This is a genomic window from Cryobacterium sp. GrIS_2_6, from assembly GCF_035984545.1.
In the GTDB taxonomy this organism is placed as follows: Bacteria; Actinomycetota; Actinomycetes; order Actinomycetales; family Microbacteriaceae; genus Cryobacterium.
This window is the reverse complement of the sequence record NZ_JAXCHP010000001.1, coordinates 900,467-1,010,648: the sequence shown is the minus strand read 5'-3', so window position 1 is coordinate 1,010,648 and position 110,182 is coordinate 900,467. Positions and strand designations below refer to the sequence as shown.

The 110,182-nt window shown below is 65.2% G+C and carries 127 protein-coding genes, 1 tRNA gene and 4 pseudogenes (2 of these 132 cut by a window edge); 98 read left to right on the top strand and 34 right to left on the bottom strand.

What is annotated here, in order from left to right:
* The 3 genes from RCH22_RS05225 to RCH22_RS05215 form a co-directional block, all read right to left on the bottom strand.
* Window positions 1-741, bottom strand: the 5' portion of a protein-coding gene (locus RCH22_RS05225; protein ID WP_327013046.1) for a DNA-formamidopyrimidine glycosylase family protein. 258 nt of this gene lie to the left of the window's left edge; the window shows 741 of its 999 coding nt (coding positions 1-741); the start codon lies at window positions 739-741; the stop codon falls past the left edge of the window.
* Window position 742: 1 nt separating this feature from the next.
* Window positions 743-1,276 carry a ribose-5-phosphate isomerase gene (locus RCH22_RS05220; protein WP_327013045.1) on the bottom strand — a complete coding sequence of 178 codons (534 nt, stop codon included), beginning with the start codon at window positions 1,274-1,276 and terminating at the stop codon, window positions 743-745.
* A gap of 63 nt (window positions 1,277-1,339) precedes the next feature.
* Window positions 1,340-1,942 carry a DsbA family protein gene (locus RCH22_RS05215; protein WP_327013044.1) on the bottom strand — a complete coding sequence of 201 codons (603 nt, stop codon included), beginning with the start codon at window positions 1,940-1,942 and terminating at the stop codon, window positions 1,340-1,342.
* A 186-nt stretch (window positions 1,943-2,128) separates the two neighbouring features.
* Here RCH22_RS05215 and RCH22_RS05210 point away from each other — a divergent pair, with 186 nt between their 5' ends.
* Together RCH22_RS05210 and RCH22_RS05205 are read left to right on the top strand one after the other, a co-directional pair.
* A complete protein-coding gene (locus RCH22_RS05210; RefSeq protein WP_327013043.1) occupies window positions 2,129-3,721 on the top strand; it encodes an MFS transporter in 1,593 nt (530 codons plus the stop codon).
* 114 nt (window positions 3,722-3,835) lie between these two features.
* Window positions 3,836-5,329: an SDR family NAD(P)-dependent oxidoreductase gene (locus RCH22_RS05205; RefSeq protein ID WP_327013042.1), complete on the top strand. Its 1,494-nt coding sequence runs from the start codon at window positions 3,836-3,838 to the stop codon at window positions 5,327-5,329.
* On the opposite strand, the gene RCH22_RS05200 is transcribed toward RCH22_RS05205, so the two are convergent.
* From RCH22_RS05200 to RCH22_RS05185, 4 genes are read right to left on the bottom strand one after another with little or no spacing between them, the layout of a single operon-like run.
* Window positions 5,308-6,135 carry a GNAT family N-acetyltransferase gene (locus tag RCH22_RS05200; RefSeq protein ID WP_327013041.1) on the bottom strand — a complete coding sequence of 276 codons (828 nt, stop codon included), beginning with the start codon at window positions 6,133-6,135 and terminating at the stop codon, window positions 5,308-5,310. The genes RCH22_RS05205 and RCH22_RS05200 overlap by 22 nt on opposite strands.
* Window positions 6,136-6,181: 46 nt before the next feature.
* Window positions 6,182-6,481: a type II toxin-antitoxin system PemK/MazF family toxin gene (locus tag RCH22_RS05195; protein WP_327013040.1), complete on the bottom strand. Its 300-nt coding sequence runs from the start codon at window positions 6,479-6,481 to the stop codon at window positions 6,182-6,184.
* The gene (locus RCH22_RS05190) at window positions 6,481-6,723 is read right to left on the bottom strand and encodes a hypothetical protein (protein ID WP_327013039.1); all 243 of its coding nucleotides are present in this window, start codon (window positions 6,721-6,723) and stop codon (window positions 6,481-6,483) included. The genes RCH22_RS05195 and RCH22_RS05190 overlap by 1 nt, the downstream gene beginning before the upstream one ends.
* A gap of 44 nt (window positions 6,724-6,767) precedes the next feature.
* Window positions 6,768-7,361: a GNAT family protein gene (locus RCH22_RS05185; RefSeq protein WP_327013038.1), complete on the bottom strand. Its 594-nt coding sequence runs from the start codon at window positions 7,359-7,361 to the stop codon at window positions 6,768-6,770.
* A 141-nt stretch (window positions 7,362-7,502) separates the two neighbouring features.
* Between RCH22_RS05185 and pepN the strand changes: the two genes are divergently transcribed.
* The 5 genes from pepN to RCH22_RS05160 all read left to right on the top strand — a co-directional run bounded on the left by pepN (window position 7,503) and on the right by RCH22_RS05160 (window position 15,230).
* Window positions 7,503-10,046, top strand: a complete 2,544-nt coding sequence (pepN, locus tag RCH22_RS05180; protein WP_327013037.1) for an aminopeptidase N — start codon at window positions 7,503-7,505, stop codon at window positions 10,044-10,046.
* Between the two features lie 155 nt (window positions 10,047-10,201).
* A complete protein-coding gene (locus RCH22_RS05175; protein ID WP_327013036.1) occupies window positions 10,202-11,512 on the top strand; it encodes a mechanosensitive ion channel domain-containing protein in 1,311 nt (436 codons plus the stop codon).
* Between the two features lie 97 nt (window positions 11,513-11,609).
* Window positions 11,610-11,990, top strand: a complete 381-nt coding sequence (locus RCH22_RS05170) for a globin (protein WP_174774633.1) — start codon at window positions 11,610-11,612, stop codon at window positions 11,988-11,990.
* A 316-nt stretch (window positions 11,991-12,306) separates the two neighbouring features.
* Window positions 12,307-13,437, top strand: coding sequence for a DUF222 domain-containing protein (locus RCH22_RS05165; protein ID WP_327015459.1), 1,131 nt, complete (start codon window positions 12,307-12,309; stop codon window positions 13,435-13,437).
* Window positions 13,438-13,523: 86 nt separating this feature from the next.
* Entirely contained in the window at window positions 13,524-15,230 is a 1,707-nt protein-coding gene (locus tag RCH22_RS05160; protein WP_327013035.1) for an FAD-binding dehydrogenase, read from the top strand.
* 33 nt (window positions 15,231-15,263) lie between these two features.
* Here the strand turns inward: RCH22_RS05160 and RCH22_RS05155 are convergent, their stop codons facing one another.
* The 4 genes from RCH22_RS05155 to gabT all read right to left on the bottom strand — a co-directional run bounded on the left by RCH22_RS05155 (window position 15,264) and on the right by gabT (window position 21,040).
* Window positions 15,264-16,664 carry an NAD(P)/FAD-dependent oxidoreductase gene (locus RCH22_RS05155; protein WP_327013034.1) on the bottom strand — a complete coding sequence of 467 codons (1,401 nt, stop codon included), beginning with the start codon at window positions 16,662-16,664 and terminating at the stop codon, window positions 15,264-15,266.
* Between the two features lie 147 nt (window positions 16,665-16,811).
* On the bottom strand, window positions 16,812-18,305 hold the full coding sequence (locus tag RCH22_RS05150; protein WP_327015458.1) for an NAD-dependent succinate-semialdehyde dehydrogenase: 1,494 nt from the start codon (window positions 18,303-18,305) through the stop codon (window positions 16,812-16,814).
* 87 nt (window positions 18,306-18,392) lie between these two features.
* A complete protein-coding gene (locus RCH22_RS05145) occupies window positions 18,393-19,679 on the bottom strand; it encodes a Glu/Leu/Phe/Val dehydrogenase (RefSeq protein WP_327013033.1) in 1,287 nt (428 codons plus the stop codon).
* Window positions 19,676-21,040, bottom strand: coding sequence for a 4-aminobutyrate--2-oxoglutarate transaminase (gene gabT, locus RCH22_RS05140; protein ID WP_327015457.1), 1,365 nt, complete (start codon window positions 21,038-21,040; stop codon window positions 19,676-19,678). The genes RCH22_RS05145 and gabT overlap by 4 nt, the downstream gene beginning before the upstream one ends.
* A gap of 142 nt (window positions 21,041-21,182) precedes the next feature.
* Here gabT and RCH22_RS05135 point away from each other — a divergent pair, with 142 nt between their 5' ends.
* Complete coding sequence (locus RCH22_RS05135) at window positions 21,183-22,784, top strand: PucR family transcriptional regulator (protein ID WP_327013032.1); 1,602 nt, start codon at window positions 21,183-21,185, stop codon at window positions 22,782-22,784.
* 8 nt (window positions 22,785-22,792) lie between these two features.
* On the opposite strand, the gene RCH22_RS05130 is transcribed toward RCH22_RS05135, so the two are convergent.
* Together RCH22_RS05130 and RCH22_RS05125 are read right to left on the bottom strand one after the other, a co-directional pair.
* Window positions 22,793-23,665, bottom strand: coding sequence for a pentapeptide repeat-containing protein (locus RCH22_RS05130; protein ID WP_327013031.1), 873 nt, complete (start codon window positions 23,663-23,665; stop codon window positions 22,793-22,795).
* Between the two features lie 55 nt (window positions 23,666-23,720).
* Entirely contained in the window at window positions 23,721-24,398 is a 678-nt protein-coding gene (locus RCH22_RS05125; protein WP_327013030.1) for a hypothetical protein, read from the bottom strand.
* A gap of 67 nt (window positions 24,399-24,465) precedes the next feature.
* Between RCH22_RS05125 and RCH22_RS05120 the strand changes: the two genes are divergently transcribed.
* Window positions 24,466-25,341, top strand: coding sequence for an acyl-CoA thioesterase II (locus RCH22_RS05120; protein WP_327013029.1), 876 nt, complete (start codon window positions 24,466-24,468; stop codon window positions 25,339-25,341).
* Between the two features lie 27 nt (window positions 25,342-25,368).
* On the opposite strand, the gene RCH22_RS05115 is transcribed toward RCH22_RS05120, so the two are convergent.
* Window positions 25,369-26,157, bottom strand: coding sequence for a zf-HC2 domain-containing protein (locus tag RCH22_RS05115; RefSeq protein WP_327013028.1), 789 nt, complete (start codon window positions 26,155-26,157; stop codon window positions 25,369-25,371).
* On the bottom strand, window positions 26,154-26,690 hold the full coding sequence (locus RCH22_RS05110) for a sigma-70 family RNA polymerase sigma factor (RefSeq protein WP_327013027.1): 537 nt from the start codon (window positions 26,688-26,690) through the stop codon (window positions 26,154-26,156). Before RCH22_RS05110 ends, RCH22_RS05115 begins: the two co-directional genes overlap by 4 nt.
* Before the next feature lie 226 nt (window positions 26,691-26,916).
* On the opposite strand from RCH22_RS05110, the gene RCH22_RS05105 reads away from it, so the two are divergent.
* Window positions 26,917-27,390, top strand: a complete 474-nt coding sequence (locus RCH22_RS05105) for a Rieske (2Fe-2S) protein (RefSeq protein ID WP_327013026.1) — start codon at window positions 26,917-26,919, stop codon at window positions 27,388-27,390.
* Window positions 27,391-27,401: 11 nt separating this feature from the next.
* Here the strand turns inward: RCH22_RS05105 and RCH22_RS05100 are convergent, their stop codons facing one another.
* The 4 genes from RCH22_RS05100 to RCH22_RS05085 form a co-directional block, all read right to left on the bottom strand.
* Entirely contained in the window at window positions 27,402-27,893 is a 492-nt protein-coding gene (locus RCH22_RS05100) for a thioesterase family protein (RefSeq protein ID WP_327013025.1), read from the bottom strand.
* Between the two features lie 20 nt (window positions 27,894-27,913).
* Window positions 27,914-29,596, bottom strand: a complete 1,683-nt coding sequence (gene ettA / locus RCH22_RS05095; RefSeq protein ID WP_134447826.1) for an energy-dependent translational throttle protein EttA — start codon at window positions 29,594-29,596, stop codon at window positions 27,914-27,916.
* 5 nt (window positions 29,597-29,601) lie between these two features.
* Complete coding sequence (locus RCH22_RS05090; protein WP_327013024.1) at window positions 29,602-30,057, bottom strand: hypothetical protein; 456 nt, start codon at window positions 30,055-30,057, stop codon at window positions 29,602-29,604.
* A gap of 75 nt (window positions 30,058-30,132) precedes the next feature.
* Window positions 30,133-30,624, bottom strand: a complete 492-nt coding sequence (locus RCH22_RS05085) for a single-stranded DNA-binding protein (RefSeq protein WP_327013023.1) — start codon at window positions 30,622-30,624, stop codon at window positions 30,133-30,135.
* Between the two features lie 207 nt (window positions 30,625-30,831).
* Here RCH22_RS05085 and RCH22_RS05080 point away from each other — a divergent pair, with 207 nt between their 5' ends.
* From RCH22_RS05080 to RCH22_RS05065, 4 genes are all read left to right on the top strand, one after another.
* The gene (locus tag RCH22_RS05080) at window positions 30,832-31,842 is read left to right on the top strand and encodes an aldo/keto reductase (RefSeq protein WP_327013022.1); all 1,011 of its coding nucleotides are present in this window, start codon (window positions 30,832-30,834) and stop codon (window positions 31,840-31,842) included.
* Entirely contained in the window at window positions 31,843-32,796 is a 954-nt protein-coding gene (locus tag RCH22_RS05075; protein ID WP_327013021.1) for a DMT family transporter, read from the top strand.
* Window positions 32,797-32,920: 124 nt separating this feature from the next.
* Window positions 32,921-33,178 (top strand): hypothetical protein, encoded by a 258-nt coding sequence (locus tag RCH22_RS05070; RefSeq protein ID WP_327013020.1) that lies wholly within the window; start codon window positions 32,921-32,923, stop codon window positions 33,176-33,178.
* A gap of 92 nt (window positions 33,179-33,270) precedes the next feature.
* Window positions 33,271-33,984 carry a hypothetical protein gene (locus RCH22_RS05065; RefSeq protein ID WP_134447817.1) on the top strand — a complete coding sequence of 238 codons (714 nt, stop codon included), beginning with the start codon at window positions 33,271-33,273 and terminating at the stop codon, window positions 33,982-33,984.
* Between the two features lie 96 nt (window positions 33,985-34,080).
* On the opposite strand, the gene nadE is transcribed toward RCH22_RS05065, so the two are convergent.
* Window positions 34,081-34,902, bottom strand: coding sequence for an ammonia-dependent NAD(+) synthetase (gene nadE / locus RCH22_RS05060; protein WP_327013019.1), 822 nt, complete (start codon window positions 34,900-34,902; stop codon window positions 34,081-34,083).
* A gap of 50 nt (window positions 34,903-34,952) precedes the next feature.
* Here nadE and RCH22_RS05055 point away from each other — a divergent pair, with 50 nt between their 5' ends.
* The 4 genes and pseudogenes from RCH22_RS05055 to RCH22_RS05040 all read left to right on the top strand — a co-directional run bounded on the left by RCH22_RS05055 (window position 34,953) and on the right by RCH22_RS05040 (window position 36,748).
* Window positions 34,953-35,078: a hypothetical protein gene (locus tag RCH22_RS05055; RefSeq protein ID WP_327013018.1), complete on the top strand. Its 126-nt coding sequence runs from the start codon at window positions 34,953-34,955 to the stop codon at window positions 35,076-35,078.
* A 78-nt stretch (window positions 35,079-35,156) separates the two neighbouring features.
* Window positions 35,157-35,417 carry a hypothetical protein gene (locus tag RCH22_RS05050; protein ID WP_327013017.1) on the top strand — a complete coding sequence of 87 codons (261 nt, stop codon included), beginning with the start codon at window positions 35,157-35,159 and terminating at the stop codon, window positions 35,415-35,417.
* A 115-nt stretch (window positions 35,418-35,532) separates the two neighbouring features.
* Window positions 35,533-36,112, top strand: a pseudogene (locus RCH22_RS05045) (hypothetical protein).
* A gap of 249 nt (window positions 36,113-36,361) precedes the next feature.
* Window positions 36,362-36,748, top strand: coding sequence for a hypothetical protein (locus RCH22_RS05040; RefSeq protein WP_327013016.1), 387 nt, complete (start codon window positions 36,362-36,364; stop codon window positions 36,746-36,748).
* A gap of 85 nt (window positions 36,749-36,833) precedes the next feature.
* Here the strand turns inward: RCH22_RS05040 and RCH22_RS05035 are convergent, their stop codons facing one another.
* On the bottom strand, window positions 36,834-37,019 hold the full coding sequence (locus RCH22_RS05035) for a hypothetical protein (protein WP_327013015.1): 186 nt from the start codon (window positions 37,017-37,019) through the stop codon (window positions 36,834-36,836).
* A 58-nt stretch (window positions 37,020-37,077) separates the two neighbouring features.
* Window positions 37,078-37,629, bottom strand: a complete 552-nt coding sequence (locus tag RCH22_RS05030; protein ID WP_327013014.1) for a DUF6578 domain-containing protein — start codon at window positions 37,627-37,629, stop codon at window positions 37,078-37,080.
* A 512-nt stretch (window positions 37,630-38,141) separates the two neighbouring features.
* Between RCH22_RS05030 and RCH22_RS05025 the strand changes: the two genes are divergently transcribed.
* The 3 genes from RCH22_RS05025 to RCH22_RS05015 all read left to right on the top strand — a co-directional run bounded on the left by RCH22_RS05025 (window position 38,142) and on the right by RCH22_RS05015 (window position 39,440).
* Window positions 38,142-38,744 carry a cation transporter gene (locus RCH22_RS05025; protein ID WP_327013013.1) on the top strand — a complete coding sequence of 201 codons (603 nt, stop codon included), beginning with the start codon at window positions 38,142-38,144 and terminating at the stop codon, window positions 38,742-38,744.
* Window positions 38,741-39,163, top strand: coding sequence for a YkvA family protein (locus RCH22_RS05020; RefSeq protein WP_327013012.1), 423 nt, complete (start codon window positions 38,741-38,743; stop codon window positions 39,161-39,163). Before RCH22_RS05025 ends, RCH22_RS05020 begins: the two co-directional genes overlap by 4 nt.
* Window positions 39,164-39,260: 97 nt before the next feature.
* The gene (locus RCH22_RS05015; protein WP_327013011.1) at window positions 39,261-39,440 is read left to right on the top strand and encodes a hypothetical protein; all 180 of its coding nucleotides are present in this window, start codon (window positions 39,261-39,263) and stop codon (window positions 39,438-39,440) included.
* Window positions 39,441-39,510: 70 nt separating this feature from the next.
* Here the strand turns inward: RCH22_RS05015 and RCH22_RS05010 are convergent, their stop codons facing one another.
* Window positions 39,511-39,744, bottom strand: coding sequence for a hypothetical protein (locus RCH22_RS05010; RefSeq protein WP_327013010.1), 234 nt, complete (start codon window positions 39,742-39,744; stop codon window positions 39,511-39,513).
* A gap of 325 nt (window positions 39,745-40,069) precedes the next feature.
* Between RCH22_RS05010 and katG the strand changes: the two genes are divergently transcribed.
* Window positions 40,070-42,382: a catalase/peroxidase HPI gene (gene katG / locus RCH22_RS05005; protein WP_327013009.1), complete on the top strand. Its 2,313-nt coding sequence runs from the start codon at window positions 40,070-40,072 to the stop codon at window positions 42,380-42,382.
* Between the two features lie 476 nt (window positions 42,383-42,858).
* Here katG and RCH22_RS05000 read toward each other — a convergent pair whose 3' ends face one another.
* Window positions 42,859-43,200 carry a hypothetical protein gene (locus RCH22_RS05000; protein WP_327013008.1) on the bottom strand — a complete coding sequence of 114 codons (342 nt, stop codon included), beginning with the start codon at window positions 43,198-43,200 and terminating at the stop codon, window positions 42,859-42,861.
* Between the two features lie 139 nt (window positions 43,201-43,339).
* On the opposite strand from RCH22_RS05000, the gene RCH22_RS04995 reads away from it, so the two are divergent.
* Window positions 43,340-43,948 carry a class I SAM-dependent methyltransferase gene (locus RCH22_RS04995; RefSeq protein ID WP_327013007.1) on the top strand — a complete coding sequence of 203 codons (609 nt, stop codon included), beginning with the start codon at window positions 43,340-43,342 and terminating at the stop codon, window positions 43,946-43,948.
* Window positions 43,949-43,959: 11 nt separating this feature from the next.
* Complete coding sequence (locus RCH22_RS04990; RefSeq protein WP_327013006.1) at window positions 43,960-44,496, top strand: GNAT family N-acetyltransferase; 537 nt, start codon at window positions 43,960-43,962, stop codon at window positions 44,494-44,496.
* 65 nt (window positions 44,497-44,561) lie between these two features.
* Here the strand turns inward: RCH22_RS04990 and RCH22_RS04985 are convergent, their stop codons facing one another.
* The 3 genes from RCH22_RS04985 to RCH22_RS04975 form a co-directional block, all read right to left on the bottom strand.
* Entirely contained in the window at window positions 44,562-45,146 is a 585-nt protein-coding gene (locus tag RCH22_RS04985) for a recombinase family protein (RefSeq protein WP_327015456.1), read from the bottom strand.
* Window positions 45,147-46,017: 871 nt separating this feature from the next.
* Window positions 46,018-46,560, bottom strand: a complete 543-nt coding sequence (locus RCH22_RS04980) for a GNAT family protein (protein ID WP_327013005.1) — start codon at window positions 46,558-46,560, stop codon at window positions 46,018-46,020.
* Window positions 46,561-47,068: 508 nt separating this feature from the next.
* Window positions 47,069-47,545 (bottom strand): DUF6278 family protein, encoded by a 477-nt coding sequence (locus RCH22_RS04975; RefSeq protein WP_327013004.1) that lies wholly within the window; start codon window positions 47,543-47,545, stop codon window positions 47,069-47,071.
* 349 nt (window positions 47,546-47,894) lie between these two features.
* On the opposite strand from RCH22_RS04975, the gene RCH22_RS04970 reads away from it, so the two are divergent.
* The 4 genes and pseudogenes from RCH22_RS04970 to RCH22_RS04955 all read left to right on the top strand — a co-directional run.
* On the top strand, window positions 47,895-50,372 hold the full coding sequence (locus tag RCH22_RS04970; protein WP_327013003.1) for a nitrate reductase: 2,478 nt from the start codon (window positions 47,895-47,897) through the stop codon (window positions 50,370-50,372).
* Entirely contained in the window at window positions 50,369-50,827 is a 459-nt protein-coding gene (locus RCH22_RS04965) for a hypothetical protein (RefSeq protein ID WP_327013002.1), read from the top strand. Before RCH22_RS04970 ends, RCH22_RS04965 begins: the two co-directional genes overlap by 4 nt.
* Window positions 50,824-51,357, top strand: coding sequence for an HPP family protein (locus RCH22_RS04960; RefSeq protein WP_327013001.1), 534 nt, complete (start codon window positions 50,824-50,826; stop codon window positions 51,355-51,357). Before RCH22_RS04965 ends, RCH22_RS04960 begins: the two co-directional genes overlap by 4 nt.
* Before the next feature lie 373 nt (window positions 51,358-51,730).
* Window positions 51,731-52,300: pseudogene (locus RCH22_RS04955) on the top strand (transposase); the annotation flags it as partial.
* Between the two features lie 63 nt (window positions 52,301-52,363).
* On the opposite strand, the gene RCH22_RS04950 reads toward RCH22_RS04955, so the two are convergent.
* From RCH22_RS04950 to istA, 3 genes are read right to left on the bottom strand one after another with little or no spacing between them, the layout of a single operon-like run.
* Entirely contained in the window at window positions 52,364-52,645 is a 282-nt protein-coding gene (locus tag RCH22_RS04950; protein ID WP_327013000.1) for a hypothetical protein, read from the bottom strand.
* Window positions 52,642-53,373, bottom strand: coding sequence for an IS21-like element helper ATPase IstB (gene istB / locus RCH22_RS04945; RefSeq protein ID WP_327012999.1), 732 nt, complete (start codon window positions 53,371-53,373; stop codon window positions 52,642-52,644). Before istB ends, RCH22_RS04950 begins: the two co-directional genes overlap by 4 nt.
* Window positions 53,370-54,851 (bottom strand): IS21 family transposase, encoded by a 1,482-nt coding sequence (gene istA, locus RCH22_RS04940; protein ID WP_327015455.1) that lies wholly within the window; start codon window positions 54,849-54,851, stop codon window positions 53,370-53,372. The genes istB and istA overlap by 4 nt, the downstream gene beginning before the upstream one ends.
* A gap of 262 nt (window positions 54,852-55,113) precedes the next feature.
* Between istA and RCH22_RS04935 the strand changes: the two are divergent.
* The 6 genes and pseudogenes from RCH22_RS04935 to RCH22_RS04910 all read left to right on the top strand — a co-directional run.
* Window positions 55,114-55,827, top strand: a pseudogene (locus RCH22_RS04935) (IS256 family transposase); the annotation flags it as partial.
* 727 nt (window positions 55,828-56,554) lie between these two features.
* Window positions 56,555-57,949, top strand: coding sequence for an alpha/beta fold hydrolase (locus RCH22_RS04930; protein WP_327012998.1), 1,395 nt, complete (start codon window positions 56,555-56,557; stop codon window positions 57,947-57,949).
* Window positions 57,946-59,496: a GMC family oxidoreductase gene (locus RCH22_RS04925; RefSeq protein ID WP_327012997.1), complete on the top strand. Its 1,551-nt coding sequence runs from the start codon at window positions 57,946-57,948 to the stop codon at window positions 59,494-59,496. The genes RCH22_RS04930 and RCH22_RS04925 overlap by 4 nt, the downstream gene beginning before the upstream one ends.
* Window positions 59,497-59,504: 8 nt before the next feature.
* A complete protein-coding gene (locus tag RCH22_RS04920; RefSeq protein ID WP_327012996.1) occupies window positions 59,505-61,322 on the top strand; it encodes a glycoside hydrolase family 15 protein in 1,818 nt (605 codons plus the stop codon).
* Window positions 61,319-62,248, top strand: a complete 930-nt coding sequence (locus tag RCH22_RS04915; RefSeq protein WP_327012995.1) for an SDR family oxidoreductase — start codon at window positions 61,319-61,321, stop codon at window positions 62,246-62,248. The genes RCH22_RS04920 and RCH22_RS04915 overlap by 4 nt, the downstream gene beginning before the upstream one ends.
* Before the next feature lie 110 nt (window positions 62,249-62,358).
* A complete protein-coding gene (locus RCH22_RS04910; RefSeq protein WP_327012994.1) occupies window positions 62,359-62,493 on the top strand; it encodes a hypothetical protein in 135 nt (44 codons plus the stop codon).
* Between the two features lie 235 nt (window positions 62,494-62,728).
* On the opposite strand, the gene RCH22_RS04905 is transcribed toward RCH22_RS04910, so the two are convergent.
* A tRNA-Ser gene (locus RCH22_RS04905) sits at window positions 62,729-62,798 on the bottom strand.
* Window positions 62,799-62,908: 110 nt separating this feature from the next.
* Between RCH22_RS04905 and RCH22_RS04900 the strand changes: the two genes are divergently transcribed.
* The 3 genes from RCH22_RS04900 to RCH22_RS04890 all read left to right on the top strand — a co-directional run bounded on the left by RCH22_RS04900 (window position 62,909) and on the right by RCH22_RS04890 (window position 64,968).
* Window positions 62,909-63,157, top strand: a complete 249-nt coding sequence (locus RCH22_RS04900; RefSeq protein ID WP_327012984.1) for a hypothetical protein — start codon at window positions 62,909-62,911, stop codon at window positions 63,155-63,157.
* Between the two features lie 2 nt (window positions 63,158-63,159).
* Window positions 63,160-63,363: a hypothetical protein gene (locus RCH22_RS04895; protein WP_327012983.1), complete on the top strand. Its 204-nt coding sequence runs from the start codon at window positions 63,160-63,162 to the stop codon at window positions 63,361-63,363.
* A gap of 249 nt (window positions 63,364-63,612) precedes the next feature.
* Window positions 63,613-64,968 carry a site-specific integrase gene (locus RCH22_RS04890; protein WP_327012982.1) on the top strand — a complete coding sequence of 452 codons (1,356 nt, stop codon included), beginning with the start codon at window positions 63,613-63,615 and terminating at the stop codon, window positions 64,966-64,968.
* A 317-nt stretch (window positions 64,969-65,285) separates the two neighbouring features.
* Here RCH22_RS04890 and RCH22_RS04885 read toward each other — a convergent pair whose 3' ends face one another.
* Entirely contained in the window at window positions 65,286-65,507 is a 222-nt protein-coding gene (locus RCH22_RS04885; protein ID WP_327012981.1) for a helix-turn-helix transcriptional regulator, read from the bottom strand.
* 166 nt (window positions 65,508-65,673) lie between these two features.
* Here RCH22_RS04885 and RCH22_RS04880 point away from each other — a divergent pair, with 166 nt between their 5' ends.
* From RCH22_RS04880 to RCH22_RS04695, 39 genes and pseudogenes are all read left to right on the top strand, one after another.
* A complete protein-coding gene (locus tag RCH22_RS04880; RefSeq protein WP_327012980.1) occupies window positions 65,674-65,916 on the top strand; it encodes a helix-turn-helix transcriptional regulator in 243 nt (80 codons plus the stop codon).
* Entirely contained in the window at window positions 65,913-66,140 is a 228-nt protein-coding gene (locus tag RCH22_RS04875) for a hypothetical protein (RefSeq protein WP_327012979.1), read from the top strand. Before RCH22_RS04880 ends, RCH22_RS04875 begins: the two co-directional genes overlap by 4 nt.
* Window positions 66,141-66,636: 496 nt before the next feature.
* A complete protein-coding gene (locus tag RCH22_RS04870) occupies window positions 66,637-66,927 on the top strand; it encodes a hypothetical protein (protein ID WP_327012978.1) in 291 nt (96 codons plus the stop codon).
* Window positions 66,928-66,941: 14 nt separating this feature from the next.
* Window positions 66,942-67,508, top strand: a complete 567-nt coding sequence (locus RCH22_RS04865; protein ID WP_327012977.1) for a hypothetical protein — start codon at window positions 66,942-66,944, stop codon at window positions 67,506-67,508.
* Between the two features lie 123 nt (window positions 67,509-67,631).
* Window positions 67,632-67,955: a hypothetical protein gene (locus RCH22_RS04860; RefSeq protein WP_327012976.1), complete on the top strand. Its 324-nt coding sequence runs from the start codon at window positions 67,632-67,634 to the stop codon at window positions 67,953-67,955.
* Window positions 67,952-68,224 (top strand): hypothetical protein, encoded by a 273-nt coding sequence (locus RCH22_RS04855; protein WP_327012975.1) that lies wholly within the window; start codon window positions 67,952-67,954, stop codon window positions 68,222-68,224. The genes RCH22_RS04860 and RCH22_RS04855 overlap by 4 nt, the downstream gene beginning before the upstream one ends.
* A 91-nt stretch (window positions 68,225-68,315) precedes the next feature.
* A complete protein-coding gene (locus tag RCH22_RS04850) occupies window positions 68,316-68,645 on the top strand; it encodes a hypothetical protein (RefSeq protein ID WP_327012974.1) in 330 nt (109 codons plus the stop codon).
* 208 nt (window positions 68,646-68,853) lie between these two features.
* Window positions 68,854-69,030, top strand: a complete 177-nt coding sequence (locus RCH22_RS04845; protein ID WP_327012973.1) for a hypothetical protein — start codon at window positions 68,854-68,856, stop codon at window positions 69,028-69,030.
* A complete protein-coding gene (locus tag RCH22_RS04840; protein ID WP_327012972.1) occupies window positions 69,027-70,292 on the top strand; it encodes a hypothetical protein in 1,266 nt (421 codons plus the stop codon). The genes RCH22_RS04845 and RCH22_RS04840 overlap by 4 nt, the downstream gene beginning before the upstream one ends.
* The gene (locus RCH22_RS04835) at window positions 70,289-70,675 is read left to right on the top strand and encodes a hypothetical protein (RefSeq protein WP_327012971.1); all 387 of its coding nucleotides are present in this window, start codon (window positions 70,289-70,291) and stop codon (window positions 70,673-70,675) included. The genes RCH22_RS04840 and RCH22_RS04835 overlap by 4 nt, the downstream gene beginning before the upstream one ends.
* Entirely contained in the window at window positions 70,672-70,827 is a 156-nt protein-coding gene (locus tag RCH22_RS04830) for a hypothetical protein (protein ID WP_327012970.1), read from the top strand. Before RCH22_RS04835 ends, RCH22_RS04830 begins: the two co-directional genes overlap by 4 nt.
* Window positions 70,824-71,417 carry a hypothetical protein gene (locus tag RCH22_RS04825; protein ID WP_327012969.1) on the top strand — a complete coding sequence of 198 codons (594 nt, stop codon included), beginning with the start codon at window positions 70,824-70,826 and terminating at the stop codon, window positions 71,415-71,417. The genes RCH22_RS04830 and RCH22_RS04825 overlap by 4 nt, the downstream gene beginning before the upstream one ends.
* A complete protein-coding gene (locus RCH22_RS04820) occupies window positions 71,414-72,469 on the top strand; it encodes a lambda-exonuclease family protein (RefSeq protein WP_327012968.1) in 1,056 nt (351 codons plus the stop codon). The genes RCH22_RS04825 and RCH22_RS04820 overlap by 4 nt, the downstream gene beginning before the upstream one ends.
* A complete protein-coding gene (locus RCH22_RS04815) occupies window positions 72,462-73,295 on the top strand; it encodes a recombinase RecT (protein ID WP_327012967.1) in 834 nt (277 codons plus the stop codon). Before RCH22_RS04820 ends, RCH22_RS04815 begins: the two co-directional genes overlap by 8 nt.
* Before the next feature lie 71 nt (window positions 73,296-73,366).
* Window positions 73,367-73,483 (top strand): annotated as a pseudogene (locus RCH22_RS21150) (HNH endonuclease signature motif containing protein); the annotation flags it as partial.
* A gap of 21 nt (window positions 73,484-73,504) precedes the next feature.
* Window positions 73,505-73,696, top strand: coding sequence for a hypothetical protein (locus RCH22_RS04810; protein ID WP_327012966.1), 192 nt, complete (start codon window positions 73,505-73,507; stop codon window positions 73,694-73,696).
* Window positions 73,697-73,834: 138 nt separating this feature from the next.
* Entirely contained in the window at window positions 73,835-74,635 is an 801-nt protein-coding gene (locus tag RCH22_RS04805) for a hypothetical protein (RefSeq protein ID WP_327012965.1), read from the top strand.
* The gene (locus RCH22_RS04800) at window positions 74,632-74,943 is read left to right on the top strand and encodes a hypothetical protein (RefSeq protein ID WP_327012964.1); all 312 of its coding nucleotides are present in this window, start codon (window positions 74,632-74,634) and stop codon (window positions 74,941-74,943) included. Before RCH22_RS04805 ends, RCH22_RS04800 begins: the two co-directional genes overlap by 4 nt.
* Window positions 74,944-75,891: 948 nt before the next feature.
* Window positions 75,892-76,305: a hypothetical protein gene (locus tag RCH22_RS04795; RefSeq protein ID WP_327012963.1), complete on the top strand. Its 414-nt coding sequence runs from the start codon at window positions 75,892-75,894 to the stop codon at window positions 76,303-76,305.
* Window positions 76,306-76,372: 67 nt separating this feature from the next.
* A complete protein-coding gene (locus tag RCH22_RS04790) occupies window positions 76,373-79,003 on the top strand; it encodes a DNA methyltransferase (protein WP_327012962.1) in 2,631 nt (876 codons plus the stop codon).
* Window positions 79,004-79,079: 76 nt separating this feature from the next.
* Window positions 79,080-79,673, top strand: a complete 594-nt coding sequence (locus tag RCH22_RS04785) for a hypothetical protein (RefSeq protein WP_327012961.1) — start codon at window positions 79,080-79,082, stop codon at window positions 79,671-79,673.
* Between the two features lie 120 nt (window positions 79,674-79,793).
* The gene (locus RCH22_RS04780; protein ID WP_327012960.1) at window positions 79,794-80,204 is read left to right on the top strand and encodes a hypothetical protein; all 411 of its coding nucleotides are present in this window, start codon (window positions 79,794-79,796) and stop codon (window positions 80,202-80,204) included.
* Window positions 80,201-80,602: a hypothetical protein gene (locus tag RCH22_RS04775; RefSeq protein ID WP_327012959.1), complete on the top strand. Its 402-nt coding sequence runs from the start codon at window positions 80,201-80,203 to the stop codon at window positions 80,600-80,602. Before RCH22_RS04780 ends, RCH22_RS04775 begins: the two co-directional genes overlap by 4 nt.
* Complete coding sequence (locus tag RCH22_RS04770; protein ID WP_327012958.1) at window positions 80,599-80,802, top strand: hypothetical protein; 204 nt, start codon at window positions 80,599-80,601, stop codon at window positions 80,800-80,802. The genes RCH22_RS04775 and RCH22_RS04770 overlap by 4 nt, the downstream gene beginning before the upstream one ends.
* Complete coding sequence (locus RCH22_RS04765; RefSeq protein WP_327012957.1) at window positions 80,799-80,933, top strand: hypothetical protein; 135 nt, start codon at window positions 80,799-80,801, stop codon at window positions 80,931-80,933. The genes RCH22_RS04770 and RCH22_RS04765 overlap by 4 nt, the downstream gene beginning before the upstream one ends.
* Window positions 80,930-81,484: a hypothetical protein gene (locus RCH22_RS04760; RefSeq protein WP_327012956.1), complete on the top strand. Its 555-nt coding sequence runs from the start codon at window positions 80,930-80,932 to the stop codon at window positions 81,482-81,484. The genes RCH22_RS04765 and RCH22_RS04760 overlap by 4 nt, the downstream gene beginning before the upstream one ends.
* Entirely contained in the window at window positions 81,481-81,759 is a 279-nt protein-coding gene (locus RCH22_RS04755) for a hypothetical protein (RefSeq protein ID WP_327012955.1), read from the top strand. Before RCH22_RS04760 ends, RCH22_RS04755 begins: the two co-directional genes overlap by 4 nt.
* Window positions 81,752-82,033, top strand: coding sequence for a hypothetical protein (locus tag RCH22_RS04750; protein WP_327012954.1), 282 nt, complete (start codon window positions 81,752-81,754; stop codon window positions 82,031-82,033). The genes RCH22_RS04755 and RCH22_RS04750 overlap by 8 nt, the downstream gene beginning before the upstream one ends.
* On the top strand, window positions 82,030-82,266 hold the full coding sequence (locus RCH22_RS04745) for a hypothetical protein (RefSeq protein ID WP_327012953.1): 237 nt from the start codon (window positions 82,030-82,032) through the stop codon (window positions 82,264-82,266). The genes RCH22_RS04750 and RCH22_RS04745 overlap by 4 nt, the downstream gene beginning before the upstream one ends.
* 178 nt (window positions 82,267-82,444) lie before the next feature.
* The gene (locus RCH22_RS04740; RefSeq protein ID WP_327012952.1) at window positions 82,445-82,654 is read left to right on the top strand and encodes a hypothetical protein; all 210 of its coding nucleotides are present in this window, start codon (window positions 82,445-82,447) and stop codon (window positions 82,652-82,654) included.
* Entirely contained in the window at window positions 82,651-82,869 is a 219-nt protein-coding gene (locus tag RCH22_RS04735) for a DUF3039 domain-containing protein (RefSeq protein WP_327012951.1), read from the top strand. The genes RCH22_RS04740 and RCH22_RS04735 overlap by 4 nt, the downstream gene beginning before the upstream one ends.
* Window positions 82,870-82,938: 69 nt before the next feature.
* A complete protein-coding gene (locus tag RCH22_RS04730) occupies window positions 82,939-83,673 on the top strand; it encodes a hypothetical protein (RefSeq protein ID WP_327012950.1) in 735 nt (244 codons plus the stop codon).
* A 101-nt stretch (window positions 83,674-83,774) separates the two neighbouring features.
* Window positions 83,775-84,401, top strand: a complete 627-nt coding sequence (locus tag RCH22_RS04725; RefSeq protein WP_327012949.1) for an HNH endonuclease — start codon at window positions 83,775-83,777, stop codon at window positions 84,399-84,401.
* Window positions 84,398-84,628: a hypothetical protein gene (locus RCH22_RS04720; RefSeq protein ID WP_327012948.1), complete on the top strand. Its 231-nt coding sequence runs from the start codon at window positions 84,398-84,400 to the stop codon at window positions 84,626-84,628. The genes RCH22_RS04725 and RCH22_RS04720 overlap by 4 nt, the downstream gene beginning before the upstream one ends.
* 947 nt (window positions 84,629-85,575) lie before the next feature.
* Entirely contained in the window at window positions 85,576-85,806 is a 231-nt protein-coding gene (locus RCH22_RS04715) for a hypothetical protein (RefSeq protein WP_327012947.1), read from the top strand.
* A 177-nt stretch (window positions 85,807-85,983) separates the two neighbouring features.
* Window positions 85,984-86,538, top strand: coding sequence for a phospholipase D-like domain-containing protein (locus tag RCH22_RS04710; RefSeq protein WP_327012946.1), 555 nt, complete (start codon window positions 85,984-85,986; stop codon window positions 86,536-86,538).
* Entirely contained in the window at window positions 86,531-87,019 is a 489-nt protein-coding gene (locus tag RCH22_RS04705; RefSeq protein ID WP_327012945.1) for a hypothetical protein, read from the top strand. The genes RCH22_RS04710 and RCH22_RS04705 overlap by 8 nt, the downstream gene beginning before the upstream one ends.
* Window positions 87,019-87,159: a hypothetical protein gene (locus RCH22_RS04700; protein WP_327012944.1), complete on the top strand. Its 141-nt coding sequence runs from the start codon at window positions 87,019-87,021 to the stop codon at window positions 87,157-87,159. The genes RCH22_RS04705 and RCH22_RS04700 overlap by 1 nt, the downstream gene beginning before the upstream one ends.
* A complete protein-coding gene (locus tag RCH22_RS04695) occupies window positions 87,156-87,521 on the top strand; it encodes a hypothetical protein (RefSeq protein WP_327012943.1) in 366 nt (121 codons plus the stop codon). The genes RCH22_RS04700 and RCH22_RS04695 overlap by 4 nt, the downstream gene beginning before the upstream one ends.
* Here RCH22_RS04695 and RCH22_RS04690 read toward each other — a convergent pair.
* Window positions 87,509-87,712: a hypothetical protein gene (locus tag RCH22_RS04690; protein ID WP_327012942.1), complete on the bottom strand. Its 204-nt coding sequence runs from the start codon at window positions 87,710-87,712 to the stop codon at window positions 87,509-87,511. The two genes, RCH22_RS04695 and RCH22_RS04690, sit on opposite strands and share 13 nt — an antisense overlap.
* Window positions 87,713-87,825: 113 nt before the next feature.
* On the opposite strand from RCH22_RS04690, the gene RCH22_RS04685 reads away from it, so the two are divergent.
* From RCH22_RS04685 to RCH22_RS04590, 20 genes are all read left to right on the top strand, one after another.
* On the top strand, window positions 87,826-87,996 hold the full coding sequence (locus RCH22_RS04685; RefSeq protein WP_327012941.1) for a hypothetical protein: 171 nt from the start codon (window positions 87,826-87,828) through the stop codon (window positions 87,994-87,996).
* A gap of 487 nt (window positions 87,997-88,483) precedes the next feature.
* Entirely contained in the window at window positions 88,484-88,825 is a 342-nt protein-coding gene (locus RCH22_RS04680) for a hypothetical protein (RefSeq protein ID WP_327012940.1), read from the top strand.
* Window positions 88,826-88,964: 139 nt separating this feature from the next.
* Complete coding sequence (locus RCH22_RS04675; RefSeq protein ID WP_327012939.1) at window positions 88,965-89,402, top strand: hypothetical protein; 438 nt, start codon at window positions 88,965-88,967, stop codon at window positions 89,400-89,402.
* Window positions 89,403-89,609: 207 nt separating this feature from the next.
* Window positions 89,610-90,068 (top strand): hypothetical protein, encoded by a 459-nt coding sequence (locus RCH22_RS04670; protein ID WP_327012938.1) that lies wholly within the window; start codon window positions 89,610-89,612, stop codon window positions 90,066-90,068.
* A 689-nt stretch (window positions 90,069-90,757) separates the two neighbouring features.
* Window positions 90,758-92,308 carry a phage terminase large subunit gene (terL, locus tag RCH22_RS04665; protein WP_327012937.1) on the top strand — a complete coding sequence of 517 codons (1,551 nt, stop codon included), beginning with the start codon at window positions 90,758-90,760 and terminating at the stop codon, window positions 92,306-92,308.
* 3 nt (window positions 92,309-92,311) lie between these two features.
* Complete coding sequence (locus RCH22_RS04660; protein ID WP_327012936.1) at window positions 92,312-95,881, top strand: phage portal protein; 3,570 nt, start codon at window positions 92,312-92,314, stop codon at window positions 95,879-95,881.
* Between the two features lie 8 nt (window positions 95,882-95,889).
* Window positions 95,890-96,267 (top strand): XkdF-like putative serine protease domain-containing protein, encoded by a 378-nt coding sequence (locus RCH22_RS04655; protein WP_327012935.1) that lies wholly within the window; start codon window positions 95,890-95,892, stop codon window positions 96,265-96,267.
* A gap of 3 nt (window positions 96,268-96,270) precedes the next feature.
* Window positions 96,271-97,578 carry a hypothetical protein gene (locus RCH22_RS04650; protein ID WP_327012934.1) on the top strand — a complete coding sequence of 436 codons (1,308 nt, stop codon included), beginning with the start codon at window positions 96,271-96,273 and terminating at the stop codon, window positions 97,576-97,578.
* An 89-nt stretch (window positions 97,579-97,667) separates the two neighbouring features.
* Entirely contained in the window at window positions 97,668-99,116 is a 1,449-nt protein-coding gene (locus RCH22_RS04645) for a hypothetical protein (RefSeq protein ID WP_327012933.1), read from the top strand.
* Between the two features lie 123 nt (window positions 99,117-99,239).
* Window positions 99,240-100,121 carry a hypothetical protein gene (locus RCH22_RS04640; RefSeq protein WP_327012932.1) on the top strand — a complete coding sequence of 294 codons (882 nt, stop codon included), beginning with the start codon at window positions 99,240-99,242 and terminating at the stop codon, window positions 100,119-100,121.
* Complete coding sequence (locus RCH22_RS04635; protein ID WP_327012931.1) at window positions 100,118-100,624, top strand: hypothetical protein; 507 nt, start codon at window positions 100,118-100,120, stop codon at window positions 100,622-100,624. Before RCH22_RS04640 ends, RCH22_RS04635 begins: the two co-directional genes overlap by 4 nt.
* Complete coding sequence (locus tag RCH22_RS04630; protein WP_327012930.1) at window positions 100,624-100,842, top strand: hypothetical protein; 219 nt, start codon at window positions 100,624-100,626, stop codon at window positions 100,840-100,842. The genes RCH22_RS04635 and RCH22_RS04630 overlap by 1 nt, the downstream gene beginning before the upstream one ends.
* Before the next feature lie 28 nt (window positions 100,843-100,870).
* Window positions 100,871-101,101: a hypothetical protein gene (locus RCH22_RS04625; protein WP_327012929.1), complete on the top strand. Its 231-nt coding sequence runs from the start codon at window positions 100,871-100,873 to the stop codon at window positions 101,099-101,101.
* Window positions 101,102-101,104: 3 nt separating this feature from the next.
* Window positions 101,105-102,094 (top strand): phage tail tube protein, encoded by a 990-nt coding sequence (locus tag RCH22_RS04620; RefSeq protein WP_327012928.1) that lies wholly within the window; start codon window positions 101,105-101,107, stop codon window positions 102,092-102,094.
* Between the two features lie 20 nt (window positions 102,095-102,114).
* Window positions 102,115-102,606 carry a hypothetical protein gene (locus RCH22_RS04615; RefSeq protein WP_327012927.1) on the top strand — a complete coding sequence of 164 codons (492 nt, stop codon included), beginning with the start codon at window positions 102,115-102,117 and terminating at the stop codon, window positions 102,604-102,606.
* Window positions 102,607-102,812: 206 nt separating this feature from the next.
* The gene (locus RCH22_RS04610; protein ID WP_327012926.1) at window positions 102,813-103,259 is read left to right on the top strand and encodes a hypothetical protein; all 447 of its coding nucleotides are present in this window, start codon (window positions 102,813-102,815) and stop codon (window positions 103,257-103,259) included.
* Window positions 103,260-103,298: 39 nt separating this feature from the next.
* The gene (locus RCH22_RS04605; RefSeq protein ID WP_327012925.1) at window positions 103,299-105,089 is read left to right on the top strand and encodes a hypothetical protein; all 1,791 of its coding nucleotides are present in this window, start codon (window positions 103,299-103,301) and stop codon (window positions 105,087-105,089) included.
* Window positions 105,090-105,115: 26 nt separating this feature from the next.
* Entirely contained in the window at window positions 105,116-106,033 is a 918-nt protein-coding gene (locus tag RCH22_RS04600; RefSeq protein WP_327012924.1) for a hypothetical protein, read from the top strand.
* The gene (locus tag RCH22_RS04595; RefSeq protein ID WP_327012923.1) at window positions 106,033-107,166 is read left to right on the top strand and encodes a hypothetical protein; all 1,134 of its coding nucleotides are present in this window, start codon (window positions 106,033-106,035) and stop codon (window positions 107,164-107,166) included. The genes RCH22_RS04600 and RCH22_RS04595 overlap by 1 nt, the downstream gene beginning before the upstream one ends.
* Window positions 107,167-107,173: 7 nt before the next feature.
* Window positions 107,174-108,196 carry a hypothetical protein gene (locus RCH22_RS04590; RefSeq protein WP_327012922.1) on the top strand — a complete coding sequence of 341 codons (1,023 nt, stop codon included), beginning with the start codon at window positions 107,174-107,176 and terminating at the stop codon, window positions 108,194-108,196.
* Here the strand turns inward: RCH22_RS04590 and RCH22_RS04585 are convergent.
* The gene (locus tag RCH22_RS04585; RefSeq protein WP_327012921.1) at window positions 108,193-108,735 is read right to left on the bottom strand and encodes a hypothetical protein; all 543 of its coding nucleotides are present in this window, start codon (window positions 108,733-108,735) and stop codon (window positions 108,193-108,195) included. The genes RCH22_RS04590 and RCH22_RS04585 overlap by 4 nt on opposite strands.
* Window positions 108,736-108,824: 89 nt before the next feature.
* On the opposite strand from RCH22_RS04585, the gene RCH22_RS04580 reads away from it, so the two are divergent.
* Complete coding sequence (locus RCH22_RS04580; RefSeq protein ID WP_327012920.1) at window positions 108,825-109,895, top strand: hypothetical protein; 1,071 nt, start codon at window positions 108,825-108,827, stop codon at window positions 109,893-109,895.
* Between the two features lie 8 nt (window positions 109,896-109,903).
* Window positions 109,904-110,182: the start of a GH25 family lysozyme gene (locus RCH22_RS04575; RefSeq protein ID WP_327012919.1), read on the top strand. 639 nt of this gene lie beyond the right edge of the window; only the first 279 of its 918 coding nucleotides appear in the window; the start codon lies at window positions 109,904-109,906; its stop codon lies off the right edge, out of view.

The following is a 110,182-nucleotide window of genomic DNA, read 5'->3' as shown; positions in this document are numbered from 1 at the left end:
GCCCGGCGCGTGCGGGTTGACCCCGGCCCGGAACAACAGTTCGGCGCGATAGACGTTCCCGATGCCGCTCACCACGGACTGGTCCATCAGGAGCAGTCCGATCGGGGTGGGCTTGCGGCGCACGACGGCCGTGAACCGGTCCTCCGCTGCGGGGCTGTCGTCGAGGAGCGGGTCAGGGCCGGCCTTGTCGATGACCGCCTGCACCTCTGCGGCGTCGAGTACCTGGCAGGCGGTGGGGCCGCGCAGGTCCGCGCACACCGTGTCGGTGAGCAGGCGCACCCGCACCTGCCCGACCGGTTCGGGCGGGAAGGTCTCGAGCTGGTCGATCTCCTTCTCCTGCTCGGCCATCCGCACCCGGGTGCGCCGGGGAGCTCCGATGCTCCGAAGCGAGTTCTCCCCCGCGGAGTCGAGGACGGCATCCGCCGGCCCGTCGGGGTCAGTGCCGCGCTGGTTGGTCTGGCCCATCCGTCCGTTGGCGGATGCGATCGTGGCGTCCATCAGGATCTCACCGGCGAAGTCCCAGGCGCCGTACATGCCGAGGTGCACCCGCAGCCAGAGCCCGTTGTCGAATTCGAGGAACATGTGCTTGCCGACGGCGCGCGCCCTGGTCATCACGTGCCCGTCGAGGACGGCGGCGCCTTCGACGAAACGGCCTTGCGGCGAGGACAGCTGCACCCGGTGGCCCACGAAGTTGCGCGCGAACTGCCGGGCGATCCGGTGGACGGAATGACCCTCTGGCACGTCAGCGCGCGCTGCGGGCCGGGTCGACGCCGGACGGGTCGAGGCGTGCCGGGTCGACCCTGATGCCGGAGATGGACCGGGTGGTCTCATATTCGAAAAGCTGGCGGATCCGTCGTGCGTGGCGTTCCTCGCCCGTGAACGGTTCGGCGATGAACGCGTCAATGAAGGAGGTCGCCTCCTCGATCGTGTGCTGGCGGGCACCGATCGAGATGACGTTCGCGTTGTTGTGCTCACGCGCGAGCCGGGCGATGTCCAGGTTCCAGACCAGCGCGGCCCTGACCCCGACGACCTTGTTCGCGGCCATCTGCTCGCCGTTGCCCGATCCCCCGAAGACGACGCCGAGCGCGTCGATGCCCGCGGCCTGGTCGTCGACGACGCCTTGGGCGGCATTGATGCAGAACGACGGGTAGTCGTCGAGCGGGTCGTAGCTCGTGGGCCCATGGTCGACGACCTCGTGGCCGGCCTCGGTCAGGTGACCGACGAGGAAACGGCTGAAATCGTGGCCGGCATGGTCAGTGGCGAGGTGAATGCGCATGACCCCATACTATTTGCCGTCCCGTGGGATCGCCGTCCTGCTCCCGGCGCCGCCGGCATCCGCTCAGTCGAAGATCGGACCGACCGTGCGGGTGCGCTTCATCTCGAAGAAACCGGGGTACGCGGCCACGGCCACGACGCCGTCCCACAGTTTCGTGGCGGCTTCGCCCTTGGGCGCCGGCGAGATGACCGGGCCGAAGAAGGCGACGTCGTTCACCGCGATGACCGGGGTGCCGACGTCCTGGCCGACCCGGTTCATCCCGTCGAAGTGGCTTGCGCGCATCTCCGGGTCGTAGTGGTCGCTGTCGGCCCAGGCGGCGAAGTCCGCAGGAAGGCCGACCTCGGCGAGCGCCGCCGGGATGACCTCGTCGGGGTTCGTGCTTCCGCCGGGGTGGATCCGGGTGCCGAGTGCGTCGTAGAGGGCCTTCACTGTCGCCTGCCCGTGCAACTCCTGCGCCGCCTGCACGAGGCGGGTGTACCGGAGCGCCCGCGGGAAGAACGCGGCATACTCTTCGCTCACGTCGTTGTCCTCATTGAGCACCGCGAGGCTCATCACCTTCCATGTGACGTCGAGGTCACGCTGCGAGGCCACCTCATCGACCCAACGGGAGGTCATCCAGGCCCACGGGCAGGAGGGGTCGAACCAGAACTTCACTTTCGCGGTCATCGCACCAGCCTAGGGGCACGCATACCCGCATCCGCTCGCTCCGCGAAGGTGAAGAAACCCCTGCCCAGCGTCGGTATCCCACCAAAAAATTCGGTTTGACGGCGTTTTTGCGCTAAAATTATTCGTTATGCCCGAAAAGGGGCAGCTCCACGTCGCGAGCAAGTGATCTCCATGAGAGAAGTTCAAGTGCCCAGAGACCGTAGTACGTCAGACTCTATGCCCGGTGCCACGCGCGCCACAACCAAGACCAAAAAGCCCCTCCTGCAGCGTCGCCTGAGGGTGTCCCACGTCAACGTCGTCGACCAGCCGATGCTCAAGAAAGCACTCGGCGGAACCATCGTGGGAAACACCATGGAATGGTACGACGTCGGCGTGTTCGGCTACCTCATCACGACCATGGGACCGGTGTTCCTCCCCGAGGCCGACAAGTCGGTCCAGACCCTGTTCCTCCTCGGCACCTTCGCCGCCACCTTCATCGCCCGCCCCATCGGCGGCGTCTTCTTCGGCTGGCTCGGCGACAAGATCGGCCGCCAGAAGGTCCTCGCCATGACGCTGATGATCATGGCCGCGTCGACCTTCGTGGTCGGCATCCTGCCGAACTACGCGATGATCGGCAGCTGGGCCGCCGCTCTCCTGGTGTTGACCAAGCTCGTCCAGGGCTTCTCCACCGGTGGCGAGTACGCCGGTGCCACCACCTTCGTCAGCGAACACGCCCCGGACAAGCACCGCGGATTCTTCGCGAGCTTCCTCGACATGGGCAGCTACCTCGGCTTCGCGATCGGCGCTGCACTCGTGTCGATCCTGCAGGTCACCCTGGGCCAGCCGGCCATGGAGGACTGGGGCTGGCGCCTGCCGTTCCTGCTCGCCGGACCGCTCGGCCTGATCGCCATCTACTTCCGGATGAAGATCGAGGAATCCCCCGCCTTCCAGGCCACCCTCGATGCCAAGGAAGCAGCATCACTGGATCCGAACGGTACTGACGCGGTCCCGAACGGCCCGCTGACCATCTTCAAGGCGCACTGGCGGGGCATCCTGCTCGCCATGATCCTGGTCGCCGCGGCGAACACGGTCGGCTATGCGCTCACCTCGTATATGCCGACCTACCTGACGAGCTCGCTCGGGTACGACGAGTTGCACGGCACGCTGCTCACCATTCCGGTGCTCGTCATCATGGCGCTCTGCATCCCACTGACCGGGCACCTGTCCGACAAGATCGGCCGCCGACCGGTGCTCTGGGTCGGTGCGATCAGCACGGTCGTGCTCTCCATCCCTGCGTTCATGCTGATCGGTGTCGGCGAGATCTGGTCGACCCTGCTCGGTCTTGCCCTGATCGCGTTCCCGGTGACGTTCTACGTGTCGAACCTCGCCTCGGCCCTGCCCGCGCTGTTCCCGACCGAGAGCCGGTACGGCGCGATGGGCATCGCGTACAACTTCGCGGTCGCCATCTTCGGTGGAACCACCCCGTTCATCATCGCGGCCCTCATCCAGGCAACGGGCGACGACATGATGCCCGCCTACTACCTGATGGCCACCTCGGCTGTCGGAGCGGTGAGCATCTTCTTCCTCAAGGAGAGCGCCCAGCGCCCCCTGCCCGGCTCGATGCCGAGCGTCGACTCCGTCTTCGAGGCCCGGGAACTCGTCGCCACCCAGGACGAGAACCCGAACCTCGACACCAATGAGATGCCGTTCGACCACACCTATGAGCCGGCGACGAGCTCGATCGACGCCATTCTCCCGGAGCCCGAAACCGAGCCAGAGCGCCACCCGGTCGGCGTCTAGCACCACCGGCATCCGTCCCAGGGGCGAGCGCCGTCGTGCCCGTGGGACGGACGCCGCTTCTTCGCTAGCCGGTCCGCCCGGGCGGCGCCCGGGAGCGGCCCGTACTATTGACGGATGACCATCGAGCCTTCCGCAGCGTCCGTGCCCGTCCCGAGCATCGACCCCGACGACCTCGAGACCGCCCTGCGAGTGCTCGCCTCCCTCGCCGCACTCGACCAGGAAGACCCGGACTTCGTCACCGTCCGGCAGGCGACCGCCAAGATGTTCAAGTCGGTCAAGCAGGTGCGCCGCGGCGAGAAGCGGGCCCTGATCGCGGAGGCCGACCGTGAGGTCATCGCCGCGACCGCAACCGGCGCCCCGACCCGGATCGACGACGAGACCGTCGGCGCCCAGCTACGCCTCGGCACCGACCGGGCGTCGGCCGGCGAGCTTCTCGTTCCACGGGCGTGCTACATCTGCAAACAGAAGTACACCCTCGTCGACGCGTTCTACCATCAGCTCTGCCCGGCCTGCGCTGCGATGAGCCACGGGAAACGCGACGCCCGCACGGACCTGACCGGCAAGCGCGCACTCCTCACCGGCGGCCGGGCGAAGATCGGCATGTACATCGCGCTACGGCTACTGCGGGACGGCGCCCACACCACCATCACGACCCGGTTTCCCCGGGACGCGGTCAGACGCTTCACCGCGATGCCCGACTCCGGCAACTGGCTGCACCGGCTGCGGATCGTCGGCATCGACCTGCGCGACCCCGCCCAGGTGATCGGCCTCGCCGACTCCGTGGCCGCCGCCGGCCCCCTGGACATCCTGATCAATAACGCGGCGCAGACCGTACGCCGCTCCCCCGGCTCGTACTCGATGCTCGTCGAGGCAGAGTCTTCGCCGCTGCCGGCCGATTCCGTGCCCGAGATCGTCACCTTCGGCCATACCAACGACGCCCACCCGAGCGCCCTCGCGGCCTCGGTGACGAGCCACCCGATCCTCGCCGCGGCGACGGTGTCGGCGACCGAAGCGCTCACCGCGGACGACCTCACCGCGCTCGCGCTCGCACCCGGGTCGTCCTCGCTCGCCCGGCACGCGGCCGGTACCGCGATCGACGCGGGCGGGCTCGTTCCCGACCTTCACTCCGTGAACAGCTGGACCGCCAACGTCGAGGACGTCGACCCGCTCGAGATGCTCGAGGTGCAGCTCTGCAACACGACAGCGCCGTTCCTGCTCGTGAGCCGTTTGCGGGCCTCGCTCGCGGCATCCACTGCCCGGCGCACGTACGTCGTCAACGTGTCTGCGATGGAAGGCGTCTTCGGCCGCGGTTACAAGGGACCAGGCCACCCGCACACGAACATGGCCAAGGCCGCGCTCAACATGCTCACCCGCACGAGCGCGAAGGAGATGCTCGGCGACGGGATCATGATGACGAGCGTCGACACCGGCTGGATCACCGACGAGCGGCCGCACCCGACCAAGCTGCGCCTCGCCGAGGAGGGCTTCCATGCCCCGCTCGACCTCGTCGACGGCGCGGCGCGGGTCTACGACCCGATCGTGCGCGGCGAGGCCGGCGAGGACCTCTACGGCGTCTTCCTCAAGGACTACAAGCCCGCTGCCTGGTAGCCCGCCGTGCTCTCTGTCAGGGCCGGGGTCCACAGGTAGGGGGTCGTCGTCGTGACGGCCTCGAAGCCGAGGCGCAGCAGGATCGGCAGGCTGTCGTCCGAGGCGTCGACCTGGAGGTAGGGCACGCCGCGGCGGGCGGCGAGCTGCGCGCGGGCCGCGACGAGGGCCCGGTAGACGCCCCTGCCGCGCCACTCGGCGAGGGTCGACCCGCCCCAGAGCCCTGCGAAGTCCGTGCCGGGCTGGAATTCGATGCGGGCGGACGAGACGAGCCGGTCCCCCGCCTCGGCGACGATGATCACGACGTCATCGCCCGCTTCCCGCACGCTCGATTCGAGGTCGTCGGCGAGCCAGGCATGCTCCTCGCCCCATACCTCGGTCTGCAGCGCCGCGATCCGCTCGAAGTCCGCTCGAGTCGTGACCCGGCGCAGGGTGATACCGTCCGGCAGGATCGGGGCGGATGCGAGCGGCCCGGTCAGCCCAATCACGACCGTCTCGCGCTCCTCGGCCACAAAACCCGCGGCCTCGAGCCGTTCGGGCAGGTCGGCGGGCAGGTCGTGGCTGCGGGTCTTCCACTCGACGGCCTCGCTGCGGGCCGCGAAGAAGTCGCGGTGGCGGCGGATCAGGGCGTCGAGGTCTTCGCCACGCACGCCCACGTCCTGCGCCGTCTCGACGAAGCCGCGGGTGCGGCCGACGACCCGGAGCACGGGCCCCTCGAGCTCGTAAACGGGGGAAGCGGGCGGCACTGCGGGCGCCCACAGGCGGAGCTGGGCGTCGGAGGCGGCGAGGAGGGTTGCATGAATGGCCATCAGCCTCACCCTAGACGGACATGGCTGTCCTGGCCCGGGGGCCGCCTCACTCGAGGTCGAACGCGGTGCGAATGGCCGCGCTGAGCTCCGATTCCTGATCCTCCAGGAGATACCCGATGTGCTTGCCGATGGAATCGCTCGGTACTGTCTGGATGTTGTCGCAACTGACGACACAATCATGGTCGAGTCCGTTTGCGCGACCGATGAGGACCTCGGTGGACAGTCCCCTGATCGTGCTTGTGATGGCGGCGAACGTGACGTTACTGAGATGCGGTCTGACGAGCTCCCGGGTGAGGATGAGAACGGGGCGTGCCTTGTCGAGATGCGCGATATGGATGGGCCGCATCAGTCAGATCCCGCGGGAAGAGTCGCCGCGAAACGTGCAAGGTCGTCCAGTCCATCATCCGCGTTCGCACCGTGCGACGCGGAGAGGATCTTGATATCGCGCTCCGCCAGCATTCGGCGCTGTTCGCGTTCGAGCGCCCGGGTGATCACGGCGGCACGACTGCCCTCGGAGCCCGCAGCGATCGTGCGATCGATGAAATCGACGAGATCGTCGGAAAGTCGAATGGCAATCTGGCGAGTCATACCAAAAACAATACCATTATGAATACCGCTTGGGTCGCTCGGAGTCAGGCGCGAGTGGCGAGCCCCTCGCGGAGGCCGAGGCGCACGGCCGGCCACTCGGCAGCGATGATCGAGAAGACCACGGTGTCGCGCACGGCGCCCTCCGGCCCGACGGAGTGGCTGCGGAGCACGCCGTCCTGCTTCGCGCCGAGCGCGGCGATCGCGGCGCGGGACTGCCGGTTGTGCCAGTGCGTGCGGAACTCGACCGCGATGCAGTCGAGCTCCTCGAAGGAGTACCCGAGCAGAAGCAGCTTCGCCTCCCGGTTGGCGCCGGTGCCCTGGGCGCTCTTCCCCAGCCACGTCGAGCCGATCTCAAGCCGCTGCTGGTCGGGGCTCGGGTGCATAAAGGTCGTCATGCCGACCATGACTCCGGTCGCGGCCAGGCGGATGCCCCACGGCATCAGCTGCCCGGACGCGGCGAGCGCGAGGCGCCGGTCGATCTCCGCGGCCATGCCCTCCGGTCTCGGGACCGCCGTGTACCAGGTGCGCCACAGCTCGCCGTCCGCCACGGCAACGGCGAGTTCGGCCGCGTGTCCGTGGGCGAGCGGCTCGAGCGTGACACGGGTTCCGGCGAGGGTGGGCGCTGCGGCGAATTCCATGCCTCGACCCTATTGGATCGCGTTCTGCTGCCAAACGCCGACAGGGGTTTGTCGCACAGACCTTGCCGCCAGGGATCGGTAGGCTTAAGGGACGTGCGACCGGAGCCAGAAGCGCCGGTCGAGACTGAGATGGAGAAAACGTTGCCAGGAGAGAACCTCACCAGGATCGAAGCCCAGGAGCGCGCAGCGCTCGTCATTGTGCAGAAGTACGCGATCAGCCTTGACCTCACGACGGGTCCCGAAACCTTCGCGAGCACCACGACGGTCACCTTCACCGCGACCCCGGGTGCCTCGACGTTCATCGACGCGATCACGCGCACAGTGCACGCGGTGACCCTCAACGGAGTCGACCTCGACCCGGCAAGCGTGAGCGACGGCATCCGCATTCAGCTCGATGGTCTGGCCGCAGAGAACACGCTCACCGTCGTCGCCGACGCCGAGTACACGAACACCGGTGAGGGCCTTCACCGCTTCGTCGACCCGGTCGACAACGAGGTCTACCTCTACAGCCAGTTCGAGGTTCCGGACTCCCGCCGCGTCTTCGCGGTCTTCGAGCAGCCCGACCTCAAGGCCGCGTTCCAGTTCACCGTGACGGCCCCCGGCGAATGGGAGGTCGTCTCCAACTCGACGACTCCCGAGCCCACGGATGCCGGCAACGGCGCGAAGACCTGGGCATTCGAGCCCACCCACACGATCTCGAGCTACATCACGGCGCTCATCGCCGGACCGTACGCGGTCATCCGCAGCGAGCTCACCTCGAGCGACGGCCGGGTCATCCCCCTCGGCCTGTTCAGCCGCAAGAGCCTCTCCCAGTTCCTCGACGCCGACTACCTCTTCGAGAAGACCCGCCAGGGCTTCGCCTACTTCGAGGAGAAGTTCAACTACCCGTATCCCTTCGACAAGTACGACCAGCTCTTCGTGCCGGAGTTCAACGCAGGCGCGATGGAGAACGCAGGAGCGGTCACCTTCACCGAGACCTACGTCTTCCGGTCCAAGGTCACGGATGCCATCAAGGAACGCCGCGTCGTCACCGTGCTGCACGAACTCGCGCACATGTGGTTCGGCGACCTCGTCACGATGAAGTGGTGGAACGATCTGTGGCTCAACGAGTCCTTCGCCGAGTGGGCCTCGACCATCGCCACCGCCGAAGCGACCGAGTGGACAGAGGCCTGGACCACCTTCGCCGTGATGGAGAAGAGCTGGGCGTACAAGCAGGACCAGCTGCCCTCGACCCACCCCGTCGTCGCGACCATCACCGACTTCGATGACGTGCTCGTCAACTTCGACGGCATCACATACGCCAAGGGCGGGTCTGTCCTCAAGCAGCTCGTCGCCTGGGTCGGCCGCGACGAGTTCTTCTCCGGCGTCGCCTCTTACTTCGCCAAGCACCAGTGGGGCAACACCGAGCTCAACGACCTCCTCGTGGAGCTCGAGGCATCCAGCGGCCGCGACCTCTCCGGCTGGGCCGCGAAGTGGCTCGAAACAGCGGGCGTCAATACCCTCCGCCCCGAGATCACCGTGGACGCCGCGGGCGTCATCACCGGCTTCTCCGTGTTGCAGAGCGCGACCGCCGACTACCCGACGATCCGCCCGCACCGCCTCGCGATCGGGTTCTACGACCTCGTCGACGGGCAGCTCGTGCGCACCCACCGGGTCGAGATCGACGTCGACGGCGAGAAGACGAATGTTGCCGAGCTCGTCGGCCGTACCCGCCCGGCCCTCGTGCTTCTCAACGACGACGACCTCGCGTATGCGAAGATCCGGCTCGACGCGGCCTCGCAGGAGGTGGCCCTCGAGAACCTTGCCGCGATCGAGAGCCCTCTCGCCCGCGCCATCGTCTGGGGTGCCATCTGGGACGCCACCCGCGACGCCGAGACCGGAGCCCGCGACTTCGTGAGCCTCGTGCTCGGCAACATCGCGAGCGAGACAGAGTCGACCACCCTGCGCACCGTACTCGGCCAGCTCGTGCTCGCCGCGCACTACTACGTCGCCCCCGCAGAACAGGCCTCGACGCTGACCGAGGTCGGCGATGCGCTCTGGTCTCTCGCCCAGCACGCCGAGCCCGGCAGCGACGCGCAGTTCCAGTTCGTGAAATTCTTCGCTTCCGTTGCCGCGACCGACAGCCAGCTCGCGAGCGTCGCGGCCCTCCGGAGCGGCACGGTCCCGCTCGAGGGGCTCGAGATCGACACCGACCTCGCCTGGGAGCTGCTCATCGCCCTCGCCGCCGGCGGCAAGGCCGTACCCGCGGAGATCGACACGGCGCACGCTGCGGACAACACCGCGACCGGCGCCCAGTCGGCCGCGCAGGCTCGCGCCGCTCTTCCGACTCCGGAGGCCAAGCAGGTCGCCTGGGCCACGCTAATCGATACCGACACCGCCCCGAACACGATCGTGCGCGTCACCGCGGCCGGATTCCTGCGCGCGAACGACACGAGCCTGCTCGAGCCGTTCGTCGACAAGTACTTCGCGATGCTGCAGCCGATCTGGGTCTCCCGCAGCTTCTCGATCGCGGAGAAGCTCATCATCGGCCTGTACCCGTCCCCGCTCGCCAACCAGGCGCTCGTCGAGGCGACACGCACGTGGCTCGATGCCAACCCCGAGCCAGTCGCACTGCGTCGCCTCGTGATCGAGAACCTCGCGGGAGTGGAACGCTCCCTCGCCGCCCAGGCGCGCGACGCCGAGTAACCGCTCCGCGGCATCCGCCGGCCCGAACGGCCTCGTCCCTCAGAGGGCGGGGCCGTTTTCGTTGTGGCGGGGCCGTTTTCGTTGTGGCGGGGCCGTTTCGCTGTGGCGGGGCGCTCAGGATTCGCCCGTGCGGCTCTCGGTAGACTCGGAGAGCTATGAACTGGGACACCATCTGGACTGAAATCGTCAAATACTTCACGACCTGGCTGCCACTGAGGTTGCTCGTAGTGATCGTCATTCTCGTCGTCGCCTACGCGGCACACTGGATCCTGCAGTTCGTGATCCGCCGGGTGGTGATCCAGATCGTCACGGGCGTCAAGCGCACCCAGAAGGTCGACGACACCCGGGCGCTCAACGTGTCCCCGGTCGCCGCCGTGCGCGTCGTACAGCGCACCCGTACGCTTGGCTCCGTACTGACCAATATCGTCAATGTCCTCGTCGTCGTCATCGCGGGGCTACTCATCCTCCAGACTCTGGCCCCCGATATCCTGGGCTCGTTCGCCCTGCTGACGGCCGCGATCGGCGCCGGCCTCGGCTTCGGTGCCCAGAACATCGTCAAGGACATCCTGAACGGCCTGTTCATGGTCATGGAGGACCAGCTCGGCGTGGGCGACATCGTCGACACCGGGTTCGCCTCCGGCGTCGTGGAGACGGTCGGCATCCGCATCACCCAAATCCGCGACGTGAACGGCACGCTCTGGTTCGTGCGCAACGGCGAAATCCTCCGGGTCGGCAACATGTCCCAGGGCTGGGCCCGCGTCATCATCGACCTGCCCATCCCGTACAGCTCGGACGTCGAAGCCATTCAGTCCGAAATGCTGCGGGTCGCGACCGCGCTCGCCTCGAGTCGCAAGTGGCGGTCGATCATCCTCGAGAAGCCGGAGATCTGGGGCCTCGAGTCGATTTCCGCCGAGGCCCTTGTCACCCGGCTCGCCGTGAAGGTGCGTGTCTCGGCGAAGTGGGACTTCGCCCGCGACCTGCGCCTGCACCTGAAGCTCGCGCTCGACAGCCTCGGGGTCTCGCTCACGCCGCTCAACAGCGTCGTGATGACCGGGTCGGACGACGGCTCGGATGCCACGCCGCCGACGAACCCCGTCGATATCGCCGCCGTCGCCGCGGCCGCGGAACCCGATCCGCTGCCGCACATCGACGTTGTTCCGCTCAAGAAGGCCAGGACCCCACGCGGGCCCCGCAAGGCCAAGTCCGTTGCCAAGAAGGAAGCCCCGGTCGACGACGCTCCCGGCGAGGCTGCCCAGGCCCCCGCCCCGCGGGCGACCGCACCCCGCGCTCCGCGAACCCCGAAGACTTCTGCCACCCCGACCGCCTCGACCGCCTCGACAGCTCCAGCCACCCCGAAGGCTCAGGCAGCCCCGAAGGCTCCGACTGTTCCGACGCCGGACGCCGCCCACCCGAGCCCGCCGACTCCCGAAACCGAACCGACCCCCGAGGGATCCCATGACGACTGACTCCGCCCAGCCACCGGCATCCGCCCCCGCCCCGATCCCGGTCGACCGCGCACTGCCTGCCCGGGTGCTGCTGCGCAACGGTGAGAACGGAGCCGCGATCGGCGCATCGTTCTATGAGCAGGTCGGCGGGCGACCGTTCTTCGAGAGGCTCGTCACCGAGTTCTACCGAGGTGTCGCCGGCGACCCCGTGCTGAAGCCGATGTACCCGGAGGACGACCTTGGCCCAGCGGCAGCGCGCCTCACCGGATTCCTCGAGCAGTACTGGGGCGGCCCGGGTACCTACAGCGAACAGCGCGGACATCCGCGGCTGCGCCAGCGGCACCAGCCCTTCAAGGTCAACCCGGACGCCAGGGACCGCTGGCTGCTGCACATGCGTGCCGCGGTCGACTCCTGCGAGCTACCCGAGCTGCAGCGAACCGTGCTCTGGGACTACCTCGAGCGCGCGGCACACGCCATGTTGAACACGTTCGACGACTGACCTCAGGGCCTCTCCAACGGTTCTGGAGGGGTGAGCAGGCTCTCGAGAGAACGTGAATGTGGTGAATTCTCCTCAATAGGAGCCTGATCAGAAGGAGTTTCCACTGACCTGAGGCATGCTCAGGGAATGTCGGCAGTCGGTCGTAACGTGGGGGCATGACCAACCTTTCGGAGTCACTGGCATCGCAGGAGCAGCCGCAGGGCGGTGCGTCGCAGTGTACGTCCGTCACCGTGCTGGTGCCGGATGCTGTCGCGGCCTTGGGTGGGTCATCAGCTGACTACGACGCGCTCAGTGATGAGCAGGTTCTCGCCGGGCGCTGCGCGAGGGCTGGCTCAGTGTCGAGAAGGCAGACTCGCTCCGGAAGGGGCTCGGCGACCTGGACCGGGCGATCACCGCGGAGAAACTCTCCACTGCCCTCGCCCGGCTCCTGACCGAGGCGCGCACCGTGAACGCGGACCAACTGTTCAAACGGGCCCGGCGGGTGCGGGACATCCTCGATGAGGCCGGCATCGCCGCCCGGGAGAAAGCCGCCTACGACCACCGGTCGCTGCGGTTCTACCGGCTCCACACGGGGCAGGTGCGCATGGTCGGGTTGTTCGCCCCCGAAGACGGCGAATACCTGATGAGCACCTACGACGCCATCACCAGCCCCCGCCGGGGCGGGGTCCGGTTCGTGGACAAGGTCCAGGCGGCCTGGGCGAAGCGGGTCCAGGACGACCCGCGCACCAACGAGCCACTCACCGCAGACGCGTTCCTCGCCCTGATCAAACTCGGCGTGAAAGCCGACCCGAAACGCATCGTCGGCGGACGACGCCCCGCCGTCCGCATGATCACCATCCGCCCCACCAGCACCACACCCACCGGTTTCACACCCACCGGTTTCGCGCACACGGGAACCACACCCACCGATGCCGCGCCAACCGAGGCCCCGTCACCCGCAGCCGACGCTGCGGCGAACCCCGAAACCGAGGCGCACCCGCTCCAGCCCGGCGTCATCGAAGGGACCGCGGTCACCGTCTCCACCGAAACCCTCGAACGCAACCTCTGCGACAGCGGGATCCTCGACGTCACCTTCGACGACCACGGCACCGGTATCGACATCGGCCGCGAACAACGCACCTTCAGCCCCGCCCAACGCGCGGCCCTCGTCCTCCGCGGCGGCGGTTGCAGATGGCCGGGCTGCGACCAGCCACCCTCCTGGACCGAAACCCACCACATCCAACACTGGGAAGAAGGCTCCGGCGACACGAACCTCGACGAGGGGATCCTGCTCTGCCGGGCCGACCACCTCAGGCTCCACAACGAACACTGGCGCATCACCCGAGACCACACCGGCCAGTACTGGCTCACCCCACCACCCGGACGCGACCCGGAACAGAAACCCATCCCCCTCACCAGCAAAAACGCGCTCACCAGGTGGAGTGAATCCGGGGAACCGCACAGTTAGCATGGAGCCAGCGTCGCTCCGAGCGACGCCACGCGGGCCCCGGAACGCATTCGACTCCCGCTGCCCCTTCTGACACTGGAGTCACGATGAGCACGGTTCCCCCGCACGCTACCGGTCCCCGAGCGACATCCCCTCGGACGGATACGAGCGAAGCCGACGCCATCGTGGTCGGGGCCGGCCTCGCCGGACTCGTCGCGACCGCGGAGCTCGTCGCCGCGGGCAAGCGGGTCCTCCTGCTCGACCAGGAGCCGCCCGCCTCCCTCGGCGGCCAGGCCTGGTGGTCGTTCGGCGGCCTGTTCCTTATCGACTCGCCGGAGCAGCGCAGGCTCGGGGTGCACGACTCCGCCGGACTCGCCAGACAGGACTGGTTCGGCACCGCGGGTTTCGACCGTGACGAGGACCTCTGGCCGAGCCGCTGGGCGGAGGCATACCTCGACTTTGCTGCCGGCGAGAAGCGCGCCTGGCTGCACGGGCTCGGCATCCGCTTCTTTCCGGTTGTCGGCTGGGCCGAACGCGGCGGCACCACAGCCCTCGGCCCCGGCAACTCCGTGCCGCGGTTCCACATCGTCTGGGGCACCGGTCCGGCGATTCTCGCCCCGTTCATCGAGCGCGTGCGGGAAGGCGTGAGGTCCGGCCTCGTCACGGCGCTGCACCGCCGCAGGGTCGACGAGCTGCTCACCGACGACGGCGCTGTCGTCGGCGTGCGCGGAAGCATCCTCGCCCCGAGCGACGCCCCGCGCGGCGCGCCCAGCTCCCGCGAGGTCGTCGGCGACTTCGAGCTGCGGGCATCCGCCGTCATCGTGACGAGCGGCGGCATCGGCGGCAACCCCGCGCAAGTCCGCGCCCAGTGGCCGGCCCGGCTCGGCACCGCGCCCGGGGAACTGCTGTCCGGCGTGCCCGCGCACGTCGACGGGCGGATGCTCGGCATCAGCGAGCGGGCCGGCGCCCGGCTGATCAACGGAGACAGGATGTGGCACTACCCGGAGGGCGTCGGGAACTGGGACCCGGTCTGGCCCGCGCACGGAATCCGCATCCTGCCCGGTCCGTCCTCGCTCTGGCTCGACGCGACAGGAACCCGGCTGCCCGCACCCCTGTTCCCCGGCTTCGACACGCTCGGCTCGCTCCAGCACATCGTGCGCACCGGCTACGAACACAGCTGGTTCGTGTTGACGCAGAAGATAATCGAGAAGGAGTTCGCACTCTCCGGCTCCGAACAGAACCCCGACCTCACCGGTAAGAACCTTGCCCTTCTCGCCAAACGGGTGACGAAAGGCGCTCCCGGGCCGGTCGAGGCCTTCAAGAAGCACGGGGCCGATTTTGTCGCCGCCGACACCCTGCCCAACCTGCTCGCGGGCATGCGCCGGCTCTCCCCCGATGCTCCCCTGGACCTCGCCCAGGTCGAGCGGGAGATCCGCGCCCGCGACCGCGAGCTCGACAACGCCTTCACCAAGGATGCGCAGATCACGGCGATCCGCCAGGCCCGGCACTACCGCGGTGACCGTCTCATCCGTGTCGCGAGCCCGCACCGGCTGCTCGACCCGCACGCGGGCCCGCTGATCGCGGTCAAGCTGCACGTCCTGACCCGGAAGAGTCTCGGCGGCATCGAGACGGACCTCTCGGCCCGCGCCTTGGGGCAGGACGGTGCACCGATGCCGGGCCTCTACGCCGCCGGCGAGGCGAGCGGCTTCGGCGGCGGCGGAATGCACGGCTACCGAGCGCTCGAAGGCACCTTCCTCGGCGGATGCCTCTTCTCCGGACGCACCGCGGGGCGCGCCGCCGCCGCGGCGGTCTGACCCCCGGCTGTCACGGGAGCGTCCGGCGGTTGCCTAGTCCAGGACGCTCGTCAGCGCCCCGACCGGCTCGAGTACCGGCTCGAGCACGGCCGCGATCGCGACAGCGGTGTCCCGACCCATCCGGATCGCCCCGTCGACGTGCTGGTAGCCCTTGCCGGCCAGGTCGCTGCAGGAGAAGTGGATCGGCCCGACGGGGGTGCGCAGGTCGGCGCCATATCGGGCGAGTCCGCCGAGGTCGAAACTCGCGGCGTATGCGCCCCGGGTCCATTCCTCGTTGCCCCAGTCACTTTCGTAGTAGACCGCCGGCGACAGCGCCTTGTCCCCGAAGTAGTGCGAAAGCGATAGCAGGATGCGCGCCCGGCGCTCCTCCGCGGGGAGCCGGAACACGGCATCCGCCGCCTCATCGGACACGAAACCGACGAGGGTGCCGCGGTCGTCTCCGAAGTTGGTGTTGTCGTACGCCTCGTGCACGAGCTCGTAGGGACTGAACGCGGTGCCGGAGAGGCCGTCCTCGCGCCAGAACGGGGTCTCGTAGACGGCGTGGACCTTGATCACGAGACCCATCGAGAGGTGCTGGTGCAACTGGTGCTGGCGGCGGGGCAGGGCAGGTTCGAAGGAGATCCGGCTGAGCAGCGTCGGCGGAAGCGCGAGGATCGCCCGGCGGGCGTGCACCTCGAGTCCGTCGGTGACCGCGACGACACCCTCGTCGCTCCAGCGGAGGGTGCGCACCGGCTCCCCGAGGTGCACGTCATCGCCGAGCTGTTCCGCGAGCAGCAGCGGGACCTGCTGGAGGCCGCCGACGACGCGTTCGTCGAGGATGAAGTCGGCGTCGACGAGGTTGCTGAAGCTTCCGGCACTCGCGGCCATCAGCAGGGCCTGAAGGGCGGAGAAGGCGTGCGCGGGCTTGGTCAGCATGGCGCCGGCGATGAACATCGCGACGTTGTCGCGGGCCTCCTGGTCGGCTGTCTGGGTTGCGAGCCACCCGGCGAAGGAGATCCGGTCGAGTTCCACGGCCCGCGGGTGCGCCCACGGCCGATCGGGGTCGACCTCGGCGACAAGCGCGTCGAGCGTTTCGATGAGGGCGACGATCTCGGCCTGGGTCTCCGGGGAGACCGGGAAGATCTCGCCCTCGAAGCGGGTGCGCACCCCGGAGTCGTTGATGTAGACGTTCTCTCCGGCGCGGTACCGGGAGTAGGTCTCGAGACCGAGCTCTGCAAGGGTCTCCTTGAGCGCGTGCTGGTCCGGTGACACCCACTGGCCGCCGATCTCGAGCGTGGCTCCCTCGATGTCGTCGGTCCACAGCCGACCGCCGACCCGGTCGCGCGCTTCGAGCACGGCGACGGTGAGGCCGGCCCGGCGCAGCGACGTTGCTGCGGTCAGGCCGGATGCCCCTGCGCCGATGATGACGATGTCACGGTCGATCCTGGTTGTCATGAAAACTCCTCCATACGTGGGTGCTGCGAGGTCATTCGGGAATCGTGCGAGGTCGTGCGAGGTCAGGCGAGGTCCTGCGGGGTCACGGTCACGATCGCGCACGGGCGGCGGATGCTGCGCCGCCCGCCGTGCGCGTCCTGGTGTCCCTCAGGACGCGGGGATCAGGGTGTACTTCGGGGACAGGTACTCGTGGATTCCCTCGAGGCCGCCCTCCCGGCCGAGCCCTGATTGCTTGACGCCTCCGAAGGGGGCGGCGGCGTTGGACACGAGTCCCGTGTTCAGTCCCATCATGCCCGTGTCGAGCCCGGCGATCATCCGTTGGCCGCGGGCGATGTTCTCGGTGAAGACGTAGCTGATCAGCCCGTACTCGGTATCGTTGGCGAGCCGGATCGCCTCGTCCTCCTCCGTGAAGGTCACGATCCCGACGACGGGCCCGAAGATCTCCTGGCGAAGCAGGTCGCTGTCGGCCGCGACGTCGGTCAGCACGGTCGGGGCGTAGAACGACCCTGGACCCTCCGGGCGGAATCCGCCGGTGAGGAGGGTCGCACCGCGGTCGAGGGCATCGCTCACGAGCTTCTCGGTGTTGGCGACGGCTGCGTCGTTGACGAGCGGGCCGATCGTCACGTCCGGCTCGGTGCCCCGGCCGATCCGGAGGGCTTCTACGCGGGCGACGAGGCGGCGCGCGAATTCCTCGGCGACGGACGCGTGCACGATGAACCGGTTCGCTGCCGTGCACGCCTGACCGATGTTGCGGAACTTGGCGAGCATGGCGCCGTCGACGGCCCGGTCGAGGTCCGCGTCGGCGAAGACGAGGAACGGCGCGTTCCCGCCCAGCTCCATCGAGGTGCGCAGCACGCCCTCGGCGGCCTGGCGGAGCAGCGCCCGGCCGACACCGGTCGAGCCGGTGAAGCTGAGCTTCCGGAGCCGCGGGTCTGCGATCAGCGGGGCGGAGACCTCAGCGGATTCCGAGGTCGTGATCACGTTGACGACGCCGGCGGGAACGCCCGCGTCCTCGAGCAGCTGGGCGAAGAAGAGGGTGGTGAGCGGGGTGAGTTCCGCGGGCTTGATCACGACTGTGCAACCCGCGGCGAGCGCGGGGGCGATCTTGCGGGTCGCCATCGCGAGCGGGAAGTTCCACGGGGTGATCAGGAGGCACGGGCCGACCGGGCGCTGCGAAACGACCATCTGGCCGGTACCCTCGGGCGCCGGCCCGAAGCGCCCGGTGATTCGGACGGCCTCCTCGCTGAACCAACGCAGGAATTCCCCGCCATAGCCGACCTCGGCGCGAGCCTCGGCGAGTGGCTTGCCCATTTCGATGGTCATCAGCAGGGCGAAGTCCTCCCGGCGTTCCTGCAGCAGGTCGAACGCACGACGCAGGATCTCGGCCCGCACCCGCGGTGCGGTCGCCGCCCAGGCGGGACCCGCGGCGACGGCGGCGTCGAGGGCGCGTCCGCCGTCCGCGACGCCCGCGTTGGCGATTCGCTTGAGCTCGCGCCCGGTCGCCGGGTCCGTCACGATGATCGGCTCCCCCGTGCCGGGCTGCCAGGTGCCGTCGATGTAGAGACCATCGGGGACCCGGTTGAGGAGTTCGGCCTCCCGCCGGGTGCCGGTGGTGGTGTTCTCGCCGGAGGCGGGGCTCAGGGGGCGGTTCTCGGTGCTGAGACTGGTCACGGGTGTTCTCTTTCGGTCACGGGGCAGGTACGGCAGGCGGTGGGAAACGAACGGGCGTCAGGGGTAGAGTCCGCGGAGCAGGTGGGCCTCGGCGACGCGTTCGACGGCGAGGACCGTCGCCGCTGCCCGCAGGGAGAGGTCCCGGGAGGCGGCGGTTTCGACGACCTGCTGCCAGGCGGCGAGCATCCGCTCTTCGAGCTTCTGTTCGACCTCTGCGGCGTTCCACCAGTAGGCCTGGTTGCCCTGCACCCACTCGAAGTAGGAGACGAGCACTCCGCCGGCGTTCGCAAGGATGTCGGGGACCACGAGCTGTCCGTTCGCGGCGAAGATCCGGTCGGCGGCCGGGGAGGTCGGGCCGTTCGCGCCCTCGACGATCACGCGTGCCATCACGCGGGCAGCGTTCCCGGCGTGCAGGACGCCCTCGACCGCAGCGGGGACAAGCAGGTCGACGTCGAGCTCGAGCAGTGCTTCGCCGTCGAGCGGGTCCGCCCCGCCGAATCCGACGACCCGGCCGGTCGCGGCGACGTGCGCGTCGAGCCCGGCGAAGTCGATACCCCGCTCGTTGTAGACGGCACCGTACTGGTCGCTGACCGCAACGACCCGTACCCCCGCGTCGGCGAGGAACACGGCAGCGTCGTGGCCGACCTTGCCGAAGCCCTGCACTGCTGCGGTCGCCCCATATGGAGTGATGCCGCTGTGCCGGAGGGCGGCGAGTGCGACATGGGTCACGCCGCGGCTGGTCGCGCTCGCGCGGCCGTGGGAACCGCCGAGGCTGATTGGCTTGCCCGTGACGATCCCGGGAACGGTGTAGCCGACGTTGACGGAGTATGTGTCCATCATCCAGGCCATGGTGCGCTCGTCGGTGCCGATGTCGGGGGCCGGGATGTCCTTCTCCGGGCCGATGATCGGCAGGATCTCGCTCGTGTACCTGCGGGTGACGCGCTCGAGCTCCGGGAGCGAGAATTCGCGCGGGTCGATCGTGACACCGCCCTTGGCACCGCCGTACGGCACGTCGAGCAAGGCGCATTTCCAGGTCATCCACATCGCGAGGGCGCGCACCTCGTCGAGGGTCACGTGCGGGCTGTAGCGCAGGCCGCCCTTGGCCGGGCCGCGGGAGAAGTTGTGCTGCACCCGGTAGCCGGTGAACAGTCGGGTGCTGCCGTCGTCCCGGCGCAGCGGAACGGCGACGGTGAGCTCGCGGCGCGGGGTCGCGAGCAACGCGTGCAGGCCGTCCGGGTAGCCGAGCAGGGCGACGGCGTCGCTGAGCTGCGACCGGGCGTCGACGAGCGGCGTGGCGAGGGGCGTGACCTGGCGAACGGCCGGCCGGGCCTCGAGCAGGCTCATGCGTTCGCCAGTGCGTGTGCGACGACCTGGAGGCCCTCGACGAGGAGCTCGTCCGAGATACTCAGCGGCGGCAGGAACCGGATCACGTTCCCGTAGGTTCCGCAGGTGAGGACGATGACGCCCTGCGCATGGACGGCGGCCGCGACGCGGGAGGTGAGTGCGGCATCCGGTTCACCCGTCGCCGAGTCGACGAGCTCGATGGCGATCATGGCACCGCGGCCGCGGACGTCGCCGACGCGCTTGTCGAAGGCGCGGATGGCGTTCAGCCGGCCGGTGAGGATGGTGCCGATCTCGCGGGCGCGCTCGACCAGGTTCTCGCTCTCGTAGGTGTCGAGGGTGGCGAGGGCCGCTGCGCAGGCGAGCGGGTTTCCGCCGTAGGTGCCGCCGATGCCGCCGACCTGCGGGGCGTCCATGATCTCGGCGCGGCCGGTGACCGCGGAGAGCGGGAGGCCGCCGGCGATGCCCTTGGCCATCACGATCAGGTCGGGCACGATGCCCTCGTGGTCGCAGGCGAACATGGCGCCGGTGCGGGCGAAGCCGGTCTGCACCTCATCGGCGATGAAGACGACCCCGTTGCTGCGGCACCAGGCCAGGAGGGTCGGCAGGAAGCCCGCGGCCGGGACGATGAAGCCACCCTCGCCCTGGATCGGTTCGATGATGAGCGCGGCGAGGTTCTCGGCGCCGATCTGCTTCTCGATCTGGGAGATGGCGCGCTTCGCGGCGACGACGCCGTCGAGACCGCCGTCACGCAACGGGTAGGACATCGGCGCCCGGTAGACCTCGGCGGCGAACGGACCGAACCCGTTCTTGTATGGCTGGTTCTTGGCGGTGAGGCTCATGGTCAGGGTGGTGCGGCCATGGTAGGCGTGATCGAAGGCCACGACGGCCTGCCGTCCCGTGTAGTGCCGTGCGATCTTGACGGCGTTCTCGACAGCCTCGGCGCCGGAGTTGAACAGGGCGGTCCGCTTGGCGTGGTCACCGGGGGTGACCCGGTTGAGCGCCTCGGCGACCTCGATGTACGAGTCATACGGGGCGACCGTGAAGCAGGTGTGGGTGAACTGGGCGAGCTGGGCGGCAACAGCCTCGACGACGCGGGGCGCGCTGTTGCCGACGCCGGTCACGGCGATGCCGCTGCCGAGGTCGATCAGGGAGTTGCCGTCAACGTCGACGAGCACGCCGCCGCCGGCGGCGACGATGTAAACGGGAAGGGTGACGCCGACGCCCGCGGAGACCGCGGCGGTCTTGCGCGCCTGGAGAGCCTGCGACTGGGGCCCGGGGATGCTCGTCGTGAGGCGACGTTCCTGCGGGAGGGACGGGCCGCCGACGGGAACGGTGGTGGGCGGGGATGCGACGAGGGTCATGTCTGCTCCAGTTCGTGAACCGAGGTGCATCGACCGGGCGGCGTCGATGTCAGGTGCCATGCTAGGCAGAGCGCCGACGGCAGCGCGCTCGCCGCGATGTACAGATCGCGGGCCGAGTTTCGCCACGTTGTACACTCGGCGCATGCCCCCGCTCAACGCACCGCCGCCGCTGCCCGCGCTGCGCCGCCTCCTCGACCGGCCGGACCTGCGGCTGCGGCTGCTCACTCCGGAGGCCGGCCTGCCGCCGTACGCCCTCGACCAGCCCGTCGAATGGGTGCACAGCTCAGACCTCGCCGACCCGACCCCGTTCCTGTCCGCACACCAGGTGCTGCTGACGACCGGGCGCCAGTTCGCGGAGGCTGTCACGGACGCGTTCTACATCGACTACGTGACCCGGCTGCGCGACCGCGGCATCGTCTGCCTCGGATTCGGCACGGAAGTCCTCCGCTCCGGCACCCCCGACGCCCTCGTCGCGGCCTGCCAGTCTCGGGGACTCCCCCTCGTCGAAGTGCCGTACGAGACGCCGTTCATCGCCGTCGCCCGGGCCGCCGGCGACCTCGTCGCCGAGCTCCGCTATGCCAGGAACACCTGGGCGCTCGGCGCCCAGCGGTCCATCGCGCTCGCGGCGCTCCGCCCGGACGGCCTCAGCGCGACCCTCAGCGAGCTGTCCAGACAACTCGGCCACTGGGTCGCGCTCTTCGACATGAGCGGGGCCCTCGACCGGGTCTTCCCCCGGGACACCTTCGCGGGCGCATCCGCTTCACGCGGCTCTCTCGACCGGGTGCAGCGCGAGGCAGCCCAGTTGATCCGGCGCGGGCAGCGGGCCAGCACGTCCGTTTCGACCGGCGGAGAGACGCTGACCCTGCAGACCCTGGGCCGACGCGACCAGCTGCGCGGCGTCCTCGCCCACGGGGGTCCCGGCGAGCTCGACCAGGCCAGCCAGGAGGTCGTGACGAGCGTGATCGCGCTCGCCGGGCTCGCGCTCGAGCAGAACAGTGCGCTCGACCGGGCGCGCGGGCTCCTCCGGTCCGGGCTGCTGCACGCGCTGCTCGGCGGCGACGTCGACCTCGTGCAGGCGACATCCGGGGAGATGTGGGGGCCGCTCCCGTTCGAGCCGGTACGGGTCGCCGTGACCGACCCCGCGCCAGGGCGGCTGGACGCCCTGACCGAGTTCCTCGAGCTCCGGGTGGAGGAGAGCCCTGGACACCTGTTCTTCGCGCGCCAGGGCGGCCTCGTGGTCTTGTGCGTCGACGCCACTGCCGGGCCCCTGCTCGATGAGCTCGTCGGCTTCGGGCTGCACCTGGGGCTCTCCGACCGGGCCAGGTACCGTGAGCTGCCGCACGCCCTCGCCCAGGCCAGCCAGGCCCTCGAACGCTCGCACGAGGGCGCGCCCGGCATCGTCGAATTCGACGTGATCTCCCGACAGGGCGTTCTCGCGTTCCTCGCCGGCACGGATGCCTCGGAGGTCGGACGCGCGACGCTCCAGCCGCTCACGGCGCACGACGCCGTCCACGGCACTGAACTCGTCCGCACGCTCCGGGTGTGGCTCGGGCGCAACGGGCAATTCGGTCCAGCGGCCACCGAGCTCGGCGTGCACCGGCACACGGTGCGGGCCCGGGTGAGCCAGGCCGAGGCACTCCTCGGCCGTGACTTCGGCACCTTCCACGCCCGCGCCGACATCTGGGCGGCACTGCTCGCGTCCGGTGACGACGCCGGATCACCCCCTGAGCACCTCAGTAGCTGAGAACCGTCTCACGGGCGGTTCTGCTCACCCGCACTCCAGTGCGCTGGGCGCACGAACCCCTGGGACAGGACGGTGAGGTGGTCGCCTCTGGCGCTGCTGACCTGCATCTGGGTCAGGTAGATCGCGCCGGCGAGGTCCGCTCCCGCGAGGTTCGCGTTGCGCAGGTCGACACCGAGGAGGTCGCAGTGCGACAGCCGGGCTCCGCTGAGATCCGCTGCGATCAGGAGGGAGCCGCGCAGGCTCAGTCCACGAAGGTCCGCACCGGTGAGCGCCGCGCCCGCCAAGTCTCTCCCCGGGCCGAGCCGGCGCCGAACTCCTCGATCCCGCGTTTCGCCGAGGATGCCCCTGCGCGCGTCCTCGCTCGCCTGGAGGAGGAGCGGCCGGGCCGCGTCATACTCCGCGTCGACGTCGAGGCCCGCGAGCAGATCCGGCTGCTCCCGGCTGAGCGCGCTGACGCGATCGAAGCGCGACAACAGCGGAGCCGGATCACCCGCGTCCCTGACAAGGCTGATCGCCTGCTCGAGGTACCAGAGGAGTTCGTGGAGCCGCCGCACGATCGGGAAGATCGCGAACATGGCGTCCCTGGTCCCCGGATCGTCCCGCCAGGACCGGCCGGCGAAGGTCTGCTGCGAGACCTTCTGGCCGGCACCGAAACAGTCGAACACGGTGCAGCCGGTGAAGCCCCGGGGACGCAAGTCGGCGTGCACGCGGCACGCGTCGCGTTCGTCGAGGTTCTCGCAGGGATCGCCGGCCGGCTTGTCGAACGGGAAGTCGGCGGACCTGGCGAAGGCCAGGGCGACGCAGCAGAGTCCGAAGCACCTGGCGCAGTCGGCACCGAGGTCTTCGCGGCGCCCGAGCTCAATCCTGGTTCGTTCCGTCATCGCGTTCATCGTAGTCCGCGCTCCGGCAGGGCCAACCGGAATTCCCGGGCACGGGTCAGGCGCGCAACGACCAGGGCTTGCGACGCACGAGGATGTGGCCGCGGCTCGTGCTGAGCCGGGTCCAGGGCCCGGTCTCGAAGAGCCGCACCGGTTCGTCCTTGGGCAGGAAGCCGAGACTCACCGCCGCGAACGCCGCCCCGGCCGGAACGATCTCGAGTCCCGCAATCGGGCGACCCCAGACCTCTGCACGGACTCGCTGCACGACCTGCGCGCCCGAGTCCCGCGGCACGGTGGAGGCGACCTCGTCGATACCGGCGGCCGCAGCGCCCGTCAGGAGCGCGGCATCCGTCTCGCCGAGGAGTTTCCAGCCACCCCGGGGCGGGGAGATACCGGCCCAGGTCACGGTCGTGACCTCGAGGGGCACGGTCACCGCGACCGGCTCCTCCGGGTCGCTTCCCCCGGCGGCAAGGCGGGCGACCCGATCGAGCAGGGAACGCACCGGCACGACGGCGTCGAGTTCGACGGGTTCGTCGAGGCCGAAGGTGCGCAGACCGAGCACGGTCGGGCTCCCATCGAGGAGGCCGCGCGGGTAGAGGATCGCGGAGTACACCGCGAGCGCGCCGGCGGCCGAAATCAGGCGCACCGAACCGTCCTCGACACGGCTGGCGCGAGACAGGTAGACCTGCAGATCGCTGAGGGCAAAGGAATCCGTGAGAATAAATGACTGGCTCATCTGCTCCTAAACTACCAAGGTACGGCGAGGCTCATACCGACTTCGCACACACTGCCGAGGAGGACGCATGGACATGCCGATGGAAGGTCTCTTGAACGCCCTCGACCTGACCGACACAGGGGCGCGCACGAGCGAGGACATCTTCACCGGCCCGTCGCAGTGGATGCCCCTCGGCCGGGTGTTCGGCGGACAGGTCCTCGCCCAATCCCTCGTCGCCGCGATGCGCACCGTGCCCGACGACCGCCACGTGCATTCGATGCACGGCTACTTCCTGCGACCGGGTGACGTCAGCCAGCCGATCACATTCTCCGTTGACCGGATCCACGACGGCCGCTCCTTCTCTACCCGGCGCACGCAGGCGTACCAGAACGGCCACCCGATCCTCTCGATGATCGCGTCCTTCCAGGATGACGACGAGGGACTCGAGCATCACATCGACATGCCGGCCGGGCTGCCGGAGCCGGAGTCGTTGCCGACCGCCGCGGAGTCCCTCGCCCAGGTCGACCACACCATCGCCCGGTACTGGGCGAGCGAGCGTGCCTTCGACATGCGGCACGTTCCTTCGCCGATCTACCTGCAGGTCAAGGGCGAGCACACCAGCCACCAGGCCGTGTGGATGAAGACCCTCGGCGCGCTTCCCGACGACCCGGACCTGCATCGTGCCGCCCTGGCGTATGCGAGCGACTATTCGATCATGGAGCCGGTCATGCGCCGCCACGGCATCGCCTGGGCGACGCCGGGCCTCAAGGTCGCGAGCCTCGATCACGCGATGTGGTTCCACCGCTTCGGGCGCGTCGACGAGTGGATGCTCTACGTTCAGGACTCCCCCACCGCCCAGGGGGGCCGAGGACTCTCCACCGGCAGCATCTACAGCCGCGAGGGTCTCCTGCTCGCGACAGTTGCCCAGGAGGGCATGGTCCGGATTCCCGCGAACAAGGAGTAGCAGCCGGCCCGGGATCACTGCGCCGGATTACTGCGCCGGCTCAAGTCCAGGCTCGGCCGCGAGCAGCACGATGCCGTTGGGCTGCAAACGGATGTCGACGGATGCGATCTCGTCCGTGTCCAGTTTCGTGGTTCCCACGACAGGGACCGTCATGCCAGGACCCGCGAGCCAGCTCGCGACCTGCGTCGCCTCCCCGTTCCGGTCCGTGATGAACATCGCGTAAGCCCGCTCCGCCGCGGCGCCGTCGCCGGTGCCGGATTCGGTGCCGGATTCGGTGCCGGATTCGGGCAGGCCATAGCTGCACGAGCCGTCGATGCGGGTACCGCCGGGCTGAGCCGCCAGGCGGACATCCGCGCTCAGCGGGTTCGGGACCACCTGGCGCAGTGTGACGAGCTCCCCGGGAGGTTCTGCGATCGACGCCGGGGCGAGCCGGGCCGGCAGCACGATCGCCACCGTCGCAGCGACGGCCGCCACTGCGAGCAGGAGCCCGGCCTGCAGCATCCGTCCGCGCCGCCTGCGCCGCCGCGCAGCAGCGAGCAGCCGTGGCAGGCCGTGGCCGCGAGGCAGGACGCCCGGCAACTCCGCGGTCTCCAACACCTCGGCCGTCGGTACGAGGCCGAGGAGCCCGGGGAGCCCGGCGATCTCGGCAACCCGACGGGTGCAGTCCGCGCACGTGCGCAGGTGGCGTTCGTAGTCGTGGCGTTCCTCGGTCGCGAGCGCGCCGAGCACGTAGGCGGCGTCCCACTCGGCGTACGGGTCGCGTCCGGACCGGGGGTCGCGCCCGGTGTCTGACGCGCCGGATCCTGTCGTGGTCATCGCTCGGTCACTCCCTTCTCGGTGAGACTCAGGCGCATGGCCCGCAGGGCGTAGTGCAGGCGCGACTTCACAGTGCCTTCCGGGATGTCGAGAGAGCGCGCGGTCTCGGCGACCGACTGTCCCCGGAAGTAGGCGCAGACGACCACGGCCCGGTGATCTGCGGAGAGGCCGTCGAGGGCATCCGCCACGAGCCACGCGTCGAGGAGTGCTGCCGTCGCATCGTTCGTCAGGCGCTCGGGGAGTTCGCCTGTGCTGATTTCGTGGCGATTCCTGGCCGAGCGCCATTCGTCGATGACGAGGTGGCGGGCGACGGTGAAGAGCCAGGCGCGCGCCGAGTCCGCATCGTCGAGCACCCGGGGCAGTCGCCAGGCGCGCAACAGGGTCTCCTGCACAACGTCATCGGCCAGGGTGGAATCGCCGGTCAGCCGGGACACGTACCGACGGAGTTCCACGGCGTGCGCATCGTGCAGGGCGCGCAGCAGGCCGGCACGCGCGTCGACGGGCCGTTCCCCGCGTCCGGCTTTCTCCGCCACAGCGCACCTCCTATCGTTAACACGGGCTCGCTGCGCCGTTCGTTCAGTTTCCGCCGAGTTTTGTCGAAGTCCGTCGATTTTCCGTGATGGGCTTTGAACCGATGACCGGGCAGTCTCGTAGTAACTAGTAGCACCCTAACGAGGAGCGCCAGCTTGCGAACGGGGAGCAGCCCATTCGCCCTCACCGACCGCCACGACCACCACGACCACCATCACGAGGAGAATCATGACGAACGACACCGCGGTCTCCCGCCGCGCCGCACTGCTGATCGGCACCGCAGGCACCGCCGCCGTGACCCTGGCCGCCTGCGCCCCGACCACGACGGGCGGCACCGCCGCCGGATCGGCCGGAGGTTCGACGGGGGCCGCAATGCCCTCTGCGGGCAGTACCGCCGCCACCGGAAGTGGCGGGACCGTGGTCGCCAAGCTCTCCGACATCCCGGTCGGCGGCTCGATCGAGACCGCCCTGAACGGCAAGGCCATCTTCGTCAGCCAGCCGACCAAAGGCAAGGTCGTGGCCTTCAGCGCCGTGTGCACGCACCAGGGCTGCATCGTGAAGCTCGTCGACACGTCCTTCGACTGCCCGTGCCACGGTTCGAAGTTCGACACGGCAACGGGCGCCGTTCTCGCGGGCCCCGCCCCGAAACCGCTGATCGGCATCACCGTCACGGTTTCGGGAGACTCGGTCACCGCGAGCTGAGCGGCTGGAGTTCAGTCTTCCGGAAGGGCAGCCCTGCGGGTGAATCGCACCGGGTCTTCGAGGTAGGGCAGCCACGCCGCACGCTCCGCGTCGGTGATCTTGCGCGGGCGCTGGGTTGCCGCGTCGATGAGCACGATCGTGGTACTGGCCTGCGCGTACAAAACCGCCGGCTCGGCGTCCGCCGGCCCCCAGACCTCGTAACACACCTCGAGGCTCGCCCCGCCGACCTTGCCGAGCCAGAGACGGATGTCCACCGGCTGCCGCAGGTACGGGATCGACAACAGGTACTCGGCTTCGAGCCGCGCGATCACGGTCAGCGTCGCCGCGCCGGGCCGGCCGTCGAGAACGGCGGTCCCGGCCCCCGAGCCGGGCTCAACCTCGTCGTCGAGCCAGAACGCCTGGATGCGCGCCTCCTCGAGGAGGCGCAGCATCGAGGCGTTGTTGACGTGGCCGTACGCATCGAGGTCTGACCAGCGCAGGCTGATCGGCACGTGCAGCTTCATCGCGCTGGCCCGTTCCCGGCCTAGTCGCGCGTGAGCTTGCGGTACGCGGACCTGTGCGGCTTCGCGGCGTCGGGGCCGAGCCGCTCGATCTTGTTCTGCTCGTAGGACTCGAAGTTTCCCTCGAACCAGTACCAGCTCGCCGGGTTCTCATCCGTGCCCTCGTAGGAGAGGATGTGGGTCGCGATCCGGTCGAGGAACCACCGGTCGTGAGTGATGACCACGGCGCAACCGGGGAACTCGAGCAGCGCGTTCTCGAGGGAGCCGAGGGTTTCGACGTCGAGGTCGTTAGTCGGCTCATCCAGGAGCAGCAGGTTGCCGCCCTGCTTGAGGGTGAGCGCGAGGTTGAGGCGGTTGCGCTCTCCACCGGAGAGCACGCCGGCCTTCTTCTGCTGGTCGGGTCCCTTGAATCCGAAGGTCGACACGTAGGCGCGGGACGGGATCTCGGTCTTGCCGACCTGGATGTAGTCCTGGCCGTCGGAGACGACCTCCCAGAGGGACTTGTTCGGGTCGATACCGGTGCGGTCCTGGTCGACGTAGGAGATGTCGACGGTCTCGCCGATCTTCAGCTCGCCGCCGTCGAGCGGCTCCTTGCCGACGATCGTCTTGAACAGGGTCGTCTTTCCCACGCCGTTCGGCCCGATGATGCCCACGATGCCGTTTCGGGGGAGGGTGAAGCTCAGCCCGTCGATGAGCACGCGGTCGCCGAAGCCCTTGTGCAGCTTCTTCGCGTCGATGACCTGGGCACCGAGGCGCGGGCCGACCGGGATCTGGATCTCTTCGAAGTCGAGCTTGCGGGTGCTCTCGGCCGCGGCGGCCATTTCCTCGTAGCGGGCGAGGCGCGCCTTGGACTTGGCCTGGCGACCCTTCGCGTTCGAGCGGACCCACTCGAGTTCGTCGGCGAGACGCTTAGCCATCTTCGCGTCCTTCTTACCGGCGATCATGAGCCGTTCCTGCTTCTTCTCGAGGTAGGTCGAGTAGTTGCCCTCGTAGGGGTAGAGGTGGCCACGGTCGACTTCGGCGATCCATTCGGCGACGTGGTCGAGGAAGTACCGGTCGTGGGTGACGGCGAGCACGGCGCCGGCGTACTGGGCGAGGTGCTGCTCGAGCCAGAGCACGCTCTCGGCGTCGAGGTGGTTGGTGGGCTCGTCGAGGAGGAGAAGGTCGGGCTTCTGCAGAAGGAGCTTCGTCAGTGCAACGCGGCGCTTCTCACCACCGGAGAGGTCGGCCACGGCAGAGTCTCCCGGCGGCGTGCGGAGGGCATCCATCGCCTGTTCGAGCTGGGAGTCGAGGTCCCAGGCGTCGGCGGCGTCGATGGCTTCCTGGAGCGTGCCCATTTCGGCGAGAAGGGTGTCGAAGTCCGCGTCGGGTTCGCCGAGGGCCGCGCTGATCTCGTTGAACCGGTCGACCTTGGCCTTGATCGGGCCGACGCCTTCCTGCACGTTCTCGAGGACCGTCTTCGTCTCGTCGAGTTCCGGCTCCTGCATCAGGATGCCGACGCTATAGCCGGGCGAGAGTTTCGCCTCGCCGTTGCTCGGGGTGTCGAGCCCGGCCATGATCTTGAGGATCGTGGACTTTCCGGCGCCGTTCGGCCCGACGATGCCAATTTTGGCACCGGGGAAGAACGACATCGTGACGTCGTCGAGGATGAGCTTGTCGCCTACCGCCTTGCGTGCGCGGACCATCGTATAAATAAATTCGGCCATAGTGCTTACCAGTCTATTTGCCGCGTGGCCCCGACCAGACACCGGCCGGTCGAGATCGCGGACGTGACCATGCTGTGGTACCCGCCGGACTTCGACCCGTTCTGGCCGATCAGGCAGCCGTCGGGGAAGCGGACCGAGAATTGCACGGAGTCGGCGTCGAGATTGACGCTCGTCTTGTCGAACCCGACCTCGATCATCGTCTTGTCGAATCCGGCGGCGACGAGGGCGTCCACGAAGCCGCGCCCGCCCGTCGCGAGATCCACGGCCGCGGCGACCTGGTTGAAGTATGCGAGGTTCGCCTGGGCGCCGAGTTCTGGCCGCACGGCCGGTGCCGGCGCCGCCGTGGCGGTGGCAACCGGAACCCTTGTCGGTGTGGCCGCGACGGGCGTCGGTTCAGCGGTGCCCGCGGTGCAGCCTGCCAGAGCTGCGACAACCAGGCCGGCGATGACGACGGCCACCACGGGTCGGAGTGTCGTCCTGTGTACTGCCGGCACGTGTGTCCTCCCGAGGCCGCGGTGCGGCCAGTGCCATCGAGTCTAAACCGAGCGCACGGCCGACTCGCCAGTGGCGACGGTCGTGACACCGGCGGGCGGGACCGTCTCGCCGGAGGAAGCGCCCGAAACGGCGGCCGGATCCGGCGCAGTCGGGAGCCCCTGGACCGCGGCCGCGGCCGTGACCGGGCGCAGGTAGTTCGTCGTGCACCAGGACAGGTCATGGCCGACCGCCTCGGCCTCGACCTCGACGGAGGTGCCCGATCGTTCGGCGTTCTGCCACGCCCGCACCCGCAGCTGCCCGGCCACGAGTACATGCTCACCTTTCCGTACCGAACGCACGACGTTGTGCGCAAGGTGACGGAACGCGGTCACGGTGTACCAGTTCGTGTCGGCGTCGACCCAACTGTGCAGGGTCCGGTCGTACCGGCGCTGTCCGGAGGCCAGCCGGAAGGAGGTGATCGCGAGGCCGGCGCTCGTCACGAGGTGGCGCGGCGTCGTCGCCACGATTCCGGTCACGGTAATGCTGTTGCTCATGGTGTCTCCCGTCCTGGTCGTCGCCGGACGCTCGCCCGGCGTTGGCCCGGGGGCGACGCTCGTGCCTGTCTCCGACGCCCCCGGGTCACGTCCGAGTGTGCGGCCGAGTGCACACGGACGATCCGCGGCATCCGTTTGCGGGGAGAACACCGCAGAACGGACGCCTGTTGAGGAGGGTCCCCTCCCCTGCGGCCCTAGAGTGATCCCATGAGCTTTGTCGCCGCTGAGAACCGCTATTCGGGCATGACCTATCGCCGGACCGGACGGAGCGGGCTCAAGCTCCCGGCCCTCTCGCTCGGCCTCTGGCACAACTTCGGGAACGAACGCCCCATCGACACTCAGCGGGCCATCCTCCGCAGGGCCTTCGACCTCAGCGTCACGCACTTCGACCTCGCCAATAACTACGGCCCGCCGTATGGGGCTGCCGAAACCAACTTCGGCCGGGTCTTCGCGGAGGACTTCAGGCCGTACCGCGACGAGATCATCGTGTCAAGCAAGGCCGGGTACGACATGTGGGCGGGCCCGTACGGCGACCTCGGTTCGCGCAAGTACCTGCTGTCGTCCCTCGACCAGAGCCTCGGGCGCCTCGGCCTCGACTACGTGGACATCTTCTACTCGCACCGTCCAGACCCGGAGACCCCGATCGAGGAGACGATGGGCGCCCTCGCGACCGCCGTCCAGCAGGGCAAGGCGCTCTACGTCGGCGTGTCCAACTACTCCCCGGAGGAGACAAGGGCCGCTGCCGCAGCACTCGCCGAGCACAAGATCCCGCTCCTCATCCACCAGCCGCGTTACTCCATGTTCGACCGGCACATCGAGGACGGCCTCTTCCCTGTGCTCGACGAGCTCGGCATCGGCAGCATCGTCTTCTCCCCCCTCGCCCAGGGTCTCCTCACTGACCGCTACCTCGGTGGGAGTGTCCCGGAAGGCTCTCGCGCGGCGACGAGCCGTTTCCTCTCGGAGAACGCCCTGACGGACACCTATTTTGAGCGGGCAAGGGCCCTCAACGAGATCGCGCTCGGCCGGGGCCAGACCCTCGCCCAGCTGGCGGTGACCTGGATCCTGCGTCAGCCGCAGGTGACGAGCGTGCTCGTCGGGGCAAGCAGCGTTCACCAGCTCGAGCAGACCGTCGCGGCCCTCGACGCGCCGGCTCTCAGCGAGGCCGAGATCACCGGCATCGAGCCGCTCGCGGTGCACGGCACCGGCCGGGACTCCTGATTGGGGTATCTGTACGCGCTCCTCGCATCCCTGCTCTTCGGGCTCAACGGCTCGACGACGAAGGTCATCGTTGAGGCGGGGCTGTCCCCCGCGCAGCTGACCTTCGTCAGGGTCACGGTGATCATGGCGCTCGCGGGCGCCGTCCTGCTCGTGACGAACCGGCGGGCATTCCGCATCGACAGGAGCCAGCTCGCCGTGATGGCGCTGCTCGGCGTCGCCGGGGTCGCGCTCATCCAGTGGTTCTACGCCGTCGCGATCAGTCTGCTCCCCGTCGGGATCGCGCTCATGCTCGAGTACTCCGGGGTGCTCCTGATCGCCCTCGTGGCGCGTTTCGTGTTCAAGGAACGCGTCAAACCACGAATCTGGTGGGCGATCGGGGGCGTCCTCGTGGGCATGGCCATCGTCGCGCAGATCTGGGCGAGCCCGCTCTCGACGCTCGGGGTCGTCGCCGGCGTCGCGGCGGCGATCTGCCTCGCGATCTACTTCCTCGTCGGTGAGCGCCAGGTCGCGACCTCCTCGCCCCTCGCCGTCGCGTTCTGGTCGATGCTGTTCGCGAGCGCCTTCTGGCTGCTGTTCAGCGGATGGGGGCAGATCGACCCGGCACTCCTCACGGAAACCGTGCACCTGCACGGAAACCTCTCAACCGTGGAAGCTCCGCTCTGGACACTCCTGCTCTGGAACGGGGTGCTCGGCTCCTTCGCCCCGTACCTGCTCTCGTATATGGCCCTCGCCCGCCTGACGGCGACGGCGGCGGGCATCGTTTCCGCGTCTGAGGTCATCTTCGCGTTCGCCTTCGCATTCCTCTGGCTCGGGGAAACACTCGACGGCGTGCAGGCGTTCGGCGCACTGCTCGTCCTCGCCGGAATCGTGGTGGCGCAGACGGCGCGGGCCAACCGGCCCGTGGACCTGGACCTGGCCGGTCCCGGAGTCACCGGCGCCATCCAGCTGCCCTAGCGCTCCTGACGTCCTGTTTTCCCGGTGCCGACCGGGCAGCCGGTCGAATGTCGGGGGTCCCCCGTAGCGTGCTGAGCACAGCACCAGCCACCCGAGACCCCGCCACCCGGCACCGGAGGATCCCATGACCGACACCCCGTTCCTGGCCCCGCTTCGAGCCCCTCACCCCGACGTCGCGTCCGTTCGCGGCCTCGCCCTGGTCCCTGTGAAAGACGGTCTCTGGCGGGTCACCGGCCGTTCGGGCGCCGTCCTCGGCCACATCGAACGCAAGCTCGACGACCGCGGAGAGTCATACGCGGCCCGGCGGCTGCTCCCGGCCACCCGCACCCTTGATCTGGGCACCTTCTGGCGGCTGGCGGATGCCGCGGACTGCTTCCGATAGCCCGCCGTGGCCACAGTGAGTTATCCGACCACATTGAGGCACGCCGCCGGCAAAGCCGCCCAACCCGCCGCGCTCAGGATAAAGTTCCGCACATGACGTGGTGGAATAGTTTCGTATCCTGGCTCACGGCAGCCAGCAACCAGACCGTGGTGAACACAGCCGTAGTGTTCATTGTCGCGATCCTGATCGCCGGCGTTCTCACGGCCCTGATCGGGCGCGGCGCCATCAAGCAGCTCCTCGTCCAGCACGACCGGGAACTCAAGGCTGCGGCCATCGGCGCCCTCATCGATGCCGCGACTGAGGCATCCGTCTGGAATTCGCTCACTCCGCAGGAACAGGTCATGGCGGACCGTGCCGTCGGCCAGGCCGACATCCAGGTTCGCCTGCTTCCGATTCCCGGCGCCGGCGTCGCGGCCAACTGGGCCTCGCACCAGCTCAACGAGCTCAAGCGCACCTCGGCTACCTTCGGCTACCAGCTCGAACCCGCCCTGCTGGAATTCCGCGATCGACTGATCGAGTGGCAGGACAAGCCCCGCCGTACCCGCAAGGTGTTCCAGAGCGACCTCGACCGGTGGAAGACGCAGAACTCCACCTCGGAATCCAGCCTCCTCGCCCAGCAGGATGCGTGGGCCGCCCAGCAGCACCACGACCAGTTCAACGAGGCCCTTCCGGCAGCGCCCGTCCCCGCAACGCCCACGCCGAGTGTGCACGCGGCGAGCCAGTCCACGCCGTCGACGGAGACCCAGCGCCTCCTCGACGATGTACAGGCCCTCGAGGTACGTCCGGCACCGATCAACCACCCGTAGTCAGGCAGTCGTAGTCAGGCAGAACCGCAGATCGCCCGGAGCATTCGGTGCTCCGGGCGATTTGTGCTCAACGACGTCCGGCACGTGCCAGGCGGCTCAGCGCCACCATTCGTCAAAGAGGGACGCCGGGACCTGGCGCTTGTGCTCCGTGTTCAGGAACCGTGCCTCGATCGCCGCAGCGACCTCCTCGTCGACGGGGAGACCCTCGAGGTAGTCGTCGATCTGCTCGTAGCGCAGGCCGAGGTTGTCCTCATCGGTCTGGCCGGGATTACCGTCGAGCAGGTCGGCCGTCGGCGCCTTGAGGTAGAGGTGCTTCGGCGCCCCGAGTTCGATGAGGAGCGCCTTGCCCTGGCGCTTGGTCAGGCCGGTGAGCGGCAGCACGTCGGCGCCGCCATCGCCGTACTTGGTGAAGAACCCCGTGACGGCCTCTGCGGCATGATCGGTACCGATCACGAGGAGTCCGCGCGCCCCGGCGATGGCGTACTGGGCGACCATCCGCTCCCTGGCCTTGGTGTTGCCCTTGTCGAAGTCGGGCAGTGACTCACCGGTGCTGTCCTCATATTCGGCCGCGATCCCGTCGACCGCGCGCTGCACGTTGAAGGTGAGCGCGGTGTGCGGCTGGATGAAGTCGAGCGCGAGTTCGCCATCGGCGTCATCGTGCTGCACGGCATACGGCAACCGTACGGCGACGAACTCAAATTCCTGTCCGGCGTCGTCGAGCTCCTCGATTGCGAGCTGGGCGAGTCGCCCGGCGAGGGAGGAGTCCTGCCCACCGCTGACGCCAAGGATCAGCCCTTTCGCACCCGAACCCACCAGGTACTCCTTGAGAAAGTCCACCCGTCGTCGAATCTCGATAGCCGGATCAATTGTCGGTGACACATGCAGTTCGGCGATGATGCGCGCCTGAAGTTCTCCCATGCATCGAATCTATCAAAACGGCCGGGGCGGCCGCCCGGCGCACACGTGCTTTGTCTTCCACGAGACCCACCACGATTGAGATACGCACCGGGACGACCCTGCTCGACCTCACGGAGGACCTGCTCTGCATCAGCGAGGTCGGCGTCGCGACGGATGATTTCCGTGCGACGGCCTAATTCCTGAAGACCGAAGCGGATGTCCGGCCGTACGCCGGTGAGCCCCCGGTTGGAATCGAACAACGACAAGCGGATTGAGTGCGCATCGGCCAACCGCACTTCCGCCGCGAGGGCAACGGCGACTTCACCGTGCTCGAGCCGAGCTTCCACGACCGCGTCGCCGACCGCGCCACTGCCCACCGCGCGCTCACCCGATTCGCGAAAGGCGACAGTTTCGTCGCCGAGGGCTACGTCTGCACCTTTCAGGTTGAGCGCGACGGAGAGCTGATCGACCGCGAGGAGTTCGTCGCGAAGAAGATCGGCCACGACCTGGTCCGCACCGACTATCGCGTCGACTGAACCCACCGCTCAGTCACGGCCGCCGAGCGAGATGCACCTGGCGCGCAAAAGGTCACCGCACAATTGGCCGGGCCCGCTCGCAGCGGTGCGGCCGCGCTGGGAAGATGAAGCCGCGATGACCGAACCCCTGACCGGGTGGGAACCCGACGATCACGACACCCCCTTCCACGAGAACGTATTCGACGAGAACTCATTCGACGATCTCGATCCACTCACAGCTGAGCCGCCGCATCCAATCAACTGGAACCTGCTACACCGCCGAGGAAGCCGAGGTCGAATGGATCGAACTCAACAAGTGGGTGCACTGGCTCCGACGCACCTACGGACTCCCAGCATCCGTCGTACCACCCTTCTGGCACCGCCCCACCGAACTCGTCTGGGAACTCTCCGCACTACACGTGCACTGGCTCTGCGCCTACGACCCCGACCAACACGACTCCGCCCCATTCGGCTGGCACCGCGACTTCGCCGACGCCCGCCAACGCCTCCACGACTGGGTCGCCGTATCGGGCACACGACTCGAGCGCGACCGACCGACCCACCAAACCGCTTGGCCAGGCGAAACACATACGGACGCCGTCGAGGACATCGTGATCAGCGACCCTGAAGAAGACTTCGTGCAGTTCGTCATCGACGATGTCACGAGGCGCCGCGAGGCCGAGGTCGGGTTGTACGCTCGCGCCGACTCGCCATGAGCCGCGATGGGCAGGATCAGCTCTTGCCCACCACCAGGCTGTACCGCGCGAACACGCACGGTCCAGTCGCGCTCTCGTTGCTCATGAACTTGCATCCATCAGTGACGCATTTGACCCCCGTTCATCGGGCTTCATATCGGGCAGGGCAAACGCGACACCCCGGATTGTTGAAGGCGAGGAAAGCCGCTCGGCAGATCAGCGTCCATTGCGCGCGTCGGCAAATGTCCGGCGGTGGCCGGGGTGGTTGGCATGTCCAAATGGCTGGCGCTGTACGGTCTGAGCATGTGGCTTGGGGAAGAATTCTGGGGTGAGCAAGGACGCATAGCCAGGATCCAAGCGGGTCCGTGGGCCGGTCGCTACGCCTATATCTATCCGGAACACAAGGACGACTGGTGGGTCATGGTGATTGACCCTTCTCCCAAACCAGACGCCCCGGGGGGCCACTACATTGACGACGGCAGTTACCTCGAAGAACTGGCCCGTGAATGGGAATTCGAGTGGGTGCCCCTCGGAGTCGAAGAGGAGAGACTTGAACAAGAGCACTTTGGGTGGCGGCCCCTGCTGAGCGCCGAAGCCCTGGCACGCAAACGACGCTCACGAAAGCAACGTTTCCTTTCGTGGAGTCACGGCAGATAACGGCACCGCCTACAGCTGCATCGCTCGTCCTCGATGACCTTGCGGCGGCCCTGCTCAAGGTTCCGTTTTGGGTTACGAAGTATGTTCAGAGCTTTGGCGTTCGTCGAAAAATCACCGTCGCGCCGGCAAGCCACACGATCCCCAATGGGATGTAAATGGCCCCCCACACTCCGCTTCGGCCATCGAGGAGTATTGCGATGCCAAGCACTAGGAATGACAGCCCGAACAGCGTGGCAATCATGACGAGGACATTCCGCGTGATCCTGGTCATCGGCTCAATCTACGCAGCCAAAGGGATAGCCCCATAGACCGTTCCACGAGCGGACACCTTACGCGTGCGCTTGGACGTCAACGAGCCAGCCCTCCAGCGAGCGTCGGCGTTGCTCGGGCGGTGGAACAGCGAACTCTCCGACGCAAAAAAGCTGTTCGGCTTCATCGTCGATGCGCAGCCGAAGTCCCTGAGCCGAGGTCAACATCGCTGTATTCGTAACTGGCTCGATCTCGATCATGTATCGAGAGGGCGTAGTTCCTACGAACACACCATTGCCGAAACCGCGGCCGACCATCGGCCACTCGTCGCCGTCCGCTGGCATGATCGACTCGGGCGGCGCGCCGTGGCCAGACCGACGTAGCGACCGACGCTCGATGACGTCCTGCGTCACCTCGTGCACCGCGACGACCCTGCCCCGCACACGATCGGTGAATTCTTCCTCATGGTGCGACTCCATCGCGTCCACCGTGGCGATGAGTTCCGGTCCAAGAACGTCAGAAAGAGCAGCATGCGACGTTCGCGTCTCGATACCGAAGTCCACTTCATCGCCGATGGCAAATGCATCGCCGCAGCACGCCCATTCCCATTTCGTCAGCCACACGCGCGTCATAGTGCCAACGCTAGACCAACCCCGGGGCAGTCCCCTGCGACTCAGTCGACGCGTAAGGGGATGCCATCTGCGACGGCAGACCGGGTCGGCTGGATGAATGGAAATGGCACCGTGTTAGCTTGGCTGCATCACTTGGGATACATCTGCCGTCGGGGCGCTATGACTGACCGTGGCGATCCTCGCCTGAGGCTATGCGCGCACGCGAAATCGATCCGCATGGACTTGGTTTCTTCTGACACTTTTCCTGGGTCCCATCGCAGCCCTCCTGGTCGTCACGTGGCCCGCGCGTGAGTCCAGCAGACGAGAACACTGAGTCGAAGCCTGAGAGCTCAGCCCGGTAGAGGTTCCCCTCTGACATAGCATCGGCGCTCCTGGCTATGGGGTGGATCTGTTGCGCTGGAGGTCCGTCCCCGATACGGCAATTTCTCTGACGGCCGGGATGCTTGGCTGCAGCGTAACCGCGGCTGTCTTGTCAGCAGCCGAATCCGATCGCGGACTGCGAGAATCAGTACATGACCTCCATCGATCACGCGGCGATGCTCGTTGAACGGGGGAAGGCTTTCGAATGGATCACGCTGGGGTGGAACCTCATCGGCGTCATCGTGCTGGCCTTCCTCGCGACCGCGGCGGCTTCGGTGGCCCTGGTCGGCTTCGGGCTCGACAGTCTGATCGAAATCGGCGCCAGCACGGTCGTTCTCTGGGAGCTCTCAGGGACGGGCGAGGCGCGAAGGCTCCGCGCGCTCCGGATGATCGGGGTCGCCTTCATCGCGCTTGCGGTCTACTTGCTGATCCAGTCCAGCGCCGCACTGCTGACCGTGCACCAGGCGGCGCCGAGTGTGGCGGGGATCGTCTGGACATCCGTCACAGCGGTTGTCATGTTCAGTCTCGCGGCAGGGAAACGTGCGACGGGTCGTGCGCTGGGCAACCCGGTCCTGATTACCGAAGGACGGGTGACATTCATCGACGGTCTCCTCGCCGTCGCGGTGCTCCTCGGCTTGGTGCTCGATCTGGCACCCGGATGGTGGTGGGCCGACCCGCTCGCGGGTTACGTCATCGTCTACTGCGCGGCTCGCGAGGCCCTCAGTATCTTTCGATCACACGAGGGCAGCTCATGACGACCTGGTGGAACGTCGCTCTGAGCGTGCTCGGCGGATTGCTGGTGCTGTGGCTAGCCCTTGTTCTGGTTCTCTGGATCGAGCAACGCCGGCATCCTGGCGGTGCTTCACTTCGTGATCTCCTGCGCCTCGCGCCCGACGTCGCCCGGCTACTCAGACGCCTCGCCGCCGATCGAACCGTGTCGATCGGGGTTCGAATCTGGCTCGCGGTGCTTTTGCTCTACCTCCTGTCGCCGATCGACCTAATTCCGGATTTCATACCCGTTCTCGGTTACGCCGACGACGCCCTCATTGTCGCGATCGCTTTACGATTCGCGACTCGTCGGGCGGGCAGCGATGCGGTCAAGCGACATTGGCCCGGAACAACCGAGGGGCTCTCAGCCGTGCTCCGACTGGCTGGCTTGAAACCCTCGGCGTAATGCTCGCGTTCGCTGGACGATCCGAAGCCCGTCGAGCAGGCGTCCCAGTGATGGTTCGTCTCTGGACAAGACGCCGTGAATCGTTAGTGTCGGCTGTGTGAGCAAACGCCAACGATCCATGCTGTTTCTTGCTGTCGCGGTCGTGCTGTGGTTTTCGGGAATCGCTCTCGGTTTGTTTGCAGGAGAGCTGGTTGTCCGCATGGTTGGAGTGGTCTCTTTCGCGGCAGCGATTCCGCTTGCGATCGCTGGTGGCCGCGGTTTACGCGACCGTCAGTGAGGGTTCCTTCAACGGTGGTCGATCGCTTGATCTTGTGGTGTGTGGGTGAAGCGCTGGCGCCAGTTCGTTGTCAGGGGGCGTTCAGCCGCTTCCGCGTGATTTCGTGAGCAGAGATGGAGAAGACGAACGGTCCGGGCGCGAGCGCAAGACCGTGAATTTTCTGCTCGTACTGTATGCATAGGTCGCCCATTTTTCCCGCCGTCAGGTCCCCGCGGGCGAACGCCACGACCTTAGCGTCGTGGGCATAGATGGCATATGCCTCCAGCGGACGCGCAGCTAATCGGTGGTCTTTCGCGAGCATCATGTACCCGGCCTTCGCGGGCTTCGCACCGCCCGCACCGCAGCAATCGGCGCAGGGCTTTATTTGGTTTGGCCGTCGTGCGCTCGGCCACCGCACCACCGCCGTCTAGAAGTCAGTCACTTTCTTCGCATGCCACGCACACCTTGCGGGAATACGATCTCTCTATCGGGCTTCCCGTCACGTCGGCAGCCCGCGACGCACCGCCTCACAGCAGCGTCGAAGCATCGCTGCACCACAGATCGACGCTGCTGCGATGCGGCGGCTGATCGTTAAATTGTGACCCCGACGACACCGTTTCTCATCCAGCTAAAGCACACAGGGAGTATCAATGGGCACTGACGACCAGACCAACACATGCAGTTTCCACATGAGCGGTGCGCTGCCAGCAGGTGGCGACCACCTCGGTGGCACCTTCGGTCAGTCGCCGACCCTGGACAGTTGGTATCCGCAGCGTCTCCGGGTTGAGCTTCTCCACCGGAATGGCGTAGACGCCGACCCGCTCGGCGCGGACTTCGACTACGCGGCGGCTTTCGCCACGATCGACCTCACGACGCTCAAGTCGGACATCAAGCGACTGCTCACCACATCGGTCGACTGGTGGCCGGCGGACTACGGCAACTACGGTCCACAGATGATCCGAATGGCGTGGCATGCCGCCGGCACGTACCGAATTGCCGACGGCCGTGGCGGAGCGGGCACCGCGATGCAGCGGTTCGCACCAATCGGAAGCTGGTGGGACAACGGCAACACCGACAAATCACGACGACTCCTACAGCCGATCAAGCACCAGTACGGCAACGCTCTGTCGTGGGCCGACCTGATGGTCTTGACCGGCAACTGCTCCCTCGAGTTGATGGGCCTGCCGACGTACGGCTTCGGTGGTGGACGACTCGATGCGTGGGAACCGGACGACGGCACCTGGTGGGGCCCGGAGGTCTGGAACCCGCACGCGGTCGCGAGCCCTGACGAGATGGTGAGCCGCGACGAACGCTGGCATGGTCAGAACGGCGACGCGGACTACGACCTGCAGAGCCCTTTGGCCGCGTCGCACCAGGCGCTCATTTACGTCAACCCTGAGGGGCCCTATTCGAACGGCGACCCGCTGGGCTCAGCACGCGACATTCGCATCACGTTCACGCGGATGGCGATGAACGACGAGGAAACGGTGGCATTGATCGCCGGTGGCCACGCGTTCGGTAAGAGCCACGGCCAGGTACCCGCATCCGACATCGGACCGTCACCCGAGAAAGCCCCGATCGAGTCGATGGGGCTCGGTTGGCACAACCCGGTGGGTACCGGCAGTGCCGAGCACACTTCGACCAACGGCATCGAGGGCAGCTGGACTCCGAACCCGACACAGTGGGACAACACCTACCTCGAGAACCTGTTCGCGTACGACTACGAGCAGACGAAAAGCCCGGCCGGCGCGCTGCAGTGGACACCGACTGACCCGGAGGCGCCGAAGACTCCGGACGCCCACGTACCCGGTCAGATGAACCCGCTCATGATGATGACCTCGGACATCGCACTCAAGGTCGACCCGGAGTATCGGGCCATATGCGAGCGTTTCCTGGCCGACTTCGATCTGTTCACCCTCGCGTTCTCGAAGGCCTGGTACAAGCTCACGCACCGCGACATGGGGCCGAAGCGCCGGTACCTCGGCCCGGAGGTCACCATCGCCGACGACCTGCTCTGGCAGGACCCGCTCCCGGACGCAGCAGGATCCTCACTCGACGAGGCCGACGTGGCAGTGCTCAAGGAAGCCGTCCTCGCGACCGGGCTGTCCGTGTCCGACCTCGTCTACACGGCGTTCTCCGCCGCCTCGACCTACCGCGACAGCGACAAGCGCGGAGGGGCGAACGGTGCCCGCCTGGCATTGTCGCCGCAGAAAGACTGGGCGGTCAACCGACGCACCGTCCCAGTCATCGACGCGCTGCGGAACGTGCAGGCGGCTTTCACGGCGACGTCGGGCGGACGGAAGGTGTCTCTCGCCGACCTCATCGTCCTCGCCGGCAGCGCCGCCGTGGAGCAGGCGGCACGGGCGGCAGGATCTGACGCCAGCGTGCCGTTTACGCCAGGCCGTGTCGACACGACGCAGGAGTTGACCGACATCGAGATGTTCGAGTGGCTGCGACCCATTGCGGACGGGTTCCGCAACTTCGTGTCCGAGCGCTTCGAAGAGTTTGCTCCGGGCGTCGCGCCCGAGGCGGTATTCCTCGACAAGGCTAACCTGTTCACTCTCACCGCACCGGAGTGGACCGTCCTGCACGCCGGGCTCCGCGTGCTCGGCAGCAACTGGGACGGGTCCGACGTGGGTGTGCTCACGGATCACGTCGGAGCCCTGACGACCGACTTCCTCGTGAATCTGACCGACACCGACCTCATCTGGACGAAGGACGACGAGACCGCGATGACCTTCACTGGTCGGGTTCAGGCGACCGGCGAGGCTCGCTGGAGGGCCTCCCGGAATGACCTGGTATTCGGCTCGAACGCGCAACTGCGGTCGATCGCCGACGCCTACGCGGGCAGCGACGGGCAAGAACGGTTCGTCCGCGAATTCATCCGCGTCTGGTCGAAGATCATGATGCTCGACCGCTACGACGTCAATGGCCACAAGCGTTACGGGGCAATGGCCGCCTGACCCCGGAGGTCGCGTCCCGGCGACCTGACGGCGTGGAGGCACGGCGCGGTCACGCGCTGAGCCTCCCAGCCGTCAATGCCTTGACCGAACGACGCTTGGGGCCGCGAGCCGAACGTCGCACGGATTGATCAGGCTGGGGACGGCCAAGGAATTTCCGCGGGCACCACGTGGTCGACCACACTCGCACCTGGACTGCCTGCGAGGGTGGACGGGCCGCTATGCCCTGGAAGCCGTTGCCCCCACTCGTAGAGACGCCGGCCGGATTTGCTTTGGCCTCGGGTCGCGAGAGGGTGCCGCTGATGTTCTCTGTGGCGGCTCGTAAGCCTGAGCCTTCCGGGGTCACGTCCCGCTGAGGAATGCGCGTGACCGGTAGAGGTTCCCTTGTAAAACGAGGAGCGGGGCCGGCCCTGACTCTGCGACTGGGCCCAAATCCGTGTCGCTCGAGGTCCCGTTTGCAAGCAGTGGGACCCGTGGTGTTACGGGCTGGACACGATGATGTTTTCGTTGAGGGTGCTGCCACGGCGGTCATGTCGTGTTCCGGCGATAATGCGCGCGACGATCAGCATCACGAGCAAGATCGCAATAAGGACGGGGAACATGTTTCCAATCAGCCACAGCGCTCCGTTCCATGGTGGAAAGACGCTTGGGTCGAAGCCCCCGGTTTGTTCAGACCGTGCATCGAGGTAGTCGCTCTGCACGTCAACGAAGACGGCGATCACGATGGCTACAGCCAGCGAAATCGCGGAGACCACGATCGCCGCTGTGAGCATCACTTTCAACAAGGGTGGGGTCTGGTAGTCGCGGTTGGCCTCTGGCATGAGGCTGACAGTAGCAGTCGCTGTTCCCTTCGGACTCGACTTCGGCCTGCTCAACCCTCGGGTGGAAGTTCCCCAGCTCTCTCGCGCTGCCGTTCCCCTCTTACGGGCACCCGGCTCGACCCTGCCTAGACTCGACCGGATGGTCAATATGGTCAGCACCGCGGCGTACTCACGGCGAGCAAGGGAGTACACCGAGGTCTTGGGGTCGATGGCTGCCGTGCACCCATCCGATCTCCAACTCGTTTCCCAGTGGGCCAGCGATGTCGACGGGGAAATCATCGACGCTGGCTGTGGTCCAGGCCATTGGACCAACTTCCTCACTGAGCAGGGCCATGCTGCTCGCGGAGTCGATGTGGTGCCCGAGTTCGTCACCTACGCCACGAACACCTTTCCCGGCGTGGGCTACACGCTCGGCAGTTTCGACTCGCTCGACGCCGACACGGGTTCAATTGGCGGGATCCTCTCCTGGTACTCCCTCATTCACTACGAGCCAGAGACCGTACGGATTCCTCTCCACGAGTTCAGTCGCGCGCTCGAACCCGGCGGCACGCTTCTTGTCGGATTCTTCGAAGGCCAGACTGTCGAGGAGTTCGCTCACGCCGTCACGTCGGCGTACCGGTGGCCCGTGGATGTCCTCGGCGCCGAGTTGAACGCGACCGGTTTCGACGTGGTCGAATCGCACGTCCGGAAGACCGCCGGCCAGCGCCCGGTGGCAATTATCGTCGCCCGACGGTGCGATTCCCGCTGAGGGATCGAAAGGTGCGACGTCTTTCCAGTCTCGAGGACCACTTCCGGATCACCGAGATCGAGCGAGCCGCCGGAGAGTCGTTCCGCAACATCAACATGGCGATAGTCGCCGATGATCAACCGATCAGCAGGCAGGATTTCCAGCGCTTCGTCACGGACCATGGAGCGTTTGTGTGGCTCGTCGACGGTGTAATCGTCGCCTACTTGCTCCTGGAGCAGGTGGACGGAGCTGCCCATATTGAGCAGGTCACGGTCCACCCGGTGCATGCACGTCGGGGAATCGGAACGCAACTGATTGTCGTGGCTGACTCTTGGGCACGTGAACGCGGACTCCCCGCTGTGACGCTGACCACATTCCGAGACGTTTCGTGGAACGCGCCATACTATGAGCGCCTCGGCTTCCGTGTTTTCTTGCCACGTGACTGGGGCTCGGCTATGGGCGCTCGAATGGAGACAGAAGCGGCGCGAGGGCTGGAAGCCTGGCCGCGCCTGGCGATGATCCGACCCGTGAGCAAACTCGGAACAGCCGAAGCTGACGTTCACGAATAATCGCACGCAAGGCATTCCCGTTGCAGGACTTGGTCTCGGTGCAGCGGGAACGTCGATAGCTGCGTTCAGCGTTTTGGTGCCAATTGTCGTTGGATGGTTCGGTAAATCGTCGAGCGGGCGACGTTGAAGAGTTCGGCGATTTCTGCGGTGGAGTGCGTTCCAGCATCGTGAATTTCCATCAGGTGCCGTTGCTGTGCGTTTGAGAGCTTGGGCGGTTTTCCGCGCAGTCGCCCTTTCGCTTTCGCTACCTGCATGCCTTCACGGGTTCGGGCTCGGATGAGATCTGACTCGAACTCGGCAACCATTGCGAGCACATTGAAGAGGAGCCGCCCGACAGGATCGTTGGGATCGTGAACAGATCCTCCGATGCCGAGTTTCACATCCTTGGCGGTGAGCTCGTCGATGATGTCTTTGGCGTCTCGAAGGGAACGCGCCAGCCGGTCGAGCTTGGCAACGACTAGCGTGTCACCGCCGCGGCACGCGGCGAGAGCCTCTCGAAGGCCGGGGCGAGCACGGTTGGTGCCGGTCAGGCCGTGATCTGTGTAGATCAGAGCTGGCCTGACTCCGAGCCGTTCAAGGGCGTTCTGCTGAGCGGTCAGGTCTTGTTCGTTTGTGGATACGCGTGCGTAGCCAATCACTAATTCATTCATGAAGGGCAGATTGATCGCTGCGCCCGAATTGCTCAAGAACCGCGTCGATAGCCGTCCCTCCTGCGGCCAGGAGGTGGAGCAGCCGGCGTGGTGCCCCAGATAGTGCTCAGACGCACACCAAGGATGCCGAGTGAAGTCGGTGCGTCTAGCCGCCGCGGATAGTGAAGTGGCCCGTTCCGTGCGCATCACCGGTTGTCAACTCCCAGATACTCAGCGCCATCTCAAAGGTGCACCAAGCGCACACGAACACCCCGAGGACGAGAAACGTGCGCGGAACCTAGTTAGTGACGGCGGCGCTTAGGTCTCATTTCCCAGGCCTGTAGATCCACAAACTGACAAGCAGGGATGCGGCGAAGATTGCGCCCGCCATCGTAAGTATCGTGCCGAACGGCCGGGGGCCTTGGACGAGTAACCACCCCACCCCGATCGCGCACACGATGAGGCCGCAGATTGCACCAATGATCTTTGTCCGGTCCGGTGTTCTCATGGAGCGAATATTACGCGGCCCGCCTAGCGGACGGCCATCAAGTCCTTCAACCGTGTTTCGGAGGACGATCGCGAAGTGCAACGGCGAGCGTCCACTGCTCCCAGTCAAACGCCGAGCTCGAGTGAACGAGCCGGTGATGCGGTTGACCGGTTGAGACCGCCATGGTTTTCGGTTGCCGCGCGAGCTTCCACTCGGAATGACCAGGCGCCGCATGCCCTGAGGCACAAGACTAATGTCCGAAGCTAACCGGATCGGATCGGCCTGCAGCCCCAAGTTTTGATGGGTTGAGGCTGTGTCTCAAGCAGCCCCGTCGATCTTGACGAGGGGTGCCGTTCTCATAGCGGTGAGGGTTGGTCGCTGGTGTTTCCAGAGATACTGGGTGTCCTACTGACTCAGGATGCGTTGGAAGAGCAAGTGGTCCTGCCATGTGCCGGCAATTTTTAGGTACTTCTCGGCAATGCCGATGGGCTCGAATCCAACTTTGCGCAAGACCTTCTGGGATCCGAAGTTGTGCAGCAGCGTGCCTGCTTCGATGCGGTGCAGACCGAGATCCTCATGGCAGTGCTTAACGAGGTTTCGCAGGGCCGCAGAGGCGAGGCCCTGTCCGGTGTGGTCTTTGTCGACCCAGTAACCGATGCTCGCGCTCTGGAAGGGTCCGCGAACGATTCCGGAGAGAGTCATTCGGCCGATGACAGTGGAACCGTTCACGAAGACAAGCGGATAGCCGGCTCCGGCTTCCAACTCTTTAAGCTGGCCCGTCAAGATCCGAGTTTGATCGACCGTGGTGAAGAAAGACTCCGCACGTGCCGGCTCCCATGGAGCAAGATGTTCGCGGTTTCGTTTATACGCATCGAGAACTGGTCCAATGTCTCGCTCGGTCAGCAGTCGAAGAGTGACATCATCGGAAAGCTCAACGGAAAAGGACATCGTTCGATGCTAGCCGTCACCACCTTCCCGATGACCATTCCTCCGAGCTGCGCCACCTGGGCATCATCGCCCGCACAAGGTCTGGCTTACGGGCCACTCCACCTGAGTCAGCACACATGCGGAGCCGCTGCGACTGGCGTACGTTGCGACGCATTAGAACGAAGATTGCAGGCTGCCTAGTCACGTTGCTCCGTATCGGCGTTCTAAGAATGAGAAGGGGTCGCTAACCTGTTGCGCCTCCACAGTCCAGAAGGGCACGTCTCCCAATGAAACGAATAACTCCATATCCGGAATGGGTGCTGTGGTCCCTGCTCATTCTCGGCGTCCTGTACTTCCTGTACAGCCTCCTATTCGTCGCAGATCCAATATTGAAGGTTGTATTTTGCGTGATCGCTGTCACAGTCGTTGCCGTGTGTTGGGCCGATCTGCGGCGAGCTGCCCGGATCAAGCATCGCGAGAATCGACAGACCTGATTAGGGGCGCTCAAGCCGTTCGGCTTGCGAACGAGCTAGATGCTCGGCTGTGAGTCGCCTCCGGCGACGAGTTGTTCAGCGTGTGCCAGATTCTCGACCAAGCTTGGAAAACCGAACTCCAGTCGGCGCTGTGCGACAGCGAACACGTCCACGCTGATGCCCTCTCCCACTCGCACCTCTGGATGATGCTCGTCAATGACAACCCAGTGGGAGCCGACAATGGTGTGTGTCAGGACGTGGCCATAGAACAGCCCAATTTCGCGGTCGAGGCCTCGGATCGACTCGGCGTACCTGTCTATGAATCGCTCCACGGCCTTCAACCCTTCGACGTCTTCACTAAGGCGCACACCGGCAACAGCCATGACAGCGGCCAGAGTTTCGTAGCCGCCGACATTCCTGATCGAACGGTCAACGACAGGCGGCTCATCCGTTGAGAACTGAGCGTGTTTGCGATTCATCCCGATGGGAAGCCGCTGGAGCGGTTCCTTCGATGCTGGTGCTCCGGGTTCCATGGCAGCACCCTACCTCGTGTAGTCCGCGGCATCACCGGGGCTGTTACCCGCCCAGGGGCGGACGTCGTCCCGCTACGGGTTCCCTTGTGACGCAGCGTTGGTATGCCCGGGGTTGAGCAGATTGGCTCCAGGCCTGTCGCGCTCAAGGTCAGCGTTGCGCGCCTTTCGAGACTCTTCATCTTCAGTTTGCGCAGGACCGAGGTTCCGAGCTGCAATCCAGATAAAAGAGGGACGCCCTCGATTGGGCGGCGAGCGAGCGGTCAGCCTGTGCGGTCAAAACTCCGTCACTCACGCAGAAAGCGAGAGTACATTCGTGCGCAACGGGGCAACGCAAGGGAGGGGTGACCTGATGACGGACAGAATTGCTGACATTTGGGGCGAACGGACTCCGTTCGGGCGGGGCGAGCATTGGCCTGTCCGGGTGGATCAGAAATTCGCTGATGGAGTGCTCGAGACAGATATCGACCGGTGGGTGCAGTCCGCCTGCGTGCTCTGCAGCAACGGGTGCGCATGCGACATCGCGGTGAAAGATGAGCAGATGGTCGGGATCCGGGGACGAGCCGTCGACCGGGTGAACCATGGCCGATTGGGCCCAAAGGGCCTTTTCGGCAGTATCGCCGGGATGAGCAGCCGCGAACGTCTCACTCGCCCCATGATTCGTATCGATGGTCGGCTGGTCGAGACAGACTGGGACACCGCAATGTCCCTCATCGTGGAGCGCAGCAAGAGCCTGCTGGCGGAGAAGGGTCCGCTCAGTCACGGGTTTTATACCAGTGGCCAGCTTTTTCTCGAGGAATATTATGCCTTGGCCGTGATCGGGAAGGCGGGGATTGGGACGCCGCACATGGACGGTAATACTCGCCTGTGTACGGCGACGGCGGCGGCCGCGATGAAGGAAAGCTTCGGGTCCGACGGGCAGCCGGGCAGCTATCTCGACATCGACGACTGTGATGCGGTGTTTTTGTACGGTCACAATATGGCCGAGACGCAAACTGTGTTGTGGGCCCGGATTCTTGACCGGATCGCTGGCCCGGATCGGCCGTTCATCGTCTGCGTCGACCCGCGCGAGACCGAGGTCGCCAAAGTCGCGGATGTGCACTTGCCGGTGCGCCCTGGCACGAATCAGGCACTTATGAACGGACTCATCCGGGAACTGTTTGTGCGCGGGTGGGTGGACGAGGCGTGGGTGCAGGAACACACGGTGGGGGTCGACGAGCTCCGTTCGGTCGTAGACCCGTGGACGCCGGAGAAGGTGGCCGAGACGTGTGGGGTTGACGCGGATGACGTCCGGAAAGCGGCACGGATCTTCGGGGAATCGGAGCGAGTTCTCTCCACGGTGTTGCAAGGGTTTTACCAGTCCGCTCAGGCGACGGCGGCGTCGTGCCAGGTCAACAACATGCACCTGCTACGCGGCATGATCGGAAAACCTGGCGCCGGGATCCTGCAGATGAACGGTCAGCCTACTGCGCAGAACAATCGGGAGTGCGGAGCGGACGGTGACCTGCCCGCCTTCCGCAACTGGGAGAACCCGGAGCACGTGCAGCAACTGGCCACTCTGTGGGGTGTCGACGTTGACGTGATCCCACACTGGGCACCGCCAACCCATGCGATGCAGATCTTCCGCTACGTCGAGCAGGGCAGTATCGAATTTTTGTGGGTGTCGGCGACGAACCCTGCGGTGTCGATGCCGCAACTGGAACGGATCCGCCGGATTCTCGACCAGGACAGCGTATTTCTCGTCGTTCAAGACTTGTTTCTCACCGAGACTGCCCAGTACGCCGACGTGGTGTTGCCGGCAGCGGGCTGGGGGGAGAAGACAGGAACATTCACGAACGTGAATCGCACTGTGCACCTGTCGAATAAGGCGATTGCGCCGCCTGGTGAAGCGCGCTCTGACCTTGACATTTTCCTCGACTACGCCGCCAGGATGGGCTTCGTGACGAACGACGGATCGCCTCTTCTCGAGTGGAGCAGCCCGGAGGACGCCTACCGGGCGTGGCAGGAATGTACCCGCGGGCGGCCGTGCGACTACACCGGCATCAGCTACGACAGACTCCGCGGTGGAAGCGGGATCCCGTGGCCGTGCAACACGGAGAATCCTGGCGGGGTAACCCGGCTGTACACCGACGGAGTCTTCCCGACCGAACCCGACTATTGCGAGAGCTTCGGACACGACCTTCTCACCGGGGCAACCGTGGGTGAGCAGGCATTCCGCGCTCTGGAAACACACGGCAAAGCGGTGATCAAGTCTGCACAGTACGCGCCCCCGCACGAGGAGCCCGATGACGACTATCCGCTCCGCTACACGACCGGACGAACCGCCTACCAATTCCATACGCGAACGAAAACGGCCAGGTCACGGCAGCTGAATCGGGCAGCGTCAACCCCCTGGGTGGAGATTTCCCGACTGGACGCGGATGCGCTTGGCCTTGCCGAGGGCGACATCGTGCGAGTGACGTCCCCGCGGGGCGAAATCGTTGTTCCCGTCCGGGTGGGGGATGTGCGTGAGGGAACCGTCTTCGCCCCCTTCCACTATGGCTACTTCGACGCGTCAACCGAAGTCTCGAACGGTCATACTTCAGCGGCGAATGAGCTCACTGTGACCGAGTGGGATCCGGTATCCAAGCAGCCTCTGTTCAAAAACGCGGCAGTTCGCGTCGAAAAGGTCGCCGATGCTGTTGGCCCGTCCGACGCGCCAACGACGACGGCTTCCCGGCCCGCCGTCCCAGGGACTGTCCGCCCAACCGTCGGGGGGCCGGACGCGGAAGCGTCCGGTGTCGTCGACCGAGGTGCGTGGACGGCCGACCGTGCGGAGGCGCAGTCATGATGCTGCCCGTATATTTGGGGCTCCTGCGGAAAGCGGAGCAGGTGTTGGCGTCGTCGTATCGGCAGGTCGCCGAAGGGCACGGCGCTGAACCCGACGTGTACCACCTGTGCCAGACACTCGCCCGGCAGTGTGACCAGCACGAACGCGCCCTCGCGCCCGTCACTGAGCGGTACGGCGAACATCCCGACGACGAACCGGAACGCTTCCACGCGGCAGGGATCTCCTCGACCCGATCCGGCCCGGTCGGTCTTATCCGCGACCTTCAAGACCTGTATCTCCTGGCAAACTTGGTCGATGTTACCTGGATGATGGTCAAGCAGGCCGCCCTTGCGCTCCGCGATGATCAGCTCGTCGCAGTCGTTGGTCAGTGCGAAGCGCAGATTAAGGTGCAGCTGAGCTGGCTGACAACTCGAATGAAACAAGCCGCCCCCCAAGCGCTGATAATCGCCAAGTGACCGAGCATCCCACCGGGTACGGCCCCCTGCGGAAGGTCCAGCAGCGCCGTGGGGGCGGAGCCGCCTACGCCGCAGTCCTGGCGATTGTGACCCTCGCGATCACCGGCGTCGTGGGTCTTCTCGTCGAGCAGCCTTGGCTGTTTCCGAGCCTCGGCCCGACTGTGATGCTGTTCTTCGAATCACCAAAACAGCCCTCCTCCCGGCCCCTCAACACAATCGTCGGACATGTCGTCGGCATTGCTGCCGGGGTGACCTGCTTCACCGTGTTCGGTCTATCCGGGCACCGGTCGGCACCCGTCGGCGGTCTCACCCTGCGCTACGTTATTGCCGGAGCGGTCGCCGTAGGGATCACAACCGTGGTGTTGTGTCTTCTGAAGCTGCCACACCCCCCGGCTGGCGCATCGACATTGATTGTGGCGCTTGGCATCCTGCACACCCCTGTCCAGCTGCTCTCCATGGTGGGCGCCGTGCTCCTGATCACGACAGCCGGCTGGGCGTTCAACCGTATCCTTATCGGAAAACAGCGGTAATAATGGCGCGATGACGGCAGTTGAGGCGAGATTGTTTGGCCGGGCAAAGAGATGTCACCGCAGAAGTTAACTGAGTCGTCACCTATCTGAGCCGTCAAGAGAATAGCTCTGGGAGAGACCTTTCCGACAGGACTTCTGGGGTGTCTGGGAGGTTCGACGACAGCAATTCCGGGTGGGCCACGGCCCGGTCCCGAAGCAGGGGTTCACACCTACCAGAAACAGGGATCCACCTAGCCTCAATACCGTTCAGTTGGGTTACGTCCCGGTGAGTGGTGTGGTTTCCCACTCTTGAGCGTTGCTTCGTCAACGTAAAGAGCCACCGTGGGATGGTCAGTGAGTACCGACTAAAGCAACTCACAAAGGACACCACACGATGGCTCTAAACCAGTCTGCCCTGCTCGACCTCCTCGGAGAACTCAAACTCACCGACGTCACCGACCGAATCCGCGTCGCGACCGAAACTCTCTACCAAGAACTCATCGACGCGGAAGCGACCGCGTTCATCGGCGCCGCCCCATTCGAACGCTCCGGCGACCGCACCACCCACCGCAACGGCACCCGAGCGCGCACCCTCAGCACGACCGCCGGGGACCTCGACCTGAAGATCCCGAAGCTGCGCGCCGGGTCCTTCTTCCCGGCCCTGCTCGAGCGTCGCCGGCGGGTGGACCAAGCCCTGTTCGCGGTCGTGATGGAGGCCTACGTCCACGGCGTCTCGACCCGGAAAGTCGACGACCTGGTCAAGGCCCTCGGCGCGGACACCGGGATCTCCAAGTCGGAAGTGTCCCGGATCTGCGCGGGCCTGGACGCTGAGGTGGCCGAGTTCCGCGACCGCACCCTCGCCGCGCAGGACTTCCCCTACGTGTTCCTCGACGCCACCTACTGCAAGGCCCGCGTCGGCCACCGGATCGTGTCCCAGGCCATCTGTGTTTTGTCAACTTTAAACCGGCCATTTGAGCGCTAATTAACCTGCCATTGTGGCGCGGTTTCCGGCCATTTGATCAGGTGGTCAGAACGGCTGGTTTGTGGGGTCGGTTTCGTCGCCGTCATCGGCGGGGACGGCGGTGTTTTCGGTGGTCCATCCGGCGTCGGGATCGGCGAAGTCGTCTGGCCAGGGGGCTGGTCGGCCGTTGTCGTCCCACCAGCCTGTCTCGTGGTCGGCTGGCGCGTGGGGGCGCTCTGGTTGGGTGTGATCCTTCATGAAGAAGTCCTGACTGCTGAGGGTGCGTGCGGTGGTTGGCGGGACCGTCGTGGGTCGCGTTCCGGGGTGGCCGGCCTGGTGGCGGGTCATTTCATGAGGGCGTGTTTGACTCGGTAGGACTCGCCGCGGAACTGCAGGAGCCGGCCGTGGTGGACGATGCGGTCGATGACGGCGGCGGCCATGTTGTCGTCGCCGAACACGGTTCCCCAGCGGGAGAACTCAAGGTTTGTCGTGATGATCAGGCTTCGTTTTTCATAACCGTCGGCGATGACCTGGAACAAGAGCCGGGCGCCGTCGGTATCGATCGGCAAATACCCCAGTTCGTCAATGACGACGAGCCGGTTTCTCGCGATCGAGGCAAGTTCCCGATCGAGACGCCCTTCATCCTTGGCGCGGCGCAGCTGCATGACCAACGACGACGTCGTGAAGAAGCGGGCCGGAATACCTTGGCGGCAGGCGGCCGCGACCAACGCAGAGGCAAGGTGGGTTTTGCCGGTTCCGACGTCGCCATAGAGGACGAGGTCCTCGGCCTGGTTGATGAACTCCAGCGACGTCAGCGCTTCCCGGCCGTAGTCCTCGGGGAATTTGACGTTGGTGTAGTCAAACCCCGTCAAGGACTTCAGCGCCGGCAGTCGGGCGGCGCTCAGCAGCCGTTGGCGGCGTGATTCCTGTCGGGATTCGCGCTCGGCCAGAAGCATCCCGTGCAGGTACTCGCGTTGTTTCGGGGTGCCCTTCTCTGCCCATTCGGCCAGCACCGTGCCAGTCAAGGAAGACTGTCGGCCGGTCTCGATGATGTCCTGGACTGTGACGAGGGTCATGCGATTTCTCCCGTCGCGGTGTTGACGGCCGAGAAGATGTCGGTGGTGAAGATGTCATAGACGCTCAAATCCACGTTCTCGACTGCCGGTGTGGTGCCGTCGGCGAGGCGCCGGGCGAGCATGCCTAGTGCGGCGGTGTCGGGGGCGTCTCCGCGCTGGATGAGCATGTCGGCAGCGCCAATCGCGGCGTTGAAACCAGCCGATCCTGAGGCAGCATCGACGGCGCTCAGGAGCCGGCGCCGGTTGGTGGCCGTGGCCGTGTCGAGCCAGTCCCGCACCGGCTCGGGGACGAGGGCTCGCAGCTGAGAGTGGCCCCAGGCGCCGGGTTTAGTCACCAGCAACGGCAGCAGGGCCGCGGGTTCGAAGATGGTCTCGGCCTGCACTCCGAAGGCCCGCGGGAAAGACCGCACCGGCGTGGAATGCTCGTCGAGGATCTCGACGACATCGTGCCGCAACCCAACGGTGAGGGTGCGGCTGTGGAAGGAAGACCCGGCCGCGTAGGTGTTCCCGTCAATGAGTAGGTTCCCCTTCTTATCGGCCGTGCGGTTTTCATAACGCACCGGGTCAAACCCGACGCCGGGCAACACCAGAGACGCCGCGACGTCCTGGGCGAAGAGCTCGCCGATGGGCAGGCCCTTGCGGTAGTGCACGGTCGAAGCCAACGCGAGGCACCTGGCCAGCAACACCTCGTTGAGGCCCTGCAGTGTGGCCGCTTCGGGCTCGGGGACCATCAGGTTGCGGCGGAGGAACCCGACCGCGTTTTCCACGTTCCCCTTCTCATGACCGGAGTACGGATTGCAGTACCGAGATTCGGACCGGTAGTGCATCTTGAATGCACCGAACAGCTTCGTCTCGACGACCTTGGTGCCGACCCGCCGCCCGATGCCAGTGGCGTTATCAAAGACCAGATGCCGAGGCGCAGCGCCAATGTGGTCGAACACGGTGCGCAGGCCATGGCAGACGCACTCGGCCGTTTCACCCCGGTAGGCCTGCACGAAACGCATGTTCGAGAACGGGAACGTGACGACGAAGATGTGCAGGATTTGCCGGACCCCGGCGATGATGGCCTCGGCCTGGCCGAAATCGACCTGCGCGGTCCCCGCCGGCCAGACCAGTTCTGTGAAACCTTCCCCGGCGTGCCGGTGCTGGGCATTCCACTTCCTGACGAAGCGTTGCACCGGGGAATAACTGCCGGTGTAGGTCTCCTCGGCGACGAGGCGGTCAAAGACCCGTTGGGCGGTGTGGCGTTGCTTGCGCGGCCGGCGCTGGTCCTCGCCTAACCACAGCTCAATCGTGTCTTCGAACCCGGTCAACACCGACCCGGCGGGCCGGGGAACGAGAGCTGGTGGCTTCGGTGAGTAGTCGTGTTGCCGGGTGTATTTCACTACCGCGTCGCGGCTGACTCCGAGCCGGCGGGCGATTTCACGGCCCGCAATTCCTTGGGAGTCGAGTGATCTGATATTTTCTTGCACGGACATGGGTACCGTCATCTGCTTCCTAGTTCCTTCCGGCGCGACCGCTTGGCAGTAGACACGTCGAATGGAACCTATCGGGGGGTGGCGGGCCCCTGTCTCCAACACGCTGGAGAGGGCCCCGGCCACCGGGTGATCTCAAACTCTGCGCATTCCCCAAATCCAACGTCGTGGAGGGGGATTGCCTGGCCTGATTTTTACCGCTCTTTTGGCAGGAAACCAGCCGCTAACTTGGCCGGTTTCCTGTGCCGAAACGGCCTACAAAGAGTTGATCACACACACCATCGTCGTCGCGGTCGGGGTGGCCGCTGACGGACGCCGGGAAGTCCTCGGCTTCGACGTCGGTGACAGCGAGAACGAGGGCTTCTGGACGTCGTTCCTGCGATCGCTCAAGACCCGCGGGCTCGACGGGGTCAAGCTAGTCATGTCTGACGCGCACACCGGCCTGAAGAAGGCCATCGGCACCGTGTTCCAGGGCGCCGGCTGGCAGAGATGCCGGGTGCACTTCATGCGCAACGTGCTCGCGGTGATCCCGAAGGGATCCCAGGACATGGTCGCCTCGATCATCCGCACCATCTTCGCCCAGCCCGACCGTGAGCACATCGAGAAGCAGTTCCTCGAGGTCACGACGATGCTCAGCCGCTCGCACCCGAAGGTCGCGGCGATGCTCGTCGACGCGCAACCCGACCTACTCGCCTTCGCCGCGTTCCCGCGGCGGCACTGGCGCCAGATCTGGTCCACGAACCCGCTCGAACGAGTGAACAAGGAGATCAAACGCCGCACCGACGTCGTCGGAGTGTTCCCCAACGCTGCCGCCCTGCTGCGCCTGGCCGGGTCGGTCTTGATCGAGCAGCATGACGAGTGGGAGGCCGGCGAACGACGCTACTTCTCCGAAGCATCCATGCTCGAGCTGGTTACCATGAACAACCCCATCGAGGTCATCGACGAGGCGGTGATCCTCCCCGAACTCGCCGCCGCCTAAGCTAGAACAACTGACCCGCATGGTGTTGAGAAACTCCACCACTCAGCGGGACGTGACCTTCAGTTGAGTGTTTGACGTCGGATTTGGGGGCGAGGAAGTGGCGGAATCCGCACGGACAAAAAACAGGGGCCCCGAAGTGCCCAGTACCCGGTAGCCGAAACATCCGGCGTGTGTGCAACGACGTTCCCATTTTGACGTCCGTGTTGTCAACCGAGTGGGGTGGTGTTTCGCCGACGGCGCATCCGAGGTCTGGTTCTAAAGGTTTCCTTCCCACGGCAGTTCAGGCCGTTCAGGTGAGCTAAAATGGTGCCACCCCAGGGGTGCACTTTCCATCGCGCGATGAGGCACCGAAGATCGCAAATACACCCTCGGCGCGTCTCCCACCCGGGACGGTTTCAGGTCCTGATGTTGAGGGCGGCCGGTAGCACCACGGGGGAATCGAACTGTCCAGTTCCCCGGAACGCTTACAAGCGTGGCGGCGCGTTCTTCCCCATCGAATCAGCGATCTCTGAGGGTCGCCCTTTCGGCAATTGCCTCCAGGTGCATGTGTCGCATTACAGCCGCATCGAACCCTTCCCGCAGGAAGGAGGGGAACGGTACCTGTCCGGTCAGCCTCGAAAATCGAGCCGTTGCTTAAATACTTCACTCGGTACATATTCTCGGCCTGCCGCTCGGCGGTCCTTGTCAAGCCCTTGGAGTGTCGGCGGTCTTCGGGCAAGCTGGTGTCATGTCAAGCAACAGCGCCCGGGCACCCGCGCGGCCGGTGGCGTTCTGCCTTCATGCCCTGGGCGCGAGTTCTGCCGAGTTCGCTCACCTTCGGGATGCCTTGGGTGGTGACATCGAGGTCGTCGCCATCGATCTGCCCGGGTTCGGTGACACGGCGTGGGTCGACGGGGCCTCGGTTGAGGAGACGGTCGAGTTCGTCATTTGTCGGATCCGTGCGTATGGTGCTGCGCGATGGATGCTCGTCGGCCACAGCATGGGCGGAAAAATCGCCTCGATCGTCGCCGCGCGGACTTTGTCTGGTCGGGCGCCCCTTTTCGGCCTCGCTGGCGTCGTGTTGCTGGCCGCATCTCCCGTGACGTCCGAGCCGATGGCAGAGGACCGCCGCGAGTCGATGATTGGCTGGGCTCTAGAAAGCCACTTGGCTTCAGACGGCCACTTGAGCGACGAATCGGCGCGCGAGTTCGTCGACTCCAACATCGCCGAGCCACTCGCCGGGATGGACATGGCGAGTGCGGTGTCTGGCGTGCGGCGCACGGACCCGCTGGCCTGGCGCGCCTGGCTGGAGAGGGGCAGTCGCGAAGACTGGTCTTCAGAAGTCGGGGACCTGGCTGTGCCAGCTCTCATCGTCTCTGGCGCCCAGGATGGGGAGTTGGGGGACCCCGCGCAGCGCCGCCTCAACGGGGCGACCTACCCGGCGGCGAAGTTCATGACGATCGAGCATGCCGCCCATCTTCTGCCGATCGAGCGTCCTCGGGAAGTCGCCGCCGCGATCCTGACCTTCTGGCATGACCATGCAGGGACGTCTCCGGGGGTTCCCCCGAGCACCGGCCGGGTCATCGCGTCGGAACGGACGAGCGAGCGAACCCGCGGCATCTTGTCCCGGCGGGCGGTGGCGGATGACCCTGGTTACCAACCCTCCGTCTTATCGAGCGAGCAACTAGCGACACTGCGCGACATCGCCGAGCGACTTGTCCCGCAGGGCGATGACGCGATCGACCTCGCCGCACGTGTCGACCAGCAGCTCGGTCGCGGAGGCGGCGATGGTTGGCGGAACGCGGCGTTGCCCGCCGACGTGGACGCCTATCGCCTCGGCCTCGACGCGATGGTCGGATTCGGCGTTCACGCCCCGGAGCGACAGGCCGAGATAATCGCGCAGCTGATCGACGGCAGCTTCGTCGCCGGGGGCTCAACGCTGAGCTCGAAGCAGCTGCAGCTCTGGTTCGAAGACGCCCGCGTGGATCTGGCTCGTCAGTGGATGGCGCACCCGGCGACCTTCTCACGCGTCAAGTACGACGGCTTCGGCAACGGCGGCGACGGCGTCCGCAAGCAGGGGTTCACCCTTCTCGAAGCCGGCCGCCGAGAAGCCTGGGAACCGAGCGGCGGCGGCACGGAATGAACCTGAGCGGCATGCGCGTGTTCGACCACGCCGACGAGGTCGATGTGGTCGTGGTCGGATCAGGCGCCGGCGGGGCCCCTCTCACCGCGTCCTTGGCCTCGGCCGGGCTGAGGGTCGTGGTGCTGGAAGCGGGCCCCAACTTCGAGCCCGGCGAGCACACGCCCGACGAGACCGAGGCGGTCGACATCATCTGGATGGATGAGCGGCTCAGCGGAGGCGAAACACCGACCGCCTTCGGGCCCAACAACAGCGGCCGCGGTGTCGGCGGTTCGACGTTGCATTGGGGGGCCTTTACGCCGCGTCCCGACGCGCGTGACATGTCGTTCCTAAGCGAGACGGGTCAGGGTATCGACTGGCCGATCTCCCACTCCGAGCTCATGCCGTATGTCGCCCGCGTTGAGCAGTACCTCGGTGTTTCCGGGCCGTCCGACTATCCCTGGGACCCTGATCGGCACTACGCCCTGCCGCCGGTTGCGCGCAACGCCTCGTCGGAGATGATGGTGCGTGGATGCGAGGCGCTTGGCATCCGCGCGACCGATGCGCCCGCCGCTGTCGTCAGCCAGGACTGGCAGCAGGACGGATTCGGACTGCGCCAGGCTTGCGTCAACTGCGGCGCCTGCCACCAAGGATGCCGCAACGGCGCGAAAGTGTCGATGGATACCAGTTACCTCTCGGTGGCGGTGTCGCGCGGGGCCGAGATCCGCGCTGATTCGACCGTGCACACCATCGAAACAGACGAATCCGGCGCCGTCACCGCCGTGATCTATCGACGAGATGGCGTCGACCATCGCCAACGGTGCGCGATGTTGGTGCTCAGCGCCGGCGGGATCGAGACTCCGCGGCTGCTGCTGCACAACGCACTCGCAAACAGCACCGGCCAGGTAGGCCGAAATTTCATGGCCCATGGTGGCGTGCAGGTCTGGGGACGATTCGACCAGCTGATGCGGTCGTATCGCGGCTATCCGTCATCGATCATCTCGGAAGACATGGTGCGCCCGCCTGACGCAGGCTTCGTGGGCGGCTACCTGATGCAGAGCCTCGGGGTGATGCCGTTGACCTTCGCGACGACGCTGATCCGGGGCAGCTCACTGTGGGGTTCGAAACTCACCGCGGCGCTCGAGCGGTACCCGTACATGGCCGGCCTGGGGATCAACGCGGAATGCCTGCCTTCCGACTCGAATCGGCTCACCCTGTCTGACGAGGTCGACGAGCTCGGCGTGCCCAAGGCGCACGTGACCTTCACCGCGGGCGAGAACGAGAAGGCGATCGAGGCTCACGCGGTCACGATGATGACCAACATCGTGTCGGCGGCGGGTGGCCGCGACATCTTGGTTCTGCCGCGATCTGCTCACACCCTCGGGACCTGCCGGCTGGGCGAGACGGCCGACGTCGGGGTGGTTGACGCCGACGGTCGGAGCTTCGATATCCCCAATCTCTGGATCTGCGACACCTCAGTGTTCCCGAGCTCGCTGACCGCGAACCCGGGCCTCACCATGATGGCACTTTCGCTCCGCACCGCGGATGCCATCCTCAGCGCAGCGCGGTAGGTTGCCGCATGGTCGCCATGAAAGCCCGCACCGACGGCTATGTCGATCTGCGGGATTATGCCGCGATCGGGGACGGCAGAACGGTCGCGCTCATCGCCCGTGACGGCAGCGTCGACTGGCTCCCCATTCCCGATATGGATTCCACCCCGGTCTTCGCCCGGTTGCTGGATGCCGAGGCCGGCGGTCAGATTGAACTCGCGCCGACCGAGCCGTATACCGTGCGACGCAGCTACCTCAGCGGGACGAACGTGCTGCGGACGACATTCACCACGGAATCCGGGGTCGCACGCGTTACGGACGCGCTGGTCACGGGCCTCGCCGGACGCCTGCCGTGGGTCGAGTTGGCGCGTCGCATCGAGGGGATCCGGGGCGCCGTGAAGTTCCGCTGGAAGGTCGCGCCGGGCACCCGTTTCGCCTCGTCGTCGCCGTGGGTCGAAGACGGCCCCCTCGGCAAGATCCTGCGAATCGATACGGTCAACCTCACCGTGCGGGGCATCCAGCACGGGCCGCGAGGCGGCGGCGATCGCGCGATAGCGGGCGGATTCACGACGTCGAAGGGGTCGCGACACCTGCTTGTCGTCGCGGGAACGTCGGATGGCCCGCTTCCCATTCCGGTTGGAAAATATACGGATGCCGCCGTCGACCGCACAATCAACGCGTGGCGCGCCTGGTCGAAGGAATTCAGCTACGACGGCCCCTGGGCGCTCCACGTGCAGCGCAGCGCGCTCGCACTGAAGCTCCTCATGTGCGCCTCGGCCGGTTCGATTGCTGCGGCGCCGACGACCTCGCTGCCTGAGAGCCTGCGCGGCGGCAAGAACTGGGACTACCGCTACGCGTGGGTGCGCGATCTCGCCTACACCGTCCACTCGTTGGTGCGGTTCGGTCTGCGGGAGGAGACGCATTCGGCAGTGACCTGGCTGCTCCGGGCGCTCAAGGCTCACGGTCCCGAACTGCAGATCTTCTACACACTCAGTGGTGAGCTGCCGGGGGAGGTCACCACGCACCAGGTTCCCGGGTGGCGGGGGATCGGCCCGGTGGTCTCGGGAAACCGGGCGACCGATCAGGTGCAGCTCAGCGTCTTCGGCGACCTCTTCGACGTGATTCGCATCTACGTCAACGCCGGCAACGTGCTGGACGTGGAAACGGGCCGGCTGCTGGAATCCTTCGCCGAACGTACCGCTGGAGCCTGGCGACAGGAAGACGCGGGGATGTGGGAGCTCGAGGAGCAGCACCACAACACCTCCTCGAAGATGGGCTGCTGGCAGGCGCTGGATGCTGCGGCCCAGCTGTGCGAGGCCGGCCACATGCCCGGGGATGCGAAGCGATGGCGAGCCGAATGTGACGAGATCCGAACTTGGATCGACGGGCACTGTTGGTCCGATACGCTCCAGGCTTACGTCGCATTCGCCGGAAACGAATGCCTGGATGCCTCGGTACTGCTGCACGCTATGAGTGGCTTCGACCGCGGGCCCCGCATGTCGTCGACCATCGACGCCATCCGGAACGAGTTGGGCCGGGGCCCGCTGCTCTATCGCTACAGCGGGGCCGACCAGGAGGAGGGAGCCTTCGTCGCCTGCTCCTTCTGGATGGCGAGCGCACTCGCCTGCGTGGGTCGCCACGACGAGGCCGCGGCGCTCATGGACGAACTCGTCGAGCTCTCGAACGACGTGGGCCTGCTCGCCGAGATGATCGAGCCGAGCGATCGCTCGTTCCTCGGCAATCTGCCCCAGGGCCTCAGCCACATCGGGCTCATCAACGCGGCCATCACCATCGAAGAGCTCTCGGGTGCCGACGGCGCATCCCGCTCGGCAAGGAGACAGAAATGACAAAGCCCGCTGCAACACCCGCCCCCGCGAAGCCGGACCAGTACACCTTCGGCGATCCGCGCACCCGCTACCCCGTCATCAGCCCACCCGTCCAGCAGCAAGACGAGCCCGGTATCCAGTCGCAGATGACGCCGGTGCCCGACCTCGGCGAGGCGACGTACCGCGGAACCGGCCGACTCACCGGCCGGCGTGCCTTGATCACGGGAGCAGACTCCGGCATCGGTGGCGCAGTGGCTATCGCCTTCGCCCGCGAGGGAGCCGATATCACGATGTCGTACCGCCCAGAAGAGGAGTCGGATGCGCGTCACATTGCCGACGTCATCAAGCGGGCCGGTCGGACCGCGACGTTGGTGCCGGGCGATCTCACCGACCCGGCCTACTGCCGAGCGCTCGTCGACACGGCGGTGAGCGCCATGGGTGGACTCGACGCGGTCGTCAACGTCGCCGGAAAGCAGGTGTGGCAACCCACGCTCGCGGAGCTCAGCGATGAGCAGTTCGAGCAGACCTACGCGACGAACGTCTTCGCACTCTTCTGGATCATCAAGGCGGCCGTGCCCCACCTCGAACCCGGTTCGACGATCATCAACACCGCGTCGCTCGAGGCCTACACCCCCTCACCGGATCGATTGGACTACGCGAGCACCAAAGGCGCAATCAACAATCTCTCTAAGGGGCTGGCCCAGCACCTCATCCCGCACGGCATCCGAGTCAATGTCGTCGCACCGGGGCCGACCTGGACCGCCTTGCAGGTCACGCGCGGCGTGGACCCGGAGACGCTTCCCGAGTTCGGATCCAGCGAGACGTCGATGGGACGAGCCGCGCAACCGGCCGAGCTGGCGCCGGCATACGTGTTTCTCGCCTCCGCGGAATCCAGCTTCGTCGTCGGGGAGACCCTCAACGTGAACGGTGGGATGAACACGCCCTAAGAGCAGCCGCCAGCCAAATGGCCGAAGCTTGTTCCGTTGTACGGCGACCGGTTTTTCCGGCTGATCCCATCGGACCTTCCGCACCCGTGTTTTCGGTGTACCAGACCGACGTGATTATCTACGACGATGATCTGCTCGACTACGTCCAGAATGAATTCGGCAGCCAGAATATGGCTTCCTCCCGGCTCAACGCGCATAGTCTCGAGCCTTGGGCACTTTTCGCCTTCGACATGGACCTGGAATAGTCGACGATGAGATTCTCGTCGTGTGTACGGGCTCGAGGCCGAGCCCCAAGAGACTTTCAGTATTCATAACTCGTGGGTGCCCAAGGTCACACCAGGTGAATCGAACTGGTTCGCGTACCTTGGCTCCGCGCGACCATAGCGGGCGGGTACCGTGGAAAAAGCGTTGAATAAACGTTGAGTGCATCAAGTCTTGTCCATTCGGTGAGGACAAGAAACCCTGGTCAAACGATGTTCGTGGTGCCCCCGGTTGGAATCGAACCAACGACAAGCGGATTAGAAGCTCGCTGTTTAATGGTTTTGGGGGCAATGAATCATTGAACATCCGCATGATTACGCGGTTCACATCTCGCTAGCACCCCGTAGCGCGAAGACACTTAGGCTAACGGTTAGGCTAACGTCGTGCTAGGTTCTAGACATGAGCGAAACAGGGAACACCAAGAGCAGCATCTCCCCATCCGGGAACACGGTGCCGAGCATCACCAACGCGAAAAGCCTCGAAATCAAGCTCGGCGACATTGTTGTAACCGCGGGGTCCAAGACGCAACGGGTGGTAGACGGCATTTCGAGGGGCGAGGTTCACGGCACCCGCCTGGACCGGGGCAACGTGGCCCATTCCAGGTGGCTGAACCCGGACAAGCTCACGATTCTCGGATCGGTCCTCTAGACATGCCCACCAAGACGAACACCAGAAGAACCGGAGCCGACCTCGCGCGGGAGCTCATTGCGATCACCCAGCGCATTGACGATGCCAGCTTTGGGGTGGGGGTTTACCAGTTCAACGCCGGCCCTGAACTTGCCAAGTTCCGGGCGCGTTACGCAGCGGCCTACGAAGACATGCGCGCGCTAACCGTCGAGATTTCCCAGATCTAGCTCGCAACAAAAAAGGCCTCACGGGTGTAGGAGCCCGTGAGGCCAGTTCAATCCAAGCTCTCGACAAGGAAGGAACATCATGCACTCTAGCAACCCCCGTAACGCTTCAGTCGGCAGAAGACTGGATAGGTCCGGTGTCATGTGCGGCTCAATGTGGAGCGTGCATGCCAGAAGAATCCCCGAAGGGCCGCGGCCCCCGATCATGGAGAAGGTGGCCAAGATGATGAACGACAGCCAGGAGCGCAAGGCGTGACCAAGCCTCGTGTCCCGAAGCCTGAACCCGAGGCTGTGAAGAAGACCCGCCAGCCGCGTGGGGAGCCCCGACCGTACCAGCGCGCATCCGATGGAATGTGGTGCGTGCCCGTCGAGCTCCCCTCGCGTGACGGCACACGCCGGCGCAAGGTCCTCGTCGCCAAGACCGAGGGCGCCGTGAAGCTCAAGGCAAAGAACGCCAGGCGCGACCTGCTCAAGAACGGGGATCTCTCGACGTCGAGTGTCACCGTTGAGAAGTGGATGAACATCTGGTTTGACACGATCGCGCTGAAGAAGATTGCCCCGCGTACTGCGAGCGCATACCGGGGCCAGATCAACAACTACGTGATCCCCGCGATTGGCAAGATCCGGTTGGACAAACTGACCGCTGTGCACATCTACCGGGTGGCCGATTACATCACGTCAAAGCCGAAGAACCCGAACGACCCGAGCAAGGGTTTCCTGTCCTCGACCACAGCGATGAACACGCACCGGATGCTGACGGTCGCACTCGACTATGCCGAACGCGAGTCACGCATCACGAAGAACCCCGCCAAGCTCGCTGACGCCCCACGTAAGGCCGTGGCGAACCTTGGCGTAATGACAGCCCTTGACGGCGTGAAAGTCCTACAGGCGGTCGCAGGTGACCGGCTGGGATCGCGCTGGGCGACGGCGCTACTCACGGGTGCGCGGCAAGGTGAAGTGATCGGGCTGGAGCTCGACCGGGTAACCGATGTTCTCGACCTGTCCTGGCAGCTGCAACGCATCACCTGGGAGCACGGTTGCGGCGGAACGTGCGGACGCAAGCGCGGCACCGACTGCCCGCAACAGAAGATCACGCACCCCGCCGACTGGGAATATCGACGCCTCGGAACCACCGGTCTGTGTCTCACCCGCCCGAAGTCTGCGGCAGGGTGGCGCATCATCCCCCTCGTGGAACCGCTGCGCACCATCATCGAGCGCCGCATCGCCGTGGCCGCGACCGAACCCAACCCGCACGGCCTCGTGTGGACGCAAGATCCCAAGCTGAACCGGGGCGGCGCTAAGGGTACGATACGTGTCCGGCAGCCCCTTGACGGCTCACCCCTCGACCCCTCCCCCGACAACCTCGCCTGGCACGCCGTACTCGAACGCGCCGGGGTCGCAAGTGTCCCCCTGCACGCCGCACGACACACAACCGCGTCCCTGCTACTCGAGGCCAACGTGCCCGAAGCGATCATCATGAAGATACTCGGGCACAACTCGTTCGCAGTGACCCGCGCCTATCAGACGGTCGATCGCAAGCAACTTGACAAGGCGCTGACGGCAATCTCCGCTTTGATGCCTCTCGACGTACCCCCAAAACAGGGTTAGACATGCCTAAACCCCTGATCAGCTGTCCCCATTAATGAGGACTACACAGCTTTGGGTGTCAGCGGTGGGACATACCGTTGAACCATGCACCGAGAATGGCTCGGCGCAGGGGAAGCACTGGGGTACAAATTGAGCAAGTGTGGATACACAATCACCGAATCAGCGGATGCAGCAGGGGTCGAGGAAAGAGACATCGAAGTCGCGCTCGCCACGAACAAGCTGAGCGCCCGAAGGGTCCCGTGCATGGGATCTGACCGGGCTATCGTCCTGCACGCAGATTTGGTGGCATGGCTGGAAACCATGCCGAGATGGATTGCCTAAAGCGGCGCAATCCCTCGGTCGGGCTCGGCGTTGCGTGAACTGGACGCAGCGTCGGCCTCGGCTATCACGGCCCGAGTTTTCAAGCCGAGCGCCCAGCAGATAGCGTCGATCTGCTCGATGTCGATCTGCTTCTCGCCGGCCAGTATCTTCTGCATTTGCGGTCGCGAGATTCCCACCGCGGCGGCCAGAGCTGTCTTGGTGATGTTGTCACGGCCCATGCGGGCGCGCAGGATAGACGTAATAGCTTCTGTGAGCGGACCTGGCACGCTCTTTGTTCCTCCGGGCATGCCCCCAGTGTGCCACCGATGGAACTAATCCGCTATTTTTCGCCTAAATAGTTCCATATGGTTCCTAAACGTTCCAACGTGTGCCATGCTGTTCTACATGGAACACACCAAGCTAAGAAGAGCAAGGATCGCGACTGAGCTTCGCGCAGAACTTGCCCGACAGAACAAGACCAAGGCCAGCCTGTCACGAGCCACCGACATTGCAGTACCAGTCCTGAGACGCCGCCTAGCAGGCGTCATGCCCTTCTACGTAGATGAGCTTGACGCCTGCTGCGCTTTCCTCGGGATATCAATCTCTGAACTCCTCCAGCGTGCCGACTCCGCTGAGGTTGCAGTATGACCGCCCTCGACCGCTGGTCGAATCTGGCCCCGGCCCCTATCGCCTATGACATTCCAGGCGCGGCCCGCGCTATCGGCCAGTCGGTCGACACCATCAAGAAGGCTATCGCGGCCAACACCTTGACCCCTCGGTTTCGCAACTCGAAGCCGATGATCCTCCACAGCGACCTCCTCGAGTGGGCTGAAACTGCCCCCCTGGACAAGCCGGAACCCCTGCAGAAGTAGGGCATCTGTCCCCCGTCGCTCTCGCCGGCGTCTGGGGATCAGGTTTGCCGAACCTAAAACGGCTGCACGACCAGCTCTGCCCCATGCCACACGCCGCCTCCGGGTCCGCGTGAAGGAGGGGGCGCTCGCTCATTCATAACTACACACGGAACCCCGCGAAATAGATGAGGGGAAGCCTCCGCACGGTTTAGCACCCGGCCGGAGAGGCGCAGCAGATTCGTTGCGTAGAGCGTCAGGCCCGTAAAGCCCTCGCTCACATGACCCAGGCCACAAACGGCAGGGGAGCACGACCGCTGACCCCCTGAGGTTGGTGGGTAAGGCCGTCGATGACCGCTCTAGCGCGATCGGCGGCAGACGTGGTTACAGACGGCCCTCATGGGTACCCGGTAAGGGCTAAGCGGTCACGAGGTAACCAGCCGGTCGGCTTCGAGTCCCGACCAGCCAGTGCGTGCGCTCACTGATCGGCGCACTGGCACTCACCAACAGAGAGGTCCATATGAAATACGTCTTACTCACCCTTGCCGCGATCGTCGTGCTTGTCGGTGCGTGGTTCGGCTACTGGGCGCTCGCTCAGGCCAACCAGACCGCACAGTACGGCGTGAACACGAACGGCCAGCAGTACCAGTCGGGTCTTGTCTCCCAGGAGCGCGACCGCATCGCCGGTTACGACAAGGCGCTCGACCCCGCGCAGAAGGCACAGATCAAGGTCACCTTCTGCCAGGTCTTCCCGGACCTGAAACCGGCCCCCACCGATCTGGTGCAGGCAAACGCCCGCATCTGCTTCTAACAGAAAGAGCAACCATGAACCGCAAGAAAACCATTCTCGCCTTGGCCGCCGTGGTCGCCCTCGGGCTGGCGCTGACGGGCTGCACGGAAACGCCGAGCGCCACGCAGAACGATCAGGTGGCGTCGAACAGCCAGTTGGACCGTTACCAGAAGAACCAACCGATCCCCGCCGCTGACTGGTCCCAATACAGGCAGACGGTGATCGACGTGGAGAACGCGCAGATCCACGGGGTTGCGACGACCACGTTCTTCTTCAATCAGGGCACGCCCAAGCCGATCAAGGTGTGCCCGTCCATCGGGTTCGCCGTCCCGACGACCGCGCAGCTGACCAATCCGGACCAGATCACCAACACCAGCGGGGCGGCGGCCGGCTACGGGGTTGTCGCACAGCAGGAGCCGAGCGGCGTGTACACGGGCGCATCGTCTGGAACGTACGTCGTCTGTGTCGCCTCCGATGGGAGTAAGTACATCTCCTACTGGGAGGGCGACGTGCAGACCGAGGGTGGCGCTGCCCACTGGGACAACACGCAGGGTCTGATCCTGCTCGACGGTGCACCAACCGTCACCGCAAAAACGCAGTAGCACGACGGGCGCCGAGTCGGTCGCGGGGTTGCGGAGGTTCGAATCCTCCCGGCGCTACGCACACACGAAAAAGGCCTCACCGGTTCGAGCCAGTGAGGCCATCACGCACACGAAAGGAACGTCATGGACACCGTACCAACTATCACCGGCGCCGACACGACGAGAGCCCGAGAGTCGGACCCGCTCACCTCCCACGCCGCGGCGGACAGCAACACGAACCGGGTGCACGTCAAGGCCGCCGTACTCCGGCTGATCACGGGCCGCCCGATGACGGACGAGCAGTTGACGGCCGCGTACTTCGCCGAGCTCGACTACGTGCCCGCCGACCTCGACTCACCCCGCAAGCGGCGGTCGGAACTCACCAAGGACGGCGTGATCGAAGCATCCGGCGTCACCGCCACGGGCCGTAGTAACCGACAGGTCAACGTCTGGCGGGTGACCTCATGAGCTTCACGCCCCCGAACTTTGATCCGCACGCCGACAGCATCGACGTGCCCGCCTACGCCTGGTCTGACCCGGAGATCTCCCGCCTGGATCTGATGGAGAACCGTCAGTGGGTACGCGACGCTGTGGCGCGGAGCCTCATGCTCCCGCCCATTGTGACTGCCCCGATTGCCCCGCCCCGGAAGTCGCACAGCGCACTCGCCTGGGCTACCACGGCGCTCCTACTGGCCGTCCTCGGCCTGCTCGTTCTCGCTGTGGCGATCTCCCAGTGACCGCCATCTGGAAGGTCGCACGAGTGCTCGCCGTCGTCTGGACTGTCCTCATCCTCGGCGCGATCGTCGCAGTCGTGTGGCGGGCTGCCTCGTGACCGCCGTCGAGGAGATCCAGGCAGCGATCGAGAAGCTGACTTCGCTTCGAGATGAGTGCGGCTACTTCGAGATGAACGGGTGGCTCGCCGAAGAAGTCCCCGGGGCATCGGGCGCAATCGACGATCCAGGATACGCACCGGTCACGAACGACCCACTAATGGTCACCCTGCACCGCACCATCGACGCGCAGCTCGACATCCTGTCCGATGGGCTGAACGCTCTCATGAATCCCTTGCCGTTCTTTTTCGTGAACGGTAAGGACTTCTCGTCGAACGTCTATCACTTCCACATTGAGCTCGCCCGCGCAATCAACGGGACCGCCTAATGGCTTCCTCAGGTCAGGGCGTCGCCGTCGAGATCGCCAATACCGAGTGCACGGAGCCCGTCATCCTTCTGGGCTTCGAGGTCCCTTGCAACTGGTCGGGCATCTCGGACGTCGACGTGGACTCGGACAATACCGCCTGGTGGACGTGCCCGTACTGCAGAACGCTCCACGAGACGACCGCTGAGGCGCTCGGGATGGGTGAGCCACCTTGCTGAAACTCATCCTCTGGCTCCTCTTCATCGTCGGCATCCTCGTCTTCCTCGTCGGGGCGCGCTTCGTCTGGCCTCTCTGGCCGACCCTCGGCTGGGGATTCGGCCTCATCACACCACTCATCACCGTCGCCTACATCCAGGCGACGTACTTCACAGAAACGGATCACTCATGACACAGGCAATCACCGAGCTCACTGCTCACCAGTACGGCGGCATCGTCGGCACGGCAACGATCCGGCCGGACGGGCCCGGGCTGATCGTCATCGCCGGGCCGAACGGTTCCGGCAAGTCGTCCTTCCTCAACGGCATCGAGGAGATCTTCGCCCCGGGCGGGATCAAGGGCACCCCGAAGCCCATCCACGACGGCGAGACGGAGGCGTACCTCGAGGTCGTCACGTCGAAGGCGCGACTGCGGAAGACGTACCGCGAGGGCAAGGCCATGAAGTTCGAGGTGTGGGCGCTCGACGGCGCCAAGTACCCGTCCGGTCCCGCGTTCGTCCTCGAAGCGGCAGGCGGCCAGTCGTTCAACACGAAGACGTTCATCAACCTGGACGCACCGAAACAGCGAGAGGTGCTGTTGTCCAAGGTGGCCCTGCCGTTCGACCTCGCCAAGTTGGAGGCCGAGCACAAGGCGGCGTACGACGGGCGCACGGATGCGGCACGCGAGGCAAAGCGGCTCACGGCCGTCGTCGAGGCGCTCGTGAAGCCCGCGGCCGGCACGCCCACCGTGGAGGTGTCGGCGACGGCAGTGCTCGCGGAGGCCGAGACGGCCCGCCTGCACAACGCGCACGTCGACCGGCTGCGCGCCGCGGCGATCAACGCGGAGAACGCGAAGTCGGATGCCGAGCGCGAGGTCGCCCGTCTCTCGGATCTGCTCGACGCCGCCAAGACATTCCTGCTCACCGCCACAGAGGTCGCCGCGACGACTCTCGCCGAGGCTCGCACCGTGCGCCCGGTCAACGTGGACGCCATCACCGCGAAGCTGGCGAGCGTCGAAGAGACGAACGCCACCATCCGGGCCGCCCGCGCCTGGCACGACGCCGACGAGCGAGCGACCGCGGCCAACGCTGTGGTCGCCGGGCTGAACGCGAAGCTCGAGGCGATCGCCAAGACGAAGTCGGACGGCCTCAAGGCCGCAGTCTTCCCGATCACGGGCATGTCGGTCGATGACACGGGCATCACCATCGACGGCATCCCGTTCAAACAGCAGGTGAACTCGGCGGCGAAGATCATCACCGCGTTCGACCTGGCCACGAGCGACAAGTCGGACCTGCGACTCGTCTTCATCGAGGACGGCGACATGCTCGACGCGGTGTCGCTCGCCGGGATCCGAAAGCTCGCCATTGAGCGCGAGTACTACGTCATCGTCGAGCGGGACCGGGATGACTCTCGCGAGCTCGGCGCCGTCTTCACCGCTGGGGAGCTGGCGGCATGAGCACACCGATCAAGCGGGAAGACATCCGCAAGGGCGACAAGGTACGCGAGATCCGCGAGTACACCGCAACGTGTGACCAGTTCGTCGAGGCATACCCCGGCAACACCTACGAGCTGATCAACCGCCCCGCCGAGCTGCCAACCGAGTATGGCCTCTACCAGATCAGCAACGGCATGGTGCTGGACCTGAGCATCATGGGGTGGCGCTCCCCGAATCTCATGCACTACATGGAGACCGAGGCTTCCCAGTCGGAGTCCTTCACCCTGCTCCGTCCTGTTGCCGAGGTCGCCGCCGAAGTGATTGCGGACGTGCGCAAGGTCATCCCGGCTACCATGCAGCACCCCTCGATGCAAGCCGTAATCTCCAAGTGGGTCGCCGAGTGAACGCCGCCCAGATGGCCTTCGCCCGCGATCTGGCCGACCCGGATTTCAGCCTCTCGGTACCGAATATCGCCAAGGATGTCATCCGCCAGCTCGTGGAAGAAGTTGAGGCGTTGAGCGCTGCAAACACCCTGGCGATCGGTGCCACCAAGTGACCGACATCGGAACTGACACCGGCCTGATGCCCGCACACTCGCAGCACCTCACCGGCCGCCGCGTGATCGGCATCGACCTGTCAATGACGTCAACCGGGATCGCGGTCATTGCGAACGGGGTGATCGCGACACACACGATCACCTCGAAGCCGGACGCCGGGACGCTGCGCAGCTTCCTTGCTCGGTCCGAAAAGATCGCGGAACAGATCGACAAAGCGGTGATATTCGACCGCACCGACCTTGTGGTCATCGAGGGCATGGCATTCGGCGCCAAGTCCTCCTCCCTCGACAAGATCCACGCGCACTGGTGGCTAGTGGTCAAGTACATCAGCGAGTTCGTTGATCAGGAGCCCGTGGTCATTACCTCGGGCCAGCGCTGCAAGTACGCGACCGGCAAGGGCAACGCGCCGAAGGACAAGGTTCTCGCCGCGGTGATCAAGCGCTACGCACAGGTCGACGTGAAGGGCAACGACGAGGCCGACGCTGTGATCTTCGCCGCGATGGGTGCCCGACACCTCTGGATGCCCGTCGAGGAGTCCCTGCCCCTGCTAAACCTCGAAGCCATGGACGCCGTGAGGTGGGAGGTATGACCGCCTACCGAATCCTGACCGCCACGGCAAATACCCCGGAATGGCTGACGCTCCGCAAGTCGATCATCGGGGCATCCGAGGTCGCGTGCATTCTCGGCCTGTCCCACTATTCGACACCCCTGGGGATCTACCTCGACAAGCTGAACCCGAACGTCACCGACGACATGACCGAGTGGCAGGAATGGGGCCACCGCCTCGAGGATGCGATCGCCACATGGGTCGCTGACAAGAAGGGCCTCACGGTCCTGCCGTCGCCGGGGCTGCTGCAGTCCACGGAATACCCGTGGCTCGGTGCAACCCCTGACCGGGTGACCGACCTCGGAGAACCTCTGGAACTTAAGACGTCGGATCGGTTCATGGCTGATGCGTGGGCTGACGGGGTGCCGGACAACTACCTGATTCAGGTGTTCGTCCAGATGATCGTCCTCGGCGCCCGCCGCGGGTACCTTGCGGTGCTCCACGGTGGCAACCGTCCGGAGTTCTACGTCATCGAGTGGGATCAGCAGGTGGTCGACCAGATCATCAGCATCACGAAGGACTTCTGGCAGAACAATGTCATGGCGAAAACGCCGCCTGAGCCCACAACGAGCGAGGAACTGGCGCTAACCCACCGCGACTCTGGCGAGACGCTGGACGGCGACGAGCGCTTGCTCATGGCGTGGTACCTCGACGGGCAGGAACGCAGCGCGTACAAGGAAGCCGACGCCCGCATCGAATCGGTGAAGGCCGCGTACAAGGAACTGCTCAACGTCACGAACAAGAGCGTCCTCGCCTACCAGGGAAAGGCGCTCTACACGTGGAAGCGCCCGAAGCCGACGACGTCGTTCGACATGGCCCTCTTCAAGGCTGAGCATCCTGCACTCGTGGACATGTACACCCGCGAGCACCCCGCAGCGCCCCGATTCCTCCGCAAGGACACCAAGGCGCTGAACGAAGAATTCGCGACCGACCCGCCCGAGGGCTGGGAGGCAGGACTGACCGTCTCCGACGTGCTCAGCGACTACGGCGAACTCACCATTTGGAAAAAAGAACAGAAGGCACACAATGACTGACCTCTCCGGCAAGATCGCCACCCAGCAGGTAGCGCAGCGGAAGAACCCCACCATCAAGGATCTCGTGCAGGCACAGCAGGCCGCGATCGAAGTGCAGCTGGCCGGCGCGCTCAACTCGGCCGCGTTCGTCCGGGCGGCGATCAGCACCATCGCATCCTCCCCGAAGCTGCAGCAGGCCACCCCGGCCTCCGTACTCGGCGGCATCATGCTGGCCGCGCAGCTCAAGCTCGAGATCGGCCCGGCGCTCGGACACTTCTACCTCACCCCCAGACGTGAGAAGGGCGTCGACATCTGCCTGCCGATCATCGGCTACCAGGGCTACATCGAACTGGCCTACCGGTCCGGGCGCATCGAGAAGATCGAGACGTTCCTCGTCCGCGACGGCGACAAGTTCGACCACGGCGCCAACAGTGAGCGCGGCCGCTTCTTCGAGTGGAACCCCGCCGACTACGACGAGGACCGCGCATGGACGGGCGTCGTCGCAATGGCGAAGATCAAGGGCGCCGGCACCGTGTGGGCGTACCTGCCGAAGGACAAGGTTCTCGCCCGCCGCCCGCACTACTGGGACAAGGGCACCCCATGGCAGACCAACGAGGAAGAGATGGCCCGCAAGACCGGCATCCGCGCTCTCGCCCCATACCTGCCGAAGTCCACCGAGCTCGCCAAGGCAATCGAGGCCGACGAGAACAAGGTGGAGTCGATCGCGGGGATTCACGATCTCGTCGTCACCCGCGACGAACCCGAGGTGATGACGGTCCAGGAACGGCCCGCCGACCCGATGGAGCGCACGGCCGAAGAGCAGGCCGAAGACGCGGCAGGGCAGTGATCACCCCGAAGCCTGACCCTCCAACCCGCCTCGCTGAGAAGGCTGCGTACGAGATTTGCACCTTGCGCGATATGGGCCGGTGTGTAAGGTGTGGCGCGGTCGGGACGGTGCAGCGCGACCATCGCCAGAATCGGATGCGAGGGAACACGGTCGCCTCGAATTTGCAGGCGCTGTGTCCCCGCTGTCACCAGTTCAAGTCGGAGCACCCGATGCTGGCGACGGAGGAAGGCTGGTCAGTCCCACGGTGGGGCGTCCCGTCATCCTGGCCGGCACAACGCATGGTCTGCGGGCCTCACGGTCTGCACCTCGTCTGGGTCCTGTACGACGACCTCGGCGGGGTGCGCACGGTCGACGAGGCCACGGCGCGACGGCTGATGACCGGCGACGGAACGGTGTTCTGATGTCGCTCGACAAGGCAGCAATCCTCGCATGGTTGGCCGAACGTCAGGCATCAAGCAACGACGTCGTGCACGCCGTGTACAGCGGACTCCGCACTCGCATCGAGCGGGGCGATTTCAACGAGAAGGAAGGAGGTAGAAATGGCGTGGTTCAAGGTAGACGACAAACTCCACTCGTCGAGAAAGCTGATGCAGATCCCGCGCCGACACAGGCTGGCGGCGATCGGGCTGTGGACGGTGGCGGGGTCGTGGGCGGCTGATCAGCTCACCGATGGGCATGTCCCCGATTTCATGATCGACGAATGGGGCGGCACAACGACGCTCGTTGACGCACTCGTTTCGGTGAGGCTGTGGGCGCGAGTCCCTGTCGAGTTTCCAAACTCAAGCGTCGAGTCTCGAAACTCGACGGCTGAGTTTCGATTCTGGAACTGGGAGGAGTACCAGCCTACGAAAGCTGAGGTCGAGGCGGGCCGGGAGAAGAACGCCGAGAAACTGCGGAAGTGGCGGGAACGTAACCGGGTTACACAGCCCGATGTAACCGAGTTACAGGGTGGTTACGAACCACTTGGTAACCCTGCCCCCGACCCGACCCGACCCGACCCGACCCCTATTACTTCTAAAGAAGTAATAAAAGAGAGACCCGCTAGTCGCGGTTCTCGTCTCTCTCCCGAATGGATGCCCTCTGCTGCCTCTGTCGCAACGGCGAAGACGGACGCGCCGGACATCGACTGCCAAGCCGAACACTCAACGTTCGTCGACTACTGGATCGCCCAGCCGGGCCAAAAGGGAGTCAAAACGAACTGGGAGTCAACGTGGCGGAACTGGATGCGCCGCAAGCAGGCGGACGTCAAGAGCCGGCCGACACGACAAACCCCCGAACAGCGAGCACGGGCAACCCTGGCGCTCGCAACTGACATCGACATGAAGGGAATCAGCGCATGACGCTCGACGAGTGCAAGCAGGTAGTCGCCAAGGTGCAACTGGGCGACAACAGGCAGGTTGACCGGCTCGTGATCATGGAGTGGTTCGACACCATCGGTCACCTGAACGCGGCGGATGCGATCGCGGCCGTGAAGATGCACCGGCAGGAGTCAACGGACTACCTGCAGATGGCGCACGTCATCCGGAACGCCGTGCGAGTGAGGGCGAAGCGGGCAATCGACAGCGGGCCGGTCTACTGCCGGACTCACGACTTCTACCCGCTGCCTTGCGACCGGTGCAAGGAGCACCCGGAAGAGGTCAGCTTTTGACCACCTACGTCGAAACCCCATCGGATACGGCTTTCACCGTGTTCATCGAAACATGCATGGCCGCGATGCGGATGTCACCTGACCGGTGGCTCGTGTCGCAAACGGACCGGCCTCAGGGCCAGAACAGGAAGTAAGCACATGGCAATCATCAAGATCAGCGGGACCGTCGACAGGATCTTCCAGGACGGCCGCTGCGTGAAGATCACGGAGTCGTGAAAGCGGCTAATGACCAGCGCTTTTCATGCATTTCCGATAGAATGGAGACGGCCCCAAACCGAGTGTTAGTCGCACTCGCCGGGGCCTGACCCACAAATCGTCTAACCGATTGGAGGGCTGCCATGAATGGTACCCGAACCTGCACAATCCCCGACTGTGGGAAGCCATACGAAGCGCGCGGGATGTGCGCTTCGCACTATTCGCACTGGAAGTACGTCACGCCGCCCGACGAACGGAGCCGACCTACCGAGTGCGAGCGATTCGACTCGAAGTACACAGTTGGGTCCCAGTCTGAGTGCTGGGAGTGGAAGGCCGGTGTGACAGAGGACGGCTATGGCCGGTTTAACACGTCTGGTGGGCGACGGGTAATTGCTTCCCGGTATGCGCTCGAACGGGCGAAGGGCGCAGCTCAACAGCCTGAGTTCCGCGCATGTCACACCTGCGACAACCCGCCGTGCGTGAACCCGGCTCACCTCTACTGGGGGACGGAGAAACAGAATTCCCAAGATGCCGTCGTGAGGAATCGCAAGTCGCACGGGAACAGCCACCCGACATCGAGGCTAACGGCAGCGAACGTCCGATCAATCCGTACGCGGTACGCAGCAGGGGATTTCAGCACCGTACTCGCACGCGAGTTCGGAGTCTCCCCAGCATCCATCCGAGAAGCAACGTCAGGCGCGAATTGGAAGCGCGCTGGCGGACCCATAACACCTGTGAAAAAAAGGAGCCGAAATGGCAAAGATTGAAATCGAGTCCGCATTCGTCGAAAGCTGGACAAAGCACTCTGATGAGCACCCCGCATGGGGAATCAAGACCGCCGAACCGCACTCGAAGAAGAACGACGCCGGCAAGTACGAAACGATCGGGCGCACCTTCCGCACGGTGAAGGTGTCGAGAGCGTCAGGGATCGACCTGTCCGAGTTCGTCAAGGGCGACCGGGTGCACGTGTGGGGCACAGAGGCCACGGAGACCCGCGAGCACGAGGGGAAGAAGTACTACGACCTGATCGTGTGGGCCGATCGGGTCGAACCCGCCGAACGGGGCTCTGCAGCCACAGGATCGCCGGAGACGGCTCAGGAAGCTCCGGACGAGGAACCGTGGGCTCAGGCACCCACCGACGACTACGCGGGCGGAACCCCCTTCTAGCCCTGATCCACCGGGGGCGGCACTAGTCGCCCCCGCTTTGACAACTCCACACAGACAGGAAGACACGATGACGATCGCTGACCGCACACTCACGAGAGACGAGGTTGACCGCTGGCTCGCGGCCCACCCGCTCGAACCCACACCCGCACTCTCCTACGAAGCGTTCCTCCGCGAGAAGGTCAACTTCGATAAGTCATTCGGCTTCCACATCGACCAGTCCGAAGTGAACCCGATGCTGAAACCCCACCAGCGCGACCTGGTGCAGTGGGGTGTCGCCGGCGGCCGTCGCGCGTTCTTCGCCGCGTTCGGCCTGGGCAAGACGTTCGTTCAGATCGAGACGCTGCGGCTGATCACGAAGCACCGCGGCGGCCGGGCCCTGATCGTCGCCCCGCTGGGGATGCGGCATGACTTCATCGCTGACGGGCAGAAGCTCGGCGTGGACATCTCGTTCATCAAGACCGCGGCGTTCGGCCTCCCGGCAGAGGGCATGTTCGTCACGAACTACGAGAGCGTGCGGGACGGGAAGATCGACCCGAACCTGTTCACGGCCACGACCCTCGACGAAGCATCCGTGCTCCGCGACTACGGCTCGAAGACGTTCCAGACGTTCCTGCACCTGTTCAAGGACATCGCGTTCCGCTTCGTCGCCACCGCGACGCCGAGCCCGAACCGGTTCAAGGAGCTGTCCCACTACGCCGCCTACCTCGGCATAATGGACTCCGGCCAGATCCTCACCCGATTCTTCCAGCGGGACTCTTCGCAGGCGGGGAACCTCACGCTCCATCCCCACAAGGAGCGCGAGTTCTGGCTGTGGCTGAACACCTGGGCGTGCTTCATCCAGAAGCCTTCCGACCTCGGCTATTCGGATGACGGCTACGAGCTCCCCGAGATCGAGGTCCGGTTCCACCGGGTCGAGGTCACGGACGGCGAGGTCCGCACCGACTCGGACGGTCAGGCTGTCCTCTTCGCGAACGGCGCGCTCGGCCTGTCCGGCGCCGCGCTGGAGAAGCGCAACAGCCTGCCGGCGCGGATCGAGAAGCTCACCGAGATCGTGAATGCCTCCCCCGAAGATCACTTCGTGCTCTGGCACACCCTCGAGGATGAGCGCCGGGCGATCAAGAAGGCGATCCCCGAGGCCATGGAGATCTTCGGCACCCTCGACCTCGACGAGCGCGAGGAGCGCGCGGTGAAGTTCGCCGACGGTGAGTCCCGGATCCTCGCGACCAAGCCGTCGCTGTCCGGGTCCGGGTCGAACTTCCAGCGTCACTGCCACCGGGCGATCTACGCGGGCATCGATTTCAAGTTCAACGACTTCATCCAGTCCGTGCACCGTCTCCACCGGTTCCTGCAGACGGAGCAGGTGCAGATTGACGTGATCCTGGCGGAGTCCGAGGAGTCGGTGATCGAGATCCTGCTGGCGAAGTGGGAGCAGCACAAGAAGCTGACCTCCTCGATGTCGGACATCATCCGCGAGTACGGTCTCGACGCCGGCGCCATCTCGGAGGCCCTCACCCGGACGATGGGTGTCGAGCGGGTCGAGGCGTCCGGTGCTAAGTGGATGTTTGCCCTCAACGATTGCGTTCTGGAAACCCGCGACCACATGGAGACCGACTCGGTCGACATGATCCTTTCGAGCATCCCGTTCGGCACGCAGTACGAGTACTCGCCGAGCTACAACGACTTCGGGCACACGGACGACAACGGGCACTTCTGGCAGCAGATGGACTACCTGACGCCGAACCTGCTCCGGGTGCTCAAGCCCGGCCGGGTGGCGGCCATTCACGTGAAGGACCGGATCCTCTTCGGCAACGTCGAGGGCACCGGCAACCCGACCGTGCAGGCCTTCCACGCCGAGACGATCGCGCACTTCCGGTCGCACGGCTTCGACTACCTGGGTATGCACACCATCGTCACCGACGTCGTGCGCGAGAACAACCAGACCTATCGCCTCGGCTACACGAAGATGCGCGCTGACGCGTCCTCGATGGGCATGGGCATGCCCGAGTACGTGCTCATCTTCCGCAAGCCGCAAACGGACCGGACGAAAGGCTGGGGCGACGAGCGGGTCACGAAGAACGTCTACGACCCGTCGAAGCCTGTCACCGAGGAGAACAACCCGGAGGACGGGTACTCGCTGGCCCGCTGGCAGATCGACGCACACGCGTTCTGGCGCTCGTCGGGCGACCGGCACCTCACCCCTGAGGAGCTGGCGCAGCTCAAGCCCGAGGACATGTCTCGCCTGTTCACCGAGCAGACGAAGCACGAGGTCTACGACTACGCGTCGCACATCAAGGTCGGCGAGCTGCTAGCCGGCCGGAAGCGGCTGCCGTCGACGTTCATGTCGCTCGCCCCGGCGTCCTGGCATCCGGACGTGTGGCATGACGTGAACCGCATGCTCACCCTCAACAGCGAGCAGGCCCGCCGCAACCTGACGATGCACATCTGCCCGCTGCAGTTTGACATCGTGGACCGGCTCATCATCGAGAAGACGAACCCCGGCGACCTGGTCTATGACCCGTTCGGCGGGCTCGGCACGGTCCCGGTGCGCGCCAACAAGCTCGGCCGCCGCGGCCGTGCCGCGGAGCTAAACCCTGAATCGTTCCGCGACGGGATCAAGTACCTCGAAGCGGGCGAGCGAAAGCAGGAGATGCCGTCGCTGTTCGACCTGATCGACCTCGCCATGGAGGAAGCGTCGTGAAACACGCAACCACCGATTCATCCGAGGCACCCGTCACTCCGACTGGGGCCTTTTCCTTTGCCCAGAAAGGGGCCTCATGATCGAGCACGGAACCCCCACGAACACCACATGCCACGGCTCGGATTGCCTCAATAAAGGCTCGGCAACCCTGATGACGTGCGACGAGGCGGTCATCCGGTACCGCGGCGACTACCCGTACATGAATGCCGTGAAGGCGGGCACGGCGACCGCTGAGAAGGAGACGTACACGGTCCCGAAGCCCCCGCGGCTGGTCCTCGAAACGGTGGAGGAAGCGGCGGCACGACCGGCACCGGTGAAGAAGTCCAGACGGGGGACGCTGGGTCGCCGCGTGGTGAAAGTCATGATCGGCAAGGCAGGCGTCACACACGGCACACCGTCCGGGGCGAAGGCGTGCAACACCAACTGTCCGAATGAGGAGGCTGGCGGGATTTCGTGCACGGATGCCCGGCGTGCCTGGCAGCGCGAGTACCGGAAACGGCGAATCGCAGGGGACGGCCCGCCCTTGAATCACGGCACCATTCACGCGTATCAGGGCGGGTGCACGACGGTCGAGGGTTGCCCGCTGCCCGCTGGTGAGACGTGCACTGATGTGAAGCGGGCGGCCGGGAAATTGCAGGACAAGGCACGACGAGAAGGGCGCCCGCGGTGAGCCTCACCTGGCCGCAGATCACCGCGGCCGCAGCATCCCTTCGAACGGTCGGCGGTTGCTACCAAGCACCTTGCCGACGCACTCGAACATGACCACCAACATCTACGGAAGGAAAGCACCATGGGCAAGGAAGATGAGAGCTTGATCACGATTGAGTGCTCACAGCCAGGCGGGGCCTACACGCTGTTCAGCAGCAGCCCGAGGCTCAAGGTTCATCTGGCCGGGCCCGCTGAGAGCGGCGGCACAGGGCCGTGCATCTGCGGATTCGATCGCCATGCGCGAGACGAGAACGGGCGGCACCTCGTCGGGTTCTCGGTCGGCGGCGGAATGACCGGCCCCCGCGTCAATCACGAGGTCTGCTCGGATTGCGCACGACTGGCGGGTGACTCGGCGATACGCGGAACACACGCCGATCTGTTCGCCAAGCACGCCGCCGACCTCCTGTCATCCCAGAATCATGCCGCCCTGAAATCTCAGAGCGACTTCTACCGCAAACACCCACGAACAGACGACACAGGGAGAGACGAATGACGAACCGAGACGAAATCCGCAAGGCCATCATGCAGGAGCGCATCGACCTCGGCCTGCACCCGAAGGTGGGCAATCAGAGCCTCGCAGAATCACGGCGAGTCCTGATGACGTGGACGAAGGCTGAGATCGCTGAGTTCTACATCCGCGCCGAGTCGGACGAGCTCAAGGCCATCGACCGCGCGATCGCTGCCGAGATGGCGCTCCGGGAGCACCGCGCCGAAGCATTCACTCTGAACAAGCGCGACATCCGCGACACCCCCAAATCGCCTGAGCAGAAGCGGGCATACGAGGAATGGATGCACCGAAACAAGGGCAAGAGCCTGCTGGTCGACAGCATCTTCCTTGCCGGATGGAACGCGAGAGCAGCGAGCGACGACACGAAGGACGACGAATCATGAGCGAGAACGACAAGCGTGTGAAGTGTTTCGCGTGCGGACAGCCGGTACTGCCCATGTCTTCACTGGGCGTGTCCAAGACCGAAAACATCGCCCTCTGCAACCAGCACTGGAACTGGTGGATTGCCCGGTGGCTGAACGCTGAGGACGAGCCGCCATGCGGTGCACACCTGATAACCGACACGGAGGGAAACGAATCATGAGCAACCTGGACCGCATTTACGACCAGATCGACAGGGCAGTGGAGCGCGGAGACATGACCGATGAGGAGGCCCGTCAGGAATGGCTTGGTGCCCAGCAGGACGAACGGCGATACGAGGATGGCGAGCGATGAGCAATGACAAGATGGCCAGATTGCAGAACGCGGTGGTGGAACTCGCCGGATGGTCGGGCAACGACATCGCCGGTCTAATCGAGGATGGGCTGATCGAAGGCGGAGACCTCGAATCCATTCCCACCCCTCCCGCAGGAGAGCCGGAACGGGAAGCGCTGCGAGAGGTTGTCGCCGAGTGCCTGCGAGATATCACCTACACATGTGGGCGCGTCTGGGAGGCATGGCAGTACGGGACGATGACGCAGGATGACTTCTCGCCCGCTTGGGAGGATGACGAGGTGACCGGTGGGATTGTCGATGCAATCCTCGCGGCCCTGCCCTACCGTGAGCCTGAGCCGCGAGAGGTCACGACGTTCGAGGAACTGGACGCGCTGCCGCTGTGGAGCATCGTCAAGGGGCTCAATGGCGTCGGACGCAAGACACCGGACGGCTGGTTGCTGGATGGCTACATCTACCCGCGCACGAGCGAGGACCTCGAGGAGTACCTGATCGGGCCATTCCTGATCCTCTTCACGCCGCCCGTCACCCCCAGTACGGAGCAGCCCTCGTGAGCGCGGTCCGCCGCGTGCTGATCAAGCTCGGCATCGTGAAGCGCAAACCGTACACATGCCGTCACTGCGGCTACGTGGTGCCGCTCATGGGATCGCGGCAGTGGCAAGCGGTGGTCGCCTATGACCACTTCGAGAAGCGGCACTGGGAGCCGGACGCGCAAACCCCCACCGCAGCCCACCAGCCCCCAGCACAGCCCGTAACGCCCACACCGGGCACACCGACAAGCGCGGAACCTGAAACGGCCGCAGAGAGCGAAGGAGAGAGCGATGAGTGACACGGTGATTCAGTTCCCCAAGCGACTAGGGCTGCGTTCATCCAGCGAGCAGCTCGACGCCCTGAAGGCGATGTCGATGGGCGAACTGCTGGCGGCATGGATCACGAAATACCCAGACAGCACGTTCAGCGCGGACGAACTACTCGCGGCGAAGGGTAAGCGGATCCGCGTCCAAGCGATCGGCCGAAACGAATGGACCATCGTCCAAACCGAGCACTGCGCACCCACAATTCCGGCGCGTCCTGAGGGCGCAGAGAGCGAGCAGGCACGATGAGCAAGAAGATCAAGATCAAGGTCCACGAGATCGCCACGGATGGCATGCCCCGGATGGACGAGATGACGGGGCGAGTCGCTTTCATCTTCGACGGGTGCATGGTGTCCGGTTGGCCGATCGAGGGCGGCGACCCCCTGTGGGAAGCGAACAGCGACGTTGGCAGCGGCCAGAAGTTCCTCGGCGTCACGCACTGGATCGAGTTCCCGGTTCCGGTCTGGAAGTTGACCCGATGAGCCGTAAGCAGTCATTTCGCCCGGGAGCATGGGCACCGAGCGACCACAACGAACAGGTGGCGTACCGAAAGTACATGAAGGCTCTCGTGCGGGCAACCAAGAACGCGCCCGTGTCGCTGGATAGCGTCCGTGACGCGTTCAAGGCTCTCTCGCTCGCGATCAGCAGATCGGTGTGGCGATGACTGACGCCCGCGTGCACCTCACAGCGAAGGTCAACGGCGGCCACGAGATCCGTATCAAGGAAACCGACCTCGCCGAACTGGGCATGGATGGCCTCGCCGCTGAACTCGAAGCCCGCGGATTCACCGCCGACCAGCTCGGCACCCCCGTGTACAAGCCCCACCGGATGCACTGGGTGATACCCGTGCGAGGAAGAAGCGAAGAATGAGCAACCTCCTCGAAAGGACCAAGCCAGTCACCACGGACACCGGCGACCACGACACCTTCTCGCACTACTTCGAGAAGACCGACCTCGACAAGGCATGGATCGACGGCCAGCCCATCGAAGCCCTCTGCGGCAAGTGGGACATCCCCACGAAGGACTTCACCAAGTACCCGGTCTGCGGGACGTGCAAAGACATCATCGGAAGGATGAAACCATGAGCGGCAGACAGGCCGACTACGTGCTCACCAACGACGTGCCGGAATGGCTCGCAGCCCAGGAGGCGCGCAATGAGTGACGCAGAACTCTTCCCCTGTGCCAGAGGTTGCACCTGGGACCCCATCGACGACGAACCCCCCAGGCCGAAGGGCGCACGTCACGGCATCCTCTGCGACTCGTGCTTCTACCGGATCCGGGGAGCACTGAAACTGGTCCCGGACCTCATGGCGAACATGCGCGCGCAGCTGTTCACCATGGGGACCGCCGACTACTCCGAACGGGTGTCAGGGGGCGGCGGGAATTCGCCCGCGCCGCTGAACATCGGGCCGCTCGACGCGAGTGACGCACTGTTCGCCAAGCTGCTCTCATGGTGCACCGAGTTCGCCGAAGAACTGCACGTCGCCCCGCCAGCCGTCCCGTCATGGGCGAACACCCGCGAGGTCCAAGGGTCCAAGCCCGTATCCGTGGAAGCCGCGCATATGCTCGCATCCTGGCTGTGTGATTGGCTGCTCGACAGGGCCGAAGAGATCGCACAGTCACCGTCCGCGGTCGCCTACCACGATGACCTAACCGCGGGCCACGAGGACGCACGAGGCGTGTTCAGCCTCTCAGCCATGTATGGCGTCGAAGCGCGGCCCGTGCGCCCAGCAGACAAGCGCGAGTGCGAGGTGTGCGGGGAACGTGAGATCTTTTGCAAGCCCCCCGACCTATTCGACCCTGAGGTCTCGATCATGTGCGGTCGGTGTGCTCATGTCGTCACACCGGACGCCAAGAAATATGCGGCCTATCTCGCAGAAATAGCCTGATCGAGGCCGATAACCGATAGAATGGAGACGGCCCCGACGAGTGTTTGACGCACTTGGCGGGGCCTCACCCCACATATCGTCTAACCGATTGGAGGGCTACCGTGAATGGTACCCGAAACGCTCCCGCCGCCGAGAATTGGCTGCCCATTCCAGACTTCCCAGGATACGAGGTTTCCGACCTCGGCCGCGTGCGATCGTTCATGCGCTCGGCACCGATCATCATGCGCCAGCAGTTCACCTCAACGGGCGGCTATGGGCATGTTGGGTTGCATAATGGCACGAGCCACACACGCAAGGTGCACTCTCTCGTCCTACTGGCATTTGTCGGCCCGCTGCCGAAGGGCATGGTGCGGCGCCACCTCGACGGCAACGTTCGAAATAACGCCCTGAGCAATCTGCGGTATGGCACGCAATCTGAAAACTTGCTCGACCAACGGGAACATGGGACTAATGCTCGTTCCAACAAGACCCATTGCCCGCAGGGGCACGAGTACAGTCCGGAAAACACGAAGATGGACGGCGGATCGCGCATCTGCCGGACTTGCCACAACCAGCAGGGCCGTGATGCCTATGTCCCGAAGGTCCGCCGTGATCCAATGGCGAAGACCCACTGCCCAAAGGGGCACGCTTACGACGGGACGGTCAGATCAGGTGGTTACCTGCTGTGCAGGATCTGCCACAACGCCTGGGCGCGCGCCGATTTCGCTAAGAAGATGGCGGCACGGTGATCGTCAACCAGCCGAACTACACGATCCGGAAGGCAGCCGAACGAGCCGGCCGGACAACTCGCACGATCAGCCAGTGGATTCGCGACGGCATGGAGTGCCGCGAGGTCGCCGGAATCATCGTCATCGATCACCGCGTGCTCATGGCTCGGCTCCGGTTGAATGCCGCCGCGAACCCGAGCGTCAAGGGCGGCACAACACGCCGAGAAAATGGATGCACGACTTCATAGTCAGGCAGTATGCTATGCATGTAAGGCATTCCCGTTCCCACGGTGAGTGTCCATCTGACTTTCAAAAGAGAGGGCGGCTACTTCGGTAGTCGCCCTTTTTTTGTGCCCAAAACTTGCCGAAGTGCAGACGCCGGTAGCTCACCGGCAGGCAAGCCAACGAGCGCACGAGAGCACCGAACAGGCATCGTGCACAACTGAACACGCGCTAGCCACGACGGTAGATATCGGGGCTCAAGGGTGGCGAAGTCCCAATGGTGGGGCACTGGTGTCGAATACCAGGGCACGGTTTGTAGCCGTGAGGGGTTCGAATCCTCCGACATCCGCGGATACACATAGCCCAAGCAGGTGTCTAGTCGCGGTAGCACGAGACGAAGCGATCCCCAGAGTGTTCCCCGAATCCACCGTGACTGACTGCTGCTCGACGGCGATTCGCGCAAGGCGAGCATTGGCCCCTCGCTGTATCCACCCAATATTTTCCGCGCCCGCCCACCATGAAATCCCCTGAGAGGCTACGACCTCCCCCGCAGACACTGTGTTTCGTGAGCGGGTGAGCGAGTCCTGGCCTATGCCGTGAAGGCGACTGGAAAACGGGGCGGGCGCGGAAAGCACCTACCGAAAGGCGCGACATGGGCAAGCCGAAGCGCGACCTTACCAAGTCCTACGCTCGACAGGCCAAGGCCCGCAAGCTGCCCCCGGTGACACCCCCGCATCCGTGCATTCACTGTGGCAGCCTTCCAGCGCCGTGGTGCTGGCCCGGTGTCTGGCTGTGTGACGACTGCGCCGGCTAAAGGCACCCCTTGCACGCCTCGTCTACTCCACGGGGCGTTCACCTTTCCGTCATCCCGCGTCAACACCGTCCATAGCGGTGAAGGCAGCCCTGAGGTCGTGTTCCTGTTCACGACTGGTTGACCTGCGCGGGATGACGGAAGTTCTTCGAGAGGGCGAACATGCGGCGGCTCAAATGGCTGTTCACGGCGTTCGTCACGCGCAAATACTGGATCTGGGATTTCGAGTCTTACCCCGAGGCGCATCGGTACCCGAACCGGGACAAGATGCAGCACGAAGCGATCGACTGCTGGTGCGGTCCTGCGTCGTCCGTGCACAACGACGGAGACGGCGACTGCTGGCACGTGCTTCATTGCTCACTCGACGGCAGAGAAGCCAGGGAGCGCGCATGAACCCGTTCCAGTGCCAGTACTGCAACCGCGTCTGGCCCACGATCACACTCGCCACCCTGTGCACGCACAAGGTCAAGCCATGACCGGCCGCGAAGACGACACCGAAGAAGCCTACGCAACCCAGTTCGACGCCGAGCACACGGTAGACGAAAAGTGACACCGATCGAGAGGCCCACCATGGCACTGCTGACCATCGCTGACCTCGACCAGTTCAAAGCCTCCCCCGTCGACCCCACGTACCCTGCGGACACGCGCACGTTCTACTCGCCCATCGATGACGTCCATGGGGCACTCAAGGCCGTCATCGCGTCCGCGCAGCACAGCCTTATCATTTCGATGTTCGGCTGGGACGATGACGAACTCGCCGAGATCATCGCGCACATCATCGACAACCCCGCCATCTTCGTGCAGATCACCCTCGACAAGTCCCAGGCCGGCGGGGTGCACGAGAAGGCTCTGCTGACCAAGTTCAAGCACGAGATGGACTCGAACTCCGTCGCCATCGGCACGTCTGAGCACGGGGCTATCGTTCACCGGAAAATGGTGATCATCGACGGCGTGTGGCGCATCGGCGGATCCACCAACTGGTCCGCCTCGGGCGAGACCCTTCAAGACAACGAAATGACTGTTCACCGAAACGCGGTCATCTGCGCTGAGGCCCGCCCCGTGCTCGACATCTCGCACAACAAGGCGCTCAAAGATATGGCTAAAAGGCTGGCCGTCCGTGTCTGAGCTCGCCGGCCAGATCGGCCTCGTCCGCACGCGCGGCCCGCTTGGCTGGCTGATCCGTGCCGTCACCCGCTCCCCCGTGAACCATGTCGTGGTCGCCGTGGACGAGGTGCTGTGCATTGGCGCCGAGAAGTCCGGGGCCCGCATCCGCCCGATGACACATTTTGGGCACATCGACTGGTCGTCGTTCGCACTCACGGACTCGGAGCGTTCCGGGATCGTCGCATGGTGTGAAGGCATCGAGGGCAGCCCGTACTCGTGGATTGACGACGTGGCGATCGGCCTTGAGCAGATCATGCACGAGCGCACCCCGCGCTGGCTACTCCGCCGGCTATCGGCCACAAAGACACTGCAGTGCGCCGCCCTGGCTGATGCCGCCTACGTGTATGGCGCCGGCATTCAGGTCTTCGAGGACCGCCGTTACTTCGGGTGCGTGTTCCCCGGATCCTACGTGGCCGTTTTCAAGGCGAAGGGCTGGCTGTGATGGTTGAACCTTCCGCCGCGATGCGCTCACACGCCGCTGAAACGTTCCGGATGTTCGTCGCCTACATGCAGGCGGGTTTTCTCGAGGAGCAGGCGCTCGCCCTCGTCATGCAGCACATCAAGCTAAGGACTGACCAGTGACACTCGCAGACATTGAGGCTGAGCACGGCTTCACCTTCGGCGGCAAGGGCGAATCTTCGGGTTCACCGGCCGTCGCCGCCGTCGTGTGCGGGAAGCCCGGCTGTGCGAACCTCGGACATCACGTGCAGGTGCACGCTGATACTCCGCAGCCCGTCCACTGTGGCTCGTGCGGGGGTATCCTCCTCTGCCAGCACACCACGGAGCCTGTTACGCGCTTAGAGGGCACTGTGCAGGCTCCCATCCGGGTCACCGTCGACGTGTGCACGGTGTGCGGGCTCGAAACGAACCCTTCACGGGTGGAACTACCCGCGGTCGACGTCGCAGGTTTGCCCGCTGCAGCGTTCGCCGCTCACATCGGCTGAGGCTGCTCTTTGGTGGCTAACCACTTCTTGTAGGCCTTGTGAACGCCGTTATCGGTCATGCCGAGGATGGCTGCGATCTCGCGCCACGTAACGCCAGACGATCGAGCTGCTTCGATGCGTTGGGCGCGGTCGGCCTCGAAATCGTATGAGGCGAGCGCCTTGAGGTCGTCTACGGCATCATCACGAGTCATCCACACAGTGTACCCGAGTACACAGTGTACTGGAATTGGGTAAACCCAGTCATGTATCCGCCCTCATACGGCATGCCCGACATCCTGGCCAAAACAACAACGGAGCGCACACCATGAACCCCTGGGAAATCGTCAGCTGGATCGGCGCTATCTGCACCGGTGTCATTATCATCACGCTCACTGTCGGCCTCGCGGTCGCCGTCGCTGTCGCCCCGTTCAAGACCGAGAAGACCGCAGCCCCCTCCACGGTCAACATCTTCAAGGGCCACGGCGGCGCCCAGTGACCCCGAACCTGAACGACGACCGGCCCCGTCAGCACGCCACACACTGCCGGGCACTGGCCAACCCGCCCAGCCGTGACCACCTCAGCGGCCCGAAGCTATTCAGGCTCGACGACCTCCGCGAATGCGAACACGGCCGCATCCAAATCGTCGCCAAGACCAACGGCCGCATGCAATGCCCCGGCACATGGGCGTGGGAAGACCTCCCCAAGCTGTTCAACCGCCGCGAATGGAACCGGGCAAGGGACCTCCTCGCGTTCGTACCCGAGCCGACATCTGCACCCACCGCAGTCGCGCCAGCTTCGGACAGCGCAGCGGCAAAGCGGCCTCGCCCCGTCGGAACACCAATCTCCAAAGGTTCGCAGCCCCGCACGAGTAACGCTGGCCCGCAGAACCCGCCACCCTCGCCCGGATCCGGATCTGCGCAGGCAAGCTGCCCACCCCGCGACCTCAACGCCGCATACTTCAGCCCGAGAGGGAAGGCCACCCAGTGAAGACCAGTCACGCACGCGCGATCCGCGCCGGTATCGAAGACGCCCGGGCAGGGTACTGGGACAACAGGGAGGGCTCGCTCCTCCTGAGCTTCACCGAGTACCAGCCCCGCCTGTACAGCGCAGCGTGGGAGCGCACATCCCGCAAGCCTCCGCACGCGACGCCCGTCAAGCCACCATGGCTCACGGACAACACTTCGCGCACCAACGCACACACCAACGCCCCCGAGACACTCTCCACCTGCACCCGCTGCGTCCTAGCGATCATCGGTGGCAGCACGTTGACGTATGACCAGCTACTCGCAGCACACACGGACGCGATACACGGCGCCCATGAGTGACCAACGAGCACAGACGATCACAGCCACCTGCCACCACTGCGGAACACAGGTCGACGTCCGAAGCGTGTGGGACACCACAGAGATAGACCAACACCTGGCCGAAGCGCACCCGAGCACCCGATAAGGGCGAAGGAGACCAATGAGCTACGTCGCCCCGTTCCACGCCAAGATGCACATCTCAGACCCAACAATCATGTTGCAGGCCGAAGCCGAAAGCTGGGCACACGATCAGCTCCAGCGCGAAATGGTCACATACGCCGACACTCACGGCCTCTGCGACTTCGACCCCGAAGCGGTCCAATACTCTGCACGCGAAGACACCGCGACCCTCGAGCGCACCATCACCGCCACATGGCACCCCGAAGACGCCAAGCCCATCGAAATCGAAGGCGGCGCCCACGACGGCATGCTCGTCAAATCACACAACGGGATGGCACACATCATGCTCCCCGTGGTCGTAGTCCCGCAGCTCTTCATGAGCGACGGCCCCGTGACAGTCATACCCGCCAGTGCAGCACGCTACAAGCTCGCAGGCATCAACCCACAAACCAACCGGTGGGTGTACATCCCCGAATGAACGCACACACGACCCGGACGCCTGAGCCTCACCCTTTGGTGAATGTATACCCAGTAGGGAGATTCGATGCCTCGGGCTTACGTCGTCAAGCAGATGTGCACGGCACAGAAGAAAGATGGCGGCGGCCCGTGTGGGCACTCGGCGATTGCTGGGGGGATGGTGTGTCGCTTTCATGGCGGTGCTGCCCCTCAGGTTCGGTCGAGTGCGATGGTGCGCGCGCAGCTGTCGAAGTGGGCTTTGGGTGAGGCTGTGGACGATCCGGGCGAGGTCCTGCTGCGCCTGGTCACTCAGTCGCGGATGCGCGTGGATGCGTACAGTGCCGAGTTGGAGAAGCTGGTCGCTGAGTCCCCCACGCTGCGTGATGCGCTGGTCGGTGATGCGATGGGCGAGTTCGGCAAGGTCGGCGAGTACATTCGCGGTCTTGCACAGTTGGAGTCTTTGGAGCGTGACCGTCTGGCCACCTTCGCGAGTAAGGCGGTGCAGGCGGGTCTTGGTGAACGTCAGGTGCGTCTCGCTGAACGTCAAGGCGAGCTTATGGCCATGGTGTTGACGACGGTCCTCGACTCGGCCCAGCTGGGGTTGAGTGCGGCGCAGAAGTCGCTGATGCCGGGGCTGATGCGGGAGACTCTGGTCCTGGCTGCTGCCGGGGAGTTGAATGCCCGATAAAATGGGGGCATGAACATTTTCAGGTGAGCATTTACCCTGTGGATAACTTCGGTGAAAAAGTGACCGATAAACAGTATTATGTCAGTTTCGGCCTTTTTCCTGTGGATAACCCCGGATTTCAGCCCGGCTAAACCCACCCATTCCCAAGCACTTTCCCCCACCTGATTCGCCCGCCTCACGCCCCGCCCAGTCGACGACACGCCGAACAGGACAGACAACAGGCAACCCCGGGCCGGCCACACCTCGACACGGCCGCCCGCCACGACCTCGCCACCCCAGCGAGCACGCGGCAGAGCACCCACGACCGCACCCGGCAGCCACACAATCACCCCGGCACGCCACCACGGCCACACACGAGCCACAGTGACGCACCGCCGCGACGGACGCACCCGCCGAACATCCAACGCCCCACACAGACGCACAAGGCCGCACACAGACACGACTACGCCGGCCGGTTCAAACTTCCGTCAGTTTTCAGCGCACCCCCCAAAGAGGTGACGGCCAATCCGCAATACCCCCCACACCCATTTCCCCGGTTTTTTCGACTCCAAACCGTTTTCTCCCGGTCTGGTTGGGCTGGTGTGGCGTCCCCCGGGGTTGTGGGTCGATCTGGCGGGGTTTCCGGTCTGGTTGGTCCTGCTCCCCCATAAATATTTTCTTGCCCGTTGGGCAGTCAGGAGGGCTTCCTGATGTCGGGTTTTTCCTCGCTTGATCTGGCTGCGTTTGATGCGGCGTTGGCCCGGTTTGCCCCTCCGGTTGTTCGGTGGGAGACGCCGGGTGATTTGGCTCGGGCGATCGATGTGAAGACGGTGCAGACGGAGGCGCTGTCGGTCATCGATGAGGCGCTGGTGAAGGTGCTGAATACTCCTGATGGCCGCCTGATCGTGTCCCTGCCCCCTCAGGAGGGCAAAAGCCAGAGGGTCACGAAGACGGGCGTGCTGTGGGCGCTGTTGCAGAACCCGGATCTTCGGGTGGGCATCGCTTCGTATTCGCAGACCTTGGCTGAGGGTTTCGGGCGTGAGATTCGCAACTGGATCGCGAACAATAACGGTGACGAGGGTGAGCTGGATCTGGGTTTGCGGATTGCCCCGGACAATGGTGCGGCCAAGCGTTGGCAGTTGAATGGTCACCGCGGCGGCGTCGTCTGTGTGGGTATCGGTTCCGGTTTGACGGGTCGCCCGCTGGATCTGCTGGTCATTGATGACCCGGTGGCTGATGCTGCGCAGGCTGATTCGGAGTATTACCGGAATCAGGCGTGGGATTGGTGGCAGTCGGTCGGTTCGACACGTCTGGCCCCTGGTGCCCCGGTGATTGTCATTCTGACGCGTTGGCATGAGGATGACCTGGCCGGCCGTCTGTTGGCTGCTGATGACGGTCACCTGTGGACTGTGGTGAACATTCCCGCGCTCGCTGATCACAAGCCTGAGCTGGGCGAGACGGATCTGTTGGGCCGGAAGCCGGGCGAGTGGTTGACGTCTGCCCGGGGTCGCACGGTGGAGCAGTGGCAGGCCATTCAGGTGCGTGCGGGCTCTCGAGTGTTCAACTCCCTGTATCAGGGCCGCCCGTCACCGGATACCGGCAACGTGTGGCAGCGACAGTGGTGGCAGCGTTTCACGGAGCCGATGTGGGCGAACGTGAACGGTGTCTGCCGTATGGAGTGCGACGAAATGCTCATGTCTTGGGACATGACGTTCAAGGACACGAAGGGCTCCGACTTTGTGGTCGGGCAGGTGTGGGCACGGAAGGGCGCCGACGTCTTCCTCGTCGATCAGGTACACCGCCGGATGTCATTCACGCAGACCATTGCCGCGTTCGAACGGCTGGTGCTGAAGTGGCCGCAGGCGACCGCCAAGCTCGTCGAGGACAAGGCGAACGGTTCCGCTGTCATCGACACGTTGAAATCAAAAATTGGCGGGATCGTCCCGATCACCCCGAAAGAGTCCAAGTATTCCCGCGCGAACGCTGTGGCCCCGTTCATCGAGGCGGGCAACGTGCACGTGTGGGCGGGCCAGTGGGGTGACGAGTTCGTGGACGAGTGCGCTTCCTTCCCGAACGGCGCGCACGACGACCAGGTGGACGGCGCGTCTCAGGCCTTATACCGGATGTTCATTCAGGGCACCGGGGCGGGTGTGGTGTTCCTGTCGGCGTGGAAGCAACAGGCCGCTGACCGTGCCATCGAAGTTCCCTCTATCGCGCGCAACTGGCGCGAAATCGCTAATGATCTGAAAGCCCGGAGGTAACGCATGGGTATCTTCGAACGGCTTGCAAAGTCCTTTGGTTTCGGCGTCCCGGCTGCGATCGATCAGGCCATGACCGATCAGGGCATGACGGGTTCCACGATGATGGGCCCGGGTCGCCCGGCTGTCCCGTCGACGGGGTACTCGCAGGTGCCGCGGGCGATGGACTTCCCGGTTGGGGTGAACCTTGCGGTTCGGTCCCGGCAGGCGTGGGGCCGCACCTCGTACGATACTCTGCGCGAGATGGTCAACTCCTACGACGTTTCTCGTATGTGCATTAACCATAAAATCGATGAGATCCGGTCGATGGGCCTCCTGTTTCAGGCGGCCACCGGCGTGACCTCGGATGTGAAGGATGCCATCGAGGCGGCGCGCGCGGTGCTGGCTTTCCCGGACCGGGAGCACCCGTACGACGAGTGGCTGTCGATCTGGATGGAAAACCAGCTGCGCTACGACGCCGGGGTGCTTTACCGCCGCCGGAACATGGCCGGGCAGATCATCGGCCTGGAAATTCTCGACGGTTCGACGGTGTTCCCGAGCATCGACGCGCACGGCCGCCGCCCTCATGCCCCCGCCCCTGCCTACTACCAGGTGATCAAGGGCCAGTCGTGGTCGTCGTACACGGCCGAGGATCTCATTTACGCCCGGTTCCGCCCGCAGGGGGATTCCCCGTTCGGTTTGGCGCCGCTCGAGTCGATCATGCTGACCGCGAACACGGACATGCGTTTCCAGTGGCACCTGTTGCAGATGTTCACGGACGGGTCTGTCCCGGCCGGGTTCATGGAGCTGCCCCCGGATATTTCGTCGCCGGATCAGGTGGCGGAATGGCAGGACTACTACGACGCTGTGGTGCAGGGCGATCAGGCCAAGCTGCACCAGCTCGTCGCAGTGCCGGCCGGTTTCAAGATTTCGGAGACCCGGCCCAAGGGTTTCGACCCGCTGTTCCCTGACTACCTCGTGACGCGTGTCGCCGCGGCGTATGGCGTGGTCCCGCAGGATCTCGGTCTTCTGAAAGACGTGAACCGGGCCAACGGTGAGACGCAGGTCGACATCCAGTTCCGCGTGAACACCCTGCCGTGGGTGCGGTTCGTGGAGCAGATCCTGAACCGTTACCTGCAGCACGACCTCGGCCTGCCCGTGCGCGTGTCTCTGGACACCGGCCGGGACAAAGAGGACCGTCTCATGGAGGCGCAGGCGTGGGAGGTGTACGTCAAGACTGGCGCGGCGTCCATGGACGAGATGCGTCAGGAGCTCCTGGGCTTGCCGGTGGATAACGAGCGCCCGATCCCTCGCGGCATCATCACCGCTCGCACCGGGTTCGTCCCGTTGACGTCGATCCTGGCCATTTCTGGCACGATCGACGGACAGACGGGCGCGCCGAGCGACGCGCAACCGTTGGGGTTGGACGCGTTCGCGGGCGCCGGCGGGATCCTGCCGGACAAGCTGCCAGGCGGGACCGATTTCAAACGGGCCCCGACGAACCCGGACGAACCCGCGTTCCCGGACCTTGAGCACATCATCCCCGGGTCCGATGTCGTGAATGGCATGCCCACGGTGGGCGGTGCGATCACGAAGGCCGAGACGGCCGGGGTCACCGCTGCAACCGGGCTGACGGGTTCCTCTTTGGAGGGGCCGGTGAAGATGAAGGATGCCACGGACGCTTTGCAGGCTGAGCTGGTGAAATTCCGCTCGTTCACGAAGACACGGGTGAAGGCGGGCAAGTGGCGAGATTTCCAGTTCGAGGTCGCCCCGCCGGACATTGCGGAGATGCTGAACAAGAAGGGACGTGAGAGCGTCCCTTTTTTAGTGCCCGCCGCGATTGAGAAGTCGTGGCGCGATTCTTCGGACAAAGTGCCCCAGCATGCATTCGATCTGCGCCTGACCGACCACTACACGCCGCTTGTGGCAACCGCAATGCGGGCGCTGCTGGCGTCGATGGACGTGGCCGGTGTGATCGGTTCGCTTTCGGGCGCACTGGTCAAGGATGCGGCCAGCGATGCGATGTTCGCACGGGCCCGGCAGATGTTGGGCGCGAACGCGGACAGTTCGCAGATCGAGTCGGTGCTTCGGCAGCTTCTCGCGGACGGGTATCTGACGGGTGCTCATGGTGCGGCGCAGCAGTTGGGCGCGCATGCGGTGAGTGTGGCCGGGATGACCGGTCAGGCCGTTGCTGACGTCAATTGGGACGCCTGGGTGCCCGGTGATGCGCAGGCTGCCTCACTGGTCGCTGACGGCGGCCTGAGGGCGCTGCTGGATAGTGCTGGGATCACAGTCAAGGGCATCGAAGACACGGTGCTCGATCAGGTCGGGAACCGGATCAGCTCAGGGCTTGACTCTGGCTGGTCGTCAGAGAAGATCGCGGGCACCATCAGCGACCTGATCGGCTCGGATTCCCGGGCTCAACTGATCGCTCACACGGAGATCGCCCGCGCGCAAACCCTCGGCTCCCTCGACTCCTACTCCGCCAGCGGGGTCGGTTCCTGGGATCTGATCCTCTCCGACGACGCGTGCTCCGAGTGTGTCGACGTGGCGGCCGCCAACCCGCACCCGGTCACGGACACGGACAATTCCCCGCCTGTGCACCCGCGCTGCTTACCTGCCGCGACGGGCCTGGTTGTGCCCGCTGATATAAGTCATCGGTTCGCCCTTGAGGTGGCCTCGTCGGTCGGATTTGGCGATGGCGGTCGTGCGACCGCATCCGCAGTGGCAGATTCCGTAGGGCACGGTAGCTGGCTCGGTCTCGGGTCGGTCACTGAACGGCACTATGTCGGGGATTTCATCGACATTGTGACGGAACTCGGCCAGAAACTGACCATTACCCCGAATCACCCGGTAGCGACGGTTGATGGATGGGTCCCGGCCGGCGACCTCCGTGAAGGCGATTACGTGCTCAGCCGTGGCGCTGTCGACCCTGTACTTGAAGGCGGACCAGATGTAGAGAACATCGAAGCCACTATCAAGGAGGTAGCGGATGCGCTCCCCGTGAGATTTGGACCGATGCCAAGCGCCGCCGAGGACTTCCACGGCGACGGTTCCGAGGGCCACGTCTACGTTGTACGGTCCGCAGGCGAGCTGCCTCGTGAAGGCAACCTCGCGCGTGACAAGTCCGGCGACGAGGGCGTCCTCATAAACGCTCACGTTGGGCAAGTAGATCGCGTTGCGTCTAGCTCTCTCGGCCTTGATGCTATCGCTTTGAGTGCTGCCCCGGACGGCCTCATGAGCAGCGGTCGTGAGGGACAGCCTGCCCTCGACGCCCAAACGGGACATGCGAACAAGCATGGCGGAACTCCTATCTCGGGGCTGGATGTTGGCCTCGATGAGATGCCGACGGATCACGCGGCGGTCGACGCCGAAGGATACTGCGAGAGCCTTCTCGCTAGTTCCCCCGAGGTATTCGCGAACAAGGTATTGAGTGTCAAGAGATATTTTGCTCATACCCAAGTGTACAACTGCAACACCACGCACGGGTGGTATTTGGCAAATGGAATTGTGGTTCACAACTGTCGGTGTGCGGCCTCCCCGGTGGTCGAGTCAATCAACGGGTCCAACATTCGCACCATCGACGCAACCGAGTAAGGACTGACATGGCCAAGGAACTCCGGATCGTGCTCGGCGTCGCATATCAGGCGGGTCCGGATCCGCGCATCAAGAAGGGCGCGGATGGCTCCCGGGACTATTTCACCGCTGACGAGTTGGAGAAGGCCGCCGCCACGTTCCTCCGTGACGGCGGCCGGCAGATCGGCATCGAGCACATGGACGGGACGATCGGTCATGCCGAGGTGTGCGAGTCGTACACGTGGCCGTCCGATGACCCGTTCGTCATCGACGGCGAAGTGGTCGCCTCCAAGGGTGACTGGCTGATCAAGGCGCTCCTCGACGAGGTGTCGTGGGAGCTCGTCAAGTCAGGAAAACTAACCGGCTTCAGCCCACAGGGCTCTGCCACTCGCAAGCGAAGGGCATAACCCATGCACACTCTCATCGACGATGAACTCACCGAAGTGATCGACGCGAAGATTCCCCGCGTCGACCTCGTATCCAAAGCGGCGAACGGCCTCGACTTCATCTTCATGAAGTCCGACAGCACACCCAATCTTCTCCCCGCAGACGCGGTGCGGGAACTTCTCAAACAAGCCCAGGAGGGCGAAGACATGACTGAACCCGTGATCAAGGCTGACGAGGAAGTCCTCGAGGCTCCCACCGCAACCGCAGAAGGTGACGTGAACGAGCCCGGTTCCCCCGCATGGGAGGCCGTGGACGCTGCCACCGCATGGGAGCAGCTCGCTGTTCTCACGGGTGTGAAGCGCGCCCTCGACCTGCTCTCGCAGCGGGAGGCCGAAGAGGTCTTCGCTGGCGCCGAGGCTTGCGACGACAACTCGTGGGATCTGCAGACGGCGTGCGAGCTCGTGGATCAGGCCATCGACCTGATCGCCCCGTATGCGGTCGGCGAGCAGGCGGAGTCGGAGCAGCCGGTGGCGAAGTCCGCTGAGGATGCCCGCGCGGTCCTGTCGGCGTTCGTGAAGGCTGGCCGTGCGCTGTCCTCGGCCAACGAGTCTGCCCTGCGCGGTGCGGCCGCGGCGATCCAGAACGTCCTTGCGAGCCTGCCGCCCGTCGCCGAACCGGTCATGAAGGCCAAGGGTGACCCGCAGGTGCTCGTCTACGATGCGAGCGGGCGCGTGCTCGGCTCCGTCGACGCGGCCAATCTGACCACGTTCGCCCCGGAGGCTCCCGCGGAGGATTCCCCCGCCGAGGAGGCTGCTGAGACCCCCGCCGAGGAAGCTGCCGAACCCGATGCGACCTCCGACGAGGGTGCGGAAGACCTCACCTCCGGCACCGAAGACGTGCCAGCCGTACCTGACGCGGCCGAGCCCACCCCCGAGGTGGCCCCCGCTGAGGCTGTCATCCCCGGCACCAAAACTGTCCAGTCGCCTGTGGTGACGGACCCCGAAAACGTCACGAAGGCACTCCATAACGAGTTCACCCTCGCGCTCACAGAAGCTCTCGCCCCGTTCGCGAAGCAGGCCGCAGAAAATGCGGACCTGGTGGACTTGGTGAAGAGCTTGCAGGAGCGCGTCGAGCACCTCGGCAAGATGCCTGACGATCGCAAGAGCCCACTGCTGAACGGGAGCACCGGTACCGCCGGAATGCCTGCCCGCGACGCTTCCACTGACGAGTTCGCGGATCTCCGCAAGGCCGTCGAGGATGCACCGCCCGCGCAGAAGGTGGCGGCGCAGCAGGCCCTCACATACGCGGAGCTTCGGAGCCGTTTCGTCTAGCTCCAACTGAACCACACCCCCTAAAACCCTCTTCGACAAGCCCTCCACCGCGGGGGTTTTTTGTCGTGCCCATTTTGAAAGGCATCATCGTGAATCTCGATTCCGTTTCCCGCGACACTCTCGTGCAGCTGTACAAGGCGCAGTCCTCCGGGGTGACCACCGCGACCGGCCTCACCGGCGTGGACCTCACCGGCTGGATCAGCCAGATCCCCGTCAACACGCCGTTCCTCGACTCCCTGGCGCGCTCCACGCCCGAGGTCGCCGGTCCCGCGGCCCTGTGGCGCGTGCTGACCAACGTCAACAACCTGCAGTCCGACCCCGGAACCGCGTTCGACGCGCCGGCCCCGATGGCCATCCTGAACATGATCAACGCGTCCAGCCAGTACGCGAAGCTCGGTTACGGCTACACCGTCACCCAGGACGCCATCGACCTCGCCAAGGGCTTCGCGGACGCGCGCACCATCGCCGTCATCAACGCGATGAACCAGTGGAAGATCGGTTCGGACAAGAAGCTGCTCGGCGGCCAGAACTTCGCCCTGCCGACTCCCGCCGTGCCCACCACGGCCACCGCGGCCACGGGCGGAACCGTCGCAGCGGCCACGTACCTGATCAAGGTCGCGGCGCGCACCGGCTCGAACTACTCCTACGGCGGATCCACCATCGCCTCCGCGCAGGGTTCGCAGATCACGACCGGCGCAACCTCGACGCTGACCGCAACCGTGGCCAGCATCCCCGGCGCTGTCGCCTATGACTGGTTCGTCGGCGGTTTCTACATCACCACGACCACCGTCAACACGGTCACGTTCCTGACGACCCCGGCCGGTTCCAACCAGCCCGTCCCGAACCTCCCCGGCATCTACGGTGTCGCGCCGACCTCTGTCCCCGTCGCTGATTCCTCGGCCAAGGCGACGGACTTCAACGGCCTGCTCGCCACCCTCGCGGGTGACTACGTGACCGGTGGTGCAACGGGCCTCGTCACCCGCGGCTCCGGCATCAACTCGGGTGCCGGGTTCACCAGCCTCGGCGGTTCCACATTCACCAGCTCGGGCCAGTCCATCAACGAGCTCGACGCGCTCAACACACGCATCTTCAACACGGTGCAGCTCTCCCCGACCCGCTACCTCGTGTCCGCGCAGGAATCGAACAGCATCAGCAAGCTGCTCCTCGCCAACGGTGCCGCGAACACGTTCTTCACCCCGGGCGCCGAAGGACGCACGGACGTGACCGGTGGCGGCTACGTCACGCACTACGTGAACAAGGCTGCCGGCGGTGTCCCGGTCCGGATCGAGGTTCACCCGAACCTCACCCCCGGAACCCTCATCGCCGTCAGCGACACGGTGCCGTTCCCGAACTCGAACATCAGCAACGTGCTCGAGGTCCGCTCGCTGCACGACGTCGCCGACTACGAGTACGCGACCAACCGTGGCACGGGCGTCGGCGGCGGCCCCCGCTTCGACGGTGAAGTCTTCTCCACCTCGACGCTCATCAACCGGGCTCCTGTCGCCTGCGCGGTCGTGCAGGACATCGCCGCTAACTAGCGGCCTCCGGTGCCGCCGTGACCTTCGGGCCGCGGCGGCACCACCCCACTACCCCCGGCGCCCTCTGGTGTCTGCCTCCCATCGGGGGGTGTCGGGTTTCACCTCAACACTTTGGAGTGCGCAATGGTTGTCACCCCCGCCTCGGCGCTGTACGTCCCCACGTACGCCTCCCGGTCGCCCTATCTGACCCCGGCCGAATATCTGGCCTCCCCCACGGGCGTGAACGTCTCCCAGCTCGTTGTGGGCGGCACCCCGCAGCAGAACGCGGACGCCCTCTCCCAGACCATCGCCCGCGCATCTTCGCTTGCTGACGACTACTGCTACCAGATTCTCGGCGCGACCTTGGACACGCAGGCGGGCCGGTACCGGGTGAGCAACGAGGGCACCCTCAAGGTTCCCCTCGCCTTCACCCCTGTCATTCAGGTCACGAACGTGTCTGTCGGCCCGCAGCCGAGCATGATGGCCTCCCTGCCGGACCTGTCCAACGTGTGGGTTGGCCGCAAGGTCACCGAGATCCCCATTCTGGCCATGTCGTTCCCGATGCCCGGCGCAACGTCGCGCACCGCCTCCGGGTACCTGTACGCCGCGGTCACCTACGTCAACGGGTACGCGAACAGCGTCCTCACGGCGGCCACGAACGGCGGGGCAACGACAATCCTGGTCGACTCCACTCTCGGCGTCCTGCCGGGCATGCAACTGACCATCCATGAACCGGGTGTGAGCGAGCGTGTCAACGTGCTCTCCGTGACCGGCAACACTGCCACACTGGCCGCCCCTCTCGTCAACCTGCACTCTGCGGGCGCGAACGTGTCCGCCCTCCCCGAGGCGATCAAGCAGGCTGTCGTGCTCCTCACCTCGGCGCTGATCAAAACCCGCGGGTCGGAGGCGCTCGTCATGAGCTCCATGCGCGGCCAACCCGCCAAGACAGCCAAGGTCGAGGATGGCGGCCTCGAAGAGATCGACCTCGCCGTCGAATGGCTGTCCCGTCACCGGAGGACGCAGTGAGCGACGGGGCGGTCCGGGTCGCCCTCCGGAACTTCTTCCAAACCCCGGCAATCGTGGGCATGCCGAAGGTGTATTTGGACCAGCCGACCATCATCCAAGGCGCGAACTGGAATGTTCAAGTCAATCTTGGCTGGGGTGCGGTCGGGTTCGTGCACCTGGACACGTCGCACGAATCCCGGGTGACTTTGGGCGCTGCGATCGGCGGCTCCAAACAGGTCAACCACACCGTGGGGCTCGTCGTCCAGTATCAGTTCCTCGTCCCTGCCGCCTACCCGGACGGCACTGACGAGGACGCCTGGGTGACACCGTTCGACTCCATCATCGACGCGATCAAGACGCGGATCCGCTCGGACCCGACGATGGGAAATTCGGCGGTGATCTTCCAGGGCGGTCAGGACCAGAACGACATTCGGGTCACCCGCGATCTTCCCCAGGATGATGTCGGCCGGGTCGTCGTCTTCGCCGTCGTCGAGTTCGACGTGACCGAGATTCTTCAAGCCTGATGGGGCGCGCACGTGCAACATCCACCCGGCACGGCCGGACCGGCAAGAAGGTTCGGAAGCGCCGCCCGGTTCGCCGCTCCACCCGTGTCATCCGTGTCAAGCGCGGCCAGAAGGCCCGCCATACCGGCAAGAAGGCGACGACCGGCCGTCTTCGCCTGGGCCACACCGCCCGCGTCTCAACAGCCCTGAAGGCGCGCGCCGCCAAACGCCACAAGTAACTCTCACTCAACCCCGTTAGGAGCCCCCGTGGCCCGATACAAATTTGTCCACGATTTCGCCGAAGTCTTCGCCCACCTCGTACACGGCCCCGATGCTCTCGTGCACCGCGACGGCGACGACGCGGAAGGCTCCACCGTCGTCCTGAATCCGGGCGACGAGATCACCCTCACTGAACCTCTCGAACACGCGCACCTGGTGCCGGTCGAAGAGCCCACCAAGCCCACCAAGGCTCCCAAGTCGACCGAATCGAAGGAATAACACATGCCCGCATCGACGTTTGCCCCGGCGAATCTGCAGTGGATGGGCCTCGCAAAAGAGACCACCCGCGGCGTCGCCATGGCCGCCCCCACATTCTGGGTCCCGGTCGACTCGCCCACATGGGTTCCGACCCGCCCCCCGATCGTCGACGGCGCCCTCCGCGGTTCCATGGCCGGTGAGTACGAGCAGCAGCAGGGCCAGGGCCACGACACCATCGCCTACAAGACGTACTTCTACCTCGACTCGGTGTACCCGCACCTGCTCGCCGTCCTCGGTAACCCGGACACCATCGGCGGTGCCGGCCCGTACACGCACAAGACGGCCCTATACAACGGTTCTGGCGGGGACGCGGCCCAGCCGCCGTCCTACACCGTCTTCTACAACGACGGCGCGGGCAAGGTCCTCGCCATGCCCGGCGCCATCCCGTCGACGGTGAAGATCACCATCAAGCCTGAGGGCCTCGCCGAGCTCAACGTCACGTGGGTGGGTCTTCCGGCCACGGCGATCACCCCGCCCGCCAACACTCCGACGACGGCCAAGCCGATGCCGGGCTGGAATACCATCATCACCCTCGGCGGAACCGCCCTCTCGACCTTCTCCGAGGTTGACGTCGAGTACAAGCGTGCCACCGAGATCATCCCGGCGGTCACGGGCACGCAGACACCGTTCGCGATCTTCGGCGGCCCGGTCACCGTGGCCGGTTCCATCACGGCGATCTACCAAGGGTACACCGCTGACACGAACCTCCAGGATTACCTCACCAACACCCAGCCGACCCTGCTCGTGAAGGTCGCCCCGGCCGGCGACGCGGTGAATTCGATCCTGTTCCAGCACTCGAAGGTCACCTACGACGTCGCGGCCCCATCCGGCACGAACAAGTGGATGGAAGTGAAGGCGACCACAAAGATGCTTGCCAACGCCACGGACGCTCTCGGCGGCGGATTCTCTCCCGCCCAGGTGATCCTCACCTCCGCACAGTCCACCGCCTACTAACCCACCTATCGGAGGCAATCATGGCAGCACAGAAAGATGATCTATACCGGACTCGCATCCCTGGCGGGTCCGCGTCGTTTTACAAGCTCAAGGAGCTTTCGAACCGTCGCGAGGAGGAGCTGGCTGTGGCCGGGACCCCGGCCGAGGGTGCGATTCGGAAGATTCAATCGGCCCGCTCGGTGACCGCGGACGGGTTCGAGCCGGCCGAGTCGGCTGCGCTTACCGGGGCGGACGTGCACCTCACCCGTGAGGAGGCCCGCGACATCCTGTATCTGAACAACACGGTTGCGTGGGTGCTGCTGAAGTCGTGGACGCTCAAGCGTGACGGCAAGCCGATCCCTCTCCCGCAGTCCGTCGATGATCTTCTGGACCTGCCGAAGGACACGAAGAAGGCGATCGCGGACCACGCGCAGAAGATCTTCGCGGCCGAGCGTGTCGTCGCCGAAGATTCCTTCCAGATCGACCCGGGCATCGAGGAGCCGGACTCCCCTACTGGGGCCTCCGACACCTAGAGTCTGCGCTTCGGGATGGGGGCGCAATGCCCCTGTCCCTGCGTGCGTCGAGGGCGAACAACGAATATCTGTTTCGCAAACTCATCCCGATGACTCACGACGAATACATGGACGAACCGGGCGACGTCATCGAGTGGACGCTGCGAATCGACCAGCTGTACAAGGCGGAAGAAGCACGGCACAACTCGTGATTTGAGGGTGATTCTGTGGGCTGGTTGGGGATCTCCGAATTCGAGTCCGCGCTGAAGAAGGTTGCGGCTCAGGCTGACGACGCCTCGAAAATCATTGTCGCTAAGTCCGCGGCGGTCGTGGTCAAAGAGGCCATGAGCAACTTCGAGGGCACCCGTAAACGGATCATGGGCCCGCGGGCCGAGAAATACGGGCATCTCGTCGCGGACCGTCACGTGGGCGGCGATAAGCCGAATGTCATCTCGGGCGACCTGCGCCGCTCGATCAAGGCGGACCCGATCACCCGGTTCGGTTTCACCGAGTACGGCACCAAGGTCGCCCCGCGGATGGCTTACGGCCGTCGTGTCGAGCTGGGTCTGAACGGGTCCAAGGGCTACCCGTTCTTCGAGCCCGGAGTTCTGAATGCCCGGCCGTTGCTTGCCGCAATTGCACGGGATGCCTGGGCGGAAATCGTCCGCCTCTGATTTTTCACAACTCAAAACTGATCGAGGTGCCCCGTGGAAATGTTTCCCCCGCTGGTTTTGGAGCTGAGGGCAAAGGCTGGGGAGCTCTACAGCGAGCTCGGCAAGGTCAAGGGCGAGGTCTCCAAGATGGAGAAGGAGACTGACGGGTCTTCCTCCAAAATGCAGCACGCTTTCCAGACGACGGCAGTTGCTGGCAAGGCGATCACGTTCGGCGTCGTCGCCGCTGGCGGGGCAATCGCCGGTTTCAGCCTGGAGGCTGGGGCTGCCGCCGAAGTCGTGGACGCGAAGCTGAAAACGGCTGTCCAGAACGCGGGCGGTTCCATGGAGGAGCTAGAACCGAAGGTTGCCGGGCTCGACTCGACGATGCGCGGTTACGGGTTCACCAACGACCAGACGAACACCGCCCTCGCGACCCTCACTATGTCTTTGAAGGACCCGGAGAAGGCCATGTCCGTCATGGGTGTGGCCGCGGACCTCGCCAAGGCGAAGAACATGGACTTGAACGCCGCAGCGCTCCTCGTTGCGAAGGGCATGGAGGGGCAGACGAAGCCCCTGAAAGCTCTCGGCATCGACATGCCCATTTATGCGGGCAACGCGCAAGCGGTCCGTCTCGCGCAGGATGCTCTCGCGAAGGCGCAAGACAACGTGAACGCGATCCTCGCGAAGACCCCGGGCGCGGCCGACTCGGCATCGAAGGCTCACGGCGCGTACGAGAAAGCTGTCGCCGCCAGCCAGCTCGCACAGGAGAAACTCACCGAGAAGCAGGGCGCCGGCGACGAGATCCTCAAGACCCTCTCCGACAGGGTGAAGGGTTCCGCGGACGCGTTCGGCGATACTTTCGCGGGCAAGCTCGCGCAGGCCAAGGCTGGCGTAGAGGCCATGGGCGAGAAGCTCGGCGGCATGCTCATCCCCATCGTGGAGAAGGTCATCACGGTCGGGTCTCAATGGGCCGACTATCTCGACCAGAACAGGCCGCTGCTATACACGATCGCGGGAATCATCGGCGGCGTCCTCGTGATCGCCATCGGCGCGTACACAGTGTCCATGATCGCCGCGGCCGTAGCGACAATCGCCGCAACATGGCCGATCCTGCTCATCATTGTGGGCATCGGATTGCTGGTCGCCGCGATCCTCTGGCTCGTCGCGAACTGGGATCAGGTGACGTCATTTCTGCAAACCACTTGGCAGGCTGTCGCCGGATTCTTCGTATCTGTCGGTGACGGTATCGCGTCGTGGTGGAACGGATTATGGTCCGGGATCGGCCAATTCGCGTCGGACACATGGAACGGACTCGTCGGATTCGCCCACGATTCCTTCAATAACCTGTGGCTGGGCCTGCGCATCATCGGCGACGGGATCTCGTCCTGGTGGTCTGGATTGTGGCGGGGTTTCGGCGGCATGGTCGGCGACGGCTTCAACGGTGTCGTCGGCTTCGTCAAGGGAATCTTCAACAACGTTATTGACGTCGTGAACGGGCTCCTCGGGCCGATCAACGGCATCTTGTCGGCCGGGTCGGTGATCGGCATCCACCTGGCCCTCCCGACCCTGCCGCACTTTGATATCGGCACCGACCGGGTGCCTGGCGCGGATGGCACTCCGGTGCCTGCTGTCATCCACGGCGGCGAGGCGGTCCTGTCCACGGACATGCTCGCCGGTCGGAAGGCCATGCCCTCCCGGGTCACGGCTGCGGTGAACGCACAGCAGGGCCAGCAGGGCGCAACAGCAGCCCCGGCCACTCGCTCACAAACGGTGCAGGTGTTTGCGCAAACCAACGCGGACCCGCACCGGATCGGGGCTGAGGTCGGCTGGGTCCTCCGCGGCCTCGGATGAACAACACGAAACGGCGGAGGTAGCCCATGCCATACTCTGGCGCAACGCTTTACCCCGGGGTCACCACGTATCCCGGCAGCACTCTCGTGGCCGCGTTCCAGGGGTCCTTCAACGGGCTCCTGTTCGGTCCAGGCACGGACGTGCAGTTCACGAAGATCGACGGATTGCGCGCCCTGCCCGCACTGCGGTCCGGTGACGTTGTAGTTCCGCGCCGGGACGGCTCGTATCCCGGCGTGAACCTGCTGGGCTCACGGATCTTTGTTGTCGACCTGATGGTGACCGTCACCTCGCAGCCGTTCGAAACAGTCCTGTCGGGTGTGGCGAACGCCTTGCAGAACATCTCGGACCCGGCGAAGCAGCTGCAACTGCAGTTCCTCGCCCCGGGGTGGGCCGGACCGCGGCAGATCACGTGTCGCCCTACGAAAGCGGCCCTGCCGATCGACTTGGACTATTCCTTTCACAAGGCTGTCATCCCGGTCGAGTTCACCGCGGCCGATCCGCTCCTGTATGACACGGTGCTCCAAACCGCGTCCGCCGGACTGCCGTCGCCGACGGCCGGAATCACGTTTCCGCTGACGTTTCCGGCATCGTTCGGAGCGTCCACAGGTGGTTCCATGCAGGTCAACAATGCGGGGAACTACGCGACCGCCCCCGTCTTCACCATCACCGGCCCGTGCACGAACCCGAGCCTCACGAACTCATCAACGGGCCAGTTCATGAAGCTGAACCTGACCCTGGCAGCCTCCGACTCGGTGGTCATTGACATGGGCACGCGGAGCATCATGCTCAACGGCACGGCTACACGGTTCAACGCTGTGGCAACCGGGTCCAACTGGTTCACGCTGCCGCCCGGGTCATCCACGATCCGTGTGGCCTCAGCGGATAGCGCACAAGTCGCTGCCCGGTTCAGTATCGGTTTCCGCTCGGCTTGGGGGTTTGCCTGATGGTCGAAACGTTCCGGGTGTTCGCGTACGACTTGAACACGAACACAAGACTGACTGAGCTTTCCGTGCAGAATCTGTCCTTTGATACCCGGCTCAACGATTCCGGTTCGATCGGGTTCGAGATCAATTTGCAGAACCCTGACAGCGCCCTCTCGGCCGGCCCGATCCTCAGCTACGACGGCATCCCCTTCGCCGTGTATGTGGACCGGAATGGCACCATCGTGTGGGGTGGGATCGTCTGGACAGGCGCGTTCGCGCGATCGAGTGGGATGCTTCCCGTCACGGGCAAGGAGTTCGGCTCCCATTTCAACCAGCGTGTGATCGCCGCCGACTATTCCGCGATCACCTACCCGGCGGGGATTGACCCGGCGCAACTGGTGTTCAAGGCGTACACGGACGCGCAGAACGTGGCCCTGTGCGGGCCCGGAGCATCCATCGGACTGACCGTGGTCGGGGGCACGTCGACGATCCCGCCGTTCATCCCGGGGTACCCGGTCACGCAGCACACGACGGTCTCGCAGGTTGCTGCCGACATGGCCTCCGTTTCCGCCCCCGGCGCGGGGTCGGTGGACACGACCATCACCTGCTACTGGGATGCCAACGGCAACCCGCAGCGTGTTCTAAGAATCTGGTCGCCGCGCGCCGGCCGGACGGCAGCGTTCACCGGGCTCGCCTTCGACATGACCTCGTGCCTGGACTACACGTGGCCGACGGACGCCACGAAAATGGGCACGACCATCATTGCGACGGGCTCAGGGACCGGGGCAGCCACCCCCACGGCAACGGTCTACTCTGCCGCCCCAGTCGGTGGCCTCGGCCAGGCACCCCGCCTCGATCAGGTCATCTCGTTCAGCAACGTGGAATCCGTGGCGCAGGTGACTGCGATGGCGAACGGGTACGCGCTCCTCAACGGCCTCCCTGTCGCCACACCCACCCTCACCCAGCCGACCGCGGCAGAGCCACAGCTGGGATCCTGGCTTGCAGGCGACGACGCCCGGCTCTGGACGCCCGGCGATGGGCGATTCCCGAACGGCAAGGACCAGTTCTGGCGCATCATCCAGTTCTCCACGAAGGTTCCTGACGCGGGCGTTGCCACCGTCACTCTCACCTTCAACCGACCGCCGATCATTTAGGAGCAGCGTGCAGATAGATCTCGGCCCAGCGCACGACTTGGCCAAACGACTGTCCACGATGGAATCCAACATCGCCAAGCTCTCCACCCGCGACGTGTTGCAGAACGCGTCCATCGGAACGGGTGGTCTGACCGTGAACGGCGGCTCGATCAACATCACGGGCGGCGGGGCTCTGACTGTCTCCGGCACGGCTACCTTCTCAGGCTCGCTCACGGTGCCTGCTGGGTCGTTGAACACGGGTGGCGCGATCACCGCGGGCACGTCAGTCACAGCAGGAACATCCCTCAACGGGCAGTCGTTGGCGCTCTCGGGCGGGTCAGGGGCGGTCACGGGTGTTTCTTCCCTGGCTGCGACCGGGGCGCTCAGCGGGGCATCTCTCGCCGCCTCCGGTGCGGTCACGGCCGGGTCGCTCTCCTCCGTGGGCGGGGTCGCGGTCGGCGGCGCGGTCACCGGTGCGACGACCATCGCTGCCTCCGGCGCGGTCAGCGGAACCACGGGAACGTTCAACTCCGGGATCTACTCCACGGACGCCCGCAACTTCACCGTCGTCACCGGGTATGCGTCGAGCTGGATCGACTCGAGCGGGCACCTCGGCATCTCCGCATCGACAGAACGCTTCAAGAAGGACATCGCGCCCTGGGCTGGCATTGACCCCGAAGTTGTGCTCAGCATTCTTCCGATGCAGTACCGGCTGGCGATTCCCGACCGGATCGTCCCCGTCGTCGACGAATCCACCGGCGTGCAGGCCCTCGACCCCGAGACTGGTCTCCCCGTGACACGGATCATCGCAGGATTCGAGGAAGCCGAGACCGACGCACTCCACGTCGGATTCATCGCCGAGCGACTCGTCGAGGCTGGCATTCCGCAGACCGTCGTCTACGACTCGGACGGGCTCCCAGTCTCACTCAACTATTCGGAATGGGTCATTCCGCAGCAGGTAGCCCTCCGTTACCTGCGCGGACTGGTCACGGCCCAGCAGGTCCAAATCGATGCGTTGAGTCTGCGACTGACGAACGCGGGAATCGTTTAGGGCTTGAATGGTGTCGCGCACTCGGGGTGAGCGGGGTCCGGGAGTGTGATGTGGAAGCAGATATCAGGGAAGCAGCTGGTGTCGTTTCCGGCATCCCCGGAGTTTGCTGAGCTTCCTGCTGGGCACTTGACCAGGCCTGAGGGCGCGGCAACCGTTGGGGCGGCGCTCGCGTGCGAGGTTGACGCGACGGGCACAGACGCGGCATGAGCGGCGACAGTGGCCGCCTGGGCATCCGCGGCCGCCTGTGCGGCAGCAGCAGCCTGAGCTGCGGCCTGAGCCGCCGCAGCGTCCGCGGCAGCCTGAGCCGCGGCGGCAGCCTGAGCCGCGGCGGCAGCCTGCTCGTCCGCGAGGACGGCCGCGACCTGCTCCGCGGTCTGCGCCGTGTAGTCGGCCCGCTGGCTCCCCGCGGTGTCCGTCATCGACGGGTTCGCCGGGGCTGTTTCCGCCGTCGCCGTAGACAACGCACCGAAGCCCGCACCCGCCACCACCAACGCGGCCACAACCATCCCGACCTTCGCGGCCCGGCTGAATTTGTTCATCGTTCCCCCTCATCCAATGACGACACCTTACGCCCTGCCGCGCACCCGCGATCAGCAATTTCCGCAAACCCACTATTAGGGAGCCCACATTGGCTATTCAGCTTGTACCTTTCGCCCTCCAGAATGCTTCGCATTCGGCGGCTCTCTTCCGCCAGTCGGCAAGCGCAGGATGGTCGACCGCGGGCGTGATCGGTCTGGGCGAGCTCTCCGTCACCGCGCAGAGCACACCGAATATGAGCGTTCAAATCTCGGCCGGGCGGGCGAAGGTGCTCGGTTCGAGCATCGCGCCGCCGTCCGGGTTCACGTTCACCACGCAGGGGTTCTACGACGTCCTGAACGACGCGGCCGCAACGGTCACTGTCGCGGCCGCCGACGCGACGAACCCGCGCATCGATGTCGCGTACGTGCAGGTGCAGGACTCGTACTACGCGGGGGCAACAAATCAGGCCGTCCTCGGTGTTGTGACCGGCACCCCGGCAACATCGCCAGTGGCACCGGCGACCCCTTCCAACGCTCTCGCCCTGGGGACGATCGCCGTTGCCGCGAACGCGACCGTGATCGTCGCCGGGAACGTCGCGAGGGTCGCCGCCATGGCGATCCCCACGCCCACGCCCGCGTCAGTGAATTCGGGGGGCCTCACCCTGGTCAAACCCACGTCGGTCTCTGGTGCTGGCTCGCCCACAGTGTCCGCCCTCGGGACGGTGACATTCTCGGCAACGACGGCGGTGGGCATCAACGGTTGCTTCTCCGCCCTGTACGACAACTACTGCGTGCTGCTGAACGTGACGTCCGCCAGCGCCCCGGATGATGTCGCCGTGCGAGTGAGCGCGGCAGGGGTCGCCCAGTCCGCTGCGAACTATGTCCGGGCGGCCGCGGCGATGGTCTCCGTCTCCCCGTCATACACGTACACGTCCGGGGCGACTTTCACAGCCATCGGCAGGGTCGCGACATCGGGCGGCGACATCAAGGCGGAGATCCTGTCCCCGTTCAACATGCGTCCGACACGGCTCACGGCTTCAGCGATGGATGGCGATGGGTACTACGAGCAGTTGGGCGGATCCCACAACGCGGCGTTCTCCGCTGACGGGCTCACCCTCTTCGCGCTCGCGGGCTCCACGTTAGCTGGCACGGCCCGCATCTACGGCTACAACAACGGCTAGGAGATCCCATGCTTGACGGCATCGACGCGGCAACCCCGCAGAGCTCACTCGACTGGGCGCTCGCGCACGCGCAGGGGTTCCGGCACCCCTACATCAAACTCGGCGGCGACAACAATGGCCGGTATGTTGCGCCGCACTACGCGGCCGAGTGCGATCTCGCCCGGAGTGCGGGAGAGGGCGGCATCGGGCACTACTGGGTGCCCTCCGCAGCGAAGGACCCGACTGAGGCCGCCGACTACTTCGTGGACCACCTTCACGGGTGGGCTCCCGGCGACTTCTGGGTCTTG

Bases quoted from the DNA above. Each gene is read 5' to 3' on its own strand.
- RCH22_RS04800 (WP_327012964.1), top strand. From the start codon at position 74,632: ATGACGCTCGACGAGTGCAAGCAGGTAGTCGCCAAGGTGCAACTGGGC.
- RCH22_RS04925 (WP_327012997.1), top strand. From the start codon at position 57,946: ATGAACCTGAGCGGCATGCGCGTGTTCGACCACGCCGACGAGGTCGAT.
- RCH22_RS04860 (WP_327012976.1), top strand. From the start codon at position 67,632: ATGGACACCGTACCAACTATCACCGGCGCCGACACGACGAGAGCCCGA.
- RCH22_RS05025 (WP_327013013.1), top strand. From the start codon at position 38,142: ATGACCTCCATCGATCACGCGGCGATGCTCGTTGAACGGGGGAAGGCT.
- RCH22_RS04655 (WP_327012935.1), top strand. From the start codon at position 95,890: ATGGCCAAGGAACTCCGGATCGTGCTCGGCGTCGCATATCAGGCGGGT.
- RCH22_RS04820 (WP_327012968.1), top strand. From the start codon at position 71,414: ATGACCGCCTACCGAATCCTGACCGCCACGGCAAATACCCCGGAATGG.
- RCH22_RS05035 (WP_327013015.1), bottom strand. From the start codon at position 37,019: ATGACCAGGATCACGCGGAATGTCCTCGTCATGATTGCCACGCTGTTC.
- RCH22_RS04615 (WP_327012927.1), top strand. From the start codon at position 102,115: ATGGCAGCACAGAAAGATGATCTATACCGGACTCGCATCCCTGGCGGG.
- RCH22_RS04715 (WP_327012947.1), top strand. From the start codon at position 85,576: ATGCGGCGGCTCAAATGGCTGTTCACGGCGTTCGTCACGCGCAAATAC.
- RCH22_RS04975 (WP_327013004.1), bottom strand. From the start codon at position 47,545: ATGGAACCCGGAGCACCAGCATCGAAGGAACCGCTCCAGCGGCTTCCC.
- RCH22_RS04810 (WP_327012966.1), top strand. From the start codon at position 73,505: ATGCTGGCGACGGAGGAAGGCTGGTCAGTCCCACGGTGGGGCGTCCCG.
- RCH22_RS05115 (WP_327013028.1), bottom strand. From the start codon at position 26,157: ATGACCACGACAGGATCCGGCGCGTCAGACACCGGGCGCGACCCCCGG.
- RCH22_RS05100 (WP_327013025.1), bottom strand. From the start codon at position 27,893: ATGAAGCTGCACGTGCCGATCAGCCTGCGCTGGTCAGACCTCGATGCG.
- RCH22_RS04750 (WP_327012954.1), top strand. From the start codon at position 81,752: ATGAGTGACACGGTGATTCAGTTCCCCAAGCGACTAGGGCTGCGTTCA.
- RCH22_RS05160 (WP_327013035.1), top strand. From the start codon at position 13,524: ATGAGCACGGTTCCCCCGCACGCTACCGGTCCCCGAGCGACATCCCCT.
- RCH22_RS04650 (WP_327012934.1), top strand. From the start codon at position 96,271: ATGCACACTCTCATCGACGATGAACTCACCGAAGTGATCGACGCGAAG.
- RCH22_RS04895 (WP_327012983.1), top strand. From the start codon at position 63,160: ATGCCCACCAAGACGAACACCAGAAGAACCGGAGCCGACCTCGCGCGG.
- nadE (WP_327013019.1), bottom strand. From the start codon at position 34,902: ATGGGAGAACTTCAGGCGCGCATCATCGCCGAACTGCATGTGTCACCG.
- RCH22_RS04790 (WP_327012962.1), top strand. From the start codon at position 76,373: ATGACGATCGCTGACCGCACACTCACGAGAGACGAGGTTGACCGCTGG.
- katG (WP_327013009.1), top strand. From the start codon at position 40,070: ATGGGCACTGACGACCAGACCAACACATGCAGTTTCCACATGAGCGGT.
- RCH22_RS04980 (WP_327013005.1), bottom strand. From the start codon at position 46,560: ATGTCCTTTTCCGTTGAGCTTTCCGATGATGTCACTCTTCGACTGCTG.
- RCH22_RS04785 (WP_327012961.1), top strand. From the start codon at position 79,080: ATGATCGAGCACGGAACCCCCACGAACACCACATGCCACGGCTCGGAT.
- RCH22_RS04880 (WP_327012980.1), top strand. From the start codon at position 65,674: ATGGAACACACCAAGCTAAGAAGAGCAAGGATCGCGACTGAGCTTCGC.
- RCH22_RS04920 (WP_327012996.1), top strand. From the start codon at position 59,505: ATGGTCGCCATGAAAGCCCGCACCGACGGCTATGTCGATCTGCGGGAT.
- RCH22_RS05040 (WP_327013016.1), top strand. From the start codon at position 36,362: ATGTCCAAATGGCTGGCGCTGTACGGTCTGAGCATGTGGCTTGGGGAA.
- RCH22_RS05195 (WP_327013040.1), bottom strand. From the start codon at position 6,481: ATGCGGCCCATCCATATCGCGCATCTCGACAAGGCACGCCCCGTTCTC.
- RCH22_RS05185 (WP_327013038.1), bottom strand. From the start codon at position 7,361: ATGGAATTCGCCGCAGCGCCCACCCTCGCCGGAACCCGTGTCACGCTC.
- RCH22_RS04835 (WP_327012971.1), top strand. From the start codon at position 70,289: ATGAGCACACCGATCAAGCGGGAAGACATCCGCAAGGGCGACAAGGTA.
- RCH22_RS04740 (WP_327012952.1), top strand. From the start codon at position 82,445: ATGACTGACGCCCGCGTGCACCTCACAGCGAAGGTCAACGGCGGCCAC.
- RCH22_RS05155 (WP_327013034.1), bottom strand. From the start codon at position 16,664: ATGACAACCAGGATCGACCGTGACATCGTCATCATCGGCGCAGGGGCA.
- RCH22_RS04815 (WP_327012967.1), top strand. From the start codon at position 72,462: ATGACTGACCTCTCCGGCAAGATCGCCACCCAGCAGGTAGCGCAGCGG.
- RCH22_RS05080 (WP_327013022.1), top strand. From the start codon at position 30,832: ATGAGCTTTGTCGCCGCTGAGAACCGCTATTCGGGCATGACCTATCGC.
- gabT (WP_327015457.1), bottom strand. From the start codon at position 21,040: ATGACCCTCGTCGCATCCCCGCCCACCACCGTTCCCGTCGGCGGCCCG.
- RCH22_RS04660 (WP_327012936.1), top strand. From the start codon at position 92,312: ATGGGTATCTTCGAACGGCTTGCAAAGTCCTTTGGTTTCGGCGTCCCG.
- RCH22_RS05120 (WP_327013029.1), top strand. From the start codon at position 24,466: ATGGACATGCCGATGGAAGGTCTCTTGAACGCCCTCGACCTGACCGAC.
- RCH22_RS05020 (WP_327013012.1), top strand. From the start codon at position 38,741: ATGACGACCTGGTGGAACGTCGCTCTGAGCGTGCTCGGCGGATTGCTG.
- RCH22_RS04770 (WP_327012958.1), top strand. From the start codon at position 80,599: ATGAGCGAGAACGACAAGCGTGTGAAGTGTTTCGCGTGCGGACAGCCG.
- RCH22_RS04870 (WP_327012978.1), top strand. From the start codon at position 66,637: ATGAAATACGTCTTACTCACCCTTGCCGCGATCGTCGTGCTTGTCGGT.
- RCH22_RS05010 (WP_327013010.1), bottom strand. From the start codon at position 39,744: ATGATGCTCGCGAAAGACCACCGATTAGCTGCGCGTCCGCTGGAGGCA.
- RCH22_RS04795 (WP_327012963.1), top strand. From the start codon at position 75,892: ATGGCAAAGATTGAAATCGAGTCCGCATTCGTCGAAAGCTGGACAAAG.
- RCH22_RS04690 (WP_327012942.1), bottom strand. From the start codon at position 87,712: ATGACTCGTGATGATGCCGTAGACGACCTCAAGGCGCTCGCCTCATAC.
- RCH22_RS04730 (WP_327012950.1), top strand. From the start codon at position 82,939: ATGAGTGACGCAGAACTCTTCCCCTGTGCCAGAGGTTGCACCTGGGAC.
- RCH22_RS04995 (WP_327013007.1), top strand. From the start codon at position 43,340: ATGGTCAATATGGTCAGCACCGCGGCGTACTCACGGCGAGCAAGGGAG.
- RCH22_RS05220 (WP_327013045.1), bottom strand. From the start codon at position 1,276: ATGCGCATTCACCTCGCCACTGACCATGCCGGCCACGATTTCAGCCGT.
- RCH22_RS04765 (WP_327012957.1), top strand. From the start codon at position 80,799: ATGAGCAACCTGGACCGCATTTACGACCAGATCGACAGGGCAGTGGAG.
- RCH22_RS04760 (WP_327012956.1), top strand. From the start codon at position 80,930: ATGAGCAATGACAAGATGGCCAGATTGCAGAACGCGGTGGTGGAACTC.
- RCH22_RS04840 (WP_327012972.1), top strand. From the start codon at position 69,027: ATGACACAGGCAATCACCGAGCTCACTGCTCACCAGTACGGCGGCATC.
- RCH22_RS04600 (WP_327012924.1), top strand. From the start codon at position 105,116: ATGCCATACTCTGGCGCAACGCTTTACCCCGGGGTCACCACGTATCCC.
- RCH22_RS05130 (WP_327013031.1), bottom strand. From the start codon at position 23,665: ATGACGGAACGAACCAGGATTGAGCTCGGGCGCCGCGAAGACCTCGGT.
- istB (WP_327012999.1), bottom strand. From the start codon at position 53,373: ATGACCCTCGTCACAGTCCAGGACATCATCGAGACCGGCCGACAGTCT.
- RCH22_RS05215 (WP_327013044.1), bottom strand. From the start codon at position 1,942: ATGACCGCGAAAGTGAAGTTCTGGTTCGACCCCTCCTGCCCGTGGGCC.
- RCH22_RS04735 (WP_327012951.1), top strand. From the start codon at position 82,651: ATGAGCAACCTCCTCGAAAGGACCAAGCCAGTCACCACGGACACCGGC.
- RCH22_RS05200 (WP_327013041.1), bottom strand. From the start codon at position 6,135: ATGGCCATTCATGCAACCCTCCTCGCCGCCTCCGACGCCCAGCTCCGC.
- RCH22_RS05030 (WP_327013014.1), bottom strand. From the start codon at position 37,629: ATGACGCGCGTGTGGCTGACGAAATGGGAATGGGCGTGCTGCGGCGAT.
- RCH22_RS04965 (WP_327013002.1), top strand. From the start codon at position 50,369: ATGATGCTGCCCGTATATTTGGGGCTCCTGCGGAAAGCGGAGCAGGTG.
- RCH22_RS04855 (WP_327012975.1), top strand. From the start codon at position 67,952: ATGAGCTTCACGCCCCCGAACTTTGATCCGCACGCCGACAGCATCGAC.
- RCH22_RS05190 (WP_327013039.1), bottom strand. From the start codon at position 6,723: ATGACTCGCCAGATTGCCATTCGACTTTCCGACGATCTCGTCGATTTC.
- RCH22_RS04675 (WP_327012939.1), top strand. From the start codon at position 88,965: ATGAGCTACGTCGCCCCGTTCCACGCCAAGATGCACATCTCAGACCCA.
- RCH22_RS04900 (WP_327012984.1), top strand. From the start codon at position 62,909: ATGAGCGAAACAGGGAACACCAAGAGCAGCATCTCCCCATCCGGGAAC.
- RCH22_RS04710 (WP_327012946.1), top strand. From the start codon at position 85,984: ATGGCACTGCTGACCATCGCTGACCTCGACCAGTTCAAAGCCTCCCCC.
- RCH22_RS04620 (WP_327012928.1), top strand. From the start codon at position 101,105: ATGCCCGCATCGACGTTTGCCCCGGCGAATCTGCAGTGGATGGGCCTC.
- RCH22_RS04970 (WP_327013003.1), top strand. From the start codon at position 47,895: ATGACGGACAGAATTGCTGACATTTGGGGCGAACGGACTCCGTTCGGG.
- RCH22_RS04930 (WP_327012998.1), top strand. From the start codon at position 56,555: ATGTCAAGCAACAGCGCCCGGGCACCCGCGCGGCCGGTGGCGTTCTGC.
- terL (WP_327012937.1), top strand. From the start codon at position 90,758: ATGTCGGGTTTTTCCTCGCTTGATCTGGCTGCGTTTGATGCGGCGTTG.
- RCH22_RS05135 (WP_327013032.1), top strand. From the start codon at position 21,183: ATGCCCCCGCTCAACGCACCGCCGCCGCTGCCCGCGCTGCGCCGCCTC.
- RCH22_RS05105 (WP_327013026.1), top strand. From the start codon at position 26,917: ATGACGAACGACACCGCGGTCTCCCGCCGCGCCGCACTGCTGATCGGC.
- RCH22_RS05065 (WP_134447817.1), top strand. From the start codon at position 33,271: ATGACGTGGTGGAATAGTTTCGTATCCTGGCTCACGGCAGCCAGCAAC.
- RCH22_RS04685 (WP_327012941.1), top strand. From the start codon at position 87,826: ATGAACCCCTGGGAAATCGTCAGCTGGATCGGCGCTATCTGCACCGGT.
- RCH22_RS04585 (WP_327012921.1), bottom strand. From the start codon at position 108,735: ATGAACAAATTCAGCCGGGCCGCGAAGGTCGGGATGGTTGTGGCCGCG.
- RCH22_RS04780 (WP_327012960.1), top strand. From the start codon at position 79,794: ATGGGCAAGGAAGATGAGAGCTTGATCACGATTGAGTGCTCACAGCCA.
- RCH22_RS05205 (WP_327013042.1), top strand. From the start codon at position 3,836: ATGACCATCGAGCCTTCCGCAGCGTCCGTGCCCGTCCCGAGCATCGAC.
- RCH22_RS04915 (WP_327012995.1), top strand. From the start codon at position 61,319: ATGACAAAGCCCGCTGCAACACCCGCCCCCGCGAAGCCGGACCAGTAC.
- RCH22_RS04885 (WP_327012981.1), bottom strand. From the start codon at position 65,507: ATGGGCCGTGACAACATCACCAAGACAGCTCTGGCCGCCGCGGTGGGA.
- RCH22_RS05125 (WP_327013030.1), bottom strand. From the start codon at position 24,398: ATGAGCCAGTCATTTATTCTCACGGATTCCTTTGCCCTCAGCGATCTG.
- RCH22_RS05070 (WP_327013020.1), top strand. From the start codon at position 32,921: ATGACCGACACCCCGTTCCTGGCCCCGCTTCGAGCCCCTCACCCCGAC.
- RCH22_RS04700 (WP_327012944.1), top strand. From the start codon at position 87,019: ATGGTTGAACCTTCCGCCGCGATGCGCTCACACGCCGCTGAAACGTTC.
- RCH22_RS05085 (WP_327013023.1), bottom strand. From the start codon at position 30,624: ATGAGCAACAGCATTACCGTGACCGGAATCGTGGCGACGACGCCGCGC.
- RCH22_RS04950 (WP_327013000.1), bottom strand. From the start codon at position 52,645: ATGACCCGCCACCAGGCCGGCCACCCCGGAACGCGACCCACGACGGTC.
- istA (WP_327015455.1), bottom strand. From the start codon at position 54,851: ATGTCCGTGCAAGAAAATATCAGATCACTCGACTCCCAAGGAATTGCG.
- RCH22_RS04875 (WP_327012979.1), top strand. From the start codon at position 65,913: ATGACCGCCCTCGACCGCTGGTCGAATCTGGCCCCGGCCCCTATCGCC.
- RCH22_RS05175 (WP_327013036.1), top strand. From the start codon at position 10,202: ATGAACTGGGACACCATCTGGACTGAAATCGTCAAATACTTCACGACC.
- RCH22_RS04745 (WP_327012953.1), top strand. From the start codon at position 82,030: ATGAGCAAGAAGATCAAGATCAAGGTCCACGAGATCGCCACGGATGGC.
- RCH22_RS04670 (WP_327012938.1), top strand. From the start codon at position 89,610: ATGGTGCGCGCGCAGCTGTCGAAGTGGGCTTTGGGTGAGGCTGTGGAC.
- RCH22_RS04630 (WP_327012930.1), top strand. From the start codon at position 100,624: ATGGGGCGCGCACGTGCAACATCCACCCGGCACGGCCGGACCGGCAAG.
- RCH22_RS04595 (WP_327012923.1), top strand. From the start codon at position 106,033: ATGGTCGAAACGTTCCGGGTGTTCGCGTACGACTTGAACACGAACACA.
- RCH22_RS05000 (WP_327013008.1), bottom strand. From the start codon at position 43,200: ATGCCAGAGGCCAACCGCGACTACCAGACCCCACCCTTGTTGAAAGTG.
- RCH22_RS04775 (WP_327012959.1), top strand. From the start codon at position 80,201: ATGACGAACCGAGACGAAATCCGCAAGGCCATCATGCAGGAGCGCATC.
- RCH22_RS04805 (WP_327012965.1), top strand. From the start codon at position 73,835: ATGGCGTGGTTCAAGGTAGACGACAAACTCCACTCGTCGAGAAAGCTG.
- RCH22_RS04640 (WP_327012932.1), top strand. From the start codon at position 99,240: ATGGTTGTCACCCCCGCCTCGGCGCTGTACGTCCCCACGTACGCCTCC.
- RCH22_RS04985 (WP_327015456.1), bottom strand. From the start codon at position 45,146: ATGAATGAATTAGTGATTGGCTACGCACGCGTATCCACAAACGAACAA.
- RCH22_RS04605 (WP_327012925.1), top strand. From the start codon at position 103,299: ATGTTTCCCCCGCTGGTTTTGGAGCTGAGGGCAAAGGCTGGGGAGCTC.
- RCH22_RS05145 (WP_327013033.1), bottom strand. From the start codon at position 19,679: ATGAGCCTGCTCGAGGCCCGGCCGGCCGTTCGCCAGGTCACGCCCCTC.
- ettA (WP_134447826.1), bottom strand. From the start codon at position 29,596: ATGGCCGAATTTATTTATACGATGGTCCGCGCACGCAAGGCGGTAGGC.
- RCH22_RS04865 (WP_327012977.1), top strand. From the start codon at position 66,942: ATGAACCGCAAGAAAACCATTCTCGCCTTGGCCGCCGTGGTCGCCCTC.